Here is a 112,927-nt window from a genome sequence, read left to right as displayed (position 1 = left end):
CGCCGCACGGCCTCGCATGCCGGCCGCTCAGCCGCGGCGGACCTGCTTCGCGTTGATGACCGCTTCCGACACGTTCGCCGGCGTCTCCGCGTAGTGCTTGAACTCCATCGTGTAGGTCGCGCGGCCCTGCGTGGCGGAGCGCAGCGACGTCGAGTAGCCGAACATCTCGGCGAGCGGCACCTCGGCGCGCACGAGCTTGCCGCCGCCGCCCGCGATGTCCTCCATGCCCTGCACGATGCCGCGCCGGCTCGACAGGTCGCCCATCACGTTGCCCATGAAGTCCTCGGGCGTCTCCACCTCGACGGCCATCATCGGCTCGAGCAGCACCGGCTTCGCGCGGCGCATCGCTTCCTTGAACGCCATCGAGCCGGCCATGCGGAACGCGTTTTCGTTCGAGTCGACGTCGTGGTACGAGCCGAACGTCAGGTGCACCTTCACGTCGACGACCGGATAGCCCGCGAGCACGCCGCTCTTCAGCGTCTCCTCGATGCCCTTGTTGACCGCCGGAATGAACTCGCGCGGAATCACGCCGCCCTTGATCTCGTCGAGGAATTCATAGCCCTTGCCGGGGTTCGGCTCGAGCTTGATCACCGCGTGACCGTACTGGCCGCGGCCGCCCGACTGCTTGACGAACTTGCCCTCGACATCCTCGGCGACGGTGCGCACCGTCTCGCGATACGCGACCTGCGGCTTGCCGACCGTGGCTTCCACGCCGAACTCGCGCTTCATCCGGTCGACGATGATTTCGAGATGCAGCTCGCCCATCCCGGAGATGATCGTCTGGCCGGATTCCTCGTCGGTCTGCACGCGGAACGACGGGTCTTCCTGCGCGAGGCGATTGAGCGCGAGGCCCATCTTTTCCTGGTCGGCCTTGGTCTTCGGCTCGACCGCCTGCGAGATCACCGGCTCGGGGAACTCCATCTTCTCGAGGATGATCGGCTTGCCCGGATCGCACAGCGTGTCGCCGGTCGTCGCTTCCTTCAGGCCGACCGCCGCCGCGATGTCGCCCGCGCGCACTTCCTTGATTTCCTTGCGCTCGTTCGCGTGCATCTGCAGGATTCGGCCGAGCCGTTCCTTCTTGTCCTTCGTCGGGTTCAGCACCGTGTCGCCCGATTCGACGACGCCCGAGTACACGCGAAAGAAGATCAACTGGCCGACGAACGGATCAGTCATGATCTTGAACGCGAGCGCGGAGAACGGCTCGTCGTCGCTCGGATGACGCTCCGCTTCGTGGTCGTCGAGATCGTGGCCGAGGATCGCGGGCACGTCGGCGGGCGACGGCAGATAGTCGATCACCGCGTCGAGCATCGCCTGCACGCCCTTGTTCTTGAACGCGCTGCCGCAGAGCATCGGCACGATCTCGTTGGCGATCGTGCGCTGGCGCAGCGCGGCCTTGATTTCTTCCTCGGTCAGCGAATTGTGGTCGGTCAGGTATTTCTCGAGCAGTTCCTCGCTGGCCTCGGCCGCGGCCTCGACCATCTTCTCGCGCCATTCGTGCGCGAGCTCGACGAGGTTCGCCGGGATGTCCTCGTACGTGAACTTGACGCCCTGGCTTTCGTCGTCCCAGACGATCGCCTTCATCTTCACGAGATCGACGACGCCCTGGAAATGCTCTTCCGCGCCGATCGGAATCTGGATCGGCACGGCGACGCCTTTCAGGCGCTCGCCGATCTGCCGCTGCACGCGGAAGAAGTCCGCGCCGACGCGGTCCATCTTGTTGACGAACGCGATGCGCGGCACCTTGTACTTGTTCGCCTGGCGCCAGACGGTTTCGGACTGCGGCTGCACGCCGCCCACCGAGTCGTAGACCATGCACGCGCCGTCGAGCACGCGCATCGAGCGCTCGACTTCGATCGTGAAGTCGACGTGGCCCGGCGTGTCGATGATGTTGATCCGATGCTCGGGATAATTGCCGGCCATGCCTTTCCAGAACGCCGTCGTCGCCGCGGACGTGATCGTGATGCCGCGCTCCTGCTCCTGCTCCATCCAGTCCATCGTGGCCGCCCCGTCGTGAACCTCGCCGATCTTGTGGCTCACGCCGGTATAGAAGAGGATGCGCTCGGTCGTCGTGGTTTTGCCGGCGTCGATGTGAGCGCTGATACCGATGTTGCGATAGCGCTCGATGGGGGTTTTGCGGGGCACGTGAACCTCCTGATGGTTCTGGACGGAAACGGCCCGGCCGGTGCGGCCGGCGCCGTCGCTCTTGCGAGACTTAAAGCATAGCGCTTGCTCGGGGCTTTTGCAGATGCGGGCGATGCATCGGCAATCAAGTCCCGCGCGTCGGCGAACGCTCGAGCGCCTCGTCCGTGCACGAAAACGGCGCGCGCGAAAAAGCCGGCGCGCGGCCGGCTTTCTGTCGTGGCACGGGCGGAGGCGGGCGGCGCGCGTCGCCCGCGTCGGGCGTCACTGCGGCTGCGGCAGCCCGTCGATCTTCATCCCCTGCTTGATGCCCTTCGCGGCGAACCAGCCGCGGCTCATCTCCAGCGCGTAGACGCCGTTGTTGCGCGGGCAATGGTTGTCGGTCGTCTCGGCCTTCATCTCGTCGATGTCGGTGATCGTGCCGTCCGCGCGGATGAACGCGATCGACAGCGGGATCAGCGTGTTCTTCATCCAGAAGCAATGCACGGCGTTCTCGTTGAACACGAACAGCATCCCTTCGTTCGGCGCGAGCTGCGAGCGGTACATGAGGCCCTGCTCGCGATCGGCGTCGTTCGCCGCCACGGCCGCGTCGATCACGTACATGCCGGCGCGCAGCTTCACGCGCGGGAATTCGCTCGGCTGCTTCGCGCCGGGCGGCAACTGCGCGGTCTGCGCGGCCGCGGCGTGCATGCCGCCCGCGGCGAGCGCGAGCGCGATCGGGAAGGCGGCGGCTCGCACGAATCGGGCGAGCGAAGAGCGCGGGGAAAATCGCACGGCTTGGGCTCCTATCGGGAATTCGAGACCCGCATGGTACGCGAAGCGCGGCGTCGCGCGCAGATCGCGTGCACGGTGCGAGGCGGGGGAACGGAGACAAAAAGAAAAAGGCAGATCGCCTCGCGGGGATCTGCCTTGCAACGCCGTAAGAACGGCAACGACTTGTTCTTGACTGCGTCTTACAACTTGCTTACTTAGTTCGAAGCAGCAGCCGGGGCTTCAGCAGCGCTGGCTTCCTTCGCCTTCTTCGCGTGCTTCTTGTGTGCGTGCTTCTTGTGGGCCTTCTTAGCCGGAGCCGAAGCAGCTTCAGCCTTCTCAGCCGGAGCCGAAGCAGCGGCCGGAGCCGAAGCTTGCGCGAAAGCAGCCGTTGCGAAGAGACCAGCGACCAGAGCGGCGATCAGTTTGTTCATGTTGTGTTCCTCAGCTTTAGTTAATTAACCAAATGACCCGGCATAGGAGTCATGTCGTCTAACGTGCCATCCACCTTTCGGTTGACAGACGCATCGAGAAAAATCTCTTCGCGCTGCAGGCGGCCGGTTCGCGCAGGTGTCGCTCGAGCGACGGGACCGCGGTTCGGTCGCCAATGCCGGATAGCTGGGAGTGGCATCTGCGTCGTTTAACGCGTCGGGTTCGAAGTCGGTTGACGCGCGGCGAAACGTGTCACCGCATTGTCATCCAGGCCGCTTTGCGCGCTCCCAGGGCGCGCGGGGCGGCAACTCGCGGGTTTCGCCGGGCGCGAGGCCGAGCGCGAACACGTCGAGCGCGCCGATGCCGACGCGGATGAGGCGCAGCGTCGGAAAGCCGATCGCCGCGGTCATTCGCCGCACCTGGCGGTTCTTGCCCTCGGCGATCTCGAGCTCGATCCAGGTCGTCGGGATCGCGGCGCGAAAGCGGATCGGCGGGGTGCGCGGCCAGAGCGCGTCGGGCGGCGCGACGAAACGCGCGCGGCACGGGCGGGTCACGTAGTCGCCGAGATCGACGCCGCGCTCCAGCGCCGCGATCGCGGCCGCGTCCGGCGCGCCCTCGACCTGCGCCCAGTAGCGTTTGACGAGCTTGTGGCGCGGCTCGGCGATCTTCGCCTGCAGCGCGCCGTCGTCGGTGAGCAGAAGGAGCCCTTCGCTGTCGGCGTCGAGGCGGCCCGCCGGGTAGACGTCGGGCGTCTTCACCCAGTCGCCGAGCGACGCGCGGGTTTCGTGCGGAGAGAACTGGCAGATCGTGCCGAACGGTTTGTTGAGGGCGATGAGGCGCATGGGGCAAGGCTCGCGAGGGGACGGGCGGCGCGACGCGGGCCGCGTTCTATGGCAAATGGCGGAATCTTAATGCATAATACGGAACGGCAAGTCTTTTGTCTTATATAAGACTTGCGCGGGTCCCGCGTACCAGTTTCGCGCCGCCTTCCGCCGCGAGAGCGCTAGAATAGCGGCTCGCCTTTGCGGACGCAGGGCCGGCGCCGCGCGCGCCCGACCGCGCACAACCAGATACCCACCAGCCCAGCCATATCACTGGAGTCGATCATGCCGTATCAGCACATCAAGGTTCCGGAAGGCGGTGACAAGATCACCGTCAACAAGGATTTCTCGCTCAACGTTTCCGATCAGCCGATCATCCCTTACATCGAGGGCGACGGCACGGGCTTCGACATCACGCCGGTGATGATCAAGGTCGTCGACGCGGCGGTCGAGAAGGCGTACGGCGGCAAGAAGAAGATCCACTGGATGGAGATCTACGCCGGCGAGAAGGCGACGAAGGTCTACGGTCCGGACGTGTGGCTGCCGGAAGAGACGTTGCAGGTGCTCAAGGAGTACGTCGTGTCGATCAAGGGCCCGCTCACGACTCCGGTCGGCGGCGGCATCCGCTCGCTGAACGTCGCGCTGCGCCAGGAGCTCGACCTGTACGTCTGCCTGCGCCCGATCCAGTACTTCAAGGGCGTGCCTTCGCCGGTGCGCGAGCCGGAGAAGACCAACATGGTCATCTTCCGCGAGAACTCGGAAGACATCTACGCCGGCATCGAGTGGGCGGCGGAATCCGAGCAGGCGAAGAAGGTCATCAAGTTCCTGCAGGAAGAGATGGGCGTGAAGAAGATCCGCTTCCCGGAAACGTCGGGCATCGGCATCAAGCCCGTGTCGAAGGAAGGCACCGAGCGTCTCGTGCGCAAGGCGATCCAGTACGCGATCGACAACGATCGCAAGTCGGTCACGCTCGTCCACAAGGGCAACATCATGAAGTTCACGGAAGGCGCGTTCCGTGACTACGGCTACGCGCTCGCGCAGAAGGAATTCGGCGCCGAGCTGATCGACGGCGGCCCGTGGATGAAGTTCAAGAACCCGAAGACGGGCAACGAGATCGTGATCAAGGATTCGATCGCCGACGCGTTCCTGCAGCAGATCCTGCTGCGTCCGGCCGAGTACGACGTGATCGCCACGCTGAACCTGAACGGCGACTACGTCTCCGACGCGCTTGCCGCGCAAGTCGGCGGCATCGGCATCGCGCCGGGCGCGAACCTGTCGGATTCGGTGGCGATGTTCGAAGCGACGCACGGCACGGCGCCGAAGTACGCGGGCAAGGACTACGTGAACCCGGGTTCGGAAATCCTGTCGGCCGAAATGATGCTGCGCCACCTCGGCTGGACCGAGGCGGCCGACGTCATCATCGCCGCGATGGAGAAGTCGATCCATCAAAAGCGCGTCACGTACGACTTCGCACGCCTGATGGAAGGCGCGACGCAAGTGTCGTGCTCGGGCTTCGGTCAGGTGCTGATCGAAAACATGCAGTAAGCGCGTCGGCTTGGCCGATGTCGAACGACACCCCGGCGGGCCGTGTGCCCGCCGGGGTGTTTCGTTTTGGCGCGGCGCTCGCGCGCAACGCACGTAAGCGCCGCACCATGCGCGCGCCGACTGGTGTATCGTCGGAATTTCCGTTTCGGCGACACAGGAGTCGATCGATGTTGCGCAGACATTTTCTTTCCAGCGCGCTGGCCGCGGCCGTCGCGTCGCTCTTCGCGCGCGGCGCACTTGCGGCCGGCGGCGAGATGCACGACATGGGCGGCATGGAAGGCATGGACGACATGCCGGGCATGTCGCCCGCGCCCGCCCGCGCACCGGGCGCGAAGCCGGCGGCGCAGGCGCTCGCGGCCGCCGACGCGCTGCCTGCCGGCGCGCCGCTTGCCGCGTTGCGCGTGCTCGCGAACGAGAGCCGCGAGCCCGGCGTGTTCCGCGCGACGCTCGTCGCGCAGCCCGTCGCGCGCACGCTGTTGCCGGGCGCCGCGCCGACGACGTTCTGGCAATTCGGCGCGGGCGTGCAGGGGCCGGTGGTCGGCCCGCTCATCGACGTGCGCGAAGGCGACGCGGTCGAGCTTCGCTTCGTCAACCGGCTGCCGCAGCCGTCGACGATTCACTGGCACGGGCTGCCCGTGCCGCCCGACCAGGACGGCAATCCGTCCGATCTCGTCGCGCCGGGCGCGACGCGCGTCTATCGCTTCACGCTGCCGAAGGGGAGCGCGGGCACGTACTGGTACCACCCGCATCCGCACATGGCGACGGCCGAGCAGGTGTTTCGCGGGCTCGCGGGGCCGTTCGTCGTGCGCGCGGCCGACGATCCGCTCGCCGGCTGGCCCGAGCGGCATCTGTTCGTCTCCGATCTGAAGCTTGCACACGACGGAACGATTGCGCCGAACGACATGATGGACTGGATGAACGGCCGCCAAGGCCAGTTCGTGCTCGTCAACGGTGCGCGACGGCCGCGCATTTCGCTCGCCGGCGACGAGCGCTGGCGCGTATGGAACGCGTGCAGCGCGCGCTATCTGCGCATCGGGTTCGACGACGGCCGATCGTTCGCGCACGTCGGCACCGACGGCGGCCTCTTCGACGCGCCGCGCGACGTGACGTCGCTGCTGCTCGCGCCCGGCGAGCGCGCCGAGCTCGTCGTGCGCGCGGGCGATCGCGCGTCGCGCGCAGTGCTGACGGCGCTCGAGTACGACCGCGGCAAGATGTCGATGTCGGATGCCGCGCACGGCAGCCTGCCGCCCGATCCCGCGCTGCCGCTCGCCGACGTCGCGTTCGAGCCCGGCGCGCCGCGTGCGCTGCCCGCGCATTTGCGCGCGGTGCCCTCGCTCGGCGAGCCGGTCGCGCGCAAGGACGTGTCGTTCGGCGAGCAGATGGACATGAACGCGATGATGCGCTCGCCCGCGCACGGCCGACCGGCCGGCATGCGCTTCATGATCAACGGCGCGACGTTCGAGCCGCACCGCGCGACATTGACGAGCCGGCGCGGCGACGTCGAATTGTGGACGATTCGTAACGAAACCGACATGGATCATCCGTTTCATCTGCACGGCACGCAGTTCCAGGTCGTCGAGCGCGAGATCGACGGAAACAAGACGCCGGAGCCCTATCGCGCGTGGCGCGACACGGTGAACGTTCGGCAGGGCGAGCGCGTGCGGATTCTCACGGCGCAGTTCGAGCGCGGCGAGCGGATGTTCCACTGCCATATTCTCGAGCACGAGGATCTCGGGATGATGGGCGTGCTGAAAGTCGTTTGAAATGCGCGGCGACCGAGTTCGGTCATCGAGCGCACATTCGGTTCGTCGTGGCGCTCGAGCGCGCCGCGGGCGGACGAAAAAAAACCCGGCTGGAAGCCGGGTTTTCTATTTTGATCCAGACGGCCCTCAAGCTGCTTGGATGTTCGACGCTTGCTTGCCCTTCGGGCCTTGCACTACCTCGAAGCTGACCTTTTGGCCTTCCTTCAGGGTCTTGAAGCCCTGCATGTTGATCGCCGAGAAATGTGCAAACAGATCTTCGCCGCCTTCGTCGGGCGTGATGAAGCCGAAGCCCTTCGCGTCATTGAACCATTTGACAATACCAGTTGCCATACCTACTTCCCCTGTCACACAGTCGCTACTTACAACGAGCACGCTCGAAAAGCTAAACGACCGGCAAACGCAGCCGTTCCCCCCTCACAAGCTCACCTCGGCCTCTTCCAATAGTCGTAAAGACAAATTGAAAAAAGTGCCAGCTTGATTGTTGGCGCTCTTTATTAGAGTGTCAAGAGAATTTTTAGACGTATACGGGGACGTTGTAAAGAACCCATTTTCAGGGTTTATCCGGCTTTGCTTTGCAGCATCGGAGCGAGCGAGGCGGCTTGAAAAGTCGCATAATCGTCGCATATACCAGGCTCGAGTGACGCGCGGTCGAGGTCGTCCGCGTTGTGGGATACTCGATCCATGCATGGTGCGCGGGCGGCATGCCGCATGCTTGCATATCGAACGGGAGCCGGCACCGCAGCCGGCTCCCGTTCGATATGAGAGGGACGCTGCCGCACGCGGGGAGCCGGGGAGGGCGCCGGCTGGTCAGTCGGTTAATGACAGGATTGCGGGCCTGTCCGAGTTGTTTAGAATGGGTGTATGGCGATTATCCCGGACAAGCAGGACAGCACCGTCCTGGAACGCAAGGAACAGAAGCTCAAGCCACCTTCGATGTACAAGGTGGTGCTCCTGAACGACGACTTCACGCCAATGGAATTCGTCGTGATGATCGTGCAGGAGTATTTCAAGAAAGATCGCGAAACGGCCACACAGATTATGCTGAAGGTGCATCGCGAAGGGCGGGGGGTTTGTGGGGTCTATACGCGAGACATCGCGTCGACCAAAGTCGAGCAAGTCGTTACCCATGCGCGGCAGGCCGGGCATCCGCTGCAGTGCGTGATGGAGGAAGCATGATTGCCCAGGAATTGGAAGTCAGCCTGCACATGGCGTTCATGGAAGCGCGCCAGGCGCGGCATGAGTTCATTACGGTCGAGCATCTGTTGTTGGCCCTGCTGGATAATCCGACGGCAGCCGAGGTGTTGCGCGCGTGTGCGGCGAACATCGAGGATCTGCGTCAGAACCTGCGCAATTTCATCCACGACAACACGCCGACCGTTCCCGGCACCGACGACGTCGACACGCAGCCGACGCTCGGCTTTCAGCGCGTGATCCAGCGCGCGATCATGCACGTGCAGTCGACGTCGAACGGCAAGAAGGAGGTCACGGGCGCGAACGTGCTGGTCGCGATCTTCGGCGAGAAGGATTCTCACGCGGTCTACTATCTGCAGCAGCAGGGCGTGACGCGCCTCGACGTCGTGAACTTCATTTCGCACGGCATCGCGAAGACGAGCAGCAGCGAATCCGCGAAGCCCGCCGACGCGAACGCGGAGGGCGAGGACGCGAGCACGCAGAAGGAAACGCCGCTTGCGCAGTTCACGCAGAACCTGAACCAGATGGCGAAGGACGGCCGCATCGATCCGCTCATCGGGCGCGAATCCGAAGTCGAGCGCGTCGTGCAGGTGCTCTGCCGCCGCCGCAAGAACAATCCGCTCCTCGTCGGCGAGGCGGGCGTCGGCAAGACGGCGATCGCCGAAGGCCTCGCATATCGGATCACGCGCGGCGAGGTGCCGGACATCCTCGCGAACGCGCAGGTGTATTCGCTCGACATGGGCGCGCTCCTCGCGGGCACGAAGTACCGCGGTGATTTCGAGCAGCGTCTGAAGACGGTGCTGAAGGAGCTCAAGGAGCGTCCGCACGCGATCCTCTTCATCGACGAGATCCATACGCTGATCGGCGCGGGCGCCGCGTCGGGCGGCACGCTCGACGCGTCGAACCTGCTGAAGCCGGCGCTGTCGTCGGGCACGCTCAAGTGCATTGGAGCGACGACGTTCACCGAATATCGCGGCATCTTCGAAAAGGATGCGGCGCTGTCGCGGCGCTTCCAGAAGGTCGACGTGACCGAGCCGACCGTCGAGCAGACGGTCGCGATCCTGCGCGGCCTGAAGTCGCGCTTCGAGGAGCATCACGGCGTCAAGTATTCGTCGGGCGCGCTGTCGGCCGCGGCCGAACTGTCGGCGCGCTTCATCACCGACCGTCATCTGCCCGACAAGGCGATCGACGTGATCGACGAAGCGGGCGCCGCGCAGCGCGTGCTGCCGAAGTCGAAGCAGAAGAAGACGATCGGCAAGAGCGAGATCGAGGAAATCATCTCGAAGATCGCGCGCGTCCCGCCGCAGAGCGTGTCGCAGGACGACCGCAGCAAGCTGCAGACGCTCGATCGCGATCTGAAGAGCGTCGTGTTCGGCCAGGACCCGGCGATCGACGCGCTCGCGGCCGCGATCAAGATGGCGCGCGCGGGCCTCGGCAAGCTCGACAAGCCGATCGGCGCGTTCCTGTTCTCCGGCCCGACGGGCGTCGGCAAGACCGAGGTGGCGCGGCAGCTCGCGTTCACGCTCGGCATCGAGCTGATCCGCTTCGACATGTCGGAATACATGGAGCGCCACGCGGTGAGCCGCTTGATCGGCGCGCCGCCGGGCTACGTCGGGTTCGACCAAGGCGGGCTGCTCACCGAGGCCGTCACGAAGAAGCCGCACTGCGTGCTGCTGCTCGACGAGATCGAGAAGGCGCATCCGGACATCTTCAACGTGCTGCTGCAGGTGATGGATCACGGTACGCTGACCGACAACAACGGCCGCAAGGCGGATTTCCGCAACGTCATCATCATCATGACGACGAACGCGGGCGCGGAGTCGATGCAGAAGGCGACGATCGGCTTCACGACGCGTCGCGAAGTCGGCGACGAGATGGCGGACATCAAGCGCCTGTTCACGCCCGAGTTCCGCAACCGGCTCGACGCGACGATCAGCTTCCGTTCGCTCGATGAGGAAATCATCATGCGCGTGGTCGACAAGTTCCTGATCCAGCTCGAGGAGCAGTTGCACGAGAAGAAGGTCGACGCGCTCTTCACCGACTTGCTGCGCAAGCATCTCGCGAAGCACGGCTTCGATCCGCTGATGGGCGCGCGGCCGATGCAGCGGCTGATCCAGGACACGATCCGGCGCGCGCTCGCCGACGAGCTGCTGTTCGGCAAGCTCGTCAACGGCGGCCACGTGACGGTGGACGTCGACGAGAACGACAAGGTGCAGTTGTCGTTCGACAAGACGGCGACGCCGCCCAGCAAGCCGAACGAAGAGGCGATCGAAGTCGAATAACCGCTCGTCCGAACGCTTCGAACAAACGGCGCGGGATGTTTCCCGCGCCGTTTCGTTTTATTTGCGGCAGGAAAAAAGCACGAAAGCAGGAGTTTGGTTTGACACAACAACAACGAACGTTCGACTCGATCGTCGAGCGCGAAAAGGGCCTGCGGCGCGGGCTTTCGTCGGGGCAGATGGCGATGATCGCAATCGGGGGCGCGATCGGGACAGGGCTCTTTCTGGGCAGCGGCTTCGCAATCGGGCTCGCGGGGCCGGGCGTGCTGGTGTCGTATGCGATCGGCGCGCTGATCGCGCTGCTGCTGATGGGCGCGCTCGCGGAAATGACGGTCGCGCATCCGACGTCAGGTTCGTTCGGCGCATATGCGGAGCATTACGTCGGCCCGCTCGCGGGGTTTCTCGTCCGCTACGCGTACTGGTCGGCCGTCGTGTTCGCGGTCGGCACCGAGGTGAGCGCGATCGCCGTCTTCATGAAGTATTGGTATCCCGGCGTGCCCGGCTGGTATTGGGTCATCGGGTTTTCCGCCGCGCTGGTCGCGGTGAACATGACGAGCGTCACGCTCTACGGCGTCGTCGAATACGTGTTCTCGCTGCTGAAGATCGCCGCGATCGTCGCGTTCATCGCGCTCGGCGCGTACTACGTCGCGACCGCGCCCGCTTCGTCCGGCATCGGCTTCGCAAATTACTCGGCGCACGGCGGCTTCTTCCCGAAAGGCTTCTCGGGCGCGTGGGTCGCGGTGATCGTCGCGATCTTCAGCTATATGAGCATCGAAACCGTCGCGATCGCGGCGGGCGAAGCGCGCGATCCGCAGCGCGCGGTGTCGCAGGCGTTCCGTTCGACGGTGTTCCGCCTCGTGCTGTTCTATCTGCTCACGCTCGCGCTGATGCTCGCGATCGTGCCGTGGACGCAGGCGGGCACCGACGAGAGCCCGTTCGTCAAGGTGATGGCCGCGACGAACGTGCCGTATGCGGCGGGCGTCATCAACTTCGTCGTGCTCGTCGCCGCGCTCTCCGCGATGAACAGCCAGCTCTACGTGACGACGCGGATGATGTTCAGCCTGTCGCGCGCGCGGCTTGCGCCGGCGATGTTCGGGCGCGTCGGCGCGAACGGCGTGCCGCTCGCGGCGCTCGTGGTGTCGTCGAGCGGCGTCGCGGTCGCGGCCGTGCTGGTCGCGCTGTATCCGGACACCGCGTTCACGCTGCTGATGGCGATCGCGATGTTCGGCGCGTTGTTCACGTGGCTGATGATCTTCGTCACGCACCTGTACTTTCGCGCGCGTTACCGGGGCCCGGCGCCCGCGTTCCGGATGCGGCTGCATCCGGTGGGCAGCCTGCTCGGCGCGGCGCTCGTCGGCGCGGTGCTCGTGACGACGGCATTTACGCGGGAGTTCAGAATGACGATGATGATCGGCATTGCGTTCGTCGCGCTGCTGACGCTCGCGTATCGGCTGCATTACCGTGCGCGGCACGCTCGCTGACGCGACGCGACGCGACGCGAAGCGCACGGACGGCGCAATAGCGCGACGCCGGGACCGGGATACGGCGGCGCGGCGTCATGGTGGCGTGGCGGCGGCGCTTGCCGCGTTGCACTTCTGGCGAGAGATGACATGCCGACGAAAGGGAAGACGGGCGAAGCAAGCGATGCCGGTCGCGCGGCGGCCGCCGCGTTCGCGCGTGCGGCAAAGCGCGTCGCGCTGGGGGCGCTCGTGAGTGCCTCGCTCGTCCAGCCGCTGGGCGTCGCGTTTGCATCGGCGTTGCGCGCGTCGTCGAGCAACGCGGCGGTGCCGCTCCTCGACACGACGCCGTGGCTGGCGAGCGTGCAGGCGCCGAAGGCCCCGTTCTTCACGCGCGAGTCGGACGCTGAGGGCGTGTCGTTTCACTTCAGGAACAGCGGCCGCTCCGTGCCGAAAGGCGGTGAGGTGATCGTCAGCGAATCGCCGAACGGTGACATGTGGCTCGGCGCAATGGTGCACGCGACGTACATCGACGACTCGGGCGTCGCGACGTCCGGCTGGCTCGTGCGCTCGCATTTGCGGCAGGTGAGGACGCCGGTGCGCCAGTCCGCGTGGGACGGCCACTGGCGCAGCAGCGCGGGCGCGCGCCGGCTGATCGCGCACGGCGATCGCGTCAGCTATTCGTTCGCGGGCGCGGGCGGCGCGCAGCCGCGCGTCGAGATGCTGATGCGGATGCGGCGCGTGTCGGACGCCGAAGCGACGCTGTCGCGGATGCAGGCGTCGGACGGCATGTGCGATCTCGATGTACGGCGCCTCGGCGATTACCTCGTCGTGACCGCGCGAGATTGTTTCATCCCAGGCGTGAATCCCGAAGGAATCCTGCGCAGACGGCAGTGACGAGCGCGTGCGGCGTGCGCGCGCCCGTCAGACGGATGTTCGCGCACCGCGTATACGGGTTAACGCTCTCTTAAGCGAACGTTCCTTAGCATTCGAGTCTCGTGCCGCATCGCGGCGATTGATCTGTTTCGAATTCCTTCGAGAGGCTCGCATGAACAAACTCCCTGCGATCACGCTCGCGTTCTGGGTGATGAAGATCTGCGCGACGACGCTCGGCGAAACCGGCGGCGATTTGCTGTCGATGACGCTCAACGTCGGCTATGCGTATAGTTCGCTGATCCTGTTCTCGTTCTTCATCGTCACGCTCGCCGCGCAACTCGCGACGACGCGCTACCGCCCCGCGATCTACTGGGCGGTGATCGTCGCGACGAGCACGGCCGGCACGACGATGTCCGACTTCATGGACCGCACGCTCGGCCTCGGTTATGCGGCCGGCTCCGGCATTCTGATCGCGATCCTGCTGACGATCTTCGCGGTGTGGCGGCTGCAGGGCGAATCGCTCGCCGTCACCGAGATCCGCACGCGCAAGGTCGAGTTGCTCTACTGGATCGCGATCCTGTTCTCGAACACGCTCGGCACGGCGCTCGGCGATTTTCTCGCCGACAGCTCGGGCCTCGGTTTCGCGGGCGGCGCGTTCCTGATCGGCGGCCTGCTCGCGGTGATCGTGCTCGCCGCGTATTTCACGAACGTATCGAAGGTGTTCCTGTTCTGGGCGGCGTTCGTGCTGACGCGTCCGTTCGGCGCGACGGTCGGCGATCTGCTGACGAAGCCCGTCGCGAAGGGCGGCCTCGGGTTCGGCACAGTCGGCTCGTCGGCGATTCTCGCGGGCGTGCTGATCGCGCTGGTCGTCTATGCGGTGTTCGCCGAAGCGAAGCAGGCGAAGGAGGCGACAGGCGTGCGGCAGTCGCAGCTTGGCTGGAAAGCGCCGGCGCTCGAGGAGTGAGCGGCGCTCAAGCGGCAGTGGAGTAAATGGCGGGAAGCAAGCGCGTGCGGGGGCGGCAACGCCCCCGCACGCGTTTTGTCGTTGCGGCTTCAGCCGCGGCCGGTACTGCCGAAGCCGCCCGCGCCGCGCTCGCTTTGCGCGAAATCGTCGACGAGGTTGAACGTCGCCTGCACGACCGGCACGATCACGAGCTGCGCGAGGCGCTCGAACGGATTCAGCACGAACTCGGTCTGGCCGCGGTTCCACGTCGAGATCATCAGTTCGCCCTGATAGTCGGAATCGATGAGGCCGACGAGGTTGCCGAGCACGATCCCGTGCTTGTGGCCGAGGCCCGAGCGCGGCAGGATCAGCGCCGCATGGCCCGGATCGGCGAGGTGGATCGCGAGGCCCGTCGGCACGAGCGCCGTGTCGCCCGGTTTCAGCGTGACGGGCGCGTCGAGGCAGGCGCGCAGGTCGAGGCCCGCGCTGCCCGTCGTCGCGTATTTCGGCAGGTAATCGCGCATGCGCGCGTCGAGAATCTTCAGGTCGAGTTTCATGCGGCGAAAATCGGTGACGGAGGTTGAGAGAGCACGGCCGCGCGAGGCGGCCGCGGCGATGCGTCAGATGAGGCTTGTATCGGGCAGCCGCTTCGCGATCTCGGCGACGAGCGTATGCGCGAGCGTCATCTTGTCGGCGCGCGGCAGGCGCGTCGTGCCGCCGGCTTCGAACAGCACGACTTCGTTGTCGTCGAGGCCGAACGTGAGCGGCCCGAGATTGCCGATCAGGAGCGGCACGTTCTTGCGCACGCGCTTTTCTTCGCCGTGCACGTCGAGATCGCCGCTCTCCGCCGCGAAGCCGACGCAGTAGGGCGCATCGGGCAGCGCCGCGACGGTCGCGAGGATGTCCGGGTTCTCGACGAACGTGAGCGCCGGCATCTTGTGGTCGGCGGTCTTCTTGATCTTGTGCTCGGCCGGCTGCGCGGCGCGCCAGTCGGCGACTGCGGCGACCGCGACGAACACGTCGGCGTCCGGCACCGCGTTCATCACCGCGTCGTACATCTGCTGCGCGGTCTGCACGTCCTCGCGGTACACGCCCCACGGCGTGGGCAGATGGACGGGGCCCGCGACGAGATGCACGTCGGCGCCCGCTTGCTGCGCGGCGCGCGCGATCGCGAAGCCCATCTTGCCGCTCGAGCGGTTCGTGAGGCCCCGCACCGGATCGAGCGGCTCGAACGTCGGGCCGGCCGTGATCAGCACGCGGCGGTGCGCGAGCACCTTCGACTGGAAGTGCGACACGATCGCCTCGTAGATCGCCTCGGGCTCGAGCATCCGTCCGTCGCCGACTTCGCCGCACGCCTGCGCGCCCGAATCGGGGCCGAGCACCGCGACGCCGTCGTGGCGCAATTGCGCGACGTTGCGCTGCGTCGCCGGGTTCTGCCACATCTGGCGGTTCATCGCGGGCACGACGAGGAGCGGGCAGTCGCGCGCGATGCACAGCGTCGACAGCAGATCGTCGGCGAAGCCGTGCGCGAGCTTCGCGAGGAAATCGGTCGACGCGGGCGCGATCACGATCGCGTCGGCTTCGCGCGACAGATCGATGTGCGCCATGTTGTTCGGCATCCGCGCGTCCCACTGGCTCGTGTAGACGGGGCGGCCGGACAGCGCCTGCATCGTGACGGGGGTGATGAACTGCGTCGCGGCGTCGGTCATCACGACCTGCACGGTCGCGCCCGCCTTCGTCAGAAGGCGCGTGAGCTCGGCGATCTTGTAGCAGGCGATGCCGCCCGTCAGGCCGAGGACGAGATGTTTTCCTGCGAGTTCTGCGTGTGCCAACTGAGGCCTCCGAAAGCACGTGGGGCCGGCGAGCGCCGGCCCCTGCGCGAAGTGTATGCGCTCAGCGCGCGCCGCGCACGCGACGCAGCTCGTCGTAGATGAGGAGCACCGCGCCCACCGTGATCGCGGAGTCGGCGAGATTGAACGCGGGCCAGTGCCACGCGCCGACGTGGAAATCGAGGAAGTCGATCACGTGACCGTAGATCAGACGGTCGATCACGTTGCCGAGCGCGCCGCCGAGAATCAGCGCGAGCGACAGGCTGAAGAGGCGCTGATGCCCGTGGCGCTTGAGCAGATAGCAGATCACGAGCGTCGCGCCTACGCCGAGCGCCGTGAACGCCCAGCGCTGCCAGCCGCCGGCGGTCGCGAGAAAGCCGAACGCCGCGCCGCGGTTGTAGATCAGCGTCAGGTTGAAGAACGGCGTGATCTGGTGCATCGCGCCGTACGCGAACATCTTCAGCACGGCGATCTTCGTCAACTGATCGAACAGGATCACGATGAGCGAGATGCCGAGCCACGGCGCGAGCGCGCCGCCCGAGGATTTCGACAGGGTCTTCGCCATTTACGCAGCGCTCCGGGTTTCGCCGTTTTCGAACAGGTTGGAGAAGCAGCGGCCGCAAAGCGTCGGATGATCGGCGTGCGCGCCGACGTCCTCGCGGTAGTGCCAGCAGCGCTCGCACTTCTGGTACGTCGACGTCGCGACGTCGACGCCTTCCTCGCTTTCCGCGTCGACCTTCGCGACCGTCGCCGCCGACGTGATCAGCACGAACTTCAGATCGTCGCCGAGGCTCGCGAGCGCGTCGTAGCGCGCGCCCGACGCGCGCACTTCGACTTGCGCCTGCAGCGACGAGCCGATGCGGTTCGCGGTGCGCGCTTCCTCGAGCGCCTTCGTCACGTTGCCGCGCACGTCGCGCAGCAGCGACCACTTCGCGACGAGCGCGTCGGCGTTCGCGATTTCCGGATACGCGTAGTAGGTCTCGGTGAAGATCGTGTCGCTTTGCGGCTGGAACACGCGCCACGCTTCCTCGGCCGTAAACGACAGGAACGGCGCGAGCACGCGCAGCAGGCCCTGCGTCACGTGGTAGAGCGCCGTTTGCGCGGAGCGGCGCGCGTTCGAAGCCGGCGCGCTCGTGTACAGGCGGTCCTTCAGCACGTCGAGATAGAAGCCGCCGAGATCTTCGGAGCAGAACGTCTGCAGCTTCGCGACGACCGGGTGGAACTCGTACTTCTCGTAGTGCGCGAGCAGCTCGGTCTGCAACCGCGCGGCGAACGCGACCGCGTAGCGGTCGATCTCGAGCCATTCGCTCGCGGGCAGCGCGTCCTTCGCGAAGTCGAAATCCGACAGGTTCGCGAGCAGAAAGCGCAGCGTGTTGCGAACCCGGCGATAGCCTTCCGTCACGCGCTTCAGAATCTCCTCGGAGATCGCGAGCTCGCCCGAATAGTCGGTCGACGCGATCCACAGGCGGATGATTTCCGCGCCGAGGCGGTTCGCGACTTCGTGCGGATCGATGCCGTTGCCGAGCGACTTGCTCATCTTGCGGCCTTCGCCGTCGACGGTGAAGCCGTGCGTGAGCAGGCCCTTGTACGGCGCGCGGCCGTCGAGCATCGACGCGGTCAACAGCGACGAATGGAACCAGCCGCGGTGCTGGTCCGAGCCTTCGAGGTAGAGATCGGCCGGGAACTGCAGTTGATCCTTGTGCGAGCCGCGCAGCACGTGCCAGTGCGTCGTGCCGGAGTCGAACCAGACGTCGAGCGTGTCGCGGTTCTTCTCGTAGAGGTTCGCGTCGTCGCCGATCAACTCGCGCGCGTCGAGCGTCTGCCATGCCTCGATGCCCGCCTGCTCGACGCGCTTGGCGACTTCCTCCAGCAGCTCGAGCGTGCGCGGATGCAGCTCGCCCGTTTCCTTGTGGACGAAGAACGCCATCGGCACGCCCCATTGGCGCTGGCGCGACAGCGTCCAGTCCGGGCGGTTCTCGATCATGCTGTGCAGGCGCTGCTTGCCCCACGACGGGTAGAACGCGGTCGCGTCGACCGCGTCGAGCGCGGTCTCGCGCAGCGTCTTGCCGCCGTCGGCCGGCTGCGTGTCCATGCCGGCGAACCACTGCGACGTCGCGCGATAGATGATCGGCGTCTTGTGTCGCCAGCAGTGCATGTAGCTGTGCGAGTAGTGCTCGTTGCGCAGGAGCGAGCCGGCCGCCTTCAGCGCGTCGACGATCTTCGGATTCGCGTCCCAGATCGTGAGGCCGCCGAACAGCGGCAGCGATTCGATGTAGCGGCCGTCGCCCATCACCGGGTTGATGATGTCCGAATCGGTCATGCCGTGCGCCTTGCACGACGTGAAATCCTCGACGCCGTATGCGGGCGACGAGTGGACGATGCCCGTGCCGGTGTCGGTCGTCACGTAGTCGCCGAGATAGACGGGCGACGTGCGCTTGTAGCCCGGATGCGCGGCGGCGAGCGGGTGGTGAAAGCGCAGGTTCGCGAGCTTGTCGCCGCGCGCCGTCGCGATCACGTTGCCCGTCAGGCCGAAGTCCTTCATGCACGCCTCGACGCGTTCCTCGGCGAGGATGAGCAGGCCGCGTTCGGTGTCGACGAGCGCGTAGGCGATCTCCGGATGCAGGTTGAGTGCCTGGTTCGCGGGAATGGTCCACGGCGTCGTGGTCCAGATCACGATCCCGCCGTCGGCGCGCGGCAGCGCGGCCAGGCCGAACGCGCGCGCGGTCTTCTCGGGCTCCGCGAACGCGAACAGCACGTCGATCGTCGGATCGGTGCGGTCCTTGTATTCGACTTCCGCCTCGGCGAGCGCCGAGCCGCAGTCGAAGCACCAGTTCACGGGCTTCAGGCCGCGGTACACGTAGCCCTTCTCGATGATCTTGCCGAGCGCGCGGATTTCCTCCGCCTCGTTCAGGAAGTTCATCGTCTTGTACGGATTGCCCCATTCGCCGAGGACGCCGAGACGCTTGAAGCCCGCCTTCTGCTTCTCGATCTGCTCGGTCGCGTACGCGCGCGCCTTCTCCATCACCTCGGCGGCGGGCAGCGACTTGCCGAACTGCTTCTCGATCTGGATCTCGATCGGCATGCCGTGGCAGTCCCAGCCGGGCACGTACGGCGCGTCGAAGCCCGCCATGTTGCGCGACTTCACGACCATGTCCTTCAGGATCTTGTTGACCGCGTGGCCGAGGTGGATGTCGCCGTTCGCGTACGGCGGGCCGTCGTGCAGGATGAATTTCGGGCGGCCCTCGCTCGCCGCGCGGATCTTGTCGTAGACGCCGCGCGCCTCCCAGTCCTTCACCCATTGCGGCTCGCGCTTCGGGAGGTCGCCACGCATCGGGAACGGCGTGTCGAGCAGGTTGACCGGATACTTGGCCTGCGGTTTCGAATCGGCTTTCTTGTTGCTCATGTCGGGATCGCTGTGAAATCTTGGGGACGCTCGTGCGTCGTGAAATCGGTGAGGCGCGGCGCCGGCTTCGGGCGGCGCGGCGGACGGGGGCGCCCGGTGCGGGCGCGGCGTCGATCAGCTAATTCGGTCGGTGGCGGACGTCGCGAAGCCGGTCGCGCGGCTGCCCGGCGCGCGGCCGTGTTCGGCGAAGTACGCGCGCGTGTCGACGACGTCCTGCGCGATCGCGCGCGCGAGTGTCTCGAGGTCGACGAATTTCGCTTCGTCGCGCAGCTTCTTCAGGAACTCGACGCGAACGAGCTTGCCATATGCGTCGCCGTGCCAGTCGAGCAGGTGCACTTCGAGCAGCACGCGGCCGGAATCGTCGATGGTCGGCCGCACGCCTAGGCTCGCGACGCCCGGCAGCGGCTCGGGCCCGATGCCGTGCACCTGGACGACGAAGATGCCCGACAGCGCCGGGCGCTTGTGCGCGATCGGCAGGTTCAGCGTCGGGAAGCCGAGGTCGCGGCCGAGCTTCAGGCCGTGCGTGACGTGGCCGCTGATCGCGTAACCGTGGCCGAGCGCGCGCGCGGCCGCGTCGAGATCGCCCGCCGCGAGCGCGGCGCGCACGCCGGAGCTCGAGATCCGCGCGCCGTCGGCGTCGGCGAGCGTTTCCATCTGCTCGACCTCGAAACCGAAGCGCTCGCCCGCCGCCTTCAGCGACGCGAAATTGCCCGCGCGCTTCGCGCCGTAGCAGAAGTCGTCGCCGACCATGATCCAGCGCGTGTGCAGCCCGTGGACGAGCGTGCGCTCGACGAACGCCTCGGGCGACTGGCTCGCGAACGTGTGATTGAAATGCTCGACGACCACGCACTCGACGCCGTGCTCGCGCAGCGCCTCGAGCTTGTCGCGCAGCATCGCGATCCGCGGCGGCGCGCTGGCCGGATTGAAGAATTCGCGCGGGTGCGGCTCGAACGTCATCACGCACACGGGCAGCCCGCGCGCGTCCGCCGCCGCGCGCACGCGCGCGAGCAGGGCCTGGTGGCCGCGATGGACACCGTCGAAGTTGCCGATCGTCAACGCGCACGGGGCGCGGCTTTCGGCGTTGGGCAGGCCGCGGAAAACTTTCACGATAGCGGTGGCAGCGTGGGGGAAGAGCGGCCGGATGCCGCAAAGCAAAAGATTATAAACGTTCGGGCGGCCAGGCGGCTCAGGATGCCGGAAACGGCAGGGCCGAATGGTAAAATCCGCGGATGAAAAAACTCGTCATCCTGATTTCCGGCCGCGGCAGCAACATGGAGGCCATCGTACGCGCTTGCGCGCGCGAGGGCTGGCCTGCCGAGGTCGCCGCCGTCATTTCCAACCGGCCGGGCGCCGCGGGCCTCGAATTCGCGGCGTCGCACGGCATCGCGACGGCCGTCGTCGATCACCGCGCGTTCGACAGCCGCGACAGCTTCGATGCGGCGCTCGCCGCCGAGATCGACCGCTTCGGCCCCGATCTCGTCGTGCTCGCCGGCTTCATGCGCATTCTGACCCCGGCCTTCGTCGCCCGATACGAGGGCCGGATGCTGAACATCCATCCGTCGCTGCTGCCGAGCTTCAAGGGCATCCATACGCACCAGCAGGCGCTCGACGCGGGCGTCGCGCTGCACGGCGCCTCCGTCCACTTCGTGATTCCGGAGCTCGACAGCGGCGCGATCGTCGCGCAGGCGGCCGTGCCCGTCGTCGCGGGCGACGACGCCGCCGCGCTCGCCGCGCGCGTGCTCGCGGCCGAGCACGCGCTGTATCCGCGCGCGGTGCGCTGGTTCGTCGAAGGGAAGCTGCGCCTCGAAGCGGGGCGCGCCGTCGTCGCGCCGGACGAGGCGCGCTGGCTGTTCGCGGATGCAATCGACATGTCGACGAGCGAGGGCGTATGAAGCTGCACGGATTCCTGATTGGCCAGACCGAGGCGCTTCTCGCCGAAGTCCTGAAATTCGCCGGCCCGGCCGACGTCACGACGAGCCGTTTCTTCCGCGCGCATCCGAAGCTCGGCCACGCCGAGCGCGGCGTGATCGCCGAGGCGGTGTTCGCGGTGCTGCGGCGGAAGATGGAGTACGCGCACCTCGCCGAGAGCGGCACGGGCGCGCCGGCGCGGCGGCTCGCGCTGCTCGGGCTGATGCAGACGGCCGGCCGCTCGGCGCTCAAGCCGTTCGTGTCGGCCGCCGAATGGGCGTGGCTCGACCACGTCGCGAAGATCGATCCGGCGAGCCTGCCGCTGCGCGTGCGCACGAACCTGCCGGACTGGATTCATCAGGCGCTTGCCGAGCGCATGGGCGCCGACGAGCTCGCGCAGTTCGCGGCCGCCGTCAACTATCCGGCGCCGCTCGATCTGCGCGCGAACGCGCAGAAGGCGACGCGCGACCAGGTGATCGACGGCCTGCGCGCGGCCGGGATCGACGCGGGCGCGACGCCGTTCGCGCCGTTCGGCGTGCGCGTCGTCGGCAAGCCGGCGCTCACGAAGCTCAAGCTGTTCGAAGAGGGACAGATCGAAGTGCAGGACGAGGGCAGCCAGTTGCTGTGCTCGCTCGTCGCGCCGCGGCGCGGCGAGATGGTCGTCGATTTCTGCGCGGGCGCGGGCGGCAAGACGCTCGCGCTCGGCGCGATGATGCGCTCGACGGGCCGCCTGTACGCGTTCGACGTGTCCGAGAAGCGCCTCGCGAAGCTCAAGCCGCGCCTCGCGAGGAGCGGCCTGTCGAACGTGAACCCGGTGCTCATCGACAGCGAGCACGACGCGAAGATCAAGCGGCTCGCGGGCAAGATCGACCGCGTGCTCGTCGACGCGCCGTGCAGCGGCCTCGGCACGCTGCGCCGCAATCCCGACCTCAAGTGGCGCCAGTCGCGCGAGACGATCGCCGAGCTCGCGCCGAAGCAGGCGTCGATTCTCGCGAGCGCCGCGCGCCTCGTGAAGAAGGGCGGCCGGCTCGTCTACGCGACCTGCAGCGTGCTCGAGGCGGAGAACGAGACGATCGTGGCCGAGTTTCTCGCCGCGCATCCGGCGTTCGCGCTCGTGCCGGCGAGCCGCGTGCTCGCCGAGCAGCGGATTTCGCTCGACACGGGCGACTACCTGTCGCTCTGGCCGCACCGCCACGCGACCGACGGCTTCTTCGCCGCGGTCCTCGAGCGGCGCGCGCAGTAACGGGCGGGCTCGCGCATGGTCACGAATCACCTGACGCGGCGGCTCGCCGCCGTCGCGCACGACTTCGGCCAGCCTGCGATGATCTGGCAGGCGGCCGCGTTTCTTGGCTCGCTCGCGCTCGCGTGGCTCGTCGCGCGCTATGTGCGCGGGCGGATCGACGCGCGCCGCCGCTCGGCCGGCCGCTCGCCCGGGCCGGGCGCGCTCAGCCTGAACCGCGCGCTGTTTCCGCTCGTCGGGGGCGCGTTCATGTGGCTCGCGGAGACGGCGTTCGACGAGCTGATGCCGACGTCGCTGCTGCAGCTCGCGCTCGTGCCGCTGTTCGGCATCGGTCTCATCTACATCCTGTTCTTCGTCGCGCGCCGCGTGTTCGCTCGCGACGGCCACACGCACGCGTGGCTGTCGATCGTCGAGAAGATCGCGTCGATCGTCGTGTGGATCGCGATGGCGCTCACGGTGCTCGGCATCCAGCACGACGTGCTCGTCTGGCTCGACAGCGTCCAGTTCCGCGTCGCGAACGCGCGCCTCACGCTGTTGTCCGTGGTGTCGGGCGCGCTGTGGGTTTGCGTGACGCTCGTCGTCGCGATGTGGCTCGGCTCGGTGCTCGAAGATCGGCTGATGCGCGCGCGCTCGCTCGACGCGAACCTGCGCGTCGTGCTCGCGCGCGTCGGGCGCGCGCTGCTCATCTTCGCGGCGGTGCTGATCGGCCTGTCGCTCGTCGGGATCGACGTGACGGTGCTCGGCGTGTTCGGCGGCGCGCTCGGCGTCGGGCTCGGCTTCGGCCTGCAGAAGATCGCGAGCAACTACGTGTCGGGCTTCATCATCCTGCTCGACCGGTCGCTCAGGCTCGGCGACGCGATCAACGTGGGCGGCCTGCAGGGCGTCGTCACGCAGATCCGCACGCGCTACACGGTCGTGCGCGGCCTCGACGGCAACGAGACGCTGATCCCGAACGAGAAGCTCATCACCGACGTCGTGCAGAACCAGTCGTCGTACCTGACGCGCGGTTACGCGAAGGTCGCGGTCCAGATCGCATACACGTCGGACGTCGAGCACGCGATGTCGCTTCTCGCCGACGCGGCGAAGGGCATCGACCGCGTGCTCGAGGAGCCGGCGCCGACGCCTTATCTCGTCGGCTTCGGCGCGGACGGCATCGATCTCGAGCTCGGCTTCTGGATCGCCGACTCGGCGAAGGGAACGGCGAGCGTGCGCTCGATGGTGAACCGGAACATCTGGCGGCTTTTTGTCGCACACGGGATCTCGATCCCGTTCCCGCAACGGGAGGTGCGCGTGATCGGGCTGCCGGACGGAATCGCGCCCGCGGCCGGCGCGGAAGGCTTCGCGGCCGATCGGCCGCGGCAGGACGCGTAGCCGCGCGGGGCGCCGACGCGCCCCGCGCAGCCCGAAAACGCCCGCGCACGTATTGCGGCGCCGCAAAAAATATTCATTTTTTACAAAGACTTGGAACGGATGCAGTAAAATTCCGTCCTATCACGCGGTATGCTTTCATTTTCTTGACGCGGATCATTTGAGCCGGCGTCCTTACTTTCACAGGTAACTGCCTTGTTGAATTCCCTGCTCGATTTCTTTTCCAACGGGCTTCTGCGTTTCTCGTGGTGGCAGATCGTGCTGTTCACGCTCGCCGTCACGCACGTGACGATCGTCGGCGTGACCGTCTATCTGCACCGCTGCCAGGCGCACCGCGCGCTCGACCTGCATCCGATCATGAGCCACTTCTTCCGCCTGTGGCTGTGGATGACGACGGGCATGCTGACGGGCCAGTGGGCGGCGATCCACCGCAAGCACCACGCGAAGTGCGAGACCGAGGAGGATCCGCACAGCCCGCAGACGCGCGGCATCTGGAAGGTGCTGCTCGAAGGCGCCGAGCTGTATCGCGCGGAAGCGAAGAACGAGGAGACGATGCGCAAGTACGGCCACGGCACGCCGAACGATTGGCTCGAGCGCAATCTCTACTCGAAGTACCCGATTCTCGGCGTGAGCCTGATGATGGTGATCGACGTCGCGCTGTTCGGTTTGGTCGGCCTCACCGTGTGGGCGGTCCAGATGGTGTGGATTCCGTTCTGGGCGGCGGGCGTCGTCAACGGCCTCGGCCACTTCTGGGGCTATCGCAACTTCAACGCGGCCGACGCGAGCACGAACCTGTTCCCGTGGGGCATCGTGATCGGCGGCGAGGAACTGCACAACAACCACCATACGTTCGCCACGTCGGCGAAGCTGTCGAACAAGTGGTACGAGTTCGACATCGGCTGGATGTACATCCGCATCATGTCGGCGTTCGGGCTCGCGAAGGTGAAGAAGATCGCGCCGACGCCGCGCCTCGCCGCGCGCAAGACGGTGCTCGACCAGGAAACGCTGCAGGCCGTGCTGTCGAACCGCTACGAAGTGATGGCGCGTTACGCGAAGACGCTCAAGCGCGCGTACAAGCAGGAGCTCGTGCACCTGAAGGAGCTCGGCGCACGCGAGAAGTATCAGCTGATGCGCGGCGCGCGCAAGTGGTTCCACAAGGAAGAGGCGGGCCTCGACGAGCCGCAGAAGCGGATGCTGCCGGAGATCTTCGCGAACAGCCAGAAGCTGCATACGTTCTTCGAGTTGCGCACGGAACTTGCCGCGATCTGGGAGCGTTCGAACGCGTCGCGCGAACAGCTGCTCGCGCAGCTGCAGGACTGGTGCCATCGCGCCGAGCAAAGCGGCATCAAGGCGCTGCAAGAGTTCGCGACGCGCCTGCGCCGCTACGCCTGAGTCGTTCGCGCCGAAATCGATTAGAATTTCAGGACGTCACAAACCCCGCGCTGGCGGGGTTTTTTCTTTTGGGCGCGCCGTTCGACGACGGCGGCCGATCAGCAGGGCTGAGCTTTGCACAGAACCGGAACAAGCGCTGAGGCGATAACGCCGGTCGATAGGAGATGAGGATGCAATCGGCGATCAAACCCGTCGAGTACGACCGCCCGCTCGCGGCAGGGGTGGCCTGCGGCGTAGGCGAGGCGTGGGCGAAGGTGCCCGAGCCGCTCGCCGCCGGCGAGCGCGACGCGCTGAAGGCGCGGATCAAGGCGTTGCTCGAACGCGAGAAGGCCGTGCTGGTCGCGCACTATTATGTCGACGCGGATCTGCAGGAACTCGCGGACGAGACGGGCGGCTGCGTCGCCGATTCGCTCGAGATGGCCCGCTTCGGGCGCGATCACGACGCGCGTACGCTCGTCGTGGCCGGCGTGCGCTTCATGGGCGAAACCGCGAAGATCCTGAGCCCGGACAAGCGCGTGCTGATGCCCGACCTCGACGCGACGTGCTCGCTCGATCTCGGCTGCCCGATCGACGAATTCTCGCGGTTCTGCGACGCGCATCCGGACCGCACGGTCGTCGTCTATGCGAACACGAGCGCCGCGGTGAAGGCGCGCGCCGACTGGATGGTCACGTCGTCGATCGGCCTCGAGATCGTCGCCGATCTGCATGCGCGCGGCGAGAAGATCATCTGGGCGCCGGACCGGCACCTGGGCGGCTACATCCAGAAGAAGACGGGCGCGGACATGCTGATGTGGCAGGGCTCGTGCCTCGTGCACGACGAATTCAAGGGCATCGAGCTCGATCTGCTGCGCCGCGAGTATCCGGACGCGAAGATTCTCGTGCATCCCGAATCGCCGGAGAACGTCGTCGCGCTCGCGGACGTCGTCGGTTCGACGACGCAGCTGATCGACGCGGCCGTGAAGCTCGACGCGCAGCGCTTCATCGTCGCGACCGATCTCGGCATTCTGCACAAGATGCGGCTCGCGGCGCCGGGCAAGACCTTCATCGAGGCGCCGACGGCCGGCAACAGCGCAACGTGCAAGAGCTGTGCGCACTGCCCGTGGATGGCGATGAACGCGCTGTCGAACCTGGCCGAGGTGCTCGAGCGCGGCCACAACGAGATCTTCGTCGATGCCGCGATCGCCGAGCGCGCGCGCGTGCCGATCGACCGGATGCTCGATTTCGCCGCGCGACGCAAGCAGCGCGTGCAGGCGAGCGGCGACCTGCAGCGCGACCAGTCGCTCTTCGCGAACGTGGGGGCGGCATGACGAACGACGCAGTGTCGCCGCTCTTCGCGGAAATCTCGCGCGAATACGGCGCCGCATTCGACGCGGCGATCGCACGCAACGTGGCCGACACGCTCGCCGAGGACGTCGGCAGTGGCGATCAGACCGGGCGTCTCGTGCCGGACGGCGCGCCGCGCCGCGCGCGCGTGATCGTGCGCGAGGAGGCCGTGCTGTGCGGCGTGCCGTGGTTCGTTGCGGTGATGCGCGCGGTCGATTCGTCGATAGAAATCGACTGGCGGTATCGCGAAGGCGACCGGATGGCGGCGGATTCGACCGTCTGCGAACTGCGCGGCCCCGCGCGCTCGCTGCTGACGGCCGAGCGCAACGCGCTCAATTTCCTGCAACTGCTGTCGGGCGTCGCGACCGCGACGCGCCGCTACGTCGACCGGATCGCGGATACGCGTACGCGCATTCTCGACACGCGCAAGACGCTGCCGGGCCTGCGGCTCGCGCAGAAATACGCGGTGCGCGTCGGCGGCGGCGCGAACCAGCGGCTCGCGCTCTACGCGGGCATCCTGATCAAGGAGAATCACATCGCGGCGGCGGGCGGCGTCGGCGAGGCGCTCGACGCGGCGTTCGCGCTGAACGCCGACGTGCCGGTGCAGATCGAGGTCGAGACGCTCGATCAGCTGCGCACGGCGCTCGCGCACGGCGCGCAGTCGGTGCTGCTCGACAACTTCACGCTCGACATGATGCGCGACGCGGTGCGCGTTACCGAAGGCCGTGCGGTGCTCGAGGTGTCGGGCGGCGTGAACTTCGACACGGTGCGCGCGATCGCGGAGACGGGCGTCGACCGGATCTCGATCGGCGCGCTGACGAAGGACGTGCGCGCAACCGACTACTCGATGCGCATCGTCGAATGACGTGATGGCGGCGCGCGTCCGGCTCGCCGGACGTGCGGCTCGGCCGAGGAAAAAGGCCGCCGGCGCATTGCGTGCCGGCGGCCTTTTTTTGTCGCGCCGGTTTCGAGGCGTTTCGTGGCGCGCGGCAGGCCGTTGGGCCGTTATTTCGGCACGCGCAGCGGCGGGGTGAGCACGGTCGGCAGCGCCTTGGGCAGCGCGTGCGGCCAGTCGCGGCTGTAGTGCAGCCCGCGGCTTTCGTGGCGCGCCCGCGCGCTGTCGACGATCAGCGACGCAACGTCGACGAGATTACGCAGCTCGAGCAGATCGCGGCTCACGCGGAAGTGCGCGTAGTACTCGTGGATCTCGTCGCGCAACAGCTTCAGGCGATGCTGAGCGCGCTCGAGGCGCTTGTCGGTGCGCACGATGCCGACGTAGTTCCACATCAGGCGGCGCAGTTCGTCCCAGTTGTGCGCAACGACCACTTCCTCGTCCGCATCGGCGACGCGACTCTCGTCCCACGCGGGCAGCGGGCCGTGCGTCGCCGAATCGTAGCCGGCGCTTTCGATCGCGTCGGCGGTCGCGCGGCCGATCACGAGGCATTCGAGGAGCGAATTGCTCGCGAGGCGATTCGCGCCGTGCAGGCCGGTGTAGGACGTTTCGCCGACGGCGTACAGGCCGGCGATGTCGGTGCGTCCGGCCAGGTCCGTGACGACGCCGCCGCACGTGTAATGCGCGGCCGGCACGACCGGGATCGGCTCCTTCGAGATGTCGATGCCGAACTCGAGGCAGCGCGCGAAGATCGTCGGGAAGTGCTCGCGCAGGAACGCTTCGGGCTGGTGGCTGATGTCGAGATACACGCAGTCGATTCCGCGCTTCTTGATCTCGAAGTCGATCGCGCGCGCGACGATGTCGCGCGGCGCGAGTTCCTCGCGCGAATCGTGCGCGGGCATGAAGCGGGTGCCGTCCGGCAGCTTCAGGAGGCCGCCTTCGCCGCGCACCGCCTCGGAAATGAGGAACGACTTCGCGTACGGATGGAACAGGCACGTCGGATGGAACTGGATGAACTCCATGTTCGCGACCCGGGCGCCCGCGCGCCACGCCATCGCGATGCCGTCGCCCGTCGCGGTGTCGGGGTTCGTCGTGTACAGATAGACTTTGCCGGCGCCGCCCGTCGCGAGCACCGTGTGCGGCGCCTCGATCGTCATCGTCTGTCCGGTGCTCACGTCGAGCGCGTAAAGGCCGACGCAGCGCCGGCCCGGCAGGCCGGGCAGCCCGAGGCGATCGGACGTGATGAGATCGATCGCGTGGTGATCCTCGAAGAACGTGATGTTCGGGTGCGCGCGGGCGCGCTCGGACAGCGTCGCGAGCACCGCGTGGCCCGTCGCGTCGGCCGCGTGGATGATGCGGCGATGGCTGTGGCCGCCTTCGCGGGTCAGATGGAAGCCGAGCTCCGCGGCGTCGTCCTTCGTGAACGGCACGCCTTGCGAGATCAGCCATTCGATCGCTTCGCGGCCGTGCTCGACGATGTAGCGCGTGGCCGCCTCGTCGCACAAGCCGCCGCCCGCGATCAACGTGTCGTTCACGTGGTTCTCGACGCTGTCCGCCGAATCGAGCACCGCGGCGATGCCGCCTTGCGCGTAGTCGCTCGCGCCCTCCATCAACGAGCGTTTCGCGATCAGCGCGACGCGCCGCGTTTGCGCGAGATTGAGCGCGACCGACAAGCCGGCGAGGCCGCTGCCCACGATCGCCACATCGAAATTCATCTGCATCTCCGTTTCTTGCGCGTTTCGTCTTATCTTTTCCGCCATGCGCAATGCGGGCGGAAAGGGCAGAGCATACCGCGCCGAAGAAGCGGGTGTGCGCGCGCCAATGCAAAAAGCCCCGCAATCGCGGGGCTTTTCGTCATCGTCAGGCTCTTTGAAACCGGAGAATTACTTGATCTTGGTTTCTTTGTACGCCACGTGCTTGCGGGCGACGGGATCGAACTTCATGATCTCCATCTTTTCCGGCATGTTGCGTTTGTTCTTCGTGGTCGTATAGAAGTGACCCGTGCCAGCGGTCGACTCGAGCTTGATCTTGTCGCGTGCGCCTTTCGCCATGTTCGTGCTCCTTGGACTTAGGCTTCGCCGCGTGCGCGCAGATCAGCGAGCACGGAATCGATGCCGTTCTTGTCGATCAGGCGCAGGCCGGCGTTCGAGACGCGCAGACGCACCCAACGGTTTTCGCTTTCCACCCAGAACCGGCGGTTTTGCAGATTCGGCAGGAAGCGACGCTTCGTCTTGTTGTTGGCGTGGGAAACGTTGTTGCCGCTCATCGGCGCTTTCCCAGTTACTTGGCATACGCGTGCCATGAGAGCACTCCTAATACGCTGAATTCGGGTTCGATCGCCGTGACGGTTCTCTTCCTCGCATGGCCGCGTGAACTTCGGCCGTGCCGGGAAAAGCGCCTCCGATCCGTGAATGTTGGCCTGACGACCAAGTCCACGAGACCGCTTCAGCGGCTTCAGAACTGGTTGGAAAAAAGACAGACGACGATTCTAACAGAAAAACTTCAGGAAAATCAAACCCAATTTCGCGGGCGGATGTCGCGCGTCGGCGGGCCCCGGCTGCGTGGGGGCCCGCCGCGTGCGGCGCGCGCCGGCGGCGGCGCGCTAGATCCAGCCCGCCTGTGCGAACGAAAACGTGTCGCTCGCGCCGACGACGAAGTGGTCGATCAGCTGCACGTCGACGAGCGCGAGCGCGTCGCGCAGCACGCGCGTCAGGCGCCTGTCGGCGGCGCTCGGCCGCACCGCGCCCGACGGATGATTGTGCGCGACGATGAGCGCCGCCGCATTCAGCGCCAGCGCGCGCCGCACGATTTCGCGCGGATAGACGGCCATGCGCGTGAGCGACCCGTGCGCGGTTTCCTCCGATTGCAGCAGCCGATGCCGCGCGTCGAGAAAAAGGCAGACGAACACTTCGTGCGGCCGCGTGCCGATCAGGAGCCGCAGGTAGTCCTCGACCGCGCCCGGCGAATCGACGAGCGGCCGCTCGCGGGCCCTCTCGGCGAGCGCGCGGCGCGCCAGCTCGACTACCGCGACGAGGATCGCGGTGCGTGCGGGGCCGATCCCGCGCAGGCCCTTGAAATCGTCGGGCGCCGCGTCGAGCAGCGCGCGCAGCGAGCCAAAGCGCGCGAGCAGCGTGCGCGCGAGCGCGAACACGTCGTGGCCGGGCAGCCCCGAGCCGAGGAGGAGCGCGACGAGCTCCGAGTCGGACAGCGCGGCGGGCCCGCGCGCGAGCAGGCGCTCGCGCGGCAGGTCGCGGCCGCGGCGCGCCGCAGGGACGCTCGCGGCGGGCGCGGCGGGAGGGCCTGCCGGCGCGACGGGAAGCGCGACGGGCGGCTCGCGCGCCGGCTTGCCGTCGATGTCCTCGCGGGCGATGAGAATCTCGTACTGCATGCTGCCGACCTCCAATATCCTGCGTCCTCGCAAGGCGAATCGCGTCCGCATTCCGCTTCGGCCGCCGAGGTGACTTACAATATGGGCTTTGCGCCGCGCAGCCCGCCGTTTTCGGGCGCCGATTGAACGAGTACCACATGAGCCTCATCGACCTTGCAGAAGTGAAGCCCGGTTCGCACGTCACGCTTCATTACCGGCTCGCCCTTGCCGACGGCGCCGACATCGTCAACACCTTCTCCGACAAGCCCGCCACGCTCCTTCTCGGCGCGGGGCAGCTTGCGCCGTCGCTGGAGGAAATTCTGATCGGCCTGAAGGCGGGCCACCATTCGACCTTCCGGCTAGCGCCCGAACAAGCGTTCGGGCCGCGCAATCCGGACATGATCCAGCGCGTGTCGCTCGCGACGCTGCGCGAGAACGGCATGGTCGGCGAGGATTTCGCGCCGGGCGACCTGATCGAGTTCAACGCGCCGGACGGCGGCCGCTACGCGGGCGTGCTCAAGGAGATCGGCGAGACGTCCGCGCTCTTCGATTTCAATCATCCGCTCGCGGGCCAGGCGCTCACGTTCGAAGTGAAAATCATCGGGATTCTGTAATCATGAGCACCACCGATACGCTGTCCGGACGGGTCGCCGCGGCCGACGCCGAGATTCTGCTCGCCCAGCCGCGCGGCTTCTGCGCGGGCGTCGATCGCGCGATCGAGATCGTCGAGCGCGCGATCGCGATGCACGGCGCGCCGATCTACGTGCGCCACGAGATCGTGCACAACAAGTACGTCGTCGAGGATCTGAAGAAGAAGGGCGCGATTTTCGTCGAGGAACTCGAGGAAGTGCCGTCCGGCAACACGGTGATCTTCAGCGCGCACGGCGTGTCGAAGGCGGTGCGCGACGAGGCGGCCGTGCGCGGGCTGCGCATCTACGACGCGACGTGCCCGCTCGTCACGAAAGTGCACGTCGAGGTCGCGAAGATGCGCCAGGAAGGCGTCGACATCGTGATGATCGGCCACAAGGGGCATCCGGAGGTCGAAGGCACGATGGGCCAGGTCGAGCGTGGGATGCATCTCGTCGAGAGCGTCGAGGACGTGCACAAGCTCGAGCTGCCCGATCCGGAGCGCGTCGCGCTCGTCACGCAGACGACGCTGTCGGTCGACGACGCGGCCGAGATCATCGGCGCGCTGAAGGCGAAGTTCCCCGCGATTCGCGAGCCGAAGAAGCAGGACATCTGCTACGCGACGCAGAACCGTCAGGATGCGGTGAAGTTCATGGCGCCGCAGTGCGACGTCGTGATCGTCGTCGGCAGCCCGAATAGCTCGAATTCGAGCCGCTTGCGCGAGGTGGCCGAGAAGCGCGGCGTCGCCGCCTACATGGTGGACGCGCCCGAGCAGATCGATCCGGCCTGGGTCGCAGGCAAGCGGCGGATCGGCGTGACGGCGGGCGCGTCGGCGCCCGAGGTGCTCGCGCAGGCGGTGATCGCGCGCTTGCGCGAGCTCGGCGTGACCAACGTGCGGGCGCTCGACGGCATCGAGGAGAACGTGTCGTTCCCGCTGCCGCGCGGCTTGAACCTGTCGCCCGCCACCTGATCGCCGGTTTCGACTTCCGTTGGATTGCAAAAAGCGCGCCTTAGGGCGCGCTTTTGTTTTGGGCGTATTTTCTTCGGGAGCAACCATTCGGCACCGATACGGTGCAACTGAGTTGCAATATCATTCGAAATCGTGTGCTCAAAAAAGGTTGCAATGCAGGAAAACCCTGTCGAATCAGGAATATTGGTCGTCCTATAAATAGAGTTACAATGCGCCCGTTTTCAGGCCTGGTGGCCTTTGAAACATGGTTTTGGCAAGGCGCTGGAGACCTTATTCGATGCATCTGGAGTTGGTTTACGCCGGGCCCGTCGACGCTGCGGTTGCGCTCTTCGCAGCGGCCGCCGACGGACGCGACGGCGGAGCGGCGGCGCAGGCCGCGGCGGCTCCCGCCGCTTCCCCGAGCGACGTCCTCGTCGTCGGGGCCGGGCGTCCTGCGGCGAATTTCGTCGCGGTGCCGACTCAGATCAAGCGTGCGCGCGCCGACGTCGTTGCATCCGTCGGCATTGGCGCGCCGGGCGACCTGGTCGCGCGACGCACGGCAGCCGTTCGCGCGGCGCCGGCGTTCCGGCGTGCGCCGATCGCAAGCGGCGCAGTGCGCGCGACCGCCGACACCACGAGGCGCGCCAACCCGAGCGAAGCTTTCGACGTGCCGCAGCCGATGCCGGTGCCCGCCCCCGAGGCGATGGCCGGTGTCGTGCGCGGTCGCGTCGGAGGCGCGAAGGCTGGCGCATGGACGCTCTACGACTTCAAGGAGGCCAAGCACACCGTCCTCAAGTCGTGAACTACAGACGGGACTCGCGACGGCACCGAGGCTGCAGTGCGGTGCCGTTTTTGTATCCGTCCCGGCAAGACGCGCGGTCGCACAGTCCGCTTCGTCCGCGCCGGGCCGACATCACCTTACCGGTATTGATTTAGTACCCGCAGTGTCGTTGAGATGGCGCGATTCCATCGCTTATCCGCGTGGCGGAGCGCTCATCCAGCAGCACGGGCCAAGGAGCTTTAAATGGATATTTTCGTCCAGCAGATCCTCAACGGACTGGTGCTCGGCAGTGTCTACGCCATCATCGCGTTGGGCTACACGATGGTGTACGGCATTCTCGGCATCATCAACTTCGCGCACGGCGACGTGTTGATGGTGGGCGCGATGGTCGCGCTTTCCGCGATCACGGTGCTGCAGAATCACTTCCCCGAGCTGGGCCACGCCGCCACGCTGACGATCGGGCTCGTGATCGCCGCGGCCGTCTGCGCGTGCGTCGGCTTCACGATCGAGCGCGTCGCGTACCGGCCGCTGCGCCGCGCGCCGCGTCTCGCGCCGCTCATCACCGCGATCGGCGTGTCGATCCTGCTGCAGACGGCCGCGATGATGATCTGGTCGCGCAATCCGCTGCCGTTCCCGCAGCTTCTGCCGACCGATCCGATCAACGTGATCAAGGCGGGCGAGAACAATCCGGGCGCGGTGATTTCGATGACCGAGATCACGATCATCATCGTCGCGTTCCTCGTGATGGCCGGTTTGCTGCTCCTCGTGCACAAGACGAAGCTCGGCCGCGCGATGCGCGCGATCGCCGAGAACCCGAACACGGCGAGCCTGATGGGCGTGAACCCGAACTTCGTGATTTCGGCGACGTTCATGATCGGCTCCGCGCTCGCGGCGCTCGCGGGCGTGATGATCGCGTCCGAATACGGCAACGTGCACTTCTACATGGGCTTCATCCCCGGCATGAAGGCGTTCACGGCCGCGGTGCTGGGCGGGATCGGCAACCTGGGCGGCGCGATGGTGGGCGGCGTGCTGCTCGGCCTCATCGAGCAGTTGGGCGCCGGCTACATCGGCAATCTGACGGGCGGGGTGTTCGGCAGCAATTACCAGGACGTGTTCGCGTTCATCGTGCTCATCATCGTGCTCGTGTTCCGGCCGTCGGGCCTGTTGGGCGAACGTGTCGCCGATCGCGCGTAAGGAGAACAACATGACATCCATTCAACCGATCGAATCGTCGGCTTCGCTCGTCGAGGAGCGTCATCCCGCGAAGACAGCCACCATCGGCATTCTGACCGCGGCGTTCGTGATCGCGGCGCCGCTGCTCATCGGCGCGGCGGGCGGCAACTACTGGGTGCGCGTGCTCGACTTCGCGATGCTGTACGTGATGCTCGCGCTCGGCCTGAACGTGGTGGTCGGCTTCGCCGGTCTGCTGGACTTGGGCTACATCGCGTTCTACGCGGTGGGCGCGTACACCGCGGCGCTCCTGAGCTCGCCGCACCTGACGTCGCACTTCGACTGGATCGCTCAGCTGGTGCCGGGCGGCCTGCACGTGCCGTTCCTCCTGATCGTGCCGATCGCGATGGCGCTCGCGGCGCTCTTCGGCATCCTGCTCGGCGCGCCGACGCTGCGCCTGCGCGGCGACTACCTCGCGATCGTCACGCTCGGCTTCGGCGAAATCGTCCGGATCTTCATGAACAACCTCGACCGCCCGGTCAACGTGACGAACGGGCCGCAGGGGATCACCGGCATCGATCCCGTCAGGGTCGCGGGCTTCAACCTGTCGCAGACGCACGAGATCTTCGGCTTCTCGCTGCCGTCGGTCTACATGTACTACTACCTGTTCGTGCTCTGCGCGCTGCTCGTGATCTGGGTCTGCACGCGCCTGCAGCATTCGCGGATCGGCCGCGCATGGGCCGCGATCCGCGAAGACGAGATCGCCGCGAAGGCGATGGGCATCAACACCCGCAACGTGAAACTGCTCGCGTTCGCGATGGGCGCGTCGTTCGGCGGCCTGTCGGGGGCGATGTTCGGCGCGTTCCAGGGTTTCGTGTCGCCGGAGTCGTTCACGTTCTGGGAATCGGTCGTGGTGCTCGCGTGCGTCGTGCTGGGCGGCATGGGCCACATTCCGGGCGTGATCCTCGGCGCGGTGCTGCTCGCCGTGTTCCCCGAATTCCTGCGCTCGACGATGAGCCCGCTGCAGCACATGCTGTTCGGCCACGACATCGTCGATACCGAAGTGATCCGCCAGGCGCTGTACGGCCTCGCGATGGTGATCATCATGCTGTACCGCTCGGAAGGCCTGTGGCCCGCGCCGAAGCATGAGGACCGAATCGCGAAACTGGCGAAGCGCGGCGGCAAGAAGCCGGTGCGCGCCTAAACGACGTGGGACCGGCGTCGGGCGCTGAGGCGCCAGCGCCGGTCGACACAGGAGAAAAGGTAATGAGCGAACAAATTCGACTGTCCGTCAAAGGCGTGAACAAGCGCTTCGGCGGCCTGCAGGCGCTGTCCGACGTCGGCCTCGAGATCAAGGAGGGGCAGATCTACGGCCTGATCGGCCCGAACGGCGCGGGCAAGACCACGTTCTTCAACGTGATCACGGGGCTCTACACGCCCGATTCCGGCGAGTTCCGGCTCGACGGCGAAACGTACACGCCGACCGCGGTCCACCAGGTCGCGAAGGCGGGCATCGCGCGCACGTTCCAGAACATTCGCCTCTTCGGCGGGATGACCGCGCTCGAGAACGTGATGGTCGGGCGCCACGTGCGCACGAAGCACGGGCTTCTCGGCGCCGTGTTCCAGACGCCCGCGGAGCGCAAGGAAGAGCGCGAGATCAAGGAGCGCGCGATCGAGCTGCTCGACTACGTCGGCGTGCTGCAGTACGCCGACTACACCGCGCGCAACCTGTCGTACGGCCACCAGCGCCGGCTGGAGATCGCGCGCGCGCTCGCGACCGATCCGAAGCTGCTCGCGCTCGACGAGCCGGCGGCCGGGATGAACGCGACCGAGAAGGTCGAGCTCACGCGTCTGCTCGACAAGATCCGTTCGGACGGACGGACGATTCTCCTGATCGAGCACGACGTGAAGCTCGTGATGGGGCTGTGCAACCGGATGACGGTGCTCGATTACGGCAAGGTGATCGCCGAAGGTCTGCCGCATGACGTGCAGAAGAACCCGAAGGTGATTGAGGCATATCTCGGCGCAGGGGTGCACTGATGGCATCGGCAATGTTGAAAATCAAGGGCTTGCAGGTCAACTACGGCGGCATCCAGGCCGTCAAGGGCGTTGACATGGAAGTCCGCCAGGGCGAGCTCGTCACGCTGATCGGCGCGAACGGCGCGGGCAAGACGACGACGATGAAGGCGATCACGGGCCTCAAGCCGTACTCGGCGGGCGACATCGAGTACGACGGCCATTCGATCAAGGGCGTGCCGCCGCACGAGCTCCTGAAGCGCGGCCTCGCGATGGTGCCGGAAGGCCGCGGGATCTTCGCGCGGATGTCGATCGTCGAGAACATGCAGATGGGCGCGTACCTGCGCAACGACAAGGACGGGATCAAGAAGGACGTCGACCGGATGTTCGGCTTCTTTCCGCGCCTGAAGGAGCGGGCGACGCAGCTCGCGGGCACGCTGTCGGGCGGCGAGCAGCAGATGCTCGCGATGGCGCGCGCGATTCTGTCGAAGCCGAAGCTGCTGCTGCTCGACGAGCCGTCGATGGGCCTGTCGCCGATCATGGTCGAGAAGATCTTCGAAGTCGTGCGGACGATCTCGAAAGAAGGCATCACGGTGCTGCTCGTCGAGCAGAACGCGCGCCTCGCGCTGCAGGCGGCCGACCGCGGCTACGTGATGGATTCGGGCACGGTGACGATGGAAGGCGACGCGAAGCAGATGCTCGACGATCCGAAGGTGCGCGCCGCGTATCTGGGCGAGTAAGCGTGACCGATGCCGGCCGCGCGCGGGGCGTGCGGCGCGGTGCTCGAAAAGCCGTCACGGTTCGCCGTGGCGGCTTTTTCTTTTGGTTTTGGGTTCGTATCCGGATGGTTCGGTGCACCGGCTCGGCGTGCGCATGGCGGCGGCCGCGCTGCGCGCGACGGGATGACTGCCGCGCGTAGCCATCGACAAAGCACGCGGCACGGATGCCGCGCCTTCGCGTCGACTTCGAAGCGCGCTGTTTCGCGCTCGCCGATCGGCCTATCGAAAACCGACACGCAGCTCGGGCACAATGTGCGTGCCACCATCGAACGGAGACGCGCATGAGCCTCGATTACGGTTTCGTGAAAGCGAAGATCAAAGCGGTTGCGGGCCTGAAGGCGGCGGGGCGCGCGAACGAGACGCAGTATCACGTCCATCTGACGCTCGCGCTGCCCGGCGGCGATTGGGACGTCGCGATCAACGTCGGCACCAACGACGCGGACGACTTGCTCAAGTACAAGCTCGTCTACGATTTTCATCATCCCGTCACGCAGACGCTCGCCGCAGCCGCGGAAGGTTACACCGGCCTGACGAACGACAGCGCGCTGCCGGCGCTAGACTACGTGCGCAGCGACATCCTGAGCGAAACGGGCGCGTGGCGCATGAGCGACGTGATGGACGGCACCGAGCACCCGGAGCCGATTCCGTCGGTGCTGCGGCTCGTCGACGCCGCGCACCGGCAGAACCTCGATCTGTACGTGTTCGGGCGCACGTACGTCGAAGGCAACGGCATTCACGACACGCACATGAACCAGGGGTCGGCCGGCCCGCATTTCCTGCATCAGCTGGGCGACGACGCGAACGATCACAACGACGTGTGGCAGGACGGCGCGCTCCTCGTCGATCTCGGCGGCGCGCAGTGGGCCGCGTACTTCGCGGCGTTCGAACAGCAGGCCGTGCCGACGGACAGCCTCGGCAATCCGCTGCCGGGCGCGGGGCCGATTTCGTAGCGAGACACGAGCGGCGGCGCGCCGCGTGGGCTGGGGGCGCGGCGTGCGCACGAGCCGGCGCGCCGATGCGCGGCGGCTCGCATCGGCTCTAAACGGCCGGAACGGGGTTGGCCAGCGCGGGCGAACCGGGGCGCGGGCGAACCGGCGTGAGCGACGGTCCATGCTGCGCGATGCGCGGCGGCCGAAGGCCGGCGACGCATGCCGCGCGGGCTGGCGGCGCGCGGCCATCGCTTGCGACGTCAGTCCGCCGCGAGCCGCTTGCCGAACGAGATCCGCTCTTCCGCGCGGTAACCGAGCGCTTCGTAGAACCGGCACGCGCCGTCGTTGCCCGGCAGCACCTGCAGGTTCACTTTCGGGCAGCCGCGCGCGGCGAGCGCCGCCTCCGCATGCGCGAGCAGCGCGCGGCCGACGCCGAGCCGCCGCGCGCCGGGCTCGACGGCGAGCGAATACAGCCAGCCGCGATGGCCGTCGTAGCCGGCCATCACGGTTCCGACGACGCGCTCGCCGGCGATCGCGACGAAGAACAGCTCGGGCTGCGTCGCGAGCTTGAGCTCGATCGCGCGCTGCGGATCGCGGTGCGGCGTGCTCGCGTCCGAGTACGACGGAAACGCGTCGCGCCATACGGCGAGCACGGCGCTGGTGTCGCCGCGCTCGAACGTTCGGATCGCGACGCCCTCCGCGACGGTTCCGGTCGACATGGCGATCAGAGCGAGTCGAGCACCGAACGCAGCATCGCCATCATCTGGTCGATCTCGTCGTTCGTCACGTTGAGGGCCGGCATGAAGCGCAGCAGGTTCGGGCGCGCGGCGTTCAGCAGCAGGCCGTCCGGCTGCATCTCGCGCGCCTTCTCGACGATCTGCGGGCCGATGTCCTTGCCGAGCAGGAGCGCGCGCAGCAGGCCTTCGCCACGCTCGCCTTCGAAGCCGCGCTCCTCCGACAGCTCGAGCAGCCTGCGCTTCAGGTATTCGCCGCGCGCGCGCACGCCTTCGAGGAAGCCCGGCGCGACGAGCTGCGAGATCACCGCATGGCCCGCCGCGGTCATCAGCGGGTTGCCGTTGTAGGTGCCGCCCTGGTCGCCCGCCTCGAACACCGCGACGTCGGCCTTCGACAGCAGCGCGGCGAGCGGCACGCCGCCGCCGATGCCCTTGCCGAGCGTCATGATGTCCGGCTCGACGCCGGCGAGCTCGTACGCGAACAGCGTGCCCGCGCGGCCGCAGCCGCTTTGCACTTCGTCGACGATGAGGAGGAGGCCGTGCTGCTTCGTCAGCGCGCGCAGCTGCTGCATGAATTCGCGCGACGCCGGGATCACGCCGCCTTCGCCCTGGATCGGCTCGAGCATCACGGCGACGGTCTTGTCGTTGATCAGCCTCTCGACCGAGTTGATGTCGTTGATCTCGGCCTTCGGGAAGCCCGGCACCTGCGGCGCATAGATCGTGTCCCAGCCCGCCTTGCCGCTCGCCGACATCGTCGCGAGCGTGCGCCCGTGGAAGCTGTGGTCGAACGTGATGATCTCGTACGCGCCGTTCCTGAACTTGCGGCCCCATTTGCGCGCGAGCTTGATCGCGCCTTCGTTCGCTTCGGCGCCGCTGTTCGCGAAGAACACCTTGTCGAACACGCTGTGCTGCGTGAGCAGGCCCGCGAGCTTCGCCATCGGCTCGTTGTAGAACGCCGGCGACGGGTTCAGCAGCTTCTCAGCCTGGGCCTGCAGCGCCTGGACGAGCCCGTCGTTGCAATGGCCGAGACAGTTGACCGCCCAACCCTGGATGAAATCCAGATAGCGCTTGCCGGTGTGGTCGTAGAGCCATGAACCCTTGCCGTGCGTGAACACGATGTCGGGGCGGTTCGTGATGTACATCAGCGAGTCGATTGGGTGGTCGTTCAGCGGCATGGCGGCAGGCTCCAGGGTGCAGTCGGCGAAAAGGCAATAAAAAAAGCCACGGTACGCCGTGGCTTGGTGGTTCGAACAGCTTGTGCGTAACGGGGAAGCGGTTACGCGCGAGTCCGTGACGAGCCGGCGGCATCCGTGCGGAGCGGCGAGCGGCGACGTCGGAGAGCGGACTGGGAGCGGTTCATGTGCGCAAGCATAAGGCATCACGCGGCCCCAAGTAAACCGCTGCGACGCGACAATTCGATGTCGCGGCGGTTCTCTCCGGGGGCCGCGCGGCGCTCAGACCGTGTGCGCGAGGTCCGCGGCGCTCGTAAACGAGTCCGCGTAGAACTCGTCGGCGGGCAGGCCGTGGTGCTGCGTGAAGTCGCGCTGCGCGGATTCGACCATCACCGGCGCGCCGCACGCGTACACCTGGTAGCCGGACAGATCGGGCAGATCCTCGATCACCGCGCGGTGCACGAAGCCCGTGCGGCCCGTCCACGCGTCGCTCGCGTCCGGCTCGGAGAGCACCGGCACGAACTTGAAGTTCGGGATCTCCTTCGCCCATTGCTCGGCGATGTCGAGCAGATACAGATCCTTCTTGCGGCGCGCGCCCCAGTAGAGCGTCATCGGGCGCTCGAGCTTCGCGTGATGCGCGTGCTCGATGATCGCCTTGATCGGCGCGAAGCCCGTGCCGGACGCGAGCAGCACGATCGGCTTGTCCGAATCCTCGCGCAGGAAGAACGTGCCGAGCGGGCCTTCGAAGCGCAGGATGTCGCGCTCCTTCATCGCACCGAACACGTGATCGGTGAACTTGCCGCCCGGCATGTGGCGGATGTGCAGCTCGATCGGGCCTTCCTCGTGCGGCGCGGTCGCCATCGAGTAGCTGCGGCGCGCGCCGTCCTTGAGGATGAACTCGATGTACTGGCCGGCGAGATACAGCAGGCGCTCGTTCGCGGGCAGTTGCAGCTTCAGCACGATCACGTCGTCCGCGCGGCGCTCGAGCGCCGCGACGCGGCACGGCAGCTTCTTCATCTGGACGCCGTCGACGCCCGCGATCTCGCGCACGTCGACTTCGAGGTCGCTCTGCGGCTTCGAGCAGCACAGGAGCGCGAGGCCGCGCGTGCGCTCGTCGTTCGACAGCGCCGACGCGGAGTGCGGCCCCTGCTCGAACTGGCCTTGCACGACCGTGCCCTTGCACGAGCCGCACGCGCCGTTCTTGCAGCCGTAGGGCAAATGGACGTTCTGACGCAGCGCCGCCGCGAGCACGGTTTCGTCGGCCTCGACCTGGAACTGCCGGCCGCTTTGCTTGAGGGTTACGTTAAAAGCCATAAGTCGTTGAGAACAAAAAGTGGGGACCGTGCAACGCGCGCACGGCGGCTACAATGCATTCCTACGGATCAATCGATACACCATGATTGCGACACGAATCCTGCGCCGGCCGCGCGTATTGATCGTCGGCTGCGGCGACGTCGGCATGCGCTGCGCCGCTCAGCTGCGCGCGCGGCGCCAGAACCTGCGCCTCGTCGCGCTGACGAGCCGGCGCTCGCGCTGCGCCGAACTGCGGGCGGCGGGCGTCGTGCCCGTCGTCGGCGATCTGGACGAGCGCGCGACGCTCAAGCGGATCGCGCGCGTCGCGCACGTCGTGCTGCATCTCGCGCCGCCTCAGGCCACCGGCGATGCCGATCGCAGGACGCAGGCGCTCGTCGCCGCGCTCGCGTCGCCGCGGCGGCCGTCGCGTCAGCTCGCGCCGGCGTACGGCAGGCTGCGCGCGGGGCGGGCCGCTGCCAGATCGGCTCGGCCGCCTTTTCGGGCAGCGCGTATTGTAACCGACGCCCTGTCGCGTCCCGTCGTCGTCTACGCGAGCACGAGCGGCGTTTACGGCGATTGCGGCGGCGCGCGGGTTGACGAAACGCGTGCCGTGCGGCCTGCGAATCCGCGCGCGCGACGGCGCGTGTCGGCCGAACGCCAACTGCGCCGCGCGACCGCGCGCGGCGCGCTGTCCGCGCGCATCGTGCGGATTCCGGGCATCTACGCGGCAAACCGGCTGCCGCTCGCGCGGCTCGAGAAGGGCACGCCAGCCCTCGTCGAGGCCGACGACGTCTACACCAACCATATCCATGCCGACGATCTCGCGTCGATCCTGTTGCGCGCCGCCGCGCGCGGCAAGCCTGCGCGGGTCGTCCACGCGAGCGACGACACCGAGCTGAAGATGGGGGATTACTTCGAGCGAGTCGCGCGCGCGTTCGGCATGCGCAGCCCGCCTCGCATCACGCGCGCCGAAGCCGAACGGCAACTCGAGCCGATGCTGCTGTCGTTCATGCGCGAGTCGCGGCGGCTCGCGAACGCGAGGATGAAGCGCGAATTGCGCGTCGCGCTGCGCTATCCGAGCGTCGACGACTTTCTGCGCACGGTCGCCGCGCCGCGCGCGATCATCAAGTGATCGCCGGCAACGCCTCGATCAGCAGGAAGCACAGCAGCGCGCCGATCAGCGCACCGATCAGACTCGGATGATATTTGCGCTTCAGGTGCATCGCGGTGAGCAGCCCGCCGATGATGATCGCGCCGAGCCCGGCGAACGCCAGGATCACGGACGAAATTTCGATCGGATTGTTGATGGTCATGATGTCCCCCCAAACCTGGAACGTATTGTGGTTTTGTATCGAGTATAGCGGGGCTTGATGACGTTGCCATGCTGCAACGCGGCATGGCTCGGATGGCCGAACGGCGGCCGTTCGGGCTTACCCTGACAGGGTTTTCGCTGTGTCGCGCAACGCGGCCAGGTCGTGCTCGCCGAGCCAGCGCCACGCGCCTTCGGCGAGATCCGCCGGCAGCGCGAAGCCGCCGATGCGCGCGCGGTGCAGCGCCTCGACGCGGTTGCTCGCCGCCGCGACCATTCGTTTAACTTGGTGATATTTCCCTTCGGCGACCGTCAGTTCGAGGAGTCGTTCTCCTCGGGCCGTCGCGGCGAGCGCCGCGAGCGGCTGCGATTCGCCGTGCAGCAGCACGCCCGCGCGCAGCGCGTCGAGCTGTGCGTCGTCGAGCGGGTGGCGCACCGTCGCGATATAAGTCTTCGGCACCTTGCGCTTCGGCGACGTGTACGCGTGGACGAACTGGCCGTCGTCGGACAGCAGCAGCAGGCCGGTCGTGTCCTGGTCGAGGCGGCCGACGCACTGGACGCCGCGCTCGGCGAACTGCGGCGGCAGCAGGCTGAAGACGCTCGCATGATGTTGCGGCTCGCGCGAGCATTCGTAACCCGCCGGCTTGTTGAGGACGACGTACGCGCGCGCGTGGTACGGCCACGCGACGCCGTCGACTTCGAACACGAGCCGGGCGGTGTCGAACGGCGCGTGCGCGTCGGTGCACGCCGCGCCGGCGACGGCGACGCGTCCCGCTTCGACGAGCGCGCGGCACTGGCGGCGCGAACCGAAGCCTTGCGTGAACAGAATGCTTTCGAGATTCATGGCGCGCGCATTGTACCAAGCGCATCGGACGCGGATCGGGCAAACGGCGCGCGGCGCGCTCGGGCGCAAGCGGGCGCGAGGGCTGGTAAGCTCGGGGCCCCGCGGCCGCGCCTCGCGCGACCGCCATTCCTCGTTCGAACGAAGGCAACCTATGACCATGACAATGACTTCCGCCGCGCGGCGCGGCCTCGCCGCCGCGTTCGCACTCGCGCTGTCGAGCGTCGCGTTCGCGCACGCGAAACCCGAAAAGACCGATCCGCCCGCGAACGCGGCGGTCGCCACGCCGCAGGCCGTGTCGATCGACTTTACCGAGACGCTCGAGCCGGCGTTCAGCTCGATCGTCGTCGTCGACGCGGCGGGCGCGCCGGCCCAGGCCGCGAAGGCGGTCGTCGACGCGACCGATCGCAAGCGCATGTCGGTCGCGCTCAAGCCGCTGCAAGCGGGCGCGTACACGGTGAAGTGGGTGGCGGTCGCAACCGACGGCCACCGCACGCAGGGCAGCTACAGGTTCACCGTGAAATAAGCCGGCCGCCCGGCGATGCACCGCCGCGGCGTTCGCACGCGCGGCGGCATGGGGCGCATTCGGATGTTCCCGATCCGCCGTCCGGAATCGTCCGGCAGCGCTTCGTTTTCGCGGAAGCGGTCAATTTGATTCGATCTGCTCGGTCGTCGTCTTGCCGGATCGATTCAATGACGCTCGATTTTGAAAATATGCCGTCTCGTTCAAGGCGAATCACGCAAAGCGAGCGAAGTTCGCTCGAAAGAATCGCTCGCGCATTACGCATGCCGACGAACGTGACGACCGCCGCCGCGACGCGAAGAACGATCGCACGATGCGGCTCACCGCCCCGACGGCGCGTGGCAAGCCTCTTCATTCTTTCCGTCGCCGAATGTCTCGCGGCCGAACGCCGTCGTGCCGCGCGCGCGGCGGGGCGTGCGGCGGCGGGGCGCAACGAAGCGCAACTGCCGCGACGCGCTCAGCGCAGCCGCGTGACGACGGCGCGTGCGCCGAGCGCCGGCGCATCGCCGCGATCGCCGACGACGCGCGGTCCGATCCGTATCCGCTCTTTCAGGAAGTCGAGCATCGCGTGCACGCGCTTCGGCAGATGCTCGCTCGGCCCGACGAACACAGCGTTGATCACTTCCTCGTCGCCGGGATTGAACGCTTCGAGCACCGGCACGAGGCGCCCGGCGTCGACGTCCGCGCAGACGTGAGAGCGCGCGAGCCGCGCGAGCCCGAGCCCGCAGAGGGCCGCGTCGCGGATGCTCTCGCCGTCGCCGAGCAGCAGGCTGCCGCCGGACGGCAGCAGGCGCTGGCCGTCCGCGACGACGAACGGCCATGCCTTCGCGTTGCCGCTCAGGCCGATGCGGTTGTGGCGATCGAGATCGTCGGGCGTCTCGGGTGCGCCGTTGCGCTCGAAATACGCGGGCGAGCCGACGACGACCATCCGGCTGCCGCCGAGCTTGCGCGTCACGAGCCGCGAATCGTCGAGCGCGCCCGCGCGGATCGCGATGTCGCTGCGGTCGTCGAGCAGATCGACCACCGTGTCCGACAGCACGATGTCGAGCGTGATGTCCGGATAGCGGCGCTGGAACTCCGGCAACAGCGGCAACAGATGATGCTTGCCGAACGGCACGTGCGAATTGATCCGCAGGCGTCCCTGCGCAATCGCGCCGCGCGTCGCTTCGCGCTCGGCGTCGGCGATGTCCTCGAGGATGCGCACGCACCGCTCGTAAAACGCGGCGCCTTCGGGCGTGAGTTGCAGCTTGCGCGTCGTGCGGTTCACGAGGCGCACGCCGAGCCTCGTCTCGAGCCGTTGAATGAACTTGCTGATCGCCGACGGCGTCATGTCGAGCCGTCGTCCCGCCGCTGAAAATCCGCACGACTCGATTACCTGAACGAAGACGGCCATCTCGGAGAAACGATTGACCTCGCGCATGGAATGGACGATTTGACGAGCTTTTAAATGGACGAATCCTAGTATATCCGCGACTTGTTTTCGCATTCGCGGGATTTTCTTATTTTCATCTTCGTCGATTTTCATCGGTACGTTGCCGATCGTTTATCCCGCCTCGCGCGCTTCGTATCGGCGATTCGTTGCCGAGGCGGACGTCTCGAACGACGTGGACGCGCTGATGTGCCGATGCGTCAATTCGCCGGCTCGAAGCGGCGGCGGCGTCCGGTTTCGCGCACCGCGTCGATCAGCGCGGCGCTCGCGGGCGTCGGCCGCTGCGAGAACGCGTAGAAGCGCGCGGCGGGCAGCGCGGGCAGGCCGTCGCCCGGTCCGCATTCGCGCAGGCCGTCGCGCAGCTGACTGCGCGCGACGGCGGTGACGGCGAACCCCGCGAGCGCCGCCGACACGCAGCCCGCCATGCTGGCGCTTTCGAACACGATGCGAAACGGCCGCAGCGCGGCGCCGAGTGCGGCGATCGCCGCTTCGCGGTAGACGCAAGGCTCCGGAAAGAGCGCGAGCGGCAGCGCGTCGGCCGCGTCGAGCGCGGCGTCCGACGCGCACGCCCATACGAGCGGCTCCTCCCACAGCAGTTCGCCGGCTTCGTCGATGCGACGGCAGCGCTTGCCGAACACGACGTCGATGCGGCCCGACGTCTGCTGGCGCAGCAGATCCGCGGTGATGCCGACTTTGAGCTCGATCGCCGCTTGCGGATGCCGGCGGCGAAACGCGTGCAGCACCTGCGGCAGCCACGCGCTCGCGAAATCCTCGGACGCGCCGACGCGCAGCCGCCCGTGCAGCGCCGAGCCGCGCAGCCGCGCGCGCGCTTCGCGTTCCATCGCGACGATGTTGCGTGCGTACGCATAGAGCGTCTCGCCCGCGGGCGTGAGCTCGAGGCGACGCGTCGTGCGGGCGAGCAGCACGACGCCCGCCGCCTGCTCGAGCCGCTTGATGTGCCCGCTGACCGCCGACGGCGTGAGCGCCAGATGCTCGGCGGCGGGCGCGAAGCCGCGACGCTCGACGACTTCGAGGAACGTGCGCAGCAGCACGATGTCGAGCGACATCGACGGCGAATCCGACGGCGTATCCATGCGGGCAACCCATTCAATGCGATATTCGAATAATAGACGATGATTCTTTGTGAATCGTGATGAGCGATCGATCTACGATCGGCGTGACCTGACGATCGACGGAGGCCACGATGCCCGGCTATGCGTTTGCGACGACTCCCTTGCTGGACGTCGCGTATCTCGAATGGAACCCGGGCGGCGCGCGCGCCGCCGTGCTGCTGCACGGCTGGCCGGACAGCCCGGCATGCTGGAAAGCGGTCGCGCCCGCGCTCGCCCGCGCCGGATATCGCGTGCTCGCGCCCGCGCTGCGGGGCTTCGCGCCGACCCGCTTTCGCGACGCGGCGACGCCGCGCAGCGGGCAGCTCGCCGCACTCGGGCGCGATCTGCTCGATTTCGTCGACGCGCTGCGGCTCGAGCGCCCGGTGCTCGTCGGACACGACTGGGGCGCGCGAGCCGCGGCGAACGCATGCGGGCTGCGCGAGCGGACCGCGTCGCATCTCGTGATGCTGTCGGTCGGCTACGGCACGAACGATCCGAATCAGCCGCTGTCGCTGCAGCAGGCGCGCAACTACTGGTATCACTGGTTCATGGCGACGCCGCGCGGGGAGCGGGCGGTGCGCGACGACCGCCGGGCGTTCGCGCGCGCGATGTGGGACACGTGGGCGCCGGCCGGCTGGTACGCGCCGGGCGATTTCAACGAGGCGGCGATCGCGTTCGATGCGCCCGACTGGGCGGACGTCGTGCTGCATTCGTACCGGCATCGCTGGGGCTTCGCGAGCGGCGATGCCGCCTATGCGGACGACGAAGCGCGGCTGAATCCCGCGCCCGTTTTGTCCGTGCCGACGCTCGTGCTGCACGGCGGCGCGGACACCTGCAATCACCCGGACAGTTCCGCGTCGCGCGAGCGCTTCTTCGCGGGACGCTACGAGCGCGCCGTGCTCGACGGCGTCGGCCATTTTCCGCAGCGGGAGGCGGCGGCGCGGGTTGCACAAGCGATCTCGACGTTCTGCGCGGATGCCTGAGCGCGGCGGGGCGACGGCGCGCGACGGTTGATGCGTGGCCGTTTCACGTTGCTTGCTGTCTGTCGTCTGTCGACCGTCGACCGTCGACCGTCGAGCGGGCGCGTCAGCTGTCGAGCCGCTTCGTTCAGTCCTCGACCGCGCCCGCATTCAGCCGTCGCTCGGACAACTGACGTCATGACGGCGGCAGCGCGTCGATGCGCGACAGCGCTTCGAGTGTGCCCGCATCGGGCGGGCGCCGGTACGGCACGTCGAGCATGCTCGACAGCGTGCCATTGCGGATGCGGCCGCTCGCGCAACGCGAGCTCGCCGTCGTGCTCGCCCCAGCCTTCGTCGAGTACGCGGTAGCGCCAGCCCGTTCGCCCGCTTTGCCGGGCGCGCGCGGACATTTGGGGGAACCCGAAGCGTGCGTTGAGCTTCCGGCGCGGCTGCCGCGACTGCGGCACCTGCGGCGTCGCGCCGCCGAGCGTGCAGACGTCGCCGATGCGTGCGTCGCGCGCGATGATGCCGCGCGTCGACAGGTTCTCGCCGAATGCGCTCGGCCGCGCGAGCACGTCGCGCATGCCGATTCCGGCCGCTCACGACGGCTGGTGATCGAACGCGTAGCGATGAACCGCCTTGTCGGGGCCGCCATGATGCTTGCGAGCGGCCTGCTCGTCACCGGCGAATCCCGTTTGGCCGAGCCGAAGCCGATCGCGCGCCGGTTGCTTGTCGATCGCGCTCGCCCGCGGCGTGCACGCGAGCGGTTCAATGGCGGCGATCAGCCGCGCGTCGAGCTTGGCGTTTACGGGTTGCATGCGCGCCGATCCGTTGATGCGCGCCCTGTCTCGCGCAGCGCGTCGAGCGCTGCGGCAAGCTCGCGCGTCCGGTCTTCGTTCGATGGCCGCAGCGGCTCGCGCGGCTCGTCCGCGTCGAAGCCGGCAGCGCTCAACGGGACCAGTTTCGGACGTTTGCGTGCGACGCAAGATTCCCCCGGTGCGCAGACGTCGCGTGCGACGCGTGACGAAGGGATGGGGCGATGGCCGCCGAGCCGGTGACGGGTGGCGCCCGGTGTGGGCGAATCGGAGCGAGCGGGAGTGCGACGGCGCACGCGCGAGCGGCGGCGGGAACGAGTAGCGGCGGGCCCGAATGAAAAAGCCCCGCGCTGCTGGTGTCAGGCGGGGCTCGATGCGGTGGCACGGTGGCGAAAAGCGTGTTCGCCGGCGGCCGGCGCCGCGATGAGCATCGGCGCGCTGCGCGCGATGCTTCGATGTCTGTTTGGTGCCCAGGGCCGGAATCGAACCGGCACGCCTTGCGGCGGGGGATTTTGAGTCCCCTGCGTCTACCAATTTCACCACCTGGGCAAACCTGCGCCGCGCATGCGATTGCGCGCGGCGGAAACGCGGATTATCACTGAAATTCCCCATGTGGGCAAGCATCCGGCTGACGGCGTCGCGCAGGTGTGCGGCCCAACGGCTCAACGGCTCAACGGCTCAGATAGACGAACGCACCGTGCGTCACGATCCCCATCACGCTCGCGCGCTGGTCGAGCCCGACGTGATCGGCGGCGCTCGTGTTGACGATGCCGTTCGGCACGACGAGCTCGTGCGCGCGTTCGAGCTCGGCGCGCAGCGCCGTGCGGAATGCCGGCGTGCCCGGCTGCGCGGTTTTCTGCGCGCGGCTGACCGCGTCCGCGAGGCGCGGGTAGACGCCCGCCGCGTCGCCCGCGAACTGCGTGACCGTGTCGCGCCCATACTTCGCCTCGTACGCGTCGACGAACGCGAGCGCCGCCTGCTTCGCCGGATGGTCGGCGGGCAGCGTGCGCGCGACGACGACGGGCTGCGTCGGAAACAGCGTGCCTTCGACGTCCTTGCCCCCGAGCCGCAGGAACTCGGGCGTCGCGATCCCGTGCGTCTGGTAGATCGGCCCTTTGTAGCCGCGCTCGATCAGCGTGCGCTGCGGCAGCACGGTCGGCGTGCCCGCGCCCGCGATCAGGATCGCGTCCGGCTTCGCCGCGATCAGCTTCAAGGCCTGGCCCGTCACGCTCGCGTCGGTGCGGTTGTAGCGCTCGGTCGCGACGATCTTCAGCTTGCGCAGCTCGGCCAAGCGCGTGAATTCGTCGAGCCAGCTGTCGCCGTAGCTGTCCGCGAAGCCGATGAAGCCGACCGTCTTCACGCCGTGGCTCGCCATGTGGCGGGTCAGCACGTCGGCCATCGCGCGGTCGCTCTGCGCCATCTTGAACGCCCACACGCGATTGCCCTGCTGCGGCTCGACGATCGATCCGGAGCCGATCAGCGTGATCATCGGCGTCTGCGCGGCGGCGACGGGATCGAGCGCGGCAAGCGCCGCCGGCGTGATGTTCGGCCCGACGACGACGTCGACCTTGTCCTCCGTCACGAGCTTGCGGATGTTGCGCACGGCGATGCCCGGGTCGGACGCGTCGTCGAGCACGATCACCCGCAGCTTCTGTCCGGCGATCGTTTTCGGCCACATCAGGATCGCGTTCTTGCTGGTCTGGCCGATCGTCGCGGCGGGGCCCGTCGTCGACAGATCCACGCCGACCGTCAGATCGGCGCGCGCCGCGGCGCTGACGAGCGCGAGCGCGGCGCACGCGGCCGCGCGGCGCAACAGGCGGGTTGGCTTCATCCCGAAAGTCTCCATGCCGGTTCGAGGCGGCGCGCGAGCGCGAAGCGCCGCCGCGCTTCGCCGCCCGCGCGCCGGGCGTCACAGCTCGTAGGTTTCGGCCTCGCCCTTGAGCGCGGTCTCGACGAGCTTGCGGTTGAGCGTCGGCGACAGCAGCTCGACGAGCGTATAGATGTAGCCGCGCAGATACGCACCCTGCTTGAGCGCGACGCGCGTCACGTTGCTGCCGAACAGGTGCCCGACCGGGATCGCGCGCAGATTGCGGTCGCGCTCCGGATTGAACGCGATGTCCGCCATGATGCCGACGCCGAGCCCGAGCTCGACGTAGGTCTTGATCACGTCAGCGTCGATCGCCTCGAGCACGATGTCGGGCGTGAGGCGGTGCAGCGCGAACGCCTGGTTGATCTTCTTGCGGCCGGCGAACGCGTCGTCGTACGTGATGAGCGGGAATTGCGCGAGATCGTCGAGCGACAGCGTCTTGCGCTCGAGGAGCGGGTGGTCGGCCGGCACGACGGCCGCGTGATGCCACTGGAAGCAGGGCAGCGACACGAGCTCCTTGTAGTCGGCGATCGCCTCCGTCGCGACCGCGAGATCCGCCTGATCGTGGATCACCATTTCGGCGACCTGCGTCGGGCTGCCTTGCAGGATCGACAGGTGGACCTTCGGGAAGCGCTTCTTGAACTCGGCGATCGCGGCGGGCAGCGAATAGCGGGCCTGCGTGTGCGTGGCCGCGATCGTCAGGTTGCCCTGGTCCTGCGCGGCGTAATCCTTTCCGACCCTTTTAAGGCTTTCGACCTCCTGGAGTATCCGCTCGACCGACGCCAGGATGATCCGCCCCGGCTCGGTCAGCGAGCGCACGCGCTTGCCGTGGCGCGTGAAGATTTCGACGCCGAGCTCGTCCTCGAGCTCGATGATGGCCTTCGAGACCCCCGGCTGCGACGTGTACAGCGCCTTCGCGGCTTCCGTGAGGTTGAAATTCTGGCGGACGGCCTCGCGCACGAAACGAAATTGGTGCAGGTTCATTTATAACCCTTCCGCATATCAACAGAATTTTTTAGTCGTTTGAAATATAAAGCGAGTTTATTACGATTGCCCCGTGTTTTTCAAATATGGATATCTGTAATCGTCATTTGCAAATGACCGGCCGGGCGGATGGCCGGCTCGGCGCGGGCGGTGCAGGATTCGGGCGCGGCGTGGCTAGGACGCCGCGCGGTCATATCGAGCAAACCCTGGGGTCCCCGAATGTACCAGTACGATCAGTACGATCAAACGATCGTCGACGAGCGCGTCGCGCAGTACCGCGACCAGGTCCGCCGCCGCTTGTCAGGAGAATTGAGCGAGGACGAGTTCCGTCCGCTGCGGCTGCAGAACGGCCTGTACATGCAGCGCCACGCGTACATGCACCGCATCGCGATTCCGTACGGCAATCTCCGTAGCGACCAGCTGCGCGTGCTCGCCCGCATCGCGCGCGAGCACGACCGCGGCTACGGCCACTTCTCGACGCGCTCGAACATCCAGTTCAACTGGGTGACGCTCGAGGACACGCCCGAGATCCTCGCGAAGCTCGCGTCGGTGCAGATGCACGCGATCCAGACGTCGGGCAACTGCATCCGCAACATCACCGCCGACCAGTTCGCGGGCGTGGCGCAGGACGAGGAGATCGATCCGCGTCCGTGGGCCGAGATCCTGCGCCAATGGTCGACGTTTCATCCCGAATTCGCGTGGCTGCCGCGCAAGTTCAAGATCGCGGTGTCCGGCTCGAAGGCCGACCGCGCGGCCGTGCAGATCCACGATCTCGGCGTCTACCTGAAGAGGAACGAGGCGGGCGAAGTGGTCGCGAGCATCCTCGCGGGCGGCGGCCTCGGCCGCACGCCGATCGTCGGCGCGATCATCCGCGAGAACCTGCCGTGGCAGCACCTCATCACGTATTGCGAGGCGGTGCTGCGCGTCTACAACCGCTACGGCCGCCGCGACAACCTGTACAAGGCGCGCATCAAGATCCTCGTGAAGGCGCTGTCGCCCGCGAAGTTCGCGCAGCAGGTCGAAGAGGAGTGGCAGCATCTGAAGGACGGCCCGTCGACGCTCACGCAGGAGGAGCTCGAGCGCGTGTCGCGGTACTTCGAGCCGCCCGTCTACGAGAAGCTCGCCGACACCGACGCGTCGTTCGAGCAGCATCTGCTCGAAAACCGCGCGTTCGCGCGCTGGGTCGAGCGCAACGTCGCGCCGCACAAGGTGCCGGGCTACGCGGCCGTCACGCTGTCGCTGAAGAACCACCGCGTCGCGCCCGGCGACGCGAGCGCCGAGCAGATGGAGCAGGTCGCCGACTGGGCCGACGCGTATTCGTTCGGCGAGCTGCGCGTGTCGCACGAGCAGAACCTGATTCTCGCGAACGTGAAGAAGCGTGACCTGTTCGCGGTGTGGGAGAAGGCGAAGGCGGCCGGTTTCGCGACGCCGAACGTCGGCCTCCTGACCGACATCATCGCCTGCCCGGGCGGCGATTTCTGCTCGCTCGCGAACGCGAAGTCGATTCCGATCGCGCTCGCGATCCAGCAGCGCTTCGACGATCTCGACTACGTGCACGACCTCGGCGACGTGTCGCTCAACATCTCGGGCTGCATGAACTCGTGCGGGCACCACCACGTCGGCAACATCGGCATTCTCGGCGTCGACAAGGACGGCGCCGAGTGGTACCAGGTGTCGCTCGGCGGCGAGCAGGGCACCGGCGCGGGCGGCGCGCGTCTCGGCCGCGTGATCGGCCCGTCGTTCTCCGCGGAGGAAGTGCCGGACGTGATCTCGAAGCTGATCGACACGTTCGTCGAGTCGCGCATCGACGGCGAGCGCTTCATCGACACGTACGATCGCATCGGCATCGCGCCGTTCAAGGAGCGCGTCTACGCGGCGCGCCAGACCGCGCACGCGTAACCCAGCGTAGAGGAATCAGCAGATGGCTTTGATTATCAAGAATCGCGAAGTGGCCGACGACGCCTGGCAAGTCGTGCGCGCGGCCGAAGACGGCGCGCTGCCCGCCGTCGACGCGCTGCCGGCCGGCAAGGTGCTCGTGCCGCTCGCGTTGTGGCAGGCCGGGCGCGACGCGCTCGTCGCCGCGAAGCGCAAGGACGAGCTCGGCGTGTGGCTCGCGCCCGACAGCGAACCCGCCGACCTCGCGGCGGATTTCGACCGCATCGCGGTGATCGGCGTCGAATTCCCGCGTTTCGCGGACGGCCGCGGCTACAGCATCGCGCGCCTGTTGCGCGAGCGCCACGGCTGGACGGGCGAGCTGCGCGCGATCGGCGACGTGCTGCGCGACCAGTTGCTCTACATGTCGCGCTGCGGCTTCGATGCGTTCGCGGTGCGCGCGGACAAGGACATCCGCGACGCGCTGAACGCGTTCGGCGAGTTCTCGCAGCGCTACCAGGGCGCATTCGACGAGCCGGCGCCGCTGTTCCGCCGCCGCGCCGCGGCGGCCGACGCGAAGGTGAGCGCATGAGCGCCGCCGACGCCACGACGCTGCCCCCGGCGCTCGCCGCGAAGATCGAACGGCTCGACGCGCTGCTCGCGCAGATCGCCGAGCGCCATCCGAAGGTGAAGTTCGCGAGCAGCCTCGCGGCGGAAGACATGCTCGTCACGCACGCGATCCTGTCGAAGGGCGTGGCGATCGGCGTCTTCTCGCTGAACACGGGCCGCCTGCATGCGGAGACGCTCGACATGATCGAGCGCGTGCGCGAGCGCTACGGCTACGAGATCGAGCAGTTCCATCCGCGGCAGGACGCGGTCGACGCGTACGTCGCCGACCACGGCCTGAATGCGTTCTACGAGAGCGTCGAGCTGCGCAAAGCGTGCTGCAACATCCGCAAGGTCGAGCCGCTGAACCGCGCGCTCGCGGACGTCGACGCATGGGTAACCGGCCAGCGGCGCGAGCAGTCGGTCACGCGCGCGGAGCTGCACGAGCAAGAGCAGGACGACGCGCGCGGGATCGCGAAGTACAACCCGCTCGCCGACTGGACGGAAAGCGACGTGTGGGCGTACCTTACGGCGTTTGACGTGCCGGTGAACCCGCTGCATGCGCGCGGCTACCCGAGCATCGGCTGCGAGCCGTGCACGCGCGCGATCCGCCCCGGCGAGGACAGCCGCGCGGGCCGCTGGTGGTGGGAGTCGCGCGATACGAAGGAGTGCGGGCTGCACATTTCGATCACGCCGATTCCGGCGAGCGCCGAGGCCGGCGCCGCGCACTGAGCACCTTACAAAATACTGATATTGCGCCGCCCGCGACTGCGGGCGGCCCAAACCCGGAAGAGAGAAGGACTGAAATCATGAGCACGACGCTCGAGCAATCCGCCGTTGCCCCGCCCGCCGGTGACGCCGCCCGCATGGGCCATCTCGACTGGCTCGAGGCCGAGTCGATCCACATCCTGCGCGAGCTCGTCGCCGAATGCAGCAAGCCGGCGCTGCTGTTCTCGGGCGGCAAGGATTCGGTCGTCGTGCTGCACCTCGCGCTGAAGGCGTTCGGGCTCGGCGCGAACCGCAAGACGGCGCTGCCGTTCCCGCTCGTGCACATCGACACGGGCCACAACTACGGCGAAGTGATCGACTTCCGCGATCGCCGCGCGCAGGAGATCGGCGCCGAGCTCGTGGTCGGCCATGTCGAGGATTCGATCAAGCGCGGCACCGTCGTGCTGCGCCGCGAAACCGATTCGCGCAACGCCGCGCAGGCCGTCACGCTGCTCGAGACGATCGAGCAGCACGGTTTCACCGCGATGATCGGCGGCGCGCGCCGCGACGAGGAGAAAGCGCGCGCGAAGGAGCGGATCTTCTCGTTCCGCGACGAATTCGGCCAATGGGACCCGAAGGCGCAGCGCCCGGAACTGTGGAGCCTCTACAACGCACGCCTGCACAAGGGCGAGCACCTGCGCGTGTTCCCGATCTCGAACTGGACCGAGCTCGACGTGTGGCAGTACATCGCGCGCGAGAAGCTCGAGCTGCCGTCGATCTACTACGCGCACCAGCGCGAGATCGTGCGCCGCAACGGCCTGCTCGTGCCCGTTACGCCGCTCACGCCGATGCGCGAGGGCGAGACGAGCGAAATCGCTCAAGTGCGCTTCCGCACGGTCGGCGACATTTCGTGCACGTGCCCGGTCGAGAGCGACGCGGACGGCGTCGAGAAGATCATCGCCGAGACGGCCGTGACCGAGATCACCGAGCGCGGCGCGACCCGGATGGACGACCAGACGTCCGAGGCCGCGATGGAGCAGCGCAAGAAGCAGGGCTATTTCTGACGCACGCGAGGACATCCACATCATGAGCATCATCGAGAACAACGAAGACCTCGGCGTGCTGCGCTTCATCACCGCGGGCAGCGTCGATGACGGCAAGAGCACGCTGATCGGCCGCCTGCTGTACGACAGCAAGGCCGTGCTGTCCGACCAGCTTTCCGCGCTGTCGCGCGCGAAGAACAAGCGCACGGTGGGCGACGAGCTCGACCTCGCGCTCCTGACCGACGGGCTGGAAGCCGAGCGCGAGCAGGGCATCACGATCGACGTCGCGTACCGCTATTTCGCGACCGCGAAGCGCAAGTTCATCATCGCCGACACGCCGGGCCACGAGCAGTACACGCGCAACATGGTGACGGGCGCGTCGACGGCGCACGCGGCGATCATCCTGATCGACGCGACGCGTGTGACGTTCGAGGGCGGCCTCGCGCAGTTGCTGCCGCAGACCAAGCGCCACAGCGCGATCGTCAAGCTGCTCGACCTGCAGCACGTGATCGTCGCGATCAACAAGATGGATCTCGTCGACTACAGCGAGACGCGCTTCAACGAAATCCGCGACGCGTACGTGAAGCTCGCGCAGCAGCTCGGCTTGACCGACGTGCGCTTCGTGCCGGTGTCGGCGCTGAAGGGCGACAACATCGTCGCGGCGAGCGAGCGCATGCCGTGGTACGCGGACGAGCCGCTCCTGAACGTGCTCGAGGCGCTGCCCGTCGAGACGCAGGCGCACGACGCGCTGCGCTTCCCGGTGCAGTGGGTCGCGCGCCAGGACGGCAGCTCGGCCGACGATTTCCGCGGCTACATGGGCCGCATCGAAGCGGGCGAGGTGAAGGTGGGCGACGAGATCGTCGTGCTGCCGTCGAACCGCACGGCGACGATCGCCGAGATCGTCGCGCCGGTGCCGGGCGGCACGGCGGCGGTCGAGCGCGCGTTCGCGGGCCAGACGGTGACGATCCGCCTCGCGGAGGACGTCGACGTGTCGCGCGGCGACACGTTCGTGCCGCGCGGCGAGAGCGTGGAGCCGGCGAAGAAGCTCGAAGCGGATCTCTGCTGGTTCGACGACGCGCCGCTTTCGCCGCAACGCAAGTATTTGCTGAAGCAGACGACGAGCACCGTCTTCGCGAAGATCGGCGCGGTCAAGCAGGTGCTCGACGTGCACACGCTATCGCACGCGACCGACCGCCACGACCTGAAGATGAACGACATCGGCCGCGTCGCGCTGACGCTGCAAAAGCCGATCGTCTGCGACACGTACGACGCGCATCCGGGCACGGGCGCGTTCGTGTTGATCGACGAGGCGACCCATCACACGGTCGCAGCGGGTATGATTCGTGCGTTTTCCGCGTGACGTCGCGCGCCGCATCGGCGGTGCCCGCCGGCACGTGCGCACGAAGGGGATCGATGCAAATGGGTAAGGTGTATCTGATCGGCGCAGGGCCGGGCGCGGCGGACCTCATCACGGTGCGCGGCGCGCGCCTGCTCGCCTGCGCCGACGTCGTGCTGCACGACGCGCTCGTCGAGCCGGCGATGCTCGACCACGCGCCGCGCGCGCGCAAGATCGCGGTCGGCAAGCGCTGCGGGCAGCGCTCGAGCGCGCAGCACTTCATCAACAAGCAGATCGTCGACGCGGCGCGCGAGCACGCGGTCGTCGTGCGGCTGAAGGGCGGCGATCCGATGCTGTTCGGCCGCGCGGACGAGGAGATGCGCGCGCTCGAAGCGGCCGGCATCGATTACGAAGTCGTGCCGGGCATCACCGCGGCGCTCGCGAGCGCCGCCGCGCTCAAGCGTTCGCTGACGCTGCGCGGCGTGGCGCGCAGCGTCGCGTTCGCGACGAAAAGCCGCGCGCCGGGCAGCGACGAGATCCGCGAGCAGGTGAACGCGGATTCGCTCGTCTACTACATGGGTCGCGACAGCGCGCCCGGGATCGCGCAGCAGTTGATCGACGCGGGGCGCGCGCGCGCGACGCCGGTGGCGATCGTCGAGGCGTGCAGCACGCCGCGCGAGCGCACGCTCACGCTTACGCTCGCGGAGATGGCGGCGGGCGCGGCGCAGGCGTGGCTCGATCCGGCGCAGCCGAGCCTGTTGATGATCGGCGACGCATTCGCCGAGCGCGGGCGGCTCGCGGGCGACGCATCGGACGACGATGCGCGCAAGAACGGGATGCGCGACGCGGCCTGATCTCGGCCGCGGCTGCGGCTGCCGCGCCGCAGCGCGGCAACGATGCGCGATGCGCGATGCGCGATGCGCGATGCGCGATGCGCGATGCGCGATGCGCGATGCGCGATGCGCGATGCGCGATGCGCGATGCGCGATGCGCGATGCGCGATGCGCGATGCGCGATGCGCGTAGACTCGTCTGCCGGGTGCTTCGTTCCGCCCGACGACGCAAGTCTCTGCATGATCCACCCGCTCGCCGGCCGCAGGCGAGGCCGCGAAGAAGCCGGCCTCGTCGGCGACGCACAACCGACGACTTCGCCCGGCTACTCGTTCCGATTCGGCGCCATGTCGGCCGCGGCCGACGCCATGCGGGCCGCGGGCCGCCAGCCGATCAGTTTCGCGAGGAAATCCCACGCCATCAGCAGCGCGCCGATCGTGAACACGACGTCGCCGGGCAGGCGCATCCTGTCGGGATCGTCAGGGGGCGGCGAACGCATCAACGTCCGTCGACGGCGAACGGAACGTCGAGCCGGCATCCGAATCGATTCGGATGCGCGAACGGAGCTTGAGCGGCTTGTCCGCTGTCAAGCGGCGTTGCGGGTATCCGCCATGCGGCGGCTCGGTGATCAGGTTGGCCGGCGCATTGCCGCCACCGTGGCGTCGGTCGCCGCGTCTGAACGGGAAAGGCGGTCAGGGCGCGCGGTCGGCGCTTTGCTGCAGGCAATATCCGACGATCGCATCGAGCACCGCATCGTCCTCGCCGACCGCCGTCGCGCAGCGAATGTCGATTGCCGGATGCGCGGCGCGGCACGCGTCGATCAGTTGCGGCAGATCGCGGCGAACGTGGCCGCCCTGGCCGAAGAACACCGGGATCACGGTGATCGCGCCGCAGCCTTGCGCGGCGAGCTCGGCCGTCGCGGCGACGAGCGACGGCTCCATCAATTCGAGAAACGCGAGCACGACGGGCGCATCGGCGCCGCGCGCCGCGCGCAGCTTCGCCGCGAGGCGCTCGAACGGCTCGGCCCAGCGCGCGTCGCGCGCGCCGTGGCCGAACAGGACGATTCCGTGTTTGTTCATCGTGTTCATCGCGCTCTCCGATGACGACGCATGCGCGCGCTCAGTGCCGGTCGACCCACTTCAGCGCGAAGAGGCCGAGCGCGAGATAGATGCAGCCGGGCAGGGCGGCCGTCAGCGGCGCGGGCCACGTGTTCAGCGTGCCGATGTGCGAGAACAGCGTGTTGAAGAGCTGGAAGCTCATCCCGAGCATGATCCCGCCGAACACCTTCACGCCCACGACGCCCGCGCGCGTGTGCAGATACGCGAACGGCAGCGACAGCACGAGCATCACGAACACCGCGAACGGATACAGCAGCTTGCGCCAAAGCGCGATGTCGTAGCGCTGCGTGTCCTGCTGGTTTTCCTTCAGGTGCTGAATGTAGCGGAACAGGTTGAAGAGCGACATCCGCTCGGGCGACACGAGCAGCACCGACAGGATCTGCGGCGTCAGGTCCGAGCGCAGCGAATACTGCGGCAGCGTGACCTGCTGCGCGCGGTAGACGGGGTTCAGCGCATCGGCCGGCTGGCCGCCGCCGGCGCCCGGCAGGTTCGTGAGCTGCGTGTCGGTGACGTCCGTCAGCAGCCAGTGGCCGGGCGGCTGATAGCGGCCGCTCTTCGCGATCCGCACGTTCTGCAGGTTGAACTTCGAATCGAACTCGTAGATCCGCACGTCGCGGATCGTCGAATCGGGCGACAGCTGGCCGACGTTGACGAAGCGCGTGACGGGCTCGCCGTTGTCGCGCGCGGTCAGCGTGTCCTTCACCCAGACGCCCGACGCGAAGTTCGTCGACACCGACGAGCCGAGCGCCTCGAGCCGCACGCGCTCGGACAATTGATCCGAATACGGGCCGATGAATTCGCCGATCAGATAGGTCGCGATGACGATGGGCACGCCGATCTTCAGGAGCGAGCGCAGCGCCTGGTTCGTCGCGAGGCCGGACACGCGGAAGATCGTGAATTCCGAGTTCGCGGCCATCTGCGCGAACACGTAGATCGAGCTGATCAGCGCCGCGACCGGGATGATTTCGTAGAAGCGCGACGGCGCCTGCAGCGCGACGCGCAGCACCGCGTAGCCGAACTTGTAGTTGCCGTGGCCGACCGAGTTCAGCTCGCTGATCAGGTCGAAGAAGAAGAACAGTCCGGAGAACGCGAACAGCACGAAGATGAACGTGACGTAGATCTGCCGCGCGAAGTATCTCTCGTAGAGGCGCATCGGTCAGGCTCCCTGCGAGCGGCCGAGCGAGGCGCGCGAGAACAGTGGCCGGTTGCGCACGCGCAGCCAGAACAGGAACGCGACGACGCCGGCGGCCACGACGTGCAGCCCGACGAGCCCGACGCCGAACGGGATCTTGCCCCGTTCCATTTGCGACTGGACGACATTCAGCAGATTCGAATAGGTGAGGTAGATCAGCACGGCCATCACGAGGTTCACCGTGCGGCCGCGGCGCGGGTTCTGGTACGCGAGCGGGATCGCGAGGATCATCAGGTTGATCGCGATGAGCGGCAGCCCCGCGCGCCACGCGAATTCGGCGAGGTTCTGGTTGGTCGGATTGCGCAGCAGGTCGGGCGTCGAGGTGCCCGTCGTGGTCGGCTGGCTGACGATCTGCTTGCTCTGGATCTTCACGCCGTAGCGCTCGAACTCCATGATCTTGAAGTTCGGCTGGCCGGGCACGCCGTCGTAGCGGCGGCCGTCCTCGAGCACGATGAAGCGGTCGCCGTTCTTCATCGTCTCGGTGTGGCCCGTCTGCGACACGACGACGTTCACCTTGCCGTGCTCGGTCGTCGTGACGAACACGTTCTGCACCTTCGCCTGGTCGGGCGACATCTTCTCGATGAAGAACACGCGATTGTTCGCGGCGGACTCGCGGAACTGGCCGGGCGCGAGGAGCGAGACTTCGTCGCGCTGCTGGAAGCGCGCCTTGATGAGCTTGCTCTGCTGGTTCGACCACGGCCAGCCGACGAACGCGAAGAAGGCGATGAGGAGCACGATCGGCGTCGCGAACACGCCGATCGGCTTGATGAGCCGCGTGAGGCTCACGCCGGACGCGAGCCAGACGACCATCTCGGAATCCTTGTACCAGCGCGTGAGCACGAACAGGATCGACACGAACAGCGTGCCGACGAGGATCATCGCGAGATAGCCGATCACGGTGAGGCCGATCAGGACCAGCACGTCCTTCGGGTTCACCTCGCCGGACGCGGCGTAGCCGACGATGCGAATCATCATCGACGTCAGCATGATCGTGAGCAGCACCATGAAGACGGCGCCGGCGGTGTACGCAAGCTCGCGCTGGAGGGAGCGTTCGAAGATCATTATTGATGCGAAGAGGGCGGGAAACAGCGCACGAGTGGGGGGCGCTCACGCCGCACGGGAAAAATAGCGGATAATTGCGGCTTTCATCCTTAGCCCAGATTTTATCCGAGGACAAGCGCGATGGACTTTAGCATAAAAGGCTGTGATTGGAGCAAAGGCGCGGCGAAGGGTTTCCTGACGGGGAAATCCGACTGCATCGTGCTCGGCGTGTTCGAGGCGCAAACCTTGTCCGGCGCGGCGCTCGACATCGACGAAGCGACGAAGGGGCTCGTCTCTCGCGTGATCAAGGCGGGCGACATGGACGGCAAGCTCGGCAAGACCTTGTTTTTGCACGAGGTTTCCGGCATCGGCGCGTCGCGCGTGCTGCTCGTCGGCCTGGGCAAGCAGGATGCTTTCAGCCAGAAAGCCTACAACGACGCAGTCAAGGCCGCGTGGCGCGCGCTCCTCGGCACGAAAGTGGTCCAGATTACTTTCACGCTCGCGCAGCTGCCCGTGCCCGATCGCGCGTCCGACTGGGGCGTGCGCGCGGCGATTCTCGCGCTGCGCAACGAGACGTACAAGTTCACGCAGATGAAGAGCAAGCCGGACGCGAGCGCGCAGCCGCTCAAGCGCGTCGTGTTCAGCGTCGATCCGGCCGCCGACAAGGCGGCGAAGGTCGCCGCGAAGCAGGCCGTCGCGCTCGCGAACGGGATGGACCTGACGCGTGATCTCGGCAACCTGCCGGGCAACGTCTGTACGCCGAGCTATCTCGCGAACACCGCGAAGAAGCTCGCGAAGGACTGGGGCCTGAAGGCCGACGTGCTTGGCCTCAAGCAGATCCAGGCGCTCAAGATGGGCTCGTTCCTGTCGGTCGCGAAGGGCTCGGTCGAGCCGCCGCAATTCATCGTGCTGCAATACCAGGGGGCGGCCGCGAAGGCGGCGCCCGTCGTGCTCGTCGGCAAGGGCATCACGTTCGACTCGGGCGGCATTTCGCTCAAGCCGGGCGAGGGCATGGACGAGATGAAGTACGACATGTGCGGCGCGGGCTCGGTGCTCGGCACGATTCGCGCGGTCGCCGAAATGGGCCTGAAGCTCAACGTCGTCGCGATCGTGCCGACCTGCGAGAACATGCCGGCCGGCAACGCGAACAAGCCGGGCGACATCGTCACGAGCATGAAGGGCCTGACGATCGAGGTGCTCAACACCGACGCGGAAGGCCGCCTCATCCTGTGCGACGCGCTCACGTACGCGGAGCGCTTCAAGCCCGCCGCGGTGATCGACGTCGCGACGCTGACGGGCGCGTGCATCATCGCGCTCGGCCATCACAACACGGGCCTCTTCTCGAAGGACGACGCGCTCGCGGGCGAGCTGCTCGACGCGTCGCGCGAGGCGGGCGATCCGGCGTGGCGCCTGCCGCTCGACGACGAATACCAGGATCAGCTGAAGTCGAACTTCGCGGATCTCGCGAACATCGGCGGGCGTCCGGCCGGCAGCGTGACGGCCGCGTGCTTCCTGTCGCGCTTCGCGGAGAACTACCCGTGGGCGCACCTCGACATCGCCGGCACCGCGTGGAAGAGCGGCGCGGCGAAGGGCGCGACGGGCCGTCCCGTGCCGCTGCTCGCGCAGTTCCTGATCGATCGCGCCGGCGCGTGATGGCGCGGGGTTCGACGATCGGCGCGGCGGGGCGCGGCGAGCGATGACGCGCATCGACTTCCATACCAACGTCGGCGATTCGCTCGCGTACGCGTGCCGGCTGCTGCGCAAGGCGTATCAGGCGGGGCAGCCCGTCGTCGTGTGCGCGGAGCCCGCGCGGCTGCGCGCGCTCGACGAGCGGCTGTGGACGTTCTCGCCGCTCGATTTCATTCCGCATTGCGCGATCGACAACGCGCACGCGGCGACCACGCCGATCGTGCTGACCGCGGATCTCGAGCGCGCGTCGCATCATGGCATCCTGCTGAACCTGGGCGCGGACGTGCCGGCGCAGTTCGCGCGCTTCGAGCGGCTGCTCGAAGTGGTCGGCAACGCGCCCGACGAGCTCGCGGCCGGACGCGAGCGGTACCGGTTCTACCGCGACCGCGGCTACGCGCTCAACAACCACAAGCAGGGCGGCTAGCCCGCGCAGACGGAGGACAACCGTGGTCGAAGCCAACGAATCGTCGATTCCCGTGCTGACCGACGTGCTCGTGCCCGGCAACCCCGCGCTCGCGCGGCCGCCCGTCGCCGGGCGCGTGCAGGCGGACGCGGCGGCCGATGCGGCGGCTGATGCGGTGGCCGGTGCAGTGGCCGGTGCAGTGGCCGGTGCAGTGGCCGGTGCGGCGGGCACCGTGGAAGAGGCCCGCGCGGCCGAGCCCGCGGCGCGCGACGCGTCGCCGAGGCTCGTCGACGAGCTGCGCGCGCCGACGCACGTCGAGCCGCCGTTCGTGCCGACGCCGGATGCGCTCGCGGCCGAGCTGCCGACCGCGTATGCGGCGCCCGCGGCGTACGCCGACGAATTGCCAGCCGCGCATTTTGCGGCGGATCTCGCGCCGCCCGCTGCACTGCCGTCGTCGACGCCCGATGCGGCGCGCGCCGCGCCGCCGTATGCCGCGCCGTCGCTCGCCGCGGACCTCGAGGCGCGGCAGATCGCCGAGCGGCTGAAGAGCCGGATGACCAACTATCTGACGGGCGAGGGGCGCGGCCTCATCGAGGCGCGATGCCGCGACGCGTTGCAGGACCATGCGGGCTGGCTCGTCGGCCAGATCGCGCGCGAAGTCGCGCTTGCGCTGGAAACCGAGGTGGCGGGTTGGGTAACGGAGGAAGTCGGCGCGGCGCTCGCCCGTCGCAACGAGCACGGCAACGGCAACGGCAACGCCGCCGCATGACGGCGGGCCGGGGCGGCTCGTCGGCCGCGCTGCGCCGCACGGGGCGTGAGAGGCGGCGCGCAGGTGACGCGCTGCGTGCGCCGCCATCGCGCAATCATGCGCGAGACGCCGTCGTCGGCGTCTTGTCTTTCCATGCGGCTTACTTGAGCGTCAGTACCCAGTGCGCGAGCGTGCCGGCTTCGGCGCTCGTCAATTGCGTGTTCGCGGGCATCGGCACGCCGCCCCACACGCCGACGCTGCCCTTGACGATCGTCTGCGCGAGATAGCCGGCGGCGTCGCCGCGCGCGGCGTACTTGTCGGCGATCGCGCGGAACGACGGCCCCATCAACGTCTTGTCGATCGCATGGCACGCCATGCAGTTCTTGCGTTGCGCGAGCGCGAGCCCGTCGGACTGCTGCGCATGCGCATTTGCGGCCGCGGCAACGAGCGCGATTGCCATCAGGCGCAAGGTCGTTCTCTTCATGCTGGTCTCCGCCGGCACAGCGTCCGGCTTGGCGGTGCGCGCATTATAAAAGGAAAGGGGGCGCGAGTACGTCGCGCCCCCTTCGTCATCTTGTCGCTTTTTGTGGTTCCGCCGTGGCGGCGCGCGCTCGCGCGTCAGCCCGTCACCGCGCCCTTGTTCGCCGGGCGGGCGAGCGCCGCATACTTCGCGAGCACGCCGCGCGTGTAACGCGGCGCCGGTTGCTTCCATGCGGCGCGGCGGCGCGCCAGCTCGGCGTCGTCGACGTTCAGTTGCAGCAGCAGCTTGTGCGCGTCGATCGTGATCGAATCGCCCTCCTGCACGAGCGCGATCGTGCCGCCGACGAACGCTTCCGGCGCGACGTGGCCGACCACCATCCCCCACGTGCCGCCCGAGAAGCGGCCGTCCGTGATGAGGCCGACCGATTCGCCGAGGCCCTTGCCGATGATCGCCGACGTCGGCGCGAGCATCTCCGGCATCCCCGGGCCGCCCTGCGGGCCGAGGTAGCGCAGCACGACCACGTCGCCCGCGTTGATCTTGTCGTCGAGGATCGCCGCGAGCGCGCTCTGCTCGTCATCGAACACGCGCGCCGGGCCGGTGATGACCGGATTCTTCAGGCCGCTGATCTTCGCGACCGCGCCGTCCTCGGCGAGGTTGCCCTTCAGGATCGCGAGATGGCCTTCCTTGTACAGCGCCTGGTCGATCGGGTAGATCACCTTCTGGTCGGCGCGCGGCGCGCCCGGCACGTCCTTCAGCTCCTCGGCGATCGTGCGGCCCGTGATCGTCGTGCAATCTCCGTGCAGCAGGCCCGCGTCGAGCAGGATCTTCATCACTTGCGGAATGCCGCCCGCCGCGTGCAGGTCGGTCGCGACGTACTGGCCCGACGGCTTCAGGTCGCAGATCACCGGCACGCGTTTGCGGATGCGCTCGAAATCCTCGATCGACCATTCGATCTCGGCCGCGTGCGCGATCGCCAGATAGTGGAGCACCGCGTTCGTCGAGCCGCCGGTGGCCATGATCACCGACACCGCGTTCTCGATCGACTGCTTCGTGATGATGTCGCGCGGCTTCAGGTCGCGCTTCACCGCTTCGACGAGCACGCGCGCCGATTCGGCCGCCGAGTCGACCTTCTCCTGATCGGGATTGGCCATCGTCGACGAATACAGCAGCGACATGCCGAGCGCCTCGAACGACGAGCTCATCGTGTTCGCGGTGTACATGCCGCCGCACGAGCCCGTCGTCGGGCACGCGTTCTTTTCGACCCCTTCGAAATCTTCCTGCGACATGCGCCCGGCGGTGAACTCGCCGACCGCCTCGAACGACGACACGATCGTCAGGTCGCGGCCCTTCCAGTGGCCGGGGCGGATCGTGCCGCCGTACACGTAGATGCCCGGCACGTTGATTCGCGCGAGCGCGATCATGCCGCCCGGCATGTTCTTGTCGCAGCCGCCCACGACGACGACGCCGTCCATCCATTGGCCCTGCACGCAGGTCTCGATGCAGTCGGCGATCACCTCGCGCGACACGAGCGAGTACTTCATCCCTTCGGTGCCCATCGACATGCCGTCCGAGATCGTCGGCGTGCCGAAGATCTGCGGATTCGCGTCGGCGGCCTTGACGGCCGCGACGGCTGCGTCCGACAGGCGCTGCAGGCCCGCATTGCACGGCGTGATTGTCGAGTGGCCGTTGGCGATGCCGATCATCGGCTTGTCGAAATCGTCCTTCTGGTAGCCGAGCGCGTAATACATCGAGCGATTCGGCGAACGGGCCACGCCTTGCGTGATGTTCTTCGAGCGGCGGTTGTACGACATGGGGACTCCATCCATCGACTGGTTGACTGTGGGGCGGCGCGCTGCATCGGCGCGGTCCGGCTCAGGTGGGCAAGAATGCAGTTTCTCTTAGAGAATGTCCAATATATTATTCATCACTTATTAGGTCGATTTTCATATTAATCCGTCGGTCGACAAGGACGTGGAGAGCGATGTGACCCCTGATTTACGCCAATGGCGCTATTTCGTCGCCGTCGCCGACGAGCGGCACTTCGGCCGGGCCGCCGAGCGGCTCTCGATGACGCAGCCGCCGCTGTCGCAGGCGATTCGCGCGCTCGAGGACGCGCTCGGCGTCGCGCTGTTCGCGCGCACGAAGCGCTCGGTCGAGCTGACCGCGGTCGGCTCGGCGCTGTTGCCCGACGTGCGGCGGCTGATCGCCGCGGCCGACGCGCTGCCGCCTCTCGCGCAGAGCCTCGCGCGCGGCGAGGCGGGGTCGCTCGCGCTCGCGTTCGTGTCGACGGCCGACTACGGGCTGCTGCCGCAGCTGCTGCGCGAGTTCGGCGCGCGCTATCCGCACGTGCGCCTGCAACTGACCGAGGCGACGAGCGACGTGCAGATCGAGGAGCTCGTCGCGGGCCGCATCGACGCGGGGCTCGTGATTCCGCCCGTGCCGCCGCGCCATGCGGCGTCGCTGTCGTATCTGCCGGTGCTGCGCGAGCCGCTCGTCGTCGCGATGCCGGCCGACGCGAGCGAGGCGGCGGGCGACGCGCCCGTGCGGATCGCCGACATCGCGTCGCTGCCGCTCGTCATCTTCCCGCGTCGTTTGGCACCCGGCTTTTATGACATCATTACGGGCTGCTACGGCGCGGCGGGTGTCGCGCCGCGCATCGGCCAGGAGGCGATCCAGATGCAGACGATCGTGAGCCTCGTGTCGGCGGGCATGGGCGTCGCACTGGTGCCGCAATCGCTGCGTAACCTGCGGCGCACGGGCGTCGTCTATCGCGCGCTCGCCGCTCCGGCGCCCGTCGTCGAGACGGGCCTCGTGTGGCGCACGGGCGACGTGAGCCCGGTGCTCGCGGGCTTCATCGACGTCGTGCGCGGCGACGCGCAGCGGGTGTCGCCCTCCGATCCGCCGGCCGGCGTGCCTGGCCGGGCGCGCGCGGGCAGGCTCGCGGCGCGCCCGTGAACGTTCGCGCGGCGCGCCCGTCGAACCGCGGTTGCCGCATGCGCGTCGCCTCGAACGTCGGCGTCGCCGTGCGTGCCGCATCGATTCAGAACCATCAACGCTAACTCATGATCATTCATCCGAATTTCGATCCCGTCGCGATTCACCTCGGCCCGCTCGCCGTGCGCTGGTACGGGCTCATGTATCTCGTCGGCTTCATCCTCGCGATCGTCGTCGGGCGGTTGCGCCTGAAGCTGCCGTACGTCGCCGCGCAAGGCTGGAGCGCGAAGGACATCGACGACATGATGTTCTACGGCGTGCTCGGCGTCGTGCTGGGCGGCCGGCTCGGCTATGTGCTGTTCTACAAGGCCGGCTACTACTTCTCGCATCCGCTCGACATCTTCCGGGTGTGGGAGGGCGGGATGTCGTTCCACGGCGGCTTCCTCGGCGTCACGTTGGCGATGGCGCTGTTCGCGTGGCAGCGCAAGCGCCACTGGCTCGAAGTGACCGACTTCGTCGCGCCGATGGTGCCGACGGGGCTCGCGGCCGGGCGTCTCGGCAATTTCATCAACGGCGAGCTGTGGGGCCGCGTGACGAGCCCCGACGCGCCGTGGGCGATGCTGTTCCCGGGCGCGTCGCGCGACGACGCCGCGTGGCTCGCCGCGCATCAGGATCTCGCGGCGAAGTGGGATCTGAACGAGGTGTTCCTGTCGCACCAGATGCTGCCGCGGCATCCGTCGCAGTTGTACGAAATCGCGCTCGAGGGCATCGCGCTCTTCATCGTGCTGTGGTTCTTCTCGCGCAGGCAGCGGCCGATGGGCGCGATCTCGGCGCTGTTCCTGATCGGGTATGGCCTCGCGCGCTTCACGGTCGAATTCGCGCGCGAGCCGGACGATTTCCTCGGTTTGCTGACGTTCGGGCTGTCGATGGGGCAGTGGCTGTCGCTGCCGATGATCATCGCGGGCGTGCTGATGATGGTCTGGGCGTATCGGCGCGGGGGCGTCGCGAAGACGGCCTGATCGAGCGGCGCCGCGCGGCTGCGTGCGATCGCGCGGCCGCCGGCCCGGCGCGAACGGCGTGGGCGGCGGGCCGCGCTTGCGCGTACGCTGATTGCGGCGCACGGCGCACGGCGCACGGCGCACGACGGGCACGGCAGACGGCACATGACGCGCGGCGTACGATGCGCACCGTGCCGATACGCGGAACGCCGGGCCTGCCTTTCACGCGCGCAACGTGCGGCCAGCGCTCGAGATCGTGATCGCGAGCAATCGAACAACCTGCGACATGCGATCGCAAGTTCCGACATGCACGAAGCGCAATAAAAAACGCCGGAGAGAAGCCGGCGTTTCGTCGACGGCGGGCGGCGCGCCACATTGCCGCCCGCGCCGCTTCATTTCACTTCATCTGCACCGAACCGTTCACGTTGACGGTCACGGTCGTCTTGCCGCCTTCGACGGCGATCGGCGCGCTCGCCTTCGCGCTGTCCATCGCGGGCGCGGCCATCGCGAACATCCGCGGATACGGCTGCACGTTGCGGCCGCTGCCGACGTTCACTTCACGGATCGAATAGTTGCTGTAGCCGAACGCGCGCGTCGCTTCCTCGGCGCGCGTGCGGAACGCCTTGATCGCTTCCGACGTGAGCTTTTGCTCGGCCGCGCGCTGCGCTTCGGGCGACAGCGAGAACGCGACGTTGGCCACCTGCATCATCGGGCTCAACTGGCCCGCGAGCTTCGACGCGGCCGCGAAGTCGTGCGACTCGAGCACGACCTCGGTGCGGCCGCGCCACGCGGAGATCTTGCCGTCACGGTCGATGCTCGGCGACACCGAGAATTCGCCCGTGCGCGCGGTGACGCCCGATACGCCGCGCGCCTGCGCGAGCGCCGCGTCCGCGCGCTTGTTCAGCTCGGCGGTCAGCGTGCCCGGATCTTTCGCCTGTTGTTCGTAGAACAGCGTGATGTCGACGACGTCCTGCGGAACATCGGTGCTCGCCTGCGCGGACAGCGACAGCACGCCCGCGGGCGGCTGCATCTGGCCCATGCTTTGCGCGCGCGCCGCGGACGGGGCGAGCGCGAAGGCGATCGGCAGCGCCGCCGCGAGCGTGACGGCAACGGCTAGAGCGGATTTTTTCGTCATTGTTGACTCCTTGAGCGTAAGCGCGCACGCGACATGCGGCGTGCGGGGCGCGGACGGACGCCGCGCTTCTTTCGAAACGCCCGGCGGATGCGGCACTGCATCTGTCGAGCGCCCGTTAGGCTGTCGAAAGCGGGCCGAGGTTCCGGCCGGCGCGGCTTCGCGCGCCGGGTCTGACAATGTTTGACGTGGCCGCCGCGTCACTTCATCAGGCGCTTCGTGATGAAGCGCCATTCTTCGGGCGTGACGGGCGTGATCGACAGCCGGTTGCCCTTCGCGAGCACGCGCATGTCGGCGAGTTCCTCGTGCTCGCGCAATGCGCCGAGGGAAACGAGCGGCGTCTTCTTGACGAAGCGCACGTCGACGAGCACCCAGCGCGGGGATTCCTGAGTCGACTTCGGATCGTGGTACGGACTTTGCGAATCGAATTGCGTCGGATCGGGGTAGGGCGTCGACGTGACTTCCGCGAGCCCCGCGATGCCGGGCTCGGGGCAGCTCGAGTGGTAGAACAGCACGCCGTCGCCGATCCGCATCGTGTCGCGCATGAAGTTGCGCGCCTGATAGTTGCGCACGCCGGTCCACGGCAAGGTTTGGTCGGCGGCGGCGGCGAGGTCGTCGATGCTCGCCTCGTCCGGTTCGGATTTCATCAGCCAGTAGCGCATGGATCGCAACGACTCGACGCAATGAAAAGGCTGCACAAAAGGAAACGGCATCGGGCTTTGCCCGATGCCGTCGAATAGGCCCCCGCCTTGGCCGCTAGGCCGGCATCCTGAACCTGAGGTTCAGAATTGGTCGCAGTTAGCAGCACTTCGGGTACATCAGACAGAGTGACGCGCGCGCCCGTGCTACAAATTTCCGCAACCGTGCACATGGCATTGGTTCAAGGAATATATGACCTTGGCGAACCAGGCAGGGAAGCTGACTTAACTGTTCGAATCACCTTTGAATTCAGCGGCTTGAACGCGATAGATCAAGCAGTGGCCGAACCTGGTGAAGCATTTTACTGCACCTCGTGCTGTGCGAGCACTGCACCGAGTTGTTCATTCATTTGATGCATTGTACGCCGGATTTCTTCCGCAGGGAACGCTTCTCCGTGACGCACGCTCTGTTGCAGCCTCAGCAGCTCCGATGCGAGCGACAGCGCGGCCATCACGGCGATGCGATCGGTGCCACGCACCGAGCTGTTCGCGCGGATCTTCGACATTTCCGCATCGACGCGCGCGACCGCCTCGACGAGCGCCGCTTCGGTTTCGGGCGAGCAGGCGAGGCGATACGCCTGGCCGAGAATCGACACTTCGATCTGCTTGGTGCTCATGCCTGTTCTCCGTGGCTCGCCGTGCCTTCGGCTTCATCGCTTGCCTGCGGCGCGAGCAGGTCGAGCTGGTTTTCCGCATCCGGCACGCTTTTCGTGCGCGGCAATTTTTCGAGAATCGCGTTGAGCTTCACTTGCGCGTCGTCGATCTTCGCCGACAGCGTGTCGCGCTCCGCTGCGAGCGCGTTGCGCTCGTCGCGCAATTGCTCGAGTTCCGAGCGCAGCGTTTGCGCCTGCGTGCGCAATTGCGCGACCTGCTCCTCGAGCGCGAGCCGTTCCGCTTGATGGCGTTGATTCAGCGCGATCAGACGGCCGATGTTTTGAGATAGGGTTTCGAGTTCGTTGAGCATGTGCTGCGTCCTCTAAAGACCCAGCATTTTAGCGCGGAATAAGCGACTTTCCGATATCTGTAACGTTTCTAGACGTAACACCCCTGCTTCTCGCCGCGAAATCTCTTCGTCGTTCGTTGATGTCGATCGTGTCGACGACACACGGCGCGACGTTTCTTGCGCTGCGTCGTCGCGCTTTCTTGACGCTGCGGCGCGCGCGCTCCTAAACTGGCGCCGCCTCGGTGCTCGCGCGCTTCGCGCGCGGTTAAACGGGAAGCAGGGCGCGACGTCCGCCGGGACCGAGCCAACCTGCGCTGCCCCCGCAACGGTAAGCGATCGCATCGAATCCGATGCAAGCCGCACTCTCGATGCGTCGGCACGGCCGGCTCGGCCGGCCGCCGGCGTGGTGCCACTGCGCGTTTCGCGCGGGAAGGCGAGGCGGTGACGTCGCGAGCCCGGATACCGGCCGCGGCGGGGAGACGGGCGCGCCCGTCTCCGTGATGCAGGGCCTGCGGGGAAGCGGGCCCCGCTGTGGCTCAACAGGATGTCGTTCATGCGTACCCGTTTCGTCCGCGCAGCGCTCGCCGCTCTGTCCGGACTGCCGTGCGTCGCGCTCGCGCAAGGCGCCGCGGCTGCTCAGCCTGCTTCAGCTGATTCTTCCGTTTCTTCTTCATCGTCTGCGATTCCAGCGGACTCCTTGTCGTCCGCGGCTCCGCCGCCTTTCGCATCCGAACCGGCGTCGGCGTCGGCAACGTCAGCGACATCGGCATCGGCATCGGCGTCGGCGTCGACAGCGACAGCGACAGCGACAGCGACAGCGACAGCGACAGCGACATCGACAGCGCCTTCGCGTTCGACGCCCGGCGCGCAGCTCGCGCCGATCGTCGTCACCGCGCAGCGCGCGCCGCAGAAGCTTGCCGACGCGATCCCGCAGACGACGCTCTTCGATGCGCAGGACATCGCCGACAGCGGCGCGACCGATCTGCCCGGCCTGCTCGCGCTCGCGCCCGGCGCGCAGATCGTGCGCAACGGCGGGCCGGGCGCGAGCGCGAGCCTTTTCCTGCGCGGCGCGCAGCCGACACAGTCGCTCGTGCTCGTCGACGGCGTGCGCGTCGATTCGGCGAGCCTCGGGCAGGCGCAGATCAGCCAGCTGCCGCTCGACCAGATCGATCGCGTCGAAGTGGTGAACGGCAACGTGTCGTCGCTGTATGGGTCCGGCGCGATCGGCGGCGTCGTGCAGGTGTTCACGAAGACGGGCGGCGATCATCCGCCGCGCTTCGATTTCTCGGCGGGCTACGGCAGCTATCACACGCAGACGCAAAGCGCGGGCGCATCGGGCCGGCTCGATGCGGACGGCCGGACGACGTTCAGCGTGTCGCTCGCGCGCTTCAAGACGGACGGCTTCTCGTCGCTCGATTCCGCGCTCAAGCCGCAGGCCAATCCGAACGCGAACGGCTATCTGAACGAAAGTGCGTCCGCGTCGCTGCGGCACCGGTTCGACGACAGGTGGGACGCCGGCGTCACGTACTTCCAGGCGAACGGCAAGGCGAGCTTCGACGACGCATACGGCGCGCCGACCGATCTGAACGATCTGTACAGCCGTGTCCAGCAGGTGTCCGCGTTCGCGAACGGCAAGCTCGCCGACTGGTGGACGACGCGCGTGAACGTGTCGAGCGGCAAGGACCGCAGCCAGTCCGCGCTGAACGGCGCATACACCGACCACTTCAATACCGACAACCGCCAGTACGCGTGGCAGAACGATTTCGCGATCGCGCGCGGCCACAAGCTTCAGGCGGGCTACGAACGGCTCGACCAGTCGTTCGAATCGAACGTGTTCGCCGCGCCCGAGCGCCACGTGAATTCCGGCTGGCTCGGCTATACCGGCCGCATCGGCGACAGCCAGTTCCAGGCGAACGTGCGCCGCGATCAATACTCCGATTTCGGCGGCGCGAACAGCTACTATCTCGGCTACGGGCTCGACGTCACCGAGCGCTGGAAGGTGTCCGCGAGCTATTCGAGCGCGTTTCGCGCACCGAGCTTCAACGATCTGTACTATCCGAACGCGGGCAATCCGTCGATCCGGCCCGAGCGCAGCCATTCGGTCGAGGCGGCCGTGCAGTATGCGTCGGATGCGGCGGGCGTCGTGCGCGTGACCGCGTTCCAGACGCGCTACACGAATCTCATCGACTATCGCCCCGGCGCGAGCGGCCCGTACTATGTGGCGCAGAACGTCGGCCGCGCGAAAGTGCAGGGTGTCGAGGGATCGTGGCAGGGGCATGTCGGCAAGACCGACGTGCGCGTTGCGGCGACGCTGCAGAACCCGGTCGATGAAACCGCCGGCCAGGATCTGAACCGGCGCGCGCGGCGCTTCGCGTCGGTGTCGGCGAATCGCTCGCTCGGCGGCTGGCGCGTCGGCGGCGAGTGGCTCGTGAGCGGCCCGCGCGACGATTACGGCAATCGTCTGGGCGGATACGGCATCGTCAATCTGTCCGCGCGCTACGACATCACAAAGTCGTGGTACGTGAGCGCGCGCATCGACAATCTGTTCGACAAGGACTACGAGCTTGCATATGCATACAACACGCCGCGGCGCGGCGCCTATGTCACGCTCGGCTGGCAGCAGCGCTGACGGCCGGCCGCGGCTTCGGCGCAGTCGGTGCCGCGCGCGCCGCTCGCGCCTTCGCGCGCGGGAGGCGGCATGAGAGCCGACGCGCGCGGCGCCGGCATGCACGCCGCGCGCGCGGCCGCGATCTGGGCCGCGCTCGCGCTCGTCGCATGCGCGGCGTTCGTCGCGTCGCTCACGCTCGGCAGCGTGCCGGTGACGCCGCTTGACGCGCTCGCGGCGCTCGCTCATCGCGCGAGCGCCGATCCGCTCGCGGCCGACATCGTCCGCACGCTGCGGCTGCCGCGCGCGCTCGCGGGCTTCGGCTGCGGCGCGCTCCTCGCGCTCGCGGGCGCATTGCTGCAGGTGCTGCTGCGCAATCCGCTCGCCGAGCCTTACGTGCTCGGCGTGTCGGGCGGCGCGGCCGCGTTCGCGCTCGTCGCGATGATCGCGGGCGGCGCATGGTGGATCGTCGACGCGGCGTCGTTCGCGGGCGCGCTCGCGTCGATCGCGTTCGTGCTCGGGCTCGCACGCCGCGAACTGTGGCGCGGCGAGCCGCGCGACGCATCGCCGCGCCTCTTGCTCACGGGCGTCGTGATCTCGGCGGGCTGGTTCGCGCTCATCACGCTGATGCTCGCGATCGCGCCCGAAGAGCGCTTGCGCGGCATCCTGTTCTGGCTGTCGGGCGACCTGAGCGGCGCGGCGTCGCCGTGGTTCGCGCTGGCGGCGCTCGCGCTCGCCGCGTTCGTCGCGTTGCCGGTCGCGCCGCAATTGAACGTGCTGCTGCGCGGCGACGCGGCGGCGGCCGCGCTCGGCGTGCCGGTCGCGCGGCTGCGTTTGCGCATCTATCTGATCGCGTCGCTCGCGGCGGCCGCGGCCGTCACGACGGCGGGCACGATCGGCTTCGTCGGGCTCGTCGTGCCGCACGCGCTGCGGCTCGCGTTCGGCAACGATCAGCGGATGCTGCTGCCCGCCTCGATGCTCGCGGGCGGCGCGGGCGTGATGGCCGCGGACCTGCTCGCGCGCACGGCGATCGCGCCCGCGCAATTGCCGGTCGGCGTGATGACCGCGCTGATCGGCGTGCCGCTGTTCCTGTGGATGCTGCTGCGGAGGGCTGCGCGATGACGACGCACCGCGCGCCGACGTCGCGCTCGGCCCGCTACGGCACGCTGCGCGTTGTGCTGAAGGCGGGCGCGCGCACGCTGCTCGACGACTTCACGCATACGTTCTATCCGGGCGAGCTGTGGTGCGTCGCCGGGCCGAACGGCGCGGGCAAGACGACGCTGATCACGACGCTCGCGGGGCTCGCGAAGCCCGCGGCGGGCCATGTCGAGGCGGACGGCGTGCCGCTCGCCGACTGGCGGCCCGAAGCGCTCGCGCGGCGGCGCGCGGTGATGGCGCAGACGCTTTACGACGCGTTCAGCGCGAGCGTGTTCGACACTGTGCTGCTTGGCCGCTTTCCGCATCTGACAGGCTGGGGCTGGGAGCGCCCCGACGATCGCGCGGCCGCGCACGCGGCGCTCGCGCGGCTCGGGCTCGAATCGTTCGCCGCGCGCGACGTGCTGTCGCTGTCGGGCGGCGAGCGGCAGCGCGTCGCGCTCGCGGCCGCGCTGTGCCAGGACGCGCCGCTGCTGCTGCTCGACGAACCGCTCGCACACCTGGACCTGCATCATCAGATCGACTGTCTCGTCGCGCTCGCCGACTGGCTGCGCGCGGGCGAACGCACGGCGATCTTCTCGTGCCACGACCTGAATCTCGCGCGCCGCTTCGCGACGCACGCGCTGCTGCTCGACGGCAACGGCGCCGCGCACGCGGGCCCGGTGCGCGACGTGCTGACGCCCGAGCTCGCGAGCCGCGCGTTCGGCTATCCGCTCGTGCTGATCGAGCGCGACGGCCACGAGGCGCTCGTGCCCGCATGGCCCGGCGCGCCCGGCCGCATCATCTGACCGACGCGCATCGCGCGACCCATTCCACCCACGAGGCGAACCGATGACCTCCACCTACTCCCTGCCGCACATCGCCCCGCTCGACGACGCCGCGCTGCGCGCGACGCTCGCGCGCACGATCGATCACAAGACGAAGCCGCCCGGCAGTCTCGGCCGCCTCGAAGCGCTCGCGCTGCAGCTCGGCCTGATCCAGCGCACCGCCGCGCCGAGCGTCGCGCGTCCCGTCATGATCGTGTTCGCGGGCGACCACGGGATCGCGGCCGAAGGCGTGAGCCCGTATCCGCAGGCGGTGACCGCGCAGATGGTCGCGAACTTCGTGGCGGGGGGCGCCGCGATCAACGCGTTTTCGGGCGTCGCGGGCCTCGCGCTCGAGATCGTCGACGCGGGCGTTGCGTCGCCGCTGCCCGAATCGCCGCAACTGGTCGGCGCGGCGATCGCGCGCGGCACGCGCAACTTCGCGCACGAGCGCGCGATGTCGCGCGACGAAGCGCTCGCCGCGCTCGCCGCGGGCGCCGCGCGCGTGCGGCATCACGCGGCGCTCGGCACCAACGTGATCGGCTTCGGCGAGATGGGGATCGCGAACACGTCGGCGGCCGCGTGCGTGATGAGCCGCCTGCTGAACGTGCCGATCGACGCGTGCGTCGGCCGCGGCACGGGGCTCGACGACGCGGGGCTCGCGCACAAGCGCGCGGTGCTCGGGCGCGCGCTCGCGCGGCACGCGGACGCGATCGAGCCGCTCGACGTGCTCGCGACGTTCGGCGGCTTCGAGATCGCGATGATGGCGGGTGCGTTCATCGAGGCGGCGCGCGCGCGAATGGCGATTCTCGTCGACGGCTTCATCGCGACCTCCGCGCTCCTCGTCGCCGACGCGCTCGCGCCCGCGGTGCGCGAATACTGCGTGTTCTCGCACGTGTCGAACGAAGCGGGGCATCGGCGCATGCTCGAGCATTTCGGCGGCGAGCCGCTGCTCGCGCTCGATCTGCGTCTCGGCGAGGGCACGGGCGCCGCGCTCGCGCTGCCGCTCGTGCGCGCGGCGGCGGCGTTCGTCAACGAGATGGCGAGCTTCGAGTCGGCGGGCGTCGCGAACCGCGATGCGTGACGCGCGATGAATCCGCTCGCCGAACTGCGCTACTTCGTCGTCGCGCTCGGGTATTTCACGCGCGTGCCGGTGCCGCGCGCGATCAGCGGCGCGGCCGTCGATCTCGCGCACGCGGCGCGTTACTTTCCGCTCGTCGGCGTGTGCGTCGGCGCGCTCGCGGCGGCCGTGCATCTCGCCGCGTCGCGCGTGTGGCCGACGGGCGTCGCTGCGCTCCTGTCGATCGCGGCGACGCTCGTCGCGACGGGCGCGCTGCACGAGGATGGTCTCGCCGACAGTTGCGACGCGTTCGGCGGCGGCTACACGCGCGACGACGTGCTGCGGATCATGCGCGATTCGCGGATCGGCACGTTCGGCGCGGCGGCGCTCGTGATCGCGCTCGCGCTGAAATGGCAGGCGCTCGCCGCGATGCCGCCCGCGCGCGCCGCGTGGACGATGATCGCCGCGCATGCGGCGAGCCGCACGCTCGCCGCGAGCCTGCTCGTCACGCTCGACTACGCGCGCGCCGAAGGCAAGGCGCAGCCGGTCGCCCATCGGATGCGCGCGAGCGCGTTGATGTTCGCGGCCGCGCTCGGTCTGCCGTGGCTGTTCTGGCCCGACTGGCGCGCGGGCGCGCTCGCGCTCGCGGTGACGCTCGCGTTGCGCGCGTGCATCGCGCGTTATCTCGACAGGCGCATCGGCGGCTACACCGGCGATTGTCTCGGCTTCGCGCAGCAGGCGTTCGAGCTCGCGATCTATCTGGTGATGCTCGGATGGATCTCGTCCTGATTCGCCATCCGGCTGTCGCCGTCGAAGCGGGCGTTTGCTACGGCAGCAGCGACGTGCCGCTCGCGGCCGACGCGGCGACGGGCGCGGCCGACGTGCTGCGCCGGCTCCGCGTGCTCGGCGCGCTCGGCGCGCTCGGCGCGGGCGCGGCGGGCAACGTGTGGTCGAGCCCGCTCGCGCGCTGCGCCGACGTCGCGCGCGTGCTCGCGCGAGAGGCCGGCGCGCCGCTCGAATGCGACGTGCGGCTGCGCGAGATCGATTTCGGCGCGTGGGAGCTGAAGCGCTGGGATGCGATCGGGCGCGACGCGCTCGATCGATGGAGCGCGGATCTGATGCATGCGCGCGAGCACGGCGGGGAGAGCGCCGCGCAGTTCGTCGCGCGCGTGCGGCCGGCGCTGGCGACGCTCGCGGATGCGGCGCGCGCGAGCTGGGCCGTCACGCATGCGGGCGTGATGCGCGCGCTGGCGTCGCACGCGCTCGATGCGCCGCTCGAAGCGATGCTCGCGCGGCCGATCGCGATGGGCGGCGTCGTGTGGCTGCGACGCGTCGGCCACGCGGGCGGCTGGCGGCTCGTGCATTGGGACGAGTGACGCGTGCGTGAGCGCGCGCCGCGCTTCGTGTTCGCAGTGGGCCAATGAGGCGCTCGACGCTTGCCGGGGCGACGGCGAGCGCATCGGTTCGGATTGGCGGATTCGACGCGGCCACGATGCGCCTGCGTTCCAGTCATGGAGAGAAGGCGGCATGCGCTTGCTGAATTGCCGGCAGACGTTGCTGCTCGTCAGGAATGCCGCCCACGAAATCGCGAACACGGCGAAGAAGATTCAGTACAAACGGAGCTGCGCCATGGCAGCGCCGCGATCGGTCGCGAGCGGCGTCGTGCGGCGCATTGCTGCGTTCAGGCGTCGACGAACGACGTCGCGCGCGTGCGCAGGCGGATTGCGGCCGCCGTTATGGTCCGGCCTGCATGCTTGCGTGGGCAACGAGTTGCGCATGCGCTCGTATCCGGGCGACGCAGCGTGCGTCGCGCCGCGTCACGGCCTCGGCCGCCGCGCGCGCGCGACGTCGAGATCCCGGCACAGCGCTTCGGCCCCTTGCGCGATGCGCGGCGCGGGTCGCGTCAGCAGATCGCCGTCGATCGCGAACAGATTGCCCCGCGCGACCGCGGCGAGCTTCGGCCACGCGCGCCAGCGCGAGAAATCGGGCAGCGCGTCGCGCGTCGCGGTCGCGCCGGCCGCCGTCGTCACGATCGCTTCCGGATTCGCGGCGAGCACCGCTTCTTCGGTGACGGACGGCGCGATCGGCTTCAGTTGCGCGAACACGTTGCGTCCGCCGCACAGCGCGATCACGTCGCTGACGATGTGGTCGCCGTTCAGCGTGATGAGCGGCTTGTCCCACGCCTGGAAGAACACCGTAACGGGCGGCCGGTTCGCGTAACGCGCGCGCAGTTGCGCGATCCGCTGCCGGTACGCGTCGGCCGCCGCCGCCGCGCGCTCGCGCGTGCCGAGCAGCGCGCCCAGCTTGTCGAGCGACGTCGCGACGTCGTCGAGGTGCCGCGGCTCGCTGAAGTAGAGCGGGATGCCGAGCGCGCGCAGCCGCTCGGTCTCGCGCTCGGCGTTGCCGTGGCGCCAGACGACGATCAGATCCGGCTTGAGCGCCGCGATCCGTTCGAGATCGAGCGCCTTGTTCGAGCCGACGCGCGGAAGCGCCTTCGCGGCGGGCGGGTAGTCGCTGTACGACACCGCGCCGACGAGCTTCGCGCCGCCGCCCGCCGCATAGATGAGCTCGGTCACGTGCGGCGCGAGGCTGACGACTCGTTGCGCGGGCGCGGCGAGCGTGATCGTGTGGCCGGCGTCGTCGGTGACGGCGATGCTCGCGTGCGCGGCGGTGACGCAGAGCGCGCTCGCGCACGTGACGGCGATACGAAGGACAGGGGCGAGCTTGGGCATCGATTTATTGCGCCGCTCCGGCGGCGTTCGTCAACGTGGCCGGCAGCGCCGGCACGCAATCGGCGAGCGCGTGTTCGAGCCGCCGCCATTCGTTCTCGAGAGCGGGCAGCCCGATCCGCACGCTCGGCGCGTGTGCGAAGTAGCGCGTCCAGATGCCGCGCGCGGCGAGCGCCTCGTGCAGCGCATGCGCGCGCGGATCGGCGGTCCAGCTGAACAGCGGCGTCGCGTGCGCGACGAAGCCGTTCGCGCGCAGCAGCGCGGCGAGGCGCGCGCCGTCGTGAGCGAGCCGCTCGCGCGTCGCGCGCTGCCATGCGTCGTCCGCGAATGCGGCGAGCACTGCGTGGCGCGCCGGGCCGCTGACGGTCCACGCGCCGAGCGCGTCGCGCAGCCGCTCCAGCAGCGCGGGCGCGGCGAGCGCGAAGCCCGCGCGCACGCCCGCGAGACCGAAGAACTTGCCGACCGAGCGCAGCACGACGAGGCCGTCGCGATGCGTATGCGCGGCGAGCGACGCGCCCGCGTGCGCGTCGGCGTCCGCGAACGCCTCGTCGACGACGAGGGCGCCGCCGCGCGCGACGAGCTGTGCGTGCCACCGCAGCAGCCGCGCGCGATCGATGCGCTCGGCGGTCGGATTGTTCGGATTCGCGACGATCGCGTAGGTGAGCGCCGCGGGCAGCGCGTCGCTGCCGCAGTCGAGCGGCGCGCCCGCGTGGCCGTGACGCGCGAACGCGGGCGCGTACTCGCTGTATGCGAGCGGCGCGACGCCGACCGTGCCGCGCTCGAACAGCGCGGGCAGCGCGCGGATCGCCGCCTGGCTCCCCGCGACGGGCAGCACGTGCGCGGCGCTCGGCGCGCCGTAATGGCGCGCCGCGTGCTCGGCGAGCACGCCGTCGTCCTCGGGCAGCCGGCGCCATGCGTCGGCGGGCACGGGCGGCACCGGATAGCCGTGCGGATTGATGCCCGTCGAAAGATCGAGCCACGCGTCGCGCGGGATGCCGTAGCGGAGCGCGGCCTCATGCAGGTTGCCGCCGTGCGTGATCGCCGGTGCGTCAGCCATGGTGCGTTGCAATGGTGAGCGCCGCGCCCGCGATCAGCAGCGCGAGCCAGAGAATCATCGTGCGCGCGACGAGCGACAGCGCGGCCGCGACGTGCACGGGCGCCGCGGGCTCGCCCGCGCCGAGCACCGGGCGATCCTCGAGCGCGCCGTGATAGACGGCGGGGCCGCCGATCACGACGTTCAGGCTGCCTGCGCCCGCCGCCATCACGGGGCCGGCGTTCGGGCTGTCCCAGTGGCGCGCCTGCGCGCGCCAGCAGCGCCACGCGTTCGCGGTGTCGCCGAGCAGCGCGTAGCTCGCGGCGGTGAGGCGCGCGGGCGCCCAGTTGAGCGCGTCGTCGATGCGCGCGGCCGCCCAGCCGAAGCGCGCGAAGCGCGGCGTCCGGTAGCCCCACATCGCGTCGAGCGTGTTCGCGAGCCGGAACAGCAGCGCGCCGGGGCCGCCCGCGATCACGAACCAGAAGAGCGCGCCGAAGATCGCGTCGTTGCCGTTCTCGAGCGCCGATTCGACCGCCGCGCGCGCGAGCGCGGCTTCGTCGGCGGCGCTCGTGTCGCGCGACACGATGCGCGAGGTCAGCGTGCGCGCGGCCGGAAGATCGCGGCGCAGCAGCGCGGCGGCGATCGGCGCGATGTGCTCGGCGAGGCTGCGCGCGCCGAGCGCGAACCACAGCAGCGCGACGTGCAGCGCGGCGGCGAGCGGCCACGGCAGCGCCGCGACGAGCCATGCGGCGAGCGCGACGGGCGGCGCGACGGCGGCGAGCCACGCGGCGAGGCCGGCGAGCCGGCCGCGTCGCCCGGTATTGAGTGCGCGCTCGAGCTGCGCGGCGAGCCGCCCGAATGCGACGAGCGGATGCGCGGTGCGCGGCTCGCCGACGAGCTTGTCGACGATGCAGCCGGCGACCGCGAGGATGGCGACGGCGGGCAGCGACAGCATCAGCATCGCGATTCGCCCTCGTGCTTGATCGTGACGGGCAGGCCGGCCACGCACAGCGTGACGCGTGTCGCGAGCGCCGCGACGCGCTGATTGACGCGGCCGAGCGTATCGACGAAGCGGCGCGTTTGCGCGCCGAGCGGCACGACGCCGAAGCCGATCTCGTTGCTGACGACGATCATCTGCGCGCGGCTCGCGCGCAGCGCCGCTTCGAGCTCGGCGACGCGCGCGTCGCACAGCGCGTCGTCGACGCCCGGGCCGTCGGCGGGGCAGAGCAGGTTCGTGAGCCAGAGCGTGAGGCAATCGACGAGCACGCAGGCGCGCGGGTCGTCGAGCTGCGCGATCGCGCGCGCGAGCTCGACGGGCGCTTCCACGAGCGCCCAGTCGGCCGGCCGGCGCGCGCGATGATGCGCGACGCGCTCGGCGAATTCGTCGTCGGCGACGCGGGCGGTGGCGATATACGTGACGGGCCGGCCGCCGGCGGCGGCGAGCCGTTCGGCGTGCGCGCTCTTGCCCGAGCGCGCGCCGCCGAGAACGAAGGTGAGATCGCGCGGAGTCATCGCGTGATTGTAACGGGCCGCGCGATAATGCGGCCTTCGCCATTCGTCGCGCGCCATTCGTCGCGCACTTCGCTCACGATGACCGCCAACGCCAACGCCAACGCCAACGCCAACGCCAACGCCAACGCCAACGCCGCCCGTCCGCGCGGCGCGCTGATGATTCAGGGCACGACGTCCGACGCGGGCAAGAGCACGCTCGTCGCGGGGCTCTGCCGGCTTGCGCGCCGCGCGGGCGTGCGCGTCGCGCCGTTCAAGCCGCAGAACATGGCGCTCAACAGCGCGGTGACGGCGGACGGCGGCGAGATCGGCCGCGCGCAGGCGCTGCAGGCGCTCGCGGCGGGCATCGACGCGCATACCGATCTGAACCCCGTGCTGCTGAAGCCGACGGGCGACCGCGGCGCGCAGGTGATTGTCCACGGCAAGGCGCGCGCGAATCTGAACGCGCGCGCCTATCACGACTACAAGCCGGTCGCGATGCGGGCGGTGCTCGAATCGTACGGCCGGCTGCGCGCCGCGTACGACGCGGTGATCGTCGAAGGGGCGGGCAGCCCCGCCGAGATCAATCTGCGCGAAGGCGACATCGCGAACATGGGGTTTGCCGAGGCGGTCGACTGTCCGGTCGTGCTCGTCGCCGACATCGATCGCGGCGGCGTGTTCGCGCATCTCGTCGGCACGCTCGCGTGCCTGTCGAACAGCGAGCGCGCGCGCGTGCGCGGCTTCGTGATCAACCGCTTTCGCGGCGATCCCGCGCTGCTCGAGCCGGGGCTGCGCTGGCTCGAAGCGCAGACGGGCAAGCCTGTGCTCGGCGTGCTGCCGTACCTGCACGGGCTCACGCTTGACGCGGAAGACATGCTGCCCGCGAGCGCGCGCACGTCGGCGTCGCGGCGCGACGCGGGCGTGCTGCGGGTGGTCGTGCTCGCGTTGCCGCGGATCAGCAACCACACCGATTTCGACGCGCTGCGCGTGCATCCGCGCGTCGATTTTACGTACTGGAAGAGCGGGCCCGTGCCCGACGCCGATCTGCTGATCCTGCCCGGCTCGAAGAACGTGCTCGCCGATCTCGCATGGCTGCGCGACGCGGGCTGGGACGCGCGGATCAAGCGCCATTTGCGCTACGGCGGCAAGGTGATCGGCGTCTGCGGCGGCATGCAGATGCTCGGCCGCGCGCTCGATGATCCGCACGGGGTGGAAGGCGCGGCGGGCGCGGCGAGCGCGGGCCTTGGCCTGCTCGACTACGCGACGACGCTCACGCCGCGGAAGACGCTCGTCAACGCGACGGGGCGGCTCGCGTTCGCGGGCGGCGCGCGCGTGTCCGGCTACGAGATCCACATGGGGCAAACGCATGGGCCGGCGCTCGCGTCGCCGGCGCTCGTGCTCGCGGGGGCGGACGGCGAGCGGCCGGACGGCGCAGTGTCGGCGGACGGGCAGATCCTCGCGACCTACCTGCACGGGCTCTTCGACACGCCCGACGCGTGCGCGGCGCTGCTCGAATGGGCGGGGCTCGGCGGCGCGGAGCCGGTCGACTATCCGGCGTTGCGCGAGGCGTCGCTCGAGCGGCTTGCGGACACGCTCGCGGCGCACCTCGATCTCGATCGCGTGTTTGCGGCGTTCGCGTGATGTCGGCGGCGGCTCGTCGGATTGCCTCGTCGTACCCTTGGCGTAATTAATTCCAAATAGGAAATAATATAAGTCTGATCGGCTGTTTTTTGCCGAATTTGGTTCGAATAAAGTGCATTCCATCCAAACTTCGACGAAAGGGAACCCCAACATGGATTCGAACCGTTTGAACGATGTCGGCGCGGCGTTGCTGCGCGTCGCGCTCGGCGTGCTGTACCTCGCGCACGTCGCGCAGAAGGTCTTCGTGTTCACGCTGCCCGGCACCGCGCAGTTCTTCGCGTCGCTCGGCCTGCCGGGCTGGCTCGCCTACGTGACGACGGTCGTCGAGCTCGTCGGCGGCCTCGCGCTTCTCGCAGGCGTGCGGGTGCGGCTCGCGTCGCTCGTGCTGCTGCCGTTCATGCTCGGCGCGACGATGACGCACTTGCCGAACGGCTGGAGCTTCGCCGCGCCGCACGGCGGCTGGGAATATCCGGCGTTCTGGGCGCTCACGCTCGTCGTCCAGGCGCTGCTCGGGGCCGGCGCGTTCGCGCTCGGCGGCGCGCGCGGCTTGGCCGGCAGGGCCGCGTAAGCGGCGTTCCGGCTGCTGCGGCCGCCCGTTCGCGGCGGCTTGGAGCGGCCGTCCGCGCCGGGGGCCGTGGCGGCGCGGCGAGCGTCGTTTGGGCCGCGCGAGCGCCGCTTCGCCGTCGTCCGTTCGCCCAAGTGCGGACGAACCCGTTTCGGTGCAGGCGCATTTGCCGATATCATCGCTCCCTGTATCCGCATTTTTCGCGGCGCGGCGCCTGTGCCAGGCGTCGCGCCGCGCGGCTTCTTCGGGGGAATTCATGACGGTGATCGTGGTGGCGAATCCGAAGGGCGGCGTCGGCAAGAGCACGCTGTCCACCAATCTGGCTGGGTATTTCGCGGCGCAGGGCGCATGGGCCGCGCTCGCCGATCTCGACCGGCAGCAGTCCGCGCACGCGTGGCTCGATCTGCGGCCGGCCGCGCTGCCCGCGATCGAGACCTGGGCGCTCGATCCCGATTCGCCGTCGAAGCCGCCGCGCGGTCTCGAATACGCGATCGTCGATACGCCGGCCGGCCTGCACGGCAACCGGATGAACGTCGCGCTCGAGTTCGCCGACAAGGTGATCGTGCCGCTGCAGCCGTCGATGTTCGATATCCTCGCGACCCAGCAATTCCTCCAGCGCCTCGCGAGCGAGAAGGCCGTGAAGAAGGGCGCGATCAAGGTGGGGATCGTCGGGATGCGGGTCGACGCGCGCACGCGTTCGGCCGAGCAGTTGCACCGCTTCGTCGAGGGGCTCGATCTGCCGGTGCTCGGCTATCTGCGCGACACGCAGAACTACGTGCAGCTCGCCGCGCACGGCCTCACGCTGTGGGACGTCGCGAAAAGCCGCGTCGAGAAGGATCTCGAGCAGTGGGAGCCGATCGTCGAGTGGGCGTTGAAGGCGTAGCGTGCCGGCGGCGGTGGCGCGCCGGGAGCGGCGGCTGACGGCGTCGTCGCACGCGGCTTGCGCGCGTCGCGCGTTCGCGGCGGCATCTCGAGGCAACATCTCGAGGCGACATACCGGGCCGAGACGGGCGATCGGCCCGTATTCGATAGTCGGGGAAAGGGCGGCCGGAATGGCGGGGGCGTTGCATGTCGCGTGCCGCATCTCGCATGTCGGATGCGTTGCCGAGCCGCTTCGTGCACGCGCCGGCATCGGCTTCGCGCAAACCGTCCGTGTCGAAACGCCGGCGGCGTCGGCAGCAATCGCGAGTGCCGGCACCATGGAAGTCGCGCGAAGCGCCGCACCGGGATTTCGGCGCGACACGCCTCGATTGCGCCGCCGTGCGCCGCGCCCCGGATTCGTCATACCAGCGGCGCGGCCCGTGCGATACCGCCTACGCCGCCATACCGTCACCGGCTACACGGCTACACGGCTACACGGCCTACGCCGCCTGACACCGCCTGATACGGTCCGAAACGGCCAGAAACGGCCAGAAACGGCCAGAAACGGCCCGATATCGCCCGATACCGCCCGCGCAGCCGCCCGGACGCGGTTCAGGTCCAGTTCTGCGTCGGCACGTGATCGCGGCTGCCCTTGATCTTGTTGTCGTCGCCGACGAACACGAGATTGGGCTTCCAGCCGGCCTTCAGCTCCGCCTCGTCGATCATTGCGAACGCGGCGATGATCACGAGGTCGCCGAGCTGCGCGCGGCGCGCGGCCGAGCCGTTCAGCGAGATCATTCCGCTGCCGCGCTCGCCCTTGATCGCGTACGTCGAGAAGCGCTCGCCGTTGTTGATGTTCCAGATGTCGATCCGCTCGTTCTCGACGATGTTCGCGGCTTCGAGCAGATCCTCGTCGATCGCGCACGAGCCTTCGTAATGCAGCTCGCAGTGCGTGACCGCCGCGCGGTGGATCTTCGATTTCAGCATGTGGCGCTGCATGATGGGCTCCCTTGGTGCTACCAGACGAAGAGCGGCCGGCTGCGTGGCCGGCCGTCAGATTTCCAGATTGTCGATGAGGCGCGTCGGGCCGAGTTTCGCGGCCGTGAGCACGACGAGCGGCTCGCCCGCCTCGGTTTGCGCCGCCGTCGGCGCGACGAGGTTCGCGCGCCGGCGGATCGACACGTAGTCGGGCTTCCAGCCGCGCGCGGCGAGGTGGCCGAGCGCGCGTTTCTCGATCGCCGCGAGGTCGCGCTCGCCGCCCAGCACCGCGTCGCGCACCCGCGCGAGCGTCTTCGCGAGCTCGGGCGCCTCCGCGCGCTCGGCCTCGCTCAGATAGCGGTTGCGCGACGACAGCGCGAGGCCGTCGGCGTCGCGCACGGTTTCGGCGGCGACGATGTCGACGGGCAGCGCGAGCTGCTGGCACATCCGGCGCACGATCATCAACTGCTGATAGTCCTTCTTGCCGAACACGGCGACGCGCGGCTGCACGCACGCCATCAGCTTCGTGACGACCGTGCACACGCCGGTGAAGAAGCCCGGGCGAAACTCGCCTTCGAGGATGTCGCCGAGATCGTGCGGCGGCTGCACGCGGTATTCCTGCGGCTCGGGGTACATGCCCTGCTCGGTCGGCGCGAACAGCACGTAGACGTTTTCCTTCTGCAGCTTCTCGATGTCTTCCTGCAGCGTGCGCGGGTACTTGTCGAAGTCCTCGTTCGGGCCGAACTGGAGCCGGTTCACGAAGATGCTCGCGACGACCGGGTCGCCGTGCTGGCGCGCGAGCCGCATCAGCGACAGGTGGCCTTCGTGCAGGTTGCCCATCGTCGGCACGAACGCCGTGCGGTTCTGGCCGCGCAACTGGTCGCGCAGTTCCTGGATCGAGCTGATGACTTTCATGAGTGGGCGGTTCCTCGCGCGGCGGGCGCGTTGGCCGCGCGGAGGCGGCGTGGTCGGGATCGTCGTGGCCGGAACGCCGCGCAGGGCGTCGAGCGTCGGCGATTGTAGAGGATTTGCCGCTTTAGCGCATCGATAAAAGCACGATCGTTCACTTTAATCGGCGAACACGGGGCGCGGGCGCGTGGATCAAATGGGGGAAGCCGAATTGGCGGCGGCGGTGCGGCTTCGCCAAGGTCGGCGGCGGAATCGAATTCGCGCATCCACAGACGCGGAACCCACGCATCCGCCGTACGCCGGCGCGCGTCACCGCTTCGACGGCCTGCACGGCATTGATCTTCACGCGTCGTCACGTATCGTTACATGTCGGCGTGCGGTTGGCCGCCGTTACACGTGACGCCTGGAATCGCCGGATGAAATGGCGCGGCGCGCGCGCCGGCACGCGCGAACACGGTTGATTTCGCGCCATGTCCGCGCGCGCGACGAACCGAAGCGACGACGCGGAAGAAGAGGGGGGCGCACGGCAAGCGCATCCGCGCCCGGCCGCGGCGTTTGCGCGCAGCGCCGGGCGCCGCGCGAAACGCGCTCAAGCCGGCAGATAAGCGAGCCGCACGTAGATCGGCGCGAACGGTTCGGCCTGCGTGATTTCGACGAGCGATTCGCGCGCGAGCTCGAGCATCGCGATGAAGTTGACGACGACGACGGGCACGCCGCGCGACGTGTCGAACAAATCGGCGAACTCCATGAAGCGCGCGTTCTGCAGCTTGCGCAGGATGAGGCTCATGTGCTCGCGCACCGACAGCTCCTCGCGCGAGATCTTGTGATGCTGGACGAGCTTCGCGCGCTTGAGCACGTCGGCCCACGCGGCGCGCAGGTCGTCCGAGTTCACGTCGGGGAAGCGCGGCGTGATGCTCTGCTCGATGTACACCTCGGCGCGCAGGAAGTCGCGGCCGAGCTGCGGCAGCCGGTCGAGACGCTGCGCGGCGAGCTTCATCTGCTCGTATTCGAGCAGGCGCCGCACGAGCTCGGCGCGCGGGTCCTCCGCGTCCTCGCCCGTGTCCGCCTTCTTCACGGGCAGCAGCATCCGCGACTTGATCTCGATCAGCATCGCCGCCATCAGCAGGTACTCGGCCGCGAGCTCCAGATTCGATTCGCGGATCTGGTCGACGTAGCCGAGATACTGCGCGGTGACTTCCGCCATCGGAATGTCGAGCACGTTGAAGTTCTGCTTGCGGATCAGGTACAGCAGCAGATCGAGCGGGCCTTCGAACGTTTCGAGAAAGACTTCGAGCGCGTCCGGCGGAATGTACAGATCCTGCGGCAGCTTGAAGAGCGGCTCGCCGTACAGGCGCGCGAACGCCGCGACGCCGTCGACCGTGTCGGGCGTCGAATCGGCGCCGGCGGGCGCGGCGATCGCGTCTTCGGGCTGCGCGCTGGCGCTGGCCTCGTCGGCGGCGCTCACGGCGTCAGAAGTTCTGATAGTAGACGTACGAAGTCTGGCGCACGCGCGATTGCCGCTGCGCGTCGCGCTCCTCGAGGTCGATCGGCTGCTTGTCCCACAGCAGCGAACGGCCCTTGCGCTGTTCTTCTTCGAGCGTCGGCTTCTGCTGCTTCAACTGATTCAGGAATTGCGTGATGTCGGACTGGTACGGCATGGCTTGGCTTTCCGTTCTGAGCCGGGCGCGGCGCGCCCGCGGGTTCGATCGACGAGATTTTACCGCAACGCCGGGAACAGCCGGCGGTAAAGCGGCGTCGAATGCGCGGGCGCCATGCGTCGGCGTGGTCGAACGCGCGTTCTGCGCGCATCGCACTGTGTTCAAATGACGGCTTTGGTCCGACGAAATTCTTACAGCGGAGGTCTTGTTTGGCAGGGCGGGCACCACGACAGCATGCATCCACGCGCGCCGCGCGCGGCGCGCCGAGCCGCTCGCCCGGATGGCGCGCATTTGCGCGGCGCGGCCTGCGCGCGTTGCTCGCCGGCTGCGCGGCCGCGCTTGCCGCGCCCGCGTTCGCGAAGTACGCGGTCGAGATCGACGCGCCGCGCGCGGTCAGGAGCCTCCTCAAGCAGCATCTCGACATCGCCCGCTTCGCGAAGCGCGAAGACCTGAGCGAGGACCAGTTCGACTTCCTCGTGACAGCGACGCCGCAGCAGGTGCGCGAGCTCGCCGCGACGGCCGGCTACTTCTCGCCCGTCGTGCGTACCGACGTGCGCACGACGGGCGGCGAGCGCCGCGTGACGGTGTCGGTCGATCCGGGCGCGCAGACGGTGGTGTCAGCGGTCGATCTGAAATTCGACGGCCCGGTCGAGAGCGAGGACCCGAAGCAGGAGACCGCGACGCGCCTCGCGTTCTCGCTGAAGCCGGGCGACGCGTTCACGCAGTCCGGCTGGGACGACGCGAAGAACGCGGCGCTCAGGCAACTGCAGTCGCGCCGTTATCTCGGCGCGAAGATCACCGCGTCGGAGGCGCGCATCGATCCGCGCACGCGCGAGGCGACGCTCGCGGTGACGTTCGCCAGCGGGCCGACGTTTACGATCGGCGAGCTTAACGTGTCCGGCACGCGCCGCTATCCGGAGAAGATCGTGCGCAACGTGAATCCGCTGTCGCCGGGCGAGATCTACGACGCGAAGCGCATCGCCGAGCTGCAGCGCCAGTTGCAGAACACGCCGTATTACGCGAGCGTCGCGATCGACGTGTCCGACGACGCCGCGCGCCCGCTCGACACGCCCGTGCACGTGAAGGTCAGCGAATACCAGTACAACAGCGTGCGCGGCGGGATCGGCTACGCGACCGACACGGGGCCGCACATCCAGGGCTCGTACACGTATCTCGACACGTTCGGCGCCGCGTGGCCGCTGTCGGTGTCGGGGCGGGTCGACCAGATCCAGCAGTACGGGCAGGTGCAGCTGTCGATGCCGCCCGGCTCGCGCGCGTGGACCAACAGCATCCTCGCGTCGTACACGAACACGAACGTGTCGGACACGCGGATCTACAGCGCGCGCGTGGGCGCGCAGCGCACGCGCAACGCCCAGTTCATCGATTATTCGTATTCGCTGATGCTCTATCAGGACCGGCTCGACCAGAACGGCGCCGGCCCGACCACGAGCCGCGCGCTCGTGCCGCAATGGGCGTGGACGCGCCGCAACGTCGACGATCCGCTGTTCCCGCGCTCGGGCAACCTGATCCACGCGGAAGCCAGCTTCGCGGTGAAGGGCGTGCTGACCGACCAGACGTTCATCCGCGGCTACGCGCGCGGCCAGCAGTACGTGCCGATCGGCAAGCGCGACCTGTTCGTGTTTCGCGCGGAGCTGGGCGGCGTGTTCACGAGCGGCAGCTCCTCGGGCGTGCCTGCGTCGCTGCTGTTCCGCGCGGGCGGCTCGAACTCGGTGCGCGGCTACGGCTATCAGAGCATCGGCAATTCGGTCGACGGCTCGGTGCTGCCGACCAAATACCTCGTGTCGGGCACGGCCGAATACCAGCACTGGTTCAATCGCGACTGGGGCGCGGCGACCTTCTTCGACATCGGCACCGCGACCGATGCGTGGGGCGAGAAGGTGTTCTATCCGGGCGCTGGGCTCGGCGTGCGCTGGCGCAGCCCGGTCGGCCCGGTCAATTTCGATCTCGCTTACGGCTTGAAGAACAAGAGCGTGCGTCCGTATCTGACGCTCGGCATCGCATTCTGATTTTTTTCATTTGGCATGACGAAGGACGTATCCGAACCGACTCCTCCCAACGTACCGGACGGCGGCGCGCCCGGCGGCAGGCGCGCGCCCGAGCCGAAGCGGCGGCGCTCGCCCGGCCGGCGCGCGCTCGCCGCGCTCGGATGGGCGGCGCTCGTCGCCGTCGTGCTCGTCGTCGCGACGGCGGGCGCGCTCTTCGCCGCCGCGACGACCGAGCGCGGCACGCAGCTCGCGTGGCAAGCGGCGGTCAAGCTGCTCGGCGGGCGGCTCGCGGGCACGCTCGAAGGCGGCACGCTCGCGGCTGGCGTGCGGCTCGAACAACTCGCGTGGACGAGCCCCGACGGCTCGGGCACCGAAGTAAGGATCGATCGCGTCGCCGGACGCTGGGCGCTCGCGCGCGCGCCGTGGCGCTTCACGATCGCGTCGCTGCGCGCGGGCACGATCGACGTGCGCGTCGCGCCGTCGCCGCCTTCGCCGACGGTGATGCCGAAGGATCTGCAACTGCCGCTGCAACTCGCGATCGACGATCTGCGCTTCGACAAGCTGCTGATCCGCGAAGCCGGCTCCACGACCGAGCTCGACAGCCTCATCTTCCGCGGCGCGAGCGACGGCCGACATCACGACGCGACGCTCGAGCGGCTCGACACGCCGTTCGGCTCGCTCACCGCGAACGCGCGGCTCGACGGCGTGCGGCCGTTCGCGATCGAAGGCGGCGCGACCTATGCGGGCAAGTTCTCGGGCGAGCCGGTCGACGCGCGCGCGCGCGTGTCGGGTTCGCTCGAGGCGCTCGTCGCGGATCTCGACGCATCGGGGATGAAGCTCGCGGGCCGCGCGCACGTCGAGGCCGCGCCGTTTTCGGACGTGCCGCTCACGCGCGCGTCGATCGTGTTCGATCACGTGAATCCGCGCGCGCTGTCGCCGGGCGCGCCCGTCGCGGATCTCGCGGTGCGCGCGCAGCTCGAGCCCGCGACGCCCGATGCGAACACGCCGAAGGCGTTCGTCGTCGCGGGCCCGGTGTCGATCGTCAACGCGAAGCCCGGCGCGCTCGCCGACGAGTTGCTGCCGCTCGTCGACGCGCACGCGAACGTGCGGTTCGACGCGCACGCACAGCGCATCGACGCGCTCGCCGTGCGCACGATCCGCGACGGCAGCGTGACGGGCGGCGGCGCGCTCGCGAACGGCCGCGGCAAGTTCGACCTGAAGGTCGCGAATCTCGATCTGAACGCGTTCGTCGCCGCGCTGCGGCCGACGCGGCTCGCGGGCCCCGTCGGCGTCGCGCTCGAGCCGGGCGTGCAGACGATCGACTTCGACCTCGCCGACGCGAAGCTCGCGCTCGGCGCGAAGGCGAAGATCAAGCTCGATGCGAAGCAGACGACGATCGCCGACGCGCGCGTGACGGCGGGCAAGGGGCGCGTCGAGTTCGCGGGCGTGCTCGAGCACGACGCGCGCTCGACGTACGACCTGAAGGCGAGGCTCGTCGATTTCGATCCGCTCGCGCTGGCGGCGGCCGGCGCGAAGGCGGGCGGCGGCAAAGGCGCGCAGACCGCAAAGGGCGCGCAAGCCGCGAAGGGCGGCGGCGCGAAGATCGCGCAGGCCGCGGGCCCGCGTGCGGGCACGGCGCGCGTGAACGGCACGCTCGCCGCGACGGGCGCGCTCGCGCCCGGCTTCTCGACGAAGGCGCAGTTCAAGCTCGGCGACAGCGTCTACGACGGCCTGCCGATGACGGGCGAGGGCACCGTGCAGATGGCGGGCGCGCGGATACTGCCGAGCAACGCGAATCTTTCGATCGCGGGCAACCAGGTCGATTTGCGCGGCAGCTTCGGCGCGCCCGGCGACCGATTACGCTTCAACGTCGACGCGCCGCAGCTCGAGCGCCTCGGCTTCGGCCTCGCGGGCCTCGTGCGCGCGAACGGCGAGCTGACGGGCTCGTTCGCGCATCCGAATGTCGTCGCCGACTACACGGCGACGGGCGTCGTGTTCGGCGCGAACCGGATCGGTTCCGCGCAAGGCCGCGCGGACATTCGCGACGGCGCGAAAGGCGCGCTCGTGTTCACCGCCGACGCGAACGACATTGCGCTCGGCTCGATCAGCCTGAAGACGCTGTCCGCGCATCTGACCGGCACGCGCGCGAAGCATGCGTTCGACGCGACCGCGGTCGGCATCGCCGAAGGCCGCGTGATCAATCTCGCCGTCGCGGCGAACGGCGGCGTCGTCGAAGCGCGCGACGGGATGCGCTGGGACGGCACCGTCACGCGGCTGTCGAACCGCGGCACGCCGTCGATCTCGCTTGATTCGCCGCTCGCGATCTCGGCGGGCGCGCAGCGCTTGACGCTGAGCGCGGCGAAGCTGTCCGTCGAAGGCGCGACGCTCGATCTGAAATCGTTCGCGCTCGAGCGCGGCCGGCTGCGCACGGCGGGCGCGATCACGAACCTGTCGGTGGCACGCGCGCTCGAGATTCGCGCGGAGCTCACGGGCAAGCGTTCGCCGCTGCGTACCGACCTGATCCTCGATGGCGACTGGGACGTGACGCTCGGCGACACCGCCGCGGGCTACGCGCAGATCCGGCGCCGAAGCGGCGACGTGACGATCGAGACCGGGCGCGGCGTCGCGTCGCTCGGCATCGGCGATCTGTCGGCGCGCGCGACGTTCGTGCCGGGCAACCGGCTGAGCGCCACCGCTCACGCGAAGGCGAGCCGCATCGGCACGCTCGACGCGAACGTCACAGTGCCGTTCGCGCTGCGCGACGGCGTGTTCGGCATCGCCGAGGACGGACCGCTCACGGGCCGCGTCGACGCGGACGTGCCGGCGCTGCAATCGACGGGCGGCCTGTTCGGCCCGAGCTATCTGCTCGACGGCCGCGCCGCGCTGAAGCTGACCGTCGCGGGCACGCCCGCGAAGCCGAAGCTCTCGGGCACGCTGACGGGCGACAACCTGTCGGCGACGCTCGTCGACCAGGGCGTGCAGTTGAAGGGCGGAATCGTGCGCGTGAAGCTGACCGAGAACCTCGTCGAGTTCCAGCAGGTCGAGTTCCACGGCGGCGACGGCACGCTGCGCGCGATCGGCCGCGTGCGGCTCGACGGCAGCGAGCCGGACCTGACGGCGAGCATCGTCGCCGACAGGCTCGAGATTTTCGCCGCGCCGGACCGTAAGCTGTCGCTGTCGGGCAAGGCGGTCGTCGAGAACGACGCGCCGCGCGGCGGCATCGCGATCAACGGCAAGTTCGCCGTCGATCGCGCGCTGTTCGATTTGCCGGAAGAGGCGGCGCCGCATCTGTCGGACGACGTCGTGATCGTGCGCCCGGGCAGCCTCGAGCGCGGCGAGACGAAGACGGGTACGGCGATCGCGAAGCCCGCGCCCGCGACCGAGAAGCCCGCGCCGTCGCTCGCGCCGCGCGCGAACATCGACATCGGGCTCGGCCGCGACTTCCGCTTCAAGGGCCACGGCGCGGATTTGCGGCTCGCCGGCACGGTGACGGTGATGAGCGCGCCCGGCGTGCCGCTGCGCGCGGTCGGCAACGTGCGCGTGACGGAAGGCTCGACCTACACGTCGTTCGGCCGCAGGCTCGCGATCGAGAACGGCTTCTTCACGTTCAACGGGCCGGTGTCGAATCCGGGCATCAACATTCTCGCGATGCGACGCAACCAGGAAGTCGAGGCGGGCGTGCAAGTGACGGGCACCGTGCAGTCGCCGAGCGTGAGGCTCGTGTCCGAGCCGAACGTGAACGACAACGAGAAGCTGTCGTGGCTCCTGTTCGGCCACGGCACCGATCAGGGCAACAACCTCGGCCAGCAGAACGCGATGACGACGGCGCTCGCGCTTCTCGGCAGCGCGACCGGCAAGCGCGTCGCGCAGACGGTCGGGCTCGACGAAGTGTCGGTCGGCCGCAGCGACGTCGGCCTGACCGATCCGCAGGTCGTGCTCGTGTCGAAGGCGATCAACGAGCGCTTCGTGCTCGGCTACGAGCAGGGGCTGCAGTCGGCGAGCAACGCGTTCAAGGCGACGATCAACCTGACGCGGTTCTGGGCGATATCCGCGTATGGCGGCACGTTCCAGGGCGTCGACCTCAACTACACGCGGCGCTTCGATCGCTGGTGGTGACGCGGCGGCCCGGCGGCGGGTGCCCGTCGCCGGGCCCGCGGCGCGCGCGGCAACGATCGCGCGTCGCGTGCGCCCCGTTTGGGCCCTCGCTTGACATTTATTCCCGATACTCTAATTTGAGGTAATCAATCCTCATATCGTTGCGCCGGCGCAGCGATCGTGTACGGGGAGATTGGGCCGCTCGCGCGCGTGTCGAAGGCGCGCGGACGCCTGTCGCCGTCGCGATCGTTCGCGATTCGACCGGATATGTCGACGACGACGCGGCCTTGATTCGGGGGGCGCATTCCTATGAAAACCGTCATGACCCACATCATGCGGAGGAAGCGGCGATACGCGACGCTGCCGCTGTTCGCCTGCCTGCGCGACGAACGCTTGCCGCCGCGCGTGCGGCTCGGCTTCATGCCCGGATTCGCGTTCTTCGTCATGGCCTTCGGCGATCTCAATCGCTACATGCTGCGCAAGGAGCCCACGGGCGACATGCTTCAGGCGCGCGTCAACGCGCATACGCGCGAAGACGATCATCACTGGCCGTGGTTCCTCGAGGATCTCGACAAGCTTGGCTGGAACCGCGCGACCACGATGACCGACGCGCTGCGCGCGCTGTGGAGCGAAGACACGCATCGATGTCGTCTGCTGATGTACGAGTTGTGCGCGATCGTCGACGCGGCCGACGGCGTCGAGCGGCTCGCGATCGTCGAAGCGATCGAGGAAACCGGCAACGTGCTGTTCGCGCTCACGACTCGTCTCGCCGCCGAGATGCAGGCGGAAACGGGGCGCGAGCTGCGCTACATGGGCGCGTATCACTTCGCGCTCGAGACGGGGCACATGCAGAACGGCGAGCAGGCGAAGGCAAGCCGCATCGCGCTCGACGATGCAAAGCGGCGGCGCTGCATCGCGCTCGTCGACCGCGTCTTCGATTCGTTCTCCGCATGGACGCACGAAGCGGTGCGCGAGATTGCCCGCGCCGCGTCGCCGCCCGCTTCGCTGGAACTGCCATGACGCGCGCACTGCCTCGACACGACGACGTCGCCGCGTACGACGTCGCGGTGAATCTGTTCGTCTATCCGGCGATGCTGATCGCGAACCGGCTGGGGCTCTTCAGCCGGCTGGGCGACGGGCCGTGTACGCTCGGCGCGCTCGGCGCGGCGCTCGGGCTCGCGCGGCGGCCTGTCGAGGCGCTCGTCAACGTGTCGGTTGCGCTCGGCTTCGTGCGCCGCGACGCGGATCGCTTCGCGCTGACGACGCTTGCGGAAGACTTGCTGCTGCCGCGCAGCCGCCAGTACTTCGGCGCGTTCTGGGACCTGATGTACGACAACGGCGACACGTTCTCGGTCGCCGGCCTCGAGGCCGCGCTGCGGCGCGACGCGTCGCACGCATACGGCGAGACCGACATCTTCGATTCGCATCAGCGGCACGCCGAGCTCGGCACCCGCTTCACGCACGCGATGCAGAGCCTGAGTGCTGCGCATACGGCCGTGTGGCCGACCAAGCTCGATCTCGCGCGGCATCGCGTGATGCTCGACATCGGCGGCGGCTCGGGCGCGCACGTGATCGGCGCGCTGTCGGTGTGGCCGTCGCTGCGCGGCGTGGTTTTCGACTTGCCGGCTGTCTGCGAGCTGGGCCGGAGGTTCGTCGACGCCCGCTGGCGCGATCGCGTCGCGTTCCAACCGGGCGACATGTGGCGCGATCCGTTCCCGCCCGCCGATCTGCATTTCTACTCGAACGTCTTTCACGACTGGCCGGCCGACAAGGACGCGGCGCTCGCGCGCAAGAGCTTCGACGCGCTGCCGTGCGGCGGGCGCGTCGTGCTGCACGAGATGCTCTATCTAGACGACAAGAGCGGGCCGCTCGCCGCGGCCGCGTACAGCCTGATGATGATCGGCTGGACGCAGGGCGAGCAGTACACGTCGCGCGCGCTGTCGGCGATGCTCGCCGACGCCGGCTTCACGTCGATCGAGACGATTCCGAGCTTCGGGTACTTCAGCCTCGTGACGGGCGTGAAGCCGAGAAGCCGAGAAGCCGCGATGACGCGATGACGCGATGACGCGATGACGCGATGAGCACGTGACCGCGCATTGCCGCGTGCCCGCGCAAAAACGCGAAGGGCCGCTGTCGCGGCCCTCCGGATGCATCGCGGCGACGTGCGTCGCCGCTTACTTCACGCGCATGCCGGGCTTCGCGCCGCTATGCGGCTCGAGAATGTAGAGGCCCGGTTCGGCCTTCTCGTCGGCCGCCGACGCGGCGAGCACCATTCCCTCCGACACGCCGAACTTCATCTTGCGCGGCGCGAGGTTCGCGACCATCACCGTCAGCTTGCCGACGAGCTGCTCCGGCTGGTACGCGGATTTGATGCCGGAGAACACGTTGCGGGTCTTCTCCTCGCCGACGTCGAGCGTGAGCTGCAGCAGCTTGTCCGAGCCTTCGACGGCCTGGCACGCGACGATCTTCGCGATGCGCAGATCGATCTTCGCGAAATCGTCGATCGCGATGATCGGCGATGCATCGTCGTCGGCGGGCGCCGCCGCGTTCGTCGCGTTCGCGGCCTTCGCGCTTTTCGCATTCTTCGCGACGTTGCCGCCGCCGTTCGCCGCGCCCGCGTCGGCCGCGGCGGTGCCTTGCAGCGAGCCGCGGTTCGCGGCGAGAAGCGCGTCGATCTGCTTTGGATCGACGCGGGTCATCAGGTGCTGATACGCGCGGATCGGCTGCTCGGACGACAGCGGCCGGTTCGCGTCGGCCCACACGAGCGGCGCGATGCCGAAGAACGCTTCGACGCCTTGCGCGACGCGCGGCAGCACGGGCTTGAGCGCAAGCGACAGCAGGCGGAACGCCTCGAGGCTCACGCTGCACGTTTCGTGCAGCGCGACCGCGTTCGCCGGGTCCTTCGCGAGTTCCCACGGCTTCGCGGTGTCGACGTAGCCGTTGACCGCATCCGCGAGTTCCATCGTCTGGCGCAGCGCGCGGCCGTACTCGCGCGCCTCGTAGTGCGCGGCGATCTGCGGCACCGCGTCGCGCAGCGTCGCGAGAAGCGGATGGTTCATCGCGCTGTCCTGCACGCGGCCGTCGAAGCGCTTGAGCAGGAAGCCCGCCGCGCGGCTCGCGATGTTCACGTACTTGCCGACGAGGTCGCTGTTCACGCGCGCCTGGAAGTCCTCGAGGTTCAGGTCGAGGTCTTCCATCGTCGCGTTCAGCTTCGCGGCGAAGTAGTAGCGCAGCCATTCGGGGTTCAGGCCCGTGTCGATGTAGCTTTGCGCGGTGATGAACGTGCCGCGCGATTTCGACATCTTCGCGCCGTCCACGGTCAGGAAGCCGTGCGCGAACACGTTGGTCGGCGTGCGGTGGCCCGAGAACTCGAGCATCGCGGGCCAGAACAGCGTGTGGAAGTACAGGATGTCCTTGCCGATGAAGTGATACTGCTCGGTCGTCGAATCCTTCTTGATCCACACGTCGAAATCGATGCCGCGCTGCTCGCACAGGTTCTTGAAGCTCGCGTAGTAGCCGACGGGCGCGTCGAGCCACACGTAGAAATACTTGCCGGGCGCGCCGGGGATCTCGAAGCCGAAGTACGGCGCGTCGCGCGAGATGTCCCAATCGGCGAGCTTCGCTTCGCCCGCGTCGCCGAGCCATTCGCGCATCTTGTTGGTCGCCTCGGGCTGCGCGAGGCCGCTCACCCATTCGCGCAGGAAAGCCTCGCAGCGCGGATCGGACAGGCGGAAGAAGTAGTGCGTCGACGTCTTGCGCACGGGCGTCGCGCCGGACACGACCGAGTACGGATTGACGAGATCCGTCGGCTGGTAGGTCGTGCCGCACACCTCGCAGCTGTCGCCGTACTGGTCCTTCGCATGGCACTTCGGGCACTCGCCCTTGATGAAGCGGTCCGGCAGGAACATCTCCTTGACGGGGTCGTATGCCTGCTCGATCTCGCGCTCGGCGATGAAGCCCGCCTCCTTCAGCGCGAGATAGATCTTCTCGCTCAGCACGCGGTTCTCGTCCGAATCGGTCGTGTAGAAGTTGTCGAACGACACCCCGAAGCTGTCGAAGTCGCGCTTGTGCTCGCGCCACACGCGCTCGATCAGCTGCTTCGGCGTCACGCCCTCCTGCTCGGCGCGCAGCATGACGGGCGTGCCGTGCGTGTCGTCCGCGCCGATGTAGTAGATCTCGTGGCCGTGCATTCGCATCGTCCGCACCCAGATGTCGGTCTGGATGTACTCGACCAGGTGGCCGATGTGAATCTGCCCGTTCGCATAGGGCAGCGCGGACGTGGCGAGGATCTGGCGCCGGCTTTGCGGCGCGCCTGCCTGCACGGAGTTGAGGTCGGATGCGGACATAGGGTCTCTGAAGGGACTGCTTGGGGAAAATCGTAGGGAAGCTGCGATTCTAGCAGGGCGGCCGCTTGGCCGAAGTGCGGGCCGGCCGCGCGCAGCTGCGCACTTCCGGCCGGGTCGCGGCGCGGCGCTCGCCGGCGCGTTCGTCACGCGTCACAAATCGTAATATTCGGCGAATTGAAAGCCGCGCGTAAAGCGGCTATGTTTGCGTCGGCTGGCAACGCGGCGGGGCGGTCGGATGTTGCGGTGCAGCGCGGTTGCGTGCGGGCAAAAAAAACCGGGGCGGACTTTGCCCCGGAGCAACAACGACAAGAGGAGAATGGTGACGCGCCGGCAGCACCAGTCACGTACCGTAAAGACAGACTACGCAGCTCGGAAGAAGTTCGAAAAATTTTTCGAGTTGTTACGAGCTGCCTCGAAAGCCTTGTCCGGCGGGGCTCGGCGCGCCATTCTCCGGCGGTCGAAATTACTGCGCCGTTTGCGGAGCGCGCAGGTAGATCTCGACGCGGCGGTTCTGCGCGCGGCCGGCTTCCGTCGCGTTGTCGGCGATCGGGTTCGACGCGCCCATGCCTTGCGCCGACAGGCGGCCGCCCGCGACGCCGCGCTGCGACAGCGCGTTCACGACGCTTTGCGCGCGATTCTGCGACAGTGTCTGGTTGTGCGCGGCCGACCCCGTGCTGTCGGTGTAGCCGACGACCGACGCGGTGATCTGCGGGTTCTGGTTCAGCGTCGACGAGAGGTCGTTCAGGAGCGGCGTGAACGCCGGCGTGATCGCATACTGGTCGGTCGCGAACGTGACCGAGCTCGGCACGTTCAGCTTGAGCGAGCCGTCCGGCTGTTCGGTGACCTGCGTGCCCGTCTGTTGCGCGGCCGGCGCGAGCTTGTTCTTGATCGCTTGCCAGTTGTAGCCCGTCACGCCGCCGACGAGCGCGCCGACGCCGGCGCCGATCGCGGCGCCCTTGCCGCCGCCCGCCAGCGCGCCGATGCCCGCGCCGAGCGCGGCGCCGGTACCGGTGCCGACAGCCGTGTTGGTGCCTTGCGGGGTTGCACAACCCGCCAGCAGGGCGCCGGCGAGAGCGAAAACGGACAAGCGCGTCGCGATTTTGGTATTCATCTTGGTTTCCTCTCTTGAGTGACTCGACAAGAACAAAAAAGAACCGCTCTTTCGGCGGGGGTTGCCCGCGCGCCGGCTGTGCGGGCGCGAGCGCATCGATCAGTCCTGCTCCGGGCGGCCGGGCCTGCCGCGATCGCGGACAAGCCCCGTTCGCCAGGATGGCTGTTAGGACCAAGCGCGCCCCAGCCTCTACAATATAGGCGGTGTGGCCCCGATGTGGCCCCGAAGCGCGCCGCCCGCGAAGATTGCTCCGCAAGTCGGCTTTCCGCAATGGCGTGCAATAAATTCTTTCACTTTTCTCGCTTTTCGCCCTGATATTTGAAGGTAGTTGACGTTTTAGGCGATTTTGAGCGACGTTCCCACGGAGTTTCGATGAGTATCGACAGGGCGCTCGTCGACGCCGCACTCGCGGCAGTCGTCGACCCGAACACCGGCCGCCCGTACGCGGCGCACCGCGGCATCCGCAACGTGACGATCGACGGCGACACCGTTTCGGCCGACGTCGTGCTCGGCTATCCGGCCAAGAGCCAGTTCGACGACGCGCGCGCGCGGGTCGCCGCGGCGTTGTCCGCCGTGCCGGGCGTGCGCGACGCGCGCGTCGCCGTGTCGCAGGAAATCGCCGCGCATGCGGTGCAGCGCGGCGTGCAACTGTTGCCGAACGTGAAGAACATCGTCGCGGTGGCGTCCGGCAAGGGCGGCGTCGGCAAGAGCACGACGGCCGTGAACCTCGCGCTCGCGCTCGCGGCGGAAGGCGCGTCGGTCGGCATCCTCGACGCCGACATCTACGGTCCGTCGCTGCCGACGATGCTCGGCATTCACGAGCGGCCGGAGTCGCCCGACAACAAATCGATGAATCCGCTCGTCGGCCACGGGCTGCAGGCGAACTCGATCGGCTTTCTGGTCGGCGAGGACAATCCGATGGTGTGGCGCGGCCCGATGGCGACGTCGGCGCTCGAGCAACTGCTGCGCCAGACCAACTGGCGCGATCTCGACTATCTGATCGTCGACATGCCGCCCGGCACGGGCGACATCCAGCTCACGCTCGCGCAGCGCGTGCCGGTGACGGGCGCCGTGATCGTCACGACGCCGCAGGACATCGCGCTCCTCGACGCGAAGAAGGGCCTCAAGATGTTCGAGAAGGTGAACATCCCGATCCTCGGCATCGTCGAGAACATGAGCATCCACGTGTGCTCGAACTGCGGGCACGAGGAGCACGTGTTCGGCGCGGGCGGCGCCGAGCGGATGGCGCGGGAGTACGGCGTGACCGTGCTCGGCAGCCTGCCGCTCGACATCCGCATCCGCGAGCAGGCGGACAGCGGCGCGCCGACCGTCGTCGCGGACCCGCAAGGCAAGCTCGCCGAGCGCTACCGCGCGATCGCGCGGGGCGTCGCGATCGCGATCGCCGAGCGCGCGCGGGACATGTCGTCGAAGTTTCCGACGATCGTTGTACAAAATACGTAAAATCCCGGCAGGGCCGCGTCGGACGGTGTCGGCGGCGTGGCGAGTCACGGTATCATGACGACTTTCCCGAAGGTCCCCTTTACCGGCCCGGCGGGCGCTCGTCCGAGCGTTCCGCCCGGCATGAGGATCGCATGAAACGACGACTCGACGGCGTGCCGGGGTGGCTCGCGCTCAATGCGCCGCTTGTCCTGGCCGCCATCGGCCTTTTGGCCGGCTGCACCACTTTTGCATCGCAACACGAAAAGCGCGCCGACGCGCTGCTCCAGCCGACGGTCGGCAGCCAGGCGCGCGGCACCGTGACGCTCGCCGAGCGGCCCGACGGCGTGCAGGTCACGTACAACTTCGCGGGCTTGCCGCCCAACACCGATCACGCGCTGCAAATCCACGAGCGCGGCGACTGCAACGCCGCCGACGGCTCGAGCGCGGGCGCCGTGTTCGCGCCCGCGGCGGACCGCCTGCGCGCGGGCGCGCGCGTCGGCGGCGATCTCGGCAACATCCACGCGGATGCGAACGGCGTCGCGGCGGGCTTCATCGTCGCGCCGGACGTCGCGCTCGACGGCGTGCGCTCGGTGCTCGGCCGCTCGGTGCTCGTCCACCGCGATCCGGGCGACCCGGCGTTCCCGCAGCACGGCGCGGGGCCCGCGCTCGCGTGCGGCGTCGTGCGGCAATGACGCGAGTCGGTCCGTTCGCGATCGCGTAAAATGTGCGCCTTTCACGGCCGCCGGAACGTCCGGCGGCATTCATCCAGACACGCAGCGTTTTCCGGCGCCTTTTTATGAGCATCAAGTCCGACAAGTGGATTCGGCGCATGGCCGAAGAGCACAAGATGATCGAGCCGTTCGTGCCCGATCAGGTTCGCGCCGCCGAGGACGGCCGCAGGATCGTCAGCTACGGCACGTCGAGCTACGGCTACGACATCCGCTGCGCGGACGAATTCAAGATCTTCACGAACATCAATTCGACGATCGTCGATCCGAAGAACTTCGACGAAGGCTCGTTCGTCGATTTCAAGGGCGACGTGTGCATCATCCCGCCGAACTCGTTCGCGCTCGCGCGCACCGTCGAGTACTTCCGCATTCCGCGCACCGTGCTGACCGTCTGCCTCGGCAAGTCGACGTACGCGCGCTGCGGGATCATCGTCAACGTGACGCCGTTCGAGCCCGAATGGGAAGGCTACGTGACGCTCGAATTCTCGAACACGACGCCGCTGCCCGCGAAGATCTACGCGAACGAGGGCGTCGCGCAGGTGCTCTTCTTCGAGAGCGACGAAGTCTGCGACGTGTCGTACGCCGACCGCGGCGGCAAGTATCAGGGACAGCGCGGTGTCACGCTGCCGAAAACCTGATCTGCTTGCATATCGATCTGACCTATCGCCAGTCCGGGTGACCGCTGCGCCAGGGCCTGTTCATGCCCGCGCGCCGCGGTCGTTCTTTTTGGAGAATCGCCCATGAAGTTTCGTTTTCCCGTCGTCATCATCGACGAAGATTTTCGCTCCGAGAACATCTCGGGCTCCGGCATCCGGGCGCTGGCGGAGGCGATCGAGAAAGAAGGCGTCGAAGTGCTCGGCCTCACGAGCTACGGTGACCTGACGTCGTTCGCTCAGCAGTCGAGCCGCGCGTCGTGCTTCATCCTGTCGATCGACGACGACGAGCTGATGCTCGGTGAAATCGGCGCGGACGGCGAGCTGCCCGAGCTCGCGACGGCGATCATCGAGCTGCGCGCGTTCGTGACCGAGGTGCGCCGCCGCAACGCGGACATCCCGATCTTCCTGTACGGCGAGACGCGCACGTCGCGCCATTTGCCGAACGACATCCTGCGCGAGCTGCACGGCTTCATCCACATGTTCGAGGACACGCCGGAGTTCGTCGCGCGCCACATCATCCGCGAGGCGAAGGTCTATCTCGATTCGCTCTCGCCGCCGTTCTTCAAGGAGCTCGTCAAGTACGCCGACGAGGGCTCGTACTCGTGGCACTGCCCCGGCCACTCGGGCGGCGTCGCGTTCCTGAAGAACCCGCTCGGCCAGATGTTCCACCAGTTCTTCGGCGAAAACATGCTGCGCGCGGACGTCTGCAACGCGGTCGACGAGCTCGGCCAGCTGCTCGACCACACGGGCCCCGTGGCCGCGTCCGAGCGCAACGCCGCGCGGATCTTCAGCGCCGATCACCTGTTCTTCGTGACGAACGGCACGTCGACGTCGAACAAGATCGTCTGGCACGCGACCGTCGCTCCAGGCGACATCGTGCTCGTCGACCGCAACTGCCACAAGTCGATCCTGCACGCGATCACGATGACGCATGCGATCCCCGTGTTCCTCACGCCGACGCGCAATCACTTCGGCATCATCGGGCCGATTCCGCGCGACGAGTTCAAGCCGGAGAACATCCGCAAGAAGATCGAGGCGAACCCGTTCGCGCGCGAGGCGCTCGCGAAGAACCCGAACGCGAAGCCGCGAATCCTGACGATCACGCAGAGCACGTACGACGGCGTGGTCTACAACGTCGAGCAGATCAAGGATCTGCTCGGCGACCTCGTCGACACGCTGCACTTCGACGAGGCGTGGCTGCCGCACGCGGAGTTCCACCCGTTCTACCAGGACATGCATGCGATCGGCGCGGGCCGGCCGCGCACGGGCGCGCTCGTGTTCGCGACGCACTCGACGCACAAGCTGCTCGCGGGCATTTCGCAGGCGTCGCAGATCGTCGTGCAGGATTCGGAGAACCGCACGTTCGACAAGCACCGCTTCAACGAGGCGTACCTGATGCACACGTCGACGAGCCCGCAGTACGCGATCATCGCGTCGTGCGACGTCGCGGCCGCGATGATGGAGCCGCCGGGCGGCACCGCGCTCGTCGAGGAATCGATCGCCGAGGCGATCGACTTCCGCCGCGCGATGCGCAAGGTCGACGCCGAGTACGGCGCCGACTGGTTCTTCAGCGTGTGGGGCCCGGACAACCTGTCGGACGAGGGGATCGGCTCGCGCGCCGACTGGCTGCTGAAGCCGAACGATCGCTGGCACGGCTTCGGCCCGCTCGCGGAAGGCTTCAACATGCTCGATCCGATCAAGGCGACGATCATCACGCCGGGGCTCGACGTCGACGGCGAATTCGGCGAGACGGGCATTCCGGCCGCGATCGTCACGAAGTATCTGGCCGAGCACGGGATCATCGTCGAGAAGACGGGCCTGTACTCGTTCTTCATCATGTTCACGATCGGCATCACGAAGGGCCGCTGGAACTCGATGGTGACCGAGCTGCAGCAGTTCAAGGACGATTACGACAACAACCAGCCGCTCTGGCGCGTGCTGCCCGAGTTCGTCGCGCAGTATCCGCTTTACGAGCGCGTCGGCCTGCGCGATCTCTGCACGCAGATTCACGACGTGTACCGCGCGAACGACATCGCGCGCCTCACGACCGAGATGTACCTGTCGGACATGGAGCCGGCGATGAAGCCGTCCGACGCGTTCGCGAAGCTCGCGCACCGCGAGATCGACCGCGTGCCGCTCGACGAGCTCGAAGGGCGCGTGACGAGCATCCTGCTGACGCCGTATCCGCCGGGCATTCCGCTGTTGATTCCGGGCGAGCGCTTCAACAAGACGATCGTCAACTACCTGCGGTTCGCGCGCGATTTCAACGAGCGCTTCCCGGGCTTTCACACCGACATCCACGGTCTCGTCGCGGAAGAGATGAACGGGCGCATCGAGTACTACGTCGACTGCGTGCGCGATTGACGATGACGGCAGTCCGCAAGACGCTCGCGCGCCTGGCCGCCGCCGCGCTCGCCGGATGGCTCGCGGCGGGCGCGGCGCACGCGGAAGTCGCGGCGGCCGATCCGATCGACGTCGCGATGCGGCAGTGTCTCGCGCGGCGCGACCGCTCGTCGACGGCGGGCCAGATCCAGTGCATGGACGAGGCGCGTCAGCGGTGGCTCGGCGAAGTCGACGCCGCGTACCAGCGGCTGCAGAAGGCGGCGCCCGCCGACGCGCGGCGCGGCTGGCAGGAGAGCCAGCGCCGCTGGCTCGCGTGGCGCAAGGACGAGGCGCATCTGGTGCGCGCGGTCTACGAGACGACGCAGGGGACGATGTACGCGATGGCGAGCGCCGACATGCGGCTGCAGCCGGTGCGCGACCGCGCGCTCGCGCTGCGCGGCGCCGCCGACCGCTACGCGCAGCCGGGCGGCGACAAGGGCGCCGTGCACCGCGTGCGGCCTTGCATGCGCGATGCGGCTTGCGAGCATGCGCTCTTCGACATGAACCGCTATTACGCGAAATTGCAGGCGCGGATGCCTGCGGCCTCGCTGCCGACGCTCGTCGCCGCGCAGCGCGAGTGGGCCGCGTTTCGCGACGCGACGACGCCGCTTATCAGCGAGGACGGGCGCGTGGATCTGATCGGCGCGCGCGTCGCGACGCTCAAGCGGTTCTCGGAGACGGTCAACAATCGCTGAGCGCTCAGCGCACCGCGGCCGGGGTTCGTCTCCCGTTTCTTTGGCGCGCGCCGGTGAGGCCGCCCGCCGCCATCCTCGTGTCGATCTTGCGTGTCCGCTGCGCGGCGGCGCCGCGTCCGCTCACGCGTGCGCGGCGTGCGGCCCGAACCACGCGGGCACGAGCGCGACCGCGTCGTCGAGCGAATCGAGCACGCGCAGGCTCAGCGCGACGATCTCGGGTGTCGGCGCCTTCAGGTCCGGCACGGTGACGACGGACGCGCCCGCGCGCGTTGCGGCGAGCGCGCCGAAATCGCTGTCCTCGAACGCGACGCACGCGTGCGCGGGCAGGTTCAGCCGTTCGGCCGCGAGCCGGTAGACGGCCGGATCGGGCTTGCCGCGCTCCACTTCGTCGCCGCCCGCGATCGCGGCGAAGCGCTCCAGCACGCCGACCGCGTGAAGCCGCGTGCGAATCACGTCGCGCGTGGACGACGACGCGACCGCGCACGGCACGCCGGCGTCGGCGAGCGTCGTCAGGAGCGCGTGCGCGCCCGCCTTCAGCGGAAACTTCGGATGAGGCTGCGGTGCGGCGAGCTGCGTGCGCACCTGCGCGGACACCGAGCGGAACGCGTCGTCGCCGAGCAGGCCGGCGAGGATCGTCTGGCCTTCGCGGAACGAGCGGCCGACGATCTGCAGATAGTCGGCGGACGACAGCGCGACGCCGTGCGCGCGCGAGACGTCGATCCACGTATTCATGATGGTCCGCTCGGAATCGACGAGCAGGCCGTCCATATCGAAGATTGCCGCTGAGAACATGGGTTGTCGTCCGTGTATCGAGGCGTGGGCCGCGGGCTGCGCACCGTCGCGCGTTCGGGCGGCGTCGCCAGCGTGGTCGCCGAGCGCGCGGGCAGCCGAAAGCGGTGCGCGCCGTCGCGGCGATCGCCGCGTGTCGCTTGCCGCGCCCGGTTTCGCGTTAGCCGTGTGCCCGTCGATCGCGACGAGCCGCCGGCGCATATCGGCGCGGCCGGGCGCGCATCGCTTTGTGGGCTGCCCGGCGTTTCGCCCGGCAAATAAAAAAGACGGACACCATTCGGTGTCCGCCACGTGCATGCGAGCTTACTTGCCGAGCGCCGCGCGCGCCGCCTTCGCCGCCGCGCGCACCTGGTCCGGCGCGGTGCCGCCCGGATGGTTGCGGCTCGCGACCGAGCCTTCGAGCGTCAGATAGTCGAACACGTCGTCGCCGATCAGGTGCGCGACGTTCGGCAGCTCCTGCTTCATTTCGTCGAGCGAGAGGTCCGCGAGATCGATGCCGCGCGCGTCGCAGACCTTCACCGCATGCGCGACCGCCTCGTGCGCGTCGCGGAACGGCAGCCCGCGCTTGACCAGATAGTCGGCGAGATCCGTCGCGGTCGAGAAGCCCTGCAGCGCCGCCGAGCGCATCGCGTCCGGCTTCACCGTGATGCCCGCCGCCATCTCCGCGAAGATCCGCAGCGTGTCGGCCACCGTGTCGACCGTGTCGAAGAGGGGCTCTTTGTCTTCCTGGTTGTCCTTGTTGTACGCGAGCGGCTGGCCTTTCATCAGCGTGAGCAGCGCCATCAGGTGGCCGTTCACGCGGCCCGTCTTGCCGCGCGCGAGTTCGGGCACGTCCGGGTTCTTCTTCTGCGGCATGATCGAGCTGCCCGTGCAGAAGCGATCGGCGATGTCGATGAAGCCGACGCGCGGGCTCATCCACAGCACCAGCTCCTCGGAGAAGCGCGACACGTGCGTCATCACGAGCGCTGCCGCCGCCGTGAATTCGATCGCGAAGTCGCGATCGGATACGGCGTCGAGCGAGTTCGCGCAGATGCCGTCGAAGCCGAGCGACTTGGCCACCGCGTGACGGTCGATCGGATAGCTCGTGCCCGCGAGCGCGGCCGCGCCGAGCGGCAGGCGGTTCACGCGCGTGCGGCAGTCGCGCATGCGCTCCGCGTCGCGCGAGAACATCTCGACGTACGCGAGCAGGTGATGGCCGAACGTGACGGGCTGCGCAACCTGCAGGTGCGTGAAGCCCGGCAGGATCGTGTCGGCGTTCTTTTCGGCGAGGTCGATGAGCGCGCCGCGCAGGTCGTTCAGCAAGCCGCCGATGCGGTCGATCTCGCCGCGCAGCCACAGGCGGATGTCGGTCGCGACCTGGTCGTTGCGCGAGCGGCCCGTGTGCAGGCGCTTGCCGGCGTCGCCGATGAGGGCGGTCAGGCGCGCCTCGATGTTCAGGTGGACGTCCTCGAGATCGAGCTGCCATTCGAATTCGCCGCGCTCGATCTCGCCCTTGATCTGCGCCATCCCGCGCTCGATCGCGGCGAGATCGTCGGCGCTGATGATCTTCTGCGCGGCGAGCATGTTCGCGTGCGCGAGCGAGCCGGCGATGTCGACGAGCGCGAGGCGCTTGTCGAAGAAAACCGACGACGTATAGCGCTTGACGAGCTCGGACATCGGTTCCGAAAAGCGGGCCGACCAGGCCTCGCCCTTTTTGTGCAGTTGGGACGTCATGGCGATTCTTGAAAGGGGAGTGGAGCGGCGCGCGCCGCGAACGGACAACGCGGATTCTAGCATTCGCGCGGTGGGCGGCCGGTGGGGCGCGGTCGGGGCGGCGCGAGGGGGCGGAGCGCGTGCGCCGGCGGTTTCGGCGCGCGTGCGGGCGGGCTGCACGGCGGCGGGCGATACGGCGGGCCGGCGCGGGGGCGCTTGCGCGGCGGGCGCGATGGGGGCGCGATGGGTGCGCCGCTCGCGGCGGTCGCGAGCGGCGGCCGCTGTCATGGACGCGGCGTCGCCTGATAGATACGGCGGCGCAATCGGGGCGAACGGTGTGAACGTGCAAACGGCGCAAACGGCGCAAACGGCGCAAACGGCGCAAACGGCGCAAACGGCGCAAACGGCGCAAACGGCGCAAACGGCGCAAACGGCGCAAACGGCGCAAACGGCGCAAACGGCGCAAACGATGCAAACGATGCAAACGATGCGACCGAACGCCGGCGCCCGGCCGAGTCGGCCGACGCGCCATCGCGGATCGCGCGACGCGCCCGCGTGCGCATCGCGTCACTTCAAATCGCAGGTGAGCGGCCCGATCGTCGGCGGCGTGCCGTCGGCGGGGCGCGTGTAATCGAACGCGACCGCGCAGCGCTTGCCGCGGCCCGTTATCTCCAGATGATTGACGGCCGCGAGGCCGGTGACGAACGTGAGCCCGTCGTAGCCGACGATCGTGCTCGCGCCGCTTTCGCGATGCGTGACCGCAAGCCCGGGCGGCAGCGGCGCGCCGGACGCATCCTCGAGCACGATCGACGCCGATGGCTCGCGCGCGATCGAGAAATGCGCGAGCACGCCCGAGCGTGACTGCGGGACGACGTTGCGGATCGTGTCGGATATGCGCGCGTCGAGCGGCAGCTTCAGCGTGTCGATGCCGATCCGGTTGTTCTGATACGCGTTCAGGTCGGGGATCAGCAGATGTCCGCCGCGGTCGGTCGTGCCGATCACGCGATTCTCGTGCGTCACCGGCACGCCCGCCGATCCGTCCGTCGACACGAGCGCGAAGCCGTCGTCGATGCGCCGGGCGAGGTGCGCGTTGCCGTCCATCAGCACGACGGCGCCCGTCACGTCGAGCGCCGCGTTTTGCCGCCCCGCGATCGTCTGTGCGAGCGCCGTCACTTCGCCCGCGCGGCCGAGGTATTGCGCTTGCGCCTGGCCGTAGCGCGTGCCGCCCGCGTCGCCCGCCTGCGCACTCCAGCCGAAGCCGCCGCCGTAGTCGGGCGCGCGCATCGCGTTCACGTTGTAGACCGTCTTGCCGTTCTGCCGGCCGACGTTCGTGTTGACGGACGTCCGGTCGCCGAGCGCGACGTTCAGGCTCAGGAACACGCCGCGCGAGTCGCGCTGATGGAAGTCCTGGAACGCGCTGATGTTGATCGACGCGAGGCTGCCGACGTTTACCGAGTACGACACCGAGCCGATGCGCGACGCCTGCAGGCCGGGGTACTTGAGACCGATGTAGCTGATCGCGAACGTCTGCGACCGGATGAACGGCAGCGACAGCGTCACGCGATCGGTCGCGCTCGGCACCGGCGTGCCGTCGCGCGCGGCGAGGTCGCCGTAGTTGCCGAACGCGCGCAGCGTCTCGGCGTCGATCGAGAAGCGCGGGCGCACGAGCTGATAGCCGATGCCGACCTGCGTGCCGGTGAGGCGCCCGAGGCTCTGCGCGACCGACGCGCTCGCGACGCCCGCGCCGCCGAGCCGCACGAGCGTGCCGGCGCCCGCGTTGTAGAGGCCGGGCGTCGCTTCCGCATGCGCTTCGACGGTCAGGCTGTCGGTCGCGCCGTAGCGCGCGGTCGCGCTCGCGGCCGGACGGCGCGCGTAGTCGAACGAGCGCAGGCCCCACGCGCGCCGCAAAAAGCCCGCCTCGACCGAGTAGCTCGCGAGGCCCGGCGCGAGCATTCGCGTGTCGATGTAGAGCGGCAGCGACGTCGCGATCGTGCGCCCGAGCGCGTCGCGCGTGACGACGGTGGCGTTGCCCCCGCCCGTGATGCCCGGCACGCTGTTGATGACGAACGGGCCGCTCGGCACGTCGCTGCTGAACTGGCGCACGCCGTTCACGTACAGATCGACCGTCGACGGCACGACGGCCGTGCCCGCGAGCGAGGGCACCGGGAACGTCACGAGATCGGGGCGCAGCGCGAAGTTGCTGCGCCATTGCAGGCCGCCGAGGCGCAGCGAGCGCGTCCATGCGAGCGACGACGAGATCGTGTCGCCGAACTGCGTCGTCGTGAGCGAGTTCGGATCGGACCTGCTCCACGACGTGTCGTAGCGCGTGTAGCGCTGGCCGCCGTGCTGGAAATACGCGACGCCCGTGCTGCTGAACACGCCCGCCGGATCGAAGTAGCGCGCTTCGTGCCAGAGCGCGGCGCCCGCGCGGTCGGTCGTCTGCGCGTACAGGTCGTAGTTCAGCACGACGCCGCGGCCGGCGCTCGCGGGGACCGTCGGCGCGAGCGCGCGCGTGTCGAACGTGTGCGGGATGCGCAGCGAGTCGGGCGCGTCGAGGTCGATGGTTTGGCGCGCCGCGTCGTAGCGGTAGCGCAGCGAGTCGAGCGCATCGAGCGCGACGAGCGCGTTCGCCGGCTGCCGCAGCCGGGACGTCGCGATGCCGATGTCGTTCAGGTCGTCCTGGCTCGCGTAGAAGCGGCCGTCGGCGACGACGAAGTGCACGATCAGGTGCGTCGGCTGGCCGTTCAGCGAGACGGCGAGATACAGGTCGTTCGCGGTCACGGTTGCGTCCGCGCCGGGCACGGGCAGGCTCGTCGTCGGGTTGGGCGGTGCGGACAGCGCGGGGGGCGCGGCGGCCACGGCGAGCGGGGTTCGGGCGTTGGCCGAAGCGGGGGAGGCGCGCGATGCGGCCGGTGCGGGCGACGTCGCCGGAGAGGGCGATGCCGGCGATGTGGGCGACGCGAACGGCAACGGCGATCCGGCCGGCGAAGGCGACGTGGACGGCGACGGCAATGCCGATGGCGAGGATTGCAAAAACGGCAACGACGGGTGCGACGAGGACGGCGAGGATGACACAGACGACAAAGACGACAAAGACGACAAAGACGACAAAGACGGCACGGACGACACGGACGACGCAACCGACTCGCTCCCATTCGCCACCGCCGCGAACCCGCCCGTCGACGTCACCGCGTCAACCGTTGCGGGCGCAACGACCGCGCCGGCCGCCGCCGATGCGCCGCCCGATCCCGCGCGCACGGCGGCGCCGCTGAGCACGCGATCGACGGACGCCCCCGCGGATGTCCTCACGGAGCCCGACGCGAGCACGGCCGGACTCGCCGGCGCGGCGCGCGTTGCCGCATCCTCGGCGCCGGTTTCACCCGAAGCCGATGCGCTTTGCGCGTGCGCGCCCCGGCTCGCCGCGGCAGCGGCGAATGTCGCGGCGGCGAGTGCGATCGTCAGTCCGACGAACCGTCGATGCCGCCCAGGGTCCGTCGAGCGATGCGCGATGCGGACAGTCGGCACGTTCGAGCGAGTGGTTTGGAGGAACGGTCGAAGTGTGTCGTCAAGGCGGGCTCACGTCCGCCTCGACAGGTTGGGTGTTGATCGTCGCGCGCACCTTGCGGATGCGCGGCACGATCCGCGTCGCGTCGAGATGCAGCGGCCACTGCCGCATGCTGCCGGCGAGCGCGTAGCCGAGAAGGCCGGGGGCGATCTCGTAAGTCTTGCCGGCGTCGTCGACGAGCCGCACCGATGCGACCTGCGCATGCCGCCCGCCGTCGTTCGCCACGCGCAACAGCCAGCCCGACGCGCCGCGCACGATACGCCATGTGAGCTTCGGCGGGCCGAGCGCGGTGTCGGGCGCGACGAACACCGGAATCGAATAGCGCAGCCGGATCGCGATGCCGTTGACGACGGGCGCGTCGAGCGTCGGCAACTCGTCGATCAGCACGCGATAGCTTTCCTCTGCGCGCGGCTTGTCGTGCGCGACGCGCACGAGCCGCACGAGCTGCTCGCTCTGCCCGCCGATCTGCAGCAGTGGCGGACTCGCGACGAGCCCCGGCGCGGGCACGAGCACGTCGTCGCCCTGCTCCTGGCTCCAGCGGAAGGTGCGCACCTGCCCGTAGATCGCCCGCGCGTCGGGGTTGCGCAGCATGACGCCCGCCGCCGGATTGTCGGCCGCCATCTCGACCGTGACGGGCGAGATCTGCAGCGTCGCGGCGCGGGCGGCCGGGACGGTGGCGGCAGCGACGGCGAGAACGGCGAGAACGGCGAGCCACCGGCGGACGAGCGACGTCACGGGCGGCTCAGAACGTGATGGTCGCGGTGATGGTCGTCTGGTAGGTGTCGGGTTGCGGCGTCGTCTGTGCGGGCACCTGGCCGTACACGGTCAGCGTCTGCGCGGTGCCGTTGCCGGTGCCGCTCACGGTGTCGGTGCCGACCGTGTTATCGTAAGTCAGCAACTGCTTGTCGTGACGACGGTTGCACGGCCGTAACGGTCGAGATCACCCATCCCTTTCACC

General features: G+C 68.3%; 101 protein-coding genes, 1 tRNA gene, 1 other RNA gene, 2 pseudogenes and 1 riboswitch. Of the genes and pseudogenes, 53 read left to right on the top strand and 52 right to left on the bottom strand.

The features are described 5' to 3' along the window. Window positions 1-27: 27 nt before the first annotated feature. The 4 genes from fusA to WS91_RS02465 all read right to left on the bottom strand — a co-directional run bounded on the left by fusA (window position 28) and on the right by WS91_RS02465 (window position 4,163). Entirely contained in the window at window positions 28-2,142 is a 2,115-nt protein-coding gene (fusA, locus tag WS91_RS02475; protein WP_059581496.1) for an elongation factor G, read from the bottom strand. Between the two features lie 261 nt (window positions 2,143-2,403). Next, the gene (locus tag WS91_RS02470) at window positions 2,404-2,913 is read right to left on the bottom strand and encodes a DUF192 domain-containing protein (RefSeq protein WP_038745294.1); all 510 of its coding nucleotides are present in this window, start codon (window positions 2,911-2,913) and stop codon (window positions 2,404-2,406) included. Between the two features lie 194 nt (window positions 2,914-3,107). Then, window positions 3,108-3,323 (bottom strand): hypothetical protein, encoded by a 216-nt coding sequence (locus tag WS91_RS31825; protein ID WP_081463944.1) that lies wholly within the window; start codon window positions 3,321-3,323, stop codon window positions 3,108-3,110. 261 nt (window positions 3,324-3,584) lie between these two features. Next, complete coding sequence (locus tag WS91_RS02465) at window positions 3,585-4,163, bottom strand: pseudouridine synthase (RefSeq protein ID WP_059669672.1); 579 nt, start codon at window positions 4,161-4,163, stop codon at window positions 3,585-3,587. Between the two features lie 264 nt (window positions 4,164-4,427). On the opposite strand from WS91_RS02465, the gene icd reads away from it, so the two are divergent. Together icd and WS91_RS02455 are read left to right on the top strand one after the other, a co-directional pair. Continuing rightward, window positions 4,428-5,687, top strand: coding sequence for an NADP-dependent isocitrate dehydrogenase (icd, locus tag WS91_RS02460; RefSeq protein WP_038745290.1), 1,260 nt, complete (start codon window positions 4,428-4,430; stop codon window positions 5,685-5,687). A gap of 167 nt (window positions 5,688-5,854) precedes the next feature. Beyond that, a complete protein-coding gene (locus tag WS91_RS02455; RefSeq protein ID WP_059669671.1) occupies window positions 5,855-7,450 on the top strand; it encodes a multicopper oxidase family protein in 1,596 nt (531 codons plus the stop codon). Between the two features lie 126 nt (window positions 7,451-7,576). Here WS91_RS02455 and WS91_RS02450 read toward each other — a convergent pair whose 3' ends face one another. Beyond that, window positions 7,577-7,780 (bottom strand): cold-shock protein, encoded by a 204-nt coding sequence (locus WS91_RS02450; RefSeq protein WP_004196460.1) that lies wholly within the window; start codon window positions 7,778-7,780, stop codon window positions 7,577-7,579. A gap of 531 nt (window positions 7,781-8,311) precedes the next feature. Between WS91_RS02450 and clpS the strand changes: the two genes are divergently transcribed. The 5 genes from clpS (at window position 8,312) to WS91_RS02425 (ending at window position 14,217) form a co-directional block, all read left to right on the top strand. Next, window positions 8,312-8,626, top strand: a complete 315-nt coding sequence (gene clpS / locus WS91_RS02445) for an ATP-dependent Clp protease adapter ClpS (RefSeq protein ID WP_009892611.1) — start codon at window positions 8,312-8,314, stop codon at window positions 8,624-8,626. Beyond that, window positions 8,623-10,923 carry an ATP-dependent Clp protease ATP-binding subunit ClpA gene (gene clpA, locus WS91_RS02440; protein ID WP_038745286.1) on the top strand — a complete coding sequence of 767 codons (2,301 nt, stop codon included), beginning with the start codon at window positions 8,623-8,625 and terminating at the stop codon, window positions 10,921-10,923. Before clpS ends, clpA begins: the two co-directional genes overlap by 4 nt. A 98-nt stretch (window positions 10,924-11,021) precedes the next feature. After that, on the top strand, window positions 11,022-12,401 hold the full coding sequence (locus tag WS91_RS02435) for an amino acid permease (protein ID WP_038745284.1): 1,380 nt from the start codon (window positions 11,022-11,024) through the stop codon (window positions 12,399-12,401). A 129-nt stretch (window positions 12,402-12,530) separates the two neighbouring features. Then, entirely contained in the window at window positions 12,531-13,274 is a 744-nt protein-coding gene (locus WS91_RS02430; protein WP_059669670.1) for a hypothetical protein, read from the top strand. Window positions 13,275-13,425: 151 nt separating this feature from the next. Next, entirely contained in the window at window positions 13,426-14,217 is a 792-nt protein-coding gene (locus WS91_RS02425; protein WP_038745280.1) for a COG4705 family protein, read from the top strand. 89 nt (window positions 14,218-14,306) lie between these two features. On the opposite strand, the gene dut is transcribed toward WS91_RS02425, so the two are convergent. The 5 genes from dut to WS91_RS02400 all read right to left on the bottom strand — a co-directional run bounded on the left by dut (window position 14,307) and on the right by WS91_RS02400 (window position 20,535). After that, window positions 14,307-14,753, bottom strand: a complete 447-nt coding sequence (gene dut / locus WS91_RS02420; protein WP_038745278.1) for a dUTP diphosphatase — start codon at window positions 14,751-14,753, stop codon at window positions 14,307-14,309. A gap of 63 nt (window positions 14,754-14,816) precedes the next feature. Then, window positions 14,817-16,028, bottom strand: coding sequence for a bifunctional phosphopantothenoylcysteine decarboxylase/phosphopantothenate--cysteine ligase CoaBC (gene coaBC / locus WS91_RS02415; RefSeq protein ID WP_059643578.1), 1,212 nt, complete (start codon window positions 16,026-16,028; stop codon window positions 14,817-14,819). Window positions 16,029-16,089: 61 nt separating this feature from the next. Further along, window positions 16,090-16,590, bottom strand: coding sequence for a signal peptidase II (gene lspA / locus WS91_RS02410; RefSeq protein WP_059669669.1), 501 nt, complete (start codon window positions 16,588-16,590; stop codon window positions 16,090-16,092). After that, window positions 16,591-19,428 carry an isoleucine--tRNA ligase gene (gene ileS, locus WS91_RS02405; protein WP_059643581.1) on the bottom strand — a complete coding sequence of 946 codons (2,838 nt, stop codon included), beginning with the start codon at window positions 19,426-19,428 and terminating at the stop codon, window positions 16,591-16,593. 114 nt (window positions 19,429-19,542) lie between these two features. Beyond that, window positions 19,543-20,535: a bifunctional riboflavin kinase/FAD synthetase gene (locus WS91_RS02400; RefSeq protein WP_059669668.1), complete on the bottom strand. Its 993-nt coding sequence runs from the start codon at window positions 20,533-20,535 to the stop codon at window positions 19,543-19,545. A 122-nt stretch (window positions 20,536-20,657) separates the two neighbouring features. Between WS91_RS02400 and purN the strand changes: the two genes are divergently transcribed. From purN to nadC, 6 genes are all read left to right on the top strand, one after another. Beyond that, window positions 20,658-21,320, top strand: coding sequence for a phosphoribosylglycinamide formyltransferase (gene purN / locus WS91_RS02395; RefSeq protein WP_059669667.1), 663 nt, complete (start codon window positions 20,658-20,660; stop codon window positions 21,318-21,320). Then, on the top strand, window positions 21,317-22,579 hold the full coding sequence (locus tag WS91_RS02390) for an RsmB/NOP family class I SAM-dependent RNA methyltransferase (RefSeq protein ID WP_059669666.1): 1,263 nt from the start codon (window positions 21,317-21,319) through the stop codon (window positions 22,577-22,579). Before purN ends, WS91_RS02390 begins: the two co-directional genes overlap by 4 nt. 15 nt (window positions 22,580-22,594) lie before the next feature. Then, window positions 22,595-23,947: a mechanosensitive ion channel family protein gene (locus tag WS91_RS02385; RefSeq protein WP_059669665.1), complete on the top strand. Its 1,353-nt coding sequence runs from the start codon at window positions 22,595-22,597 to the stop codon at window positions 23,945-23,947. 192 nt (window positions 23,948-24,139) lie between these two features. Beyond that, window positions 24,140-25,336, top strand: a complete 1,197-nt coding sequence (locus WS91_RS02380) for a DesA family fatty acid desaturase (protein ID WP_038745263.1) — start codon at window positions 24,140-24,142, stop codon at window positions 25,334-25,336. A 170-nt stretch (window positions 25,337-25,506) separates the two neighbouring features. After that, entirely contained in the window at window positions 25,507-26,643 is a 1,137-nt protein-coding gene (gene nadA, locus WS91_RS02375; RefSeq protein WP_059669664.1) for a quinolinate synthase NadA, read from the top strand. Then, complete coding sequence (nadC, locus tag WS91_RS02370; protein WP_059669663.1) at window positions 26,640-27,524, top strand: carboxylating nicotinate-nucleotide diphosphorylase; 885 nt, start codon at window positions 26,640-26,642, stop codon at window positions 27,522-27,524. Before nadA ends, nadC begins: the two co-directional genes overlap by 4 nt. 140 nt (window positions 27,525-27,664) lie before the next feature. On the opposite strand, the gene nadB is transcribed toward nadC, so the two are convergent. The 4 genes from nadB to radC all read right to left on the bottom strand — a co-directional run bounded on the left by nadB (window position 27,665) and on the right by radC (window position 30,939). Beyond that, window positions 27,665-29,266, bottom strand: a complete 1,602-nt coding sequence (gene nadB, locus WS91_RS02365; RefSeq protein WP_059669689.1) for an L-aspartate oxidase — start codon at window positions 29,264-29,266, stop codon at window positions 27,665-27,667. Window positions 29,267-29,434: 168 nt separating this feature from the next. Further along, entirely contained in the window at window positions 29,435-29,602 is a 168-nt protein-coding gene (gene rpmG / locus WS91_RS02360) for a 50S ribosomal protein L33 (RefSeq protein ID WP_004185395.1), read from the bottom strand. Window positions 29,603-29,619: 17 nt separating this feature from the next. Continuing rightward, a complete protein-coding gene (gene rpmB, locus WS91_RS02355) occupies window positions 29,620-29,853 on the bottom strand; it encodes a 50S ribosomal protein L28 (protein WP_004186391.1) in 234 nt (77 codons plus the stop codon). Between the two features lie 300 nt (window positions 29,854-30,153). Beyond that, window positions 30,154-30,939 carry a RadC family protein gene (gene radC / locus WS91_RS02350; RefSeq protein WP_059669688.1) on the bottom strand — a complete coding sequence of 262 codons (786 nt, stop codon included), beginning with the start codon at window positions 30,937-30,939 and terminating at the stop codon, window positions 30,154-30,156. 137 nt (window positions 30,940-31,076) lie between these two features. On the opposite strand from radC, the gene WS91_RS02345 reads away from it, so the two are divergent. From WS91_RS02345 to WS91_RS02310, 8 genes are all read left to right on the top strand, one after another. Further along, complete coding sequence (locus tag WS91_RS02345; RefSeq protein WP_038745257.1) at window positions 31,077-31,532, top strand: FKBP-type peptidyl-prolyl cis-trans isomerase; 456 nt, start codon at window positions 31,077-31,079, stop codon at window positions 31,530-31,532. Between the two features lie 2 nt (window positions 31,533-31,534). Continuing rightward, on the top strand, window positions 31,535-32,515 hold the full coding sequence (gene ispH, locus WS91_RS02340) for a 4-hydroxy-3-methylbut-2-enyl diphosphate reductase (protein ID WP_038745255.1): 981 nt from the start codon (window positions 31,535-31,537) through the stop codon (window positions 32,513-32,515). Between the two features lie 277 nt (window positions 32,516-32,792). Beyond that, window positions 32,793-33,296 carry a hypothetical protein gene (locus WS91_RS02335; protein ID WP_059574820.1) on the top strand — a complete coding sequence of 168 codons (504 nt, stop codon included), beginning with the start codon at window positions 32,793-32,795 and terminating at the stop codon, window positions 33,294-33,296. A 222-nt stretch (window positions 33,297-33,518) separates the two neighbouring features. Beyond that, on the top strand, window positions 33,519-34,469 hold the full coding sequence (locus WS91_RS02330; protein WP_038745252.1) for a branched-chain amino acid ABC transporter permease: 951 nt from the start codon (window positions 33,519-33,521) through the stop codon (window positions 34,467-34,469). A 10-nt stretch (window positions 34,470-34,479) separates the two neighbouring features. Next, a complete protein-coding gene (locus WS91_RS02325; RefSeq protein ID WP_038745313.1) occupies window positions 34,480-35,649 on the top strand; it encodes an ABC transporter permease subunit in 1,170 nt (389 codons plus the stop codon). A 62-nt stretch (window positions 35,650-35,711) separates the two neighbouring features. Next, window positions 35,712-36,485: an ABC transporter ATP-binding protein gene (locus tag WS91_RS02320; protein ID WP_038745250.1), complete on the top strand. Its 774-nt coding sequence runs from the start codon at window positions 35,712-35,714 to the stop codon at window positions 36,483-36,485. Further along, window positions 36,485-37,201: an ABC transporter ATP-binding protein gene (locus WS91_RS02315; RefSeq protein ID WP_038745248.1), complete on the top strand. Its 717-nt coding sequence runs from the start codon at window positions 36,485-36,487 to the stop codon at window positions 37,199-37,201. Before WS91_RS02320 ends, WS91_RS02315 begins: the two co-directional genes overlap by 1 nt. A gap of 320 nt (window positions 37,202-37,521) precedes the next feature. Beyond that, complete coding sequence (locus WS91_RS02310; protein ID WP_038745246.1) at window positions 37,522-38,190, top strand: DUF2278 family protein; 669 nt, start codon at window positions 37,522-37,524, stop codon at window positions 38,188-38,190. Window positions 38,191-38,429: 239 nt separating this feature from the next. On the opposite strand, the gene WS91_RS02305 is transcribed toward WS91_RS02310, so the two are convergent. From WS91_RS02305 to WS91_RS02295, 3 genes are all read right to left on the bottom strand, one after another. After that, on the bottom strand, window positions 38,430-38,888 hold the full coding sequence (locus WS91_RS02305; RefSeq protein ID WP_059669662.1) for a GNAT family acetyltransferase: 459 nt from the start codon (window positions 38,886-38,888) through the stop codon (window positions 38,430-38,432). Window positions 38,889-38,893: 5 nt separating this feature from the next. Further along, window positions 38,894-40,078, bottom strand: coding sequence for an acetylornithine transaminase (locus WS91_RS02300; protein ID WP_059669661.1), 1,185 nt, complete (start codon window positions 40,076-40,078; stop codon window positions 38,894-38,896). Window positions 40,079-40,357: 279 nt separating this feature from the next. Beyond that, on the bottom strand, window positions 40,358-41,389 hold the full coding sequence (locus WS91_RS02295; RefSeq protein ID WP_059669660.1) for a CDP-6-deoxy-delta-3,4-glucoseen reductase: 1,032 nt from the start codon (window positions 41,387-41,389) through the stop codon (window positions 40,358-40,360). Window positions 41,390-41,417: 28 nt separating this feature from the next. Here WS91_RS02295 and WS91_RS02290 point away from each other — a divergent pair, with 28 nt between their 5' ends. Continuing rightward, window positions 41,418-42,500, top strand: a complete 1,083-nt coding sequence (locus tag WS91_RS02290) for an NAD-dependent epimerase/dehydratase family protein (RefSeq protein WP_038745311.1) — start codon at window positions 41,418-41,420, stop codon at window positions 42,498-42,500. On the opposite strand, the gene WS91_RS02285 is transcribed toward WS91_RS02290, so the two are convergent. After that, window positions 42,493-42,681 (bottom strand): hypothetical protein, encoded by a 189-nt coding sequence (locus tag WS91_RS02285; RefSeq protein WP_038745238.1) that lies wholly within the window; start codon window positions 42,679-42,681, stop codon window positions 42,493-42,495. The genes WS91_RS02290 and WS91_RS02285 overlap by 8 nt on opposite strands. Before the next feature lie 117 nt (window positions 42,682-42,798). Next, window positions 42,799-43,521 (bottom strand): 16S rRNA pseudouridine(516) synthase, encoded by a 723-nt coding sequence (locus WS91_RS02280; RefSeq protein WP_059643601.1) that lies wholly within the window; start codon window positions 43,519-43,521, stop codon window positions 42,799-42,801. Between the two features lie 151 nt (window positions 43,522-43,672). Here WS91_RS02280 and copC point away from each other — a divergent pair, with 151 nt between their 5' ends. Continuing rightward, entirely contained in the window at window positions 43,673-44,044 is a 372-nt protein-coding gene (copC, locus tag WS91_RS02275) for a copper homeostasis periplasmic binding protein CopC (protein WP_038745235.1), read from the top strand. Here copC and WS91_RS35395 read toward each other — a convergent pair. The 3 genes from WS91_RS35395 to WS91_RS02265 all read right to left on the bottom strand — a co-directional run bounded on the left by WS91_RS35395 (window position 44,031) and on the right by WS91_RS02265 (window position 46,564). Beyond that, entirely contained in the window at window positions 44,031-44,396 is a 366-nt protein-coding gene (locus tag WS91_RS35395; RefSeq protein WP_145986804.1) for a hypothetical protein, read from the bottom strand. The two genes, copC and WS91_RS35395, sit on opposite strands and share 14 nt — an antisense overlap. Before the next feature lie 102 nt (window positions 44,397-44,498). Then, window positions 44,499-45,461, bottom strand: a complete 963-nt coding sequence (locus WS91_RS02270) for a LysR family transcriptional regulator (protein WP_059574810.1) — start codon at window positions 45,459-45,461, stop codon at window positions 44,499-44,501. A gap of 209 nt (window positions 45,462-45,670) precedes the next feature. After that, the gene (locus tag WS91_RS02265; protein WP_059669659.1) at window positions 45,671-46,564 is read right to left on the bottom strand and encodes a LysR family transcriptional regulator; all 894 of its coding nucleotides are present in this window, start codon (window positions 46,562-46,564) and stop codon (window positions 45,671-45,673) included. Between the two features lie 110 nt (window positions 46,565-46,674). On the opposite strand from WS91_RS02265, the gene WS91_RS02260 reads away from it, so the two are divergent. Beyond that, on the top strand, window positions 46,675-47,565 hold the full coding sequence (locus tag WS91_RS02260) for an alpha/beta fold hydrolase (protein ID WP_059669658.1): 891 nt from the start codon (window positions 46,675-46,677) through the stop codon (window positions 47,563-47,565). 124 nt (window positions 47,566-47,689) lie between these two features. Here the strand turns inward: WS91_RS02260 and WS91_RS02255 are convergent. The 4 genes and pseudogenes from WS91_RS02255 to WS91_RS02240 all read right to left on the bottom strand — a co-directional run bounded on the left by WS91_RS02255 (window position 47,690) and on the right by WS91_RS02240 (window position 51,207). Beyond that, a pseudogene (locus WS91_RS02255) lies at window positions 47,690-48,359 on the bottom strand (MOSC domain-containing protein). 461 nt (window positions 48,360-48,820) lie between these two features. After that, window positions 48,821-48,905, bottom strand: a tRNA-Leu gene (locus tag WS91_RS02250). A gap of 121 nt (window positions 48,906-49,026) precedes the next feature. After that, entirely contained in the window at window positions 49,027-50,187 is a 1,161-nt protein-coding gene (locus tag WS91_RS02245) for an ABC transporter substrate-binding protein (RefSeq protein WP_059574853.1), read from the bottom strand. Between the two features lie 78 nt (window positions 50,188-50,265). Further along, window positions 50,266-51,207: a CysB family HTH-type transcriptional regulator gene (locus WS91_RS02240; RefSeq protein WP_038745226.1), complete on the bottom strand. Its 942-nt coding sequence runs from the start codon at window positions 51,205-51,207 to the stop codon at window positions 50,266-50,268. A gap of 219 nt (window positions 51,208-51,426) precedes the next feature. On the opposite strand from WS91_RS02240, the gene WS91_RS02235 reads away from it, so the two are divergent. The 6 genes from WS91_RS02235 to cobA all read left to right on the top strand — a co-directional run bounded on the left by WS91_RS02235 (window position 51,427) and on the right by cobA (window position 57,626). Then, the gene (locus tag WS91_RS02235) at window positions 51,427-53,106 is read left to right on the top strand and encodes a nitrite/sulfite reductase (protein ID WP_038745224.1); all 1,680 of its coding nucleotides are present in this window, start codon (window positions 51,427-51,429) and stop codon (window positions 53,104-53,106) included. Window positions 53,107-53,128: 22 nt separating this feature from the next. Next, window positions 53,129-53,671, top strand: coding sequence for a DUF934 domain-containing protein (locus WS91_RS02230; protein WP_038745222.1), 543 nt, complete (start codon window positions 53,129-53,131; stop codon window positions 53,669-53,671). Next, window positions 53,668-54,417: a phosphoadenylyl-sulfate reductase gene (locus tag WS91_RS02225; RefSeq protein ID WP_059574786.1), complete on the top strand. Its 750-nt coding sequence runs from the start codon at window positions 53,668-53,670 to the stop codon at window positions 54,415-54,417. The genes WS91_RS02230 and WS91_RS02225 overlap by 4 nt, the downstream gene beginning before the upstream one ends. 77 nt (window positions 54,418-54,494) lie before the next feature. Next, window positions 54,495-55,457, top strand: coding sequence for a sulfate adenylyltransferase subunit CysD (gene cysD / locus WS91_RS02220; RefSeq protein WP_059669657.1), 963 nt, complete (start codon window positions 54,495-54,497; stop codon window positions 55,455-55,457). 22 nt (window positions 55,458-55,479) lie between these two features. Continuing rightward, complete coding sequence (locus tag WS91_RS02215) at window positions 55,480-56,796, top strand: sulfate adenylyltransferase subunit 1 (RefSeq protein WP_038745217.1); 1,317 nt, start codon at window positions 55,480-55,482, stop codon at window positions 56,794-56,796. Window positions 56,797-56,855: 59 nt separating this feature from the next. Next, window positions 56,856-57,626: a uroporphyrinogen-III C-methyltransferase gene (gene cobA, locus WS91_RS02210; RefSeq protein WP_059669687.1), complete on the top strand. Its 771-nt coding sequence runs from the start codon at window positions 56,856-56,858 to the stop codon at window positions 57,624-57,626. A gap of 301 nt (window positions 57,627-57,927) precedes the next feature. Here cobA and WS91_RS35380 read toward each other — a convergent pair whose 3' ends face one another. The 4 genes from WS91_RS35380 to lptF form a co-directional block, all read right to left on the bottom strand. Next, on the bottom strand, window positions 57,928-58,101 hold the full coding sequence (locus WS91_RS35380; RefSeq protein ID WP_156432263.1) for a hypothetical protein: 174 nt from the start codon (window positions 58,099-58,101) through the stop codon (window positions 57,928-57,930). Window positions 58,102-58,294: 193 nt separating this feature from the next. Next, window positions 58,295-58,681: a sirohydrochlorin chelatase gene (locus WS91_RS02200; RefSeq protein WP_038745305.1), complete on the bottom strand. Its 387-nt coding sequence runs from the start codon at window positions 58,679-58,681 to the stop codon at window positions 58,295-58,297. Between the two features lie 40 nt (window positions 58,682-58,721). After that, window positions 58,722-59,873: an LPS export ABC transporter permease LptG gene (lptG, locus tag WS91_RS02195; protein ID WP_038745215.1), complete on the bottom strand. Its 1,152-nt coding sequence runs from the start codon at window positions 59,871-59,873 to the stop codon at window positions 58,722-58,724. A 3-nt stretch (window positions 59,874-59,876) separates the two neighbouring features. After that, entirely contained in the window at window positions 59,877-60,974 is a 1,098-nt protein-coding gene (gene lptF, locus WS91_RS02190) for an LPS export ABC transporter permease LptF (protein WP_038745214.1), read from the bottom strand. A gap of 120 nt (window positions 60,975-61,094) precedes the next feature. Here lptF and WS91_RS02185 point away from each other — a divergent pair, with 120 nt between their 5' ends. The 3 genes from WS91_RS02185 to WS91_RS02175 are packed head-to-tail and all read left to right on the top strand — an operon-like array spanning window position 61,095 to window position 63,814. Continuing rightward, window positions 61,095-62,606: a leucyl aminopeptidase gene (locus WS91_RS02185; RefSeq protein ID WP_038745212.1), complete on the top strand. Its 1,512-nt coding sequence runs from the start codon at window positions 61,095-61,097 to the stop codon at window positions 62,604-62,606. Window positions 62,607-62,649: 43 nt separating this feature from the next. Next, window positions 62,650-63,066 carry a DNA polymerase III subunit chi gene (locus WS91_RS02180; protein ID WP_038745210.1) on the top strand — a complete coding sequence of 139 codons (417 nt, stop codon included), beginning with the start codon at window positions 62,650-62,652 and terminating at the stop codon, window positions 63,064-63,066. Between the two features lie 22 nt (window positions 63,067-63,088). After that, window positions 63,089-63,814 carry a DUF2486 family protein gene (locus WS91_RS02175; protein WP_059669656.1) on the top strand — a complete coding sequence of 242 codons (726 nt, stop codon included), beginning with the start codon at window positions 63,089-63,091 and terminating at the stop codon, window positions 63,812-63,814. A 139-nt stretch (window positions 63,815-63,953) separates the two neighbouring features. Here the strand turns inward: WS91_RS02175 and WS91_RS02170 are convergent, their stop codons facing one another. Both WS91_RS02170 and ilvD read right to left on the bottom strand, forming a co-directional pair. Beyond that, window positions 63,954-64,277, bottom strand: coding sequence for a c-type cytochrome (locus tag WS91_RS02170; protein WP_038745303.1), 324 nt, complete (start codon window positions 64,275-64,277; stop codon window positions 63,954-63,956). Between the two features lie 134 nt (window positions 64,278-64,411). Next, window positions 64,412-66,085, bottom strand: a complete 1,674-nt coding sequence (gene ilvD, locus WS91_RS02165; RefSeq protein ID WP_059643620.1) for a dihydroxy-acid dehydratase — start codon at window positions 66,083-66,085, stop codon at window positions 64,412-64,414. Window positions 66,086-66,257: 172 nt separating this feature from the next. Here ilvD and WS91_RS02160 point away from each other — a divergent pair, with 172 nt between their 5' ends. Together WS91_RS02160 and lgt are read left to right on the top strand one after the other, a co-directional pair. Then, on the top strand, window positions 66,258-67,229 hold the full coding sequence (locus WS91_RS02160; RefSeq protein WP_038745302.1) for a LysR substrate-binding domain-containing protein: 972 nt from the start codon (window positions 66,258-66,260) through the stop codon (window positions 67,227-67,229). Between the two features lie 107 nt (window positions 67,230-67,336). Then, entirely contained in the window at window positions 67,337-68,227 is an 891-nt protein-coding gene (gene lgt / locus WS91_RS02155; RefSeq protein ID WP_038745204.1) for a prolipoprotein diacylglyceryl transferase, read from the top strand. A 376-nt stretch (window positions 68,228-68,603) separates the two neighbouring features. Here lgt and WS91_RS02150 read toward each other — a convergent pair whose 3' ends face one another. The 5 genes from WS91_RS02150 to WS91_RS02130 all read right to left on the bottom strand — a co-directional run bounded on the left by WS91_RS02150 (window position 68,604) and on the right by WS91_RS02130 (window position 71,000). Continuing rightward, a complete protein-coding gene (locus WS91_RS02150) occupies window positions 68,604-69,341 on the bottom strand; it encodes an SIMPL domain-containing protein (RefSeq protein WP_038745300.1) in 738 nt (245 codons plus the stop codon). A gap of 197 nt (window positions 69,342-69,538) precedes the next feature. Beyond that, window positions 69,539-70,000 (bottom strand): EVE domain-containing protein, encoded by a 462-nt coding sequence (locus WS91_RS02145; protein ID WP_038745202.1) that lies wholly within the window; start codon window positions 69,998-70,000, stop codon window positions 69,539-69,541. Between the two features lie 75 nt (window positions 70,001-70,075). Then, window positions 70,076-70,257, bottom strand: a non-coding RNA gene (gene ssrS / locus WS91_RS02140) — 6S RNA. An 81-nt stretch (window positions 70,258-70,338) separates the two neighbouring features. Next, window positions 70,339-70,653 (bottom strand): cell division protein ZapA, encoded by a 315-nt coding sequence (locus WS91_RS02135; RefSeq protein ID WP_038745200.1) that lies wholly within the window; start codon window positions 70,651-70,653, stop codon window positions 70,339-70,341. Then, window positions 70,650-71,000 carry a hypothetical protein gene (locus WS91_RS02130; RefSeq protein WP_038745198.1) on the bottom strand — a complete coding sequence of 117 codons (351 nt, stop codon included), beginning with the start codon at window positions 70,998-71,000 and terminating at the stop codon, window positions 70,650-70,652. The genes WS91_RS02135 and WS91_RS02130 overlap by 4 nt, the downstream gene beginning before the upstream one ends. A gap of 202 nt (window positions 71,001-71,202) precedes the next feature. After that, a riboswitch (cobalamin riboswitch) is annotated at window positions 71,203-71,464 on the top strand. A gap of 68 nt (window positions 71,465-71,532) precedes the next feature. Between WS91_RS02130 and WS91_RS02125 the strand changes: the two genes are divergently transcribed. The 6 genes from WS91_RS02125 (at window position 71,533) to cobC (ending at window position 77,978) form a co-directional block, all read left to right on the top strand. Further along, window positions 71,533-73,608: a TonB-dependent receptor domain-containing protein gene (locus tag WS91_RS02125; protein WP_059669686.1), complete on the top strand. Its 2,076-nt coding sequence runs from the start codon at window positions 71,533-71,535 to the stop codon at window positions 73,606-73,608. A gap of 96 nt (window positions 73,609-73,704) precedes the next feature. Next, window positions 73,705-74,706 carry a FecCD family ABC transporter permease gene (locus WS91_RS02120; protein ID WP_038745297.1) on the top strand — a complete coding sequence of 334 codons (1,002 nt, stop codon included), beginning with the start codon at window positions 73,705-73,707 and terminating at the stop codon, window positions 74,704-74,706. After that, a complete protein-coding gene (locus tag WS91_RS02115) occupies window positions 74,703-75,527 on the top strand; it encodes an ABC transporter ATP-binding protein (RefSeq protein WP_038745196.1) in 825 nt (274 codons plus the stop codon). Before WS91_RS02120 ends, WS91_RS02115 begins: the two co-directional genes overlap by 4 nt. A gap of 43 nt (window positions 75,528-75,570) precedes the next feature. Further along, window positions 75,571-76,626 (top strand): nicotinate-nucleotide--dimethylbenzimidazole phosphoribosyltransferase, encoded by a 1,056-nt coding sequence (gene cobT / locus WS91_RS02110; RefSeq protein WP_059643630.1) that lies wholly within the window; start codon window positions 75,571-75,573, stop codon window positions 76,624-76,626. A 6-nt stretch (window positions 76,627-76,632) separates the two neighbouring features. Then, entirely contained in the window at window positions 76,633-77,391 is a 759-nt protein-coding gene (locus WS91_RS02105) for an adenosylcobinamide-GDP ribazoletransferase (RefSeq protein WP_038745192.1), read from the top strand. Further along, window positions 77,376-77,978, top strand: a complete 603-nt coding sequence (gene cobC / locus WS91_RS02100; RefSeq protein ID WP_059669655.1) for an alpha-ribazole phosphatase — start codon at window positions 77,376-77,378, stop codon at window positions 77,976-77,978. Before WS91_RS02105 ends, cobC begins: the two co-directional genes overlap by 16 nt. 441 nt (window positions 77,979-78,419) lie before the next feature. Here the strand turns inward: cobC and WS91_RS02095 are convergent, their stop codons facing one another. The 4 genes from WS91_RS02095 to cobU are packed head-to-tail and all read right to left on the bottom strand — an operon-like array spanning window position 78,420 to window position 81,876. Next, the gene (locus tag WS91_RS02095; RefSeq protein ID WP_059669654.1) at window positions 78,420-79,334 is read right to left on the bottom strand and encodes a cobalamin-binding protein; all 915 of its coding nucleotides are present in this window, start codon (window positions 79,332-79,334) and stop codon (window positions 78,420-78,422) included. 4 nt (window positions 79,335-79,338) lie between these two features. After that, window positions 79,339-80,388: a threonine-phosphate decarboxylase CobD gene (gene cobD, locus WS91_RS02090; RefSeq protein ID WP_038745186.1), complete on the bottom strand. Its 1,050-nt coding sequence runs from the start codon at window positions 80,386-80,388 to the stop codon at window positions 79,339-79,341. Continuing rightward, window positions 80,381-81,325 carry an adenosylcobinamide-phosphate synthase CbiB gene (gene cbiB / locus WS91_RS02085; protein WP_038745184.1) on the bottom strand — a complete coding sequence of 315 codons (945 nt, stop codon included), beginning with the start codon at window positions 81,323-81,325 and terminating at the stop codon, window positions 80,381-80,383. Before cbiB ends, cobD begins: the two co-directional genes overlap by 8 nt. Continuing rightward, the gene (cobU, locus tag WS91_RS02080; protein WP_059643832.1) at window positions 81,319-81,876 is read right to left on the bottom strand and encodes a bifunctional adenosylcobinamide kinase/adenosylcobinamide-phosphate guanylyltransferase; all 558 of its coding nucleotides are present in this window, start codon (window positions 81,874-81,876) and stop codon (window positions 81,319-81,321) included. The genes cbiB and cobU overlap by 7 nt, the downstream gene beginning before the upstream one ends. A gap of 27 nt (window positions 81,877-81,903) precedes the next feature. On the opposite strand from cobU, the gene WS91_RS02075 reads away from it, so the two are divergent. From WS91_RS02075 to WS91_RS02065, 3 genes are all read left to right on the top strand, one after another. Further along, window positions 81,904-83,493 carry a cobyric acid synthase gene (locus tag WS91_RS02075; protein WP_059669653.1) on the top strand — a complete coding sequence of 530 codons (1,590 nt, stop codon included), beginning with the start codon at window positions 81,904-81,906 and terminating at the stop codon, window positions 83,491-83,493. A 151-nt stretch (window positions 83,494-83,644) separates the two neighbouring features. After that, a complete protein-coding gene (locus WS91_RS02070) occupies window positions 83,645-84,061 on the top strand; it encodes a DoxX family protein (protein ID WP_038745177.1) in 417 nt (138 codons plus the stop codon). A gap of 253 nt (window positions 84,062-84,314) precedes the next feature. Then, window positions 84,315-84,941, top strand: a complete 627-nt coding sequence (locus tag WS91_RS02065) for a ParA family protein (RefSeq protein ID WP_059643643.1) — start codon at window positions 84,315-84,317, stop codon at window positions 84,939-84,941. Window positions 84,942-85,531: 590 nt separating this feature from the next. Here the strand turns inward: WS91_RS02065 and panD are convergent. The 4 genes from panD to WS91_RS02040 all read right to left on the bottom strand — a co-directional run bounded on the left by panD (window position 85,532) and on the right by WS91_RS02040 (window position 88,464). Next, window positions 85,532-85,918 (bottom strand): aspartate 1-decarboxylase, encoded by a 387-nt coding sequence (gene panD / locus WS91_RS02060; protein WP_059574763.1) that lies wholly within the window; start codon window positions 85,916-85,918, stop codon window positions 85,532-85,534. A 54-nt stretch (window positions 85,919-85,972) separates the two neighbouring features. Then, window positions 85,973-86,812 carry a pantoate--beta-alanine ligase gene (panC, locus tag WS91_RS02055; protein WP_038745170.1) on the bottom strand — a complete coding sequence of 280 codons (840 nt, stop codon included), beginning with the start codon at window positions 86,810-86,812 and terminating at the stop codon, window positions 85,973-85,975. A 583-nt stretch (window positions 86,813-87,395) separates the two neighbouring features. Next, window positions 87,396-88,271 (bottom strand): segregation and condensation protein A, encoded by an 876-nt coding sequence (locus WS91_RS02045; protein WP_059643646.1) that lies wholly within the window; start codon window positions 88,269-88,271, stop codon window positions 87,396-87,398. Window positions 88,272-88,275: 4 nt separating this feature from the next. After that, on the bottom strand, window positions 88,276-88,464 hold the full coding sequence (locus WS91_RS02040; protein WP_038745162.1) for a DUF3460 family protein: 189 nt from the start codon (window positions 88,462-88,464) through the stop codon (window positions 88,276-88,278). Between the two features lie 209 nt (window positions 88,465-88,673). Between WS91_RS02040 and WS91_RS02035 the strand changes: the two genes are divergently transcribed. From WS91_RS02035 to WS91_RS02020, 4 genes are all read left to right on the top strand, one after another. Then, window positions 88,674-90,491: an autotransporter assembly complex protein TamA gene (locus tag WS91_RS02035; RefSeq protein WP_038745159.1), complete on the top strand. Its 1,818-nt coding sequence runs from the start codon at window positions 88,674-88,676 to the stop codon at window positions 90,489-90,491. 15 nt (window positions 90,492-90,506) lie between these two features. Next, entirely contained in the window at window positions 90,507-94,586 is a 4,080-nt protein-coding gene (locus tag WS91_RS02030; protein ID WP_059669651.1) for a translocation/assembly module TamB domain-containing protein, read from the top strand. Window positions 94,587-94,874: 288 nt separating this feature from the next. Beyond that, a complete protein-coding gene (locus WS91_RS02025; protein ID WP_059669650.1) occupies window positions 94,875-95,585 on the top strand; it encodes a hypothetical protein in 711 nt (236 codons plus the stop codon). After that, window positions 95,582-96,622, top strand: a complete 1,041-nt coding sequence (locus tag WS91_RS02020) for a methyltransferase (protein WP_059643655.1) — start codon at window positions 95,582-95,584, stop codon at window positions 96,620-96,622. Before WS91_RS02025 ends, WS91_RS02020 begins: the two co-directional genes overlap by 4 nt. A 117-nt stretch (window positions 96,623-96,739) precedes the next feature. Here the strand turns inward: WS91_RS02020 and metG are convergent, their stop codons facing one another. Together metG and WS91_RS02010 are read right to left on the bottom strand one after the other, a co-directional pair. Beyond that, window positions 96,740-98,911 (bottom strand): methionine--tRNA ligase, encoded by a 2,172-nt coding sequence (gene metG / locus WS91_RS02015; protein WP_059669649.1) that lies wholly within the window; start codon window positions 98,909-98,911, stop codon window positions 96,740-96,742. 463 nt (window positions 98,912-99,374) lie between these two features. Beyond that, window positions 99,375-100,022, bottom strand: a complete 648-nt coding sequence (locus tag WS91_RS02010; protein ID WP_059669648.1) for an OmpA family protein — start codon at window positions 100,020-100,022, stop codon at window positions 99,375-99,377. Between the two features lie 372 nt (window positions 100,023-100,394). On the opposite strand from WS91_RS02010, the gene apbC reads away from it, so the two are divergent. The 5 genes from apbC to WS91_RS01985 all read left to right on the top strand — a co-directional run bounded on the left by apbC (window position 100,395) and on the right by WS91_RS01985 (window position 105,923). Further along, complete coding sequence (apbC, locus tag WS91_RS02005) at window positions 100,395-101,483, top strand: iron-sulfur cluster carrier protein ApbC (RefSeq protein ID WP_059669647.1); 1,089 nt, start codon at window positions 100,395-100,397, stop codon at window positions 101,481-101,483. A 131-nt stretch (window positions 101,484-101,614) separates the two neighbouring features. Next, complete coding sequence (sodC, locus tag WS91_RS02000; protein ID WP_038751791.1) at window positions 101,615-102,154, top strand: superoxide dismutase [Cu-Zn]; 540 nt, start codon at window positions 101,615-101,617, stop codon at window positions 102,152-102,154. Between the two features lie 104 nt (window positions 102,155-102,258). Further along, window positions 102,259-102,828, top strand: a complete 570-nt coding sequence (gene dcd, locus WS91_RS01995; RefSeq protein WP_009892477.1) for a dCTP deaminase — start codon at window positions 102,259-102,261, stop codon at window positions 102,826-102,828. A gap of 102 nt (window positions 102,829-102,930) precedes the next feature. Continuing rightward, the gene (locus WS91_RS01990) at window positions 102,931-105,210 is read left to right on the top strand and encodes an arginine/lysine/ornithine decarboxylase (RefSeq protein WP_038751788.1); all 2,280 of its coding nucleotides are present in this window, start codon (window positions 102,931-102,933) and stop codon (window positions 105,208-105,210) included. 2 nt (window positions 105,211-105,212) lie between these two features. Further along, window positions 105,213-105,923: a lysozyme inhibitor LprI family protein gene (locus WS91_RS01985; RefSeq protein WP_038751786.1), complete on the top strand. Its 711-nt coding sequence runs from the start codon at window positions 105,213-105,215 to the stop codon at window positions 105,921-105,923. A gap of 120 nt (window positions 105,924-106,043) precedes the next feature. Here WS91_RS01985 and WS91_RS01980 read toward each other — a convergent pair whose 3' ends face one another. From WS91_RS01980 to WS91_RS31775, 5 genes and pseudogenes are all read right to left on the bottom strand, one after another. Continuing rightward, entirely contained in the window at window positions 106,044-106,715 is a 672-nt protein-coding gene (locus tag WS91_RS01980; protein WP_059669646.1) for an HAD family hydrolase, read from the bottom strand. A gap of 300 nt (window positions 106,716-107,015) precedes the next feature. Then, window positions 107,016-108,425, bottom strand: a complete 1,410-nt coding sequence (argH, locus tag WS91_RS01970; RefSeq protein WP_059669644.1) for an argininosuccinate lyase — start codon at window positions 108,423-108,425, stop codon at window positions 107,016-107,018. A gap of 546 nt (window positions 108,426-108,971) precedes the next feature. Next, entirely contained in the window at window positions 108,972-111,929 is a 2,958-nt protein-coding gene (locus WS91_RS01960; RefSeq protein WP_059669642.1) for a fimbria/pilus outer membrane usher protein, read from the bottom strand. Between the two features lie 40 nt (window positions 111,930-111,969). Continuing rightward, on the bottom strand, window positions 111,970-112,704 hold the full coding sequence (locus WS91_RS01955) for a fimbrial biogenesis chaperone (protein ID WP_059669641.1): 735 nt from the start codon (window positions 112,702-112,704) through the stop codon (window positions 111,970-111,972). Between the two features lie 7 nt (window positions 112,705-112,711). Further along, window positions 112,712-112,858: pseudogene (locus tag WS91_RS31775) on the bottom strand (spore coat protein U domain-containing protein); the annotation flags it as partial. Window positions 112,859-112,927: the final 69 nt, after the last annotated feature.

This window comes from Burkholderia sp. MSMB1498, from assembly GCF_001526245.1.
GTDB lineage: Bacteria > Pseudomonadota > Gammaproteobacteria > Burkholderiales > Burkholderiaceae > Burkholderia > Burkholderia savannae.
Note: the sequence above shows the minus strand (reverse complement) of the source record. Positions and strands in the feature narration are given on the sequence as shown.

What these genes read in the sequence shown, in the direction of transcription:
- WS91_RS31825 (WP_081463944.1), bottom strand. Translation starts at nt 3,323, where the DNA reads ATGAACAAACTGATCGCCGCTCTGGTCGCTGGTCTCTTCGCAACGGCT.
- WS91_RS02465 (WP_059669672.1), bottom strand. Translation starts at nt 4,163, where the DNA reads ATGCGCCTCATCGCCCTCAACAAACCGTTCGGCACGATCTGCCAGTTC.
- icd (WP_038745290.1), top strand. Translation starts at nt 4,428, where the DNA reads ATGCCGTATCAGCACATCAAGGTTCCGGAAGGCGGTGACAAGATCACC.
- WS91_RS02455 (WP_059669671.1), top strand. Translation starts at nt 5,855, where the DNA reads ATGTTGCGCAGACATTTTCTTTCCAGCGCGCTGGCCGCGGCCGTCGCG.
- WS91_RS02450 (WP_004196460.1), bottom strand. Translation starts at nt 7,780, where the DNA reads ATGGCAACTGGTATTGTCAAATGGTTCAATGACGCGAAGGGCTTCGGC.
- clpS (WP_009892611.1), top strand. Translation starts at nt 8,312, where the DNA reads ATGGCGATTATCCCGGACAAGCAGGACAGCACCGTCCTGGAACGCAAG.
- clpA (WP_038745286.1), top strand. Translation starts at nt 8,623, where the DNA reads ATGATTGCCCAGGAATTGGAAGTCAGCCTGCACATGGCGTTCATGGAA.
- WS91_RS02430 (WP_059669670.1), top strand. Translation starts at nt 12,531, where the DNA reads ATGCCGACGAAAGGGAAGACGGGCGAAGCAAGCGATGCCGGTCGCGCG.
- WS91_RS02425 (WP_038745280.1), top strand. Translation starts at nt 13,426, where the DNA reads ATGAACAAACTCCCTGCGATCACGCTCGCGTTCTGGGTGATGAAGATC.
- dut (WP_038745278.1), bottom strand. Translation starts at nt 14,753, where the DNA reads ATGAAACTCGACCTGAAGATTCTCGACGCGCGCATGCGCGATTACCTG.
- lspA (WP_059669669.1), bottom strand. Translation starts at nt 16,590, where the DNA reads ATGGCGAAGACCCTGTCGAAATCCTCGGGCGGCGCGCTCGCGCCGTGG.
- ileS (WP_059643581.1), bottom strand. Translation starts at nt 19,428, where the DNA reads ATGAGCAACAAGAAAGCCGATTCGAAACCGCAGGCCAAGTATCCGGTC.
- purN (WP_059669667.1), top strand. Translation starts at nt 20,658, where the DNA reads ATGAAAAAACTCGTCATCCTGATTTCCGGCCGCGGCAGCAACATGGAG.
- WS91_RS02390 (WP_059669666.1), top strand. Translation starts at nt 21,317, where the DNA reads ATGAAGCTGCACGGATTCCTGATTGGCCAGACCGAGGCGCTTCTCGCC.
- WS91_RS02385 (WP_059669665.1), top strand. Translation starts at nt 22,595, where the DNA reads ATGGTCACGAATCACCTGACGCGGCGGCTCGCCGCCGTCGCGCACGAC.
- nadA (WP_059669664.1), top strand. Translation starts at nt 25,507, where the DNA reads ATGCAATCGGCGATCAAACCCGTCGAGTACGACCGCCCGCTCGCGGCA.
- nadC (WP_059669663.1), top strand. Translation starts at nt 26,640, where the DNA reads ATGACGAACGACGCAGTGTCGCCGCTCTTCGCGGAAATCTCGCGCGAA.
- nadB (WP_059669689.1), bottom strand. Translation starts at nt 29,266, where the DNA reads ATGAATTTCGATGTGGCGATCGTGGGCAGCGGCCTCGCCGGCTTGTCG.
- rpmG (WP_004185395.1), bottom strand. Translation starts at nt 29,602, where the DNA reads ATGGCGAAAGGCGCACGCGACAAGATCAAGCTCGAGTCGACCGCTGGC.
- rpmB (WP_004186391.1), bottom strand. Translation starts at nt 29,853, where the DNA reads ATGGCACGCGTATGCCAAGTAACTGGGAAAGCGCCGATGAGCGGCAAC.
- radC (WP_059669688.1), bottom strand. Translation starts at nt 30,939, where the DNA reads ATGCAGTACGAGATTCTCATCGCCCGCGAGGACATCGACGGCAAGCCG.
- WS91_RS02345 (WP_038745257.1), top strand. Translation starts at nt 31,077, where the DNA reads ATGAGCCTCATCGACCTTGCAGAAGTGAAGCCCGGTTCGCACGTCACG.
- ispH (WP_038745255.1), top strand. Translation starts at nt 31,535, where the DNA reads ATGAGCACCACCGATACGCTGTCCGGACGGGTCGCCGCGGCCGACGCC.
- WS91_RS02335 (WP_059574820.1), top strand. Translation starts at nt 32,793, where the DNA reads ATGCATCTGGAGTTGGTTTACGCCGGGCCCGTCGACGCTGCGGTTGCG.
- WS91_RS02330 (WP_038745252.1), top strand. Translation starts at nt 33,519, where the DNA reads ATGGATATTTTCGTCCAGCAGATCCTCAACGGACTGGTGCTCGGCAGT.
- WS91_RS02325 (WP_038745313.1), top strand. Translation starts at nt 34,480, where the DNA reads ATGACATCCATTCAACCGATCGAATCGTCGGCTTCGCTCGTCGAGGAG.
- WS91_RS02320 (WP_038745250.1), top strand. Translation starts at nt 35,712, where the DNA reads ATGAGCGAACAAATTCGACTGTCCGTCAAAGGCGTGAACAAGCGCTTC.
- WS91_RS02315 (WP_038745248.1), top strand. Translation starts at nt 36,485, where the DNA reads ATGGCATCGGCAATGTTGAAAATCAAGGGCTTGCAGGTCAACTACGGC.
- WS91_RS02310 (WP_038745246.1), top strand. Translation starts at nt 37,522, where the DNA reads ATGAGCCTCGATTACGGTTTCGTGAAAGCGAAGATCAAAGCGGTTGCG.
- WS91_RS02305 (WP_059669662.1), bottom strand. Translation starts at nt 38,888, where the DNA reads ATGTCGACCGGAACCGTCGCGGAGGGCGTCGCGATCCGAACGTTCGAG.
- WS91_RS02300 (WP_059669661.1), bottom strand. Translation starts at nt 40,078, where the DNA reads ATGCCGCTGAACGACCACCCAATCGACTCGCTGATGTACATCACGAAC.
- WS91_RS02295 (WP_059669660.1), bottom strand. Translation starts at nt 41,389, where the DNA reads ATGGCTTTTAACGTAACCCTCAAGCAAAGCGGCCGGCAGTTCCAGGTC.
- WS91_RS02285 (WP_038745238.1), bottom strand. Translation starts at nt 42,681, where the DNA reads ATGACCATCAACAATCCGATCGAAATTTCGTCCGTGATCCTGGCGTTC.
- WS91_RS02280 (WP_059643601.1), bottom strand. Translation starts at nt 43,521, where the DNA reads ATGAATCTCGAAAGCATTCTGTTCACGCAAGGCTTCGGTTCGCGCCGC.
- copC (WP_038745235.1), top strand. Translation starts at nt 43,673, where the DNA reads ATGACCATGACAATGACTTCCGCCGCGCGGCGCGGCCTCGCCGCCGCG.
- WS91_RS35395 (WP_145986804.1), bottom strand. Translation starts at nt 44,396, where the DNA reads ATGAAGAGGCTTGCCACGCGCCGTCGGGGCGGTGAGCCGCATCGTGCG.
- WS91_RS02270 (WP_059574810.1), bottom strand. Translation starts at nt 45,461, where the DNA reads ATGCGCGAGGTCAATCGTTTCTCCGAGATGGCCGTCTTCGTTCAGGTA.
- WS91_RS02265 (WP_059669659.1), bottom strand. Translation starts at nt 46,564, where the DNA reads ATGGATACGCCGTCGGATTCGCCGTCGATGTCGCTCGACATCGTGCTG.
- WS91_RS02260 (WP_059669658.1), top strand. Translation starts at nt 46,675, where the DNA reads ATGCCCGGCTATGCGTTTGCGACGACTCCCTTGCTGGACGTCGCGTAT.
- WS91_RS02245 (WP_059574853.1), bottom strand. Translation starts at nt 50,187, where the DNA reads ATGAAGCCAACCCGCCTGTTGCGCCGCGCGGCCGCGTGCGCCGCGCTC.
- WS91_RS02240 (WP_038745226.1), bottom strand. Translation starts at nt 51,207, where the DNA reads ATGAACCTGCACCAATTTCGTTTCGTGCGCGAGGCCGTCCGCCAGAAT.
- WS91_RS02235 (WP_038745224.1), top strand. Translation starts at nt 51,427, where the DNA reads ATGTACCAGTACGATCAGTACGATCAAACGATCGTCGACGAGCGCGTC.
- WS91_RS02230 (WP_038745222.1), top strand. Translation starts at nt 53,129, where the DNA reads ATGGCTTTGATTATCAAGAATCGCGAAGTGGCCGACGACGCCTGGCAA.
- WS91_RS02225 (WP_059574786.1), top strand. Translation starts at nt 53,668, where the DNA reads ATGAGCGCCGCCGACGCCACGACGCTGCCCCCGGCGCTCGCCGCGAAG.
- cysD (WP_059669657.1), top strand. Translation starts at nt 54,495, where the DNA reads ATGAGCACGACGCTCGAGCAATCCGCCGTTGCCCCGCCCGCCGGTGAC.
- WS91_RS02215 (WP_038745217.1), top strand. Translation starts at nt 55,480, where the DNA reads ATGAGCATCATCGAGAACAACGAAGACCTCGGCGTGCTGCGCTTCATC.
- cobA (WP_059669687.1), top strand. Translation starts at nt 56,856, where the DNA reads ATGGGTAAGGTGTATCTGATCGGCGCAGGGCCGGGCGCGGCGGACCTC.
- WS91_RS35380 (WP_156432263.1), bottom strand. Translation starts at nt 58,101, where the DNA reads ATGCGTTCGCCGCCCCCTGACGATCCCGACAGGATGCGCCTGCCCGGC.
- WS91_RS02200 (WP_038745305.1), bottom strand. Translation starts at nt 58,681, where the DNA reads ATGAACAAACACGGAATCGTCCTGTTCGGCCACGGCGCGCGCGACGCG.
- lptG (WP_038745215.1), bottom strand. Translation starts at nt 59,873, where the DNA reads ATGCGCCTCTACGAGAGATACTTCGCGCGGCAGATCTACGTCACGTTC.
- lptF (WP_038745214.1), bottom strand. Translation starts at nt 60,974, where the DNA reads ATGATCTTCGAACGCTCCCTCCAGCGCGAGCTTGCGTACACCGCCGGC.
- WS91_RS02185 (WP_038745212.1), top strand. Translation starts at nt 61,095, where the DNA reads ATGGACTTTAGCATAAAAGGCTGTGATTGGAGCAAAGGCGCGGCGAAG.
- WS91_RS02180 (WP_038745210.1), top strand. Translation starts at nt 62,650, where the DNA reads ATGACGCGCATCGACTTCCATACCAACGTCGGCGATTCGCTCGCGTAC.
- WS91_RS02170 (WP_038745303.1), bottom strand. Translation starts at nt 64,277, where the DNA reads ATGAAGAGAACGACCTTGCGCCTGATGGCAATCGCGCTCGTTGCCGCG.
- ilvD (WP_059643620.1), bottom strand. Translation starts at nt 66,085, where the DNA reads ATGTCGTACAACCGCCGCTCGAAGAACATCACGCAAGGCGTGGCCCGT.
- lgt (WP_038745204.1), top strand. Translation starts at nt 67,337, where the DNA reads ATGATCATTCATCCGAATTTCGATCCCGTCGCGATTCACCTCGGCCCG.
- WS91_RS02150 (WP_038745300.1), bottom strand. Translation starts at nt 69,341, where the DNA reads ATGACGAAAAAATCCGCTCTAGCCGTTGCCGTCACGCTCGCGGCGGCG.
- WS91_RS02145 (WP_038745202.1), bottom strand. Translation starts at nt 70,000, where the DNA reads ATGCGCTACTGGCTGATGAAATCCGAACCGGACGAGGCGAGCATCGAC.
- WS91_RS02135 (WP_038745200.1), bottom strand. Translation starts at nt 70,653, where the DNA reads ATGAGCACCAAGCAGATCGAAGTGTCGATTCTCGGCCAGGCGTATCGC.
- WS91_RS02130 (WP_038745198.1), bottom strand. Translation starts at nt 71,000, where the DNA reads ATGCTCAACGAACTCGAAACCCTATCTCAAAACATCGGCCGTCTGATC.
- WS91_RS02125 (WP_059669686.1), top strand. Translation starts at nt 71,533, where the DNA reads ATGCGTACCCGTTTCGTCCGCGCAGCGCTCGCCGCTCTGTCCGGACTG.
- WS91_RS02120 (WP_038745297.1), top strand. Translation starts at nt 73,705, where the DNA reads ATGCACGCCGCGCGCGCGGCCGCGATCTGGGCCGCGCTCGCGCTCGTC.
- WS91_RS02115 (WP_038745196.1), top strand. Translation starts at nt 74,703, where the DNA reads ATGACGACGCACCGCGCGCCGACGTCGCGCTCGGCCCGCTACGGCACG.
- cobT (WP_059643630.1), top strand. Translation starts at nt 75,571, where the DNA reads ATGACCTCCACCTACTCCCTGCCGCACATCGCCCCGCTCGACGACGCC.
- WS91_RS02105 (WP_038745192.1), top strand. Translation starts at nt 76,633, where the DNA reads ATGAATCCGCTCGCCGAACTGCGCTACTTCGTCGTCGCGCTCGGGTAT.
- cobC (WP_059669655.1), top strand. Translation starts at nt 77,376, where the DNA reads ATGGATCTCGTCCTGATTCGCCATCCGGCTGTCGCCGTCGAAGCGGGC.
- WS91_RS02095 (WP_059669654.1), bottom strand. Translation starts at nt 79,334, where the DNA reads ATGCCCAAGCTCGCCCCTGTCCTTCGTATCGCCGTCACGTGCGCGAGC.
- cobD (WP_038745186.1), bottom strand. Translation starts at nt 80,388, where the DNA reads ATGGCTGACGCACCGGCGATCACGCACGGCGGCAACCTGCATGAGGCC.
- cbiB (WP_038745184.1), bottom strand. Translation starts at nt 81,325, where the DNA reads ATGCTGATGCTGTCGCTGCCCGCCGTCGCCATCCTCGCGGTCGCCGGC.
- cobU (WP_059643832.1), bottom strand. Translation starts at nt 81,876, where the DNA reads ATGACTCCGCGCGATCTCACCTTCGTTCTCGGCGGCGCGCGCTCGGGC.
- WS91_RS02075 (WP_059669653.1), top strand. Translation starts at nt 81,904, where the DNA reads ATGCGGCCTTCGCCATTCGTCGCGCGCCATTCGTCGCGCACTTCGCTC.
- WS91_RS02070 (WP_038745177.1), top strand. Translation starts at nt 83,645, where the DNA reads ATGGATTCGAACCGTTTGAACGATGTCGGCGCGGCGTTGCTGCGCGTC.
- WS91_RS02065 (WP_059643643.1), top strand. Translation starts at nt 84,315, where the DNA reads ATGACGGTGATCGTGGTGGCGAATCCGAAGGGCGGCGTCGGCAAGAGC.
- panD (WP_059574763.1), bottom strand. Translation starts at nt 85,918, where the DNA reads ATGCAGCGCCACATGCTGAAATCGAAGATCCACCGCGCGGCGGTCACG.
- panC (WP_038745170.1), bottom strand. Translation starts at nt 86,812, where the DNA reads ATGAAAGTCATCAGCTCGATCCAGGAACTGCGCGACCAGTTGCGCGGC.
- WS91_RS02040 (WP_038745162.1), bottom strand. Translation starts at nt 88,464, where the DNA reads ATGCCGTACCAGTCCGACATCACGCAATTCCTGAATCAGTTGAAGCAG.
- WS91_RS02030 (WP_059669651.1), top strand. Translation starts at nt 90,507, where the DNA reads ATGACGAAGGACGTATCCGAACCGACTCCTCCCAACGTACCGGACGGC.
- WS91_RS02025 (WP_059669650.1), top strand. Translation starts at nt 94,875, where the DNA reads ATGAAAACCGTCATGACCCACATCATGCGGAGGAAGCGGCGATACGCG.
- WS91_RS02020 (WP_059643655.1), top strand. Translation starts at nt 95,582, where the DNA reads ATGACGCGCGCACTGCCTCGACACGACGACGTCGCCGCGTACGACGTC.
- metG (WP_059669649.1), bottom strand. Translation starts at nt 98,911, where the DNA reads ATGTCCGCATCCGACCTCAACTCCGTGCAGGCAGGCGCGCCGCAAAGC.
- WS91_RS02010 (WP_059669648.1), bottom strand. Translation starts at nt 100,022, where the DNA reads ATGAATACCAAAATCGCGACGCGCTTGTCCGTTTTCGCTCTCGCCGGC.
- apbC (WP_059669647.1), top strand. Translation starts at nt 100,395, where the DNA reads ATGAGTATCGACAGGGCGCTCGTCGACGCCGCACTCGCGGCAGTCGTC.
- sodC (WP_038751791.1), top strand. Translation starts at nt 101,615, where the DNA reads ATGAAACGACGACTCGACGGCGTGCCGGGGTGGCTCGCGCTCAATGCG.
- dcd (WP_009892477.1), top strand. Translation starts at nt 102,259, where the DNA reads ATGAGCATCAAGTCCGACAAGTGGATTCGGCGCATGGCCGAAGAGCAC.
- WS91_RS01990 (WP_038751788.1), top strand. Translation starts at nt 102,931, where the DNA reads ATGAAGTTTCGTTTTCCCGTCGTCATCATCGACGAAGATTTTCGCTCC.
- WS91_RS01985 (WP_038751786.1), top strand. Translation starts at nt 105,213, where the DNA reads ATGACGGCAGTCCGCAAGACGCTCGCGCGCCTGGCCGCCGCCGCGCTC.
- WS91_RS01980 (WP_059669646.1), bottom strand. Translation starts at nt 106,715, where the DNA reads ATGTTCTCAGCGGCAATCTTCGATATGGACGGCCTGCTCGTCGATTCC.
- argH (WP_059669644.1), bottom strand. Translation starts at nt 108,425, where the DNA reads ATGACGTCCCAACTGCACAAAAAGGGCGAGGCCTGGTCGGCCCGCTTT.